Origin of the sequence: Rhizobium sp. 32-5/1 (assembly GCF_029537235.1) — a bacterium.
Taxonomy (GTDB): domain Bacteria; phylum Pseudomonadota; class Alphaproteobacteria; order Rhizobiales; family Rhizobiaceae; genus Pararhizobium.
The window spans coordinates 2006201-2120265 of sequence record NZ_CP120638.1; the positions used below are offsets into that span (position 1 = coordinate 2006201).

Here is a 114065-nt window from a genome sequence, read left to right on the forward strand (position 1 = left end):
GCACGCCGCAGCGATCGGCACCCGTGTTGCATTCGACCAGAACAGTCAGTGGCGCAGGTTCAGAAGCGAACTTCTCTGACAATCCGTCAATGACAGTCTCATTGTCGGCAACAACGCTCAGCGTCACCTTGCGGGCAAGGGCCGCGAGATGATCGAGTTTTTCAGTACCAAGGATATTGTAGGTGATCAGCACGTCGCGGATTTCTGGGCTGCCGTCCACCATGGCCTGCGCCTCGGACACCTTCTGGCAGGTGATGCCGATCGCCCCTGCCCTCAACTGCATCTCCGCAATGGCAGGCAGTTTGTGCGTTTTGATGTGGGGGCGAACCTTCAATCCATGCGTCTCGGCATAGGCCTGGAAGCGCTCGATGTTGCGGCGGGCAATGTCGAGATCAACGAGAACAGCCGGCGTGTTCGCCGTCCGGATCGATGTTTGCACCTTGTCCATGCCGTCCTCCAGATAAATCGCTGCAATTTCAGGCGGACGGAAAAGCTGCATCGCGATCGTGCAGATTCTCGTTCAGCCATGTCTTGACAAGTTATGCGACTTGTCGCTGAATACGTCAATCCGGTAAAACAGACGTATGTCCAAAATACTGGACATCTGAAAACGGTTCAAAAAAGGGGAACATCATGACGATCTCAATTCGCGCCGGTGCACTTTCACTGGCGGTCGCTTTCATCCTTTCCGCCATGCCCGCAGCCGCGCAGCAGGCAACCAGCCGGCTCGACGAAGTTCTGGCCCGCGGTCATCTCGTTCTCGGCACCGGCAGCACCAATGCGCCATGGCACTTCAAGAGCGCCGAAGACAAGCTGCAGGGTTTCGACGTCGATATGGGCCGCATCGTCGCAAAGGCGCTGTTCGGCGATCCCGATAAGATCGAATATGTCAACCAGTCGTCCGACGCGCGCATCCCGAACATCACCACCGACAAGGTGGATCTCACCTGCCAGTTCATGACCGTGACCGGCGAGCGCGCCCAGCAGATCGCCTTCACAATTCCCTACTACCGGGAAGGCGTTGGCCTGATGCTGAAGGCTGACGGCAAGTATGCCGATCACGCGGCGCTCAAGGCCGGCGGTTCGTCCGTAACCGTTGCCGTGCTGCAGAATGTCTATGCCGAGGCGATGGTGCAAGCCGCTTTGCCCGAGGCGACCGTCGATCAGTATGAATCGGTCGACCTGATCTATCAGGCGCTCGAATCCGGCCGCGCCGATACAGTAGCAACCGACCAGTCGTCGCTTGCCTGGTACATGACGCAGAACCCGGGCCGCTACAAGGATGCCGGCTATGGCTGGAACCCGCAGACCTATGCCTGCGGCGTCAAGCGTGGCGACCAGGATTGGCTGAACTTCGTCAACACCGCCCTGCATGAAGCGATGACCGGCGTCGAATTCGATTTCTATGCGAAATCCTACAAGACCTGGTTCGGCAAGGATCTTGCGCCGCCAACAATCGGCTTTCCGGTCGAATTCCAGTAAGCCGGATACGCGCAAATCGTCGGGGACGAAGGGTTTACCCTTCGTCCCTTTCCCACCCTCTCCGGCAGGATGCCGCCATGGGTTACACGCTCAATTTCGCCGCCGTCTGGCGCAGCCTCGATCAGCTTCTAGAAGGTCTGCTGCTCAGTCTCGGTCTGGCTTTCGTTTCCATCCTGATCGGCGCCGCGATCGGCCTTCTGGTTGCTTTCGCGCTGATCGCGAAAAACGGCTGGATCAAGCGCCCGGCCGCCGCCTATGTGACGGTGATCCGCAACCTGCCGATCCTTGTGCTCGTGCTTTTCGCCTATTTCGCGCTGCCGCAGATGGGCGTTCGTCTTGGCAAGCTGGAAAGCTTCGTCGCCGTCCTGTCGATCTATTCCGGCGCCTATCTGGCGGAAGTATTTCGCGCCGGCCTTTTGTCGATTCCGAAGGGTTTGACAGAGGCGGGTCTCGCAATCGGCCTGACGCCCCTGCAGATCCGGATCTCGATCATCACGCCCTTGATGTTCCGCAACGTGTTGCCGTCACTGTCGTCGACGGTGATCTCGCTGTTCAAGGATACATCGCTCGCTGCCGCCATCGCCGTACCCGAACTGACCTTCGAGGCGCGCAAGATCAATGTCGAGAGTTTTCGCGTTATCGAAACCTGGATCGTCGCATCCGGTCTCTACGTCGCCACCTGTTCCGTTCTGGCCGCGCTGATGCGTGTCGCCGAGCGGCGCCTGTCGGTCCCGAGGTGATGCCATGATGGATCTCTACTCATTTTTCGACCAGGTCTGGATTGCCCGCCTCGCCATCCTCAAAGGCCTCGGCATCACCATCTCGATCTCGGTGCTTTCGATTATCGTCGGCTCGCTGCTTGGCGTGCTTGTCGGGCTCTCTCTCGTCTATGGCAATCGCGTGGTGCGGTTCGTCGTGCGGGTCTACACCGATTTCATCCGCGGCACGCCTGTTTTGGTGCTGGTCCTTGCCAGCTACTACGTGCTCTCCACCATCGGCATCGACCTCGGGCCGTTCCAGGCTGGTGTGTTGGCGCTGGCGATCTTCTGCTCCTCGCATGTCGGCGAAATTGTCCGCGGCGGGTTGCAGGCGATCCCCAAAGGCCAGACCGAAGCCGCCAAGGCGATCGGCCTGACCTTCAACCAGACTTTTGCCTATGTGCTCTGGCCGCAGGCGCTGCGCCAGTTCCTGCCGGCCTGGGTGAACACCGCGGCCGAGATGGTCAAGGCATCGACGCTGCTGTCAGTCATCGGCGTTGCCGAACTGCTGCTCCGCACGCAGGAAATCATCTCCCGCAATTTCATGAGCCTGCAGTTCTATTTCTTCGCCGGCTTTCTCTACTTCGTCATCAATTACAGCATCGAGCGGTTCGGCAAGTACGTCGAACGCAAGACCGCAGTTCCGGCTTGAGGCTTCCAGACATGAACAAGGTACTTCTCGAAATTCAGGGCCTGCGCAAGCAGTACGGCATCGTCGAGGTGCTGAAAGGCGTCGATTGCACGATGCAGGAAGGCGAGGTGATCTCTATTATCGGCTCCTCCGGCTCCGGCAAGACGACGATGCTTCGCTGCATCAACATGCTGGAAGAATTCCAGGGCGGCCACATCCGGCTCGAGGGCGAAGAGATCGGCTATGAGCACAACGGCTCTTCCCGCAAAAGGAAGAGCGAGAAGGACATCGCCCGTCAGCGGGCCCTGACCGGCATGGCCTTCCAACAGTTCAATCTCTTCCCGCATATGACGGCGGCGCAGAACATCATGCTCGGCCTCGTCAAGGTGAAGAAGATGCCGCGCGACGAGGCGCGTGCCGTTGCCGAAAAATGGCTCGACCGCGTCGGCCTTGCCTCCCGCGCCGATCACTATCCGGGCCAGCTTTCCGGCGGCCAGCAACAGCGCGTGGCGATCGCCCGTGCCATCGCCATGTCTCCGCGGCTGATGCTGTTTGACGAAGTGACGTCGGCACTCGACCCAGAACTGGTCGGTGAGGTGCTGCAGGTGATCAAGGGGCTCGCGGCTGATGGCATGAGCATGCTGCTCGTCACCCACGAGATGCGCTTTGCCTATGAGGTCTCCTCGCGGGTGATCTTCATGAACCAGGGCGTGATCTGCGAGGAAGGCAACCCGAAAGAGATGTTCGTGAAGCCGAAGACCGAACGGCTGGCCGAATTCCTCAAGACATCGAGTTTCAACTAAAACAAAGAGAGAATAACATGACTATCAAGCGTTATGGCGGCGGCGAGACGGGTGCGGGTGGACAGCCTTTGCCGTTTGCCCGGGCGGTGGAAGCCAATGGCTGGCTGCATGTTTCCGGCCAGGTACCGATGGAAAAGGGCGAGATCGTCTCCGGCGGCATCATCGCCGAGAGCCGCAAGGCGATCGAAAACCTGATCGCCATCCTGCACGAGGCGGGCTACGGCATCGAGGATGTGGTGCGCATCGGGGTCTGGCTGGATGATCCCCGCGATTTTTGGAGCTTCAACGGCGTCTATGCCGAATATTTCGGCGCCAACCCGCCGGCCCGCGCCTGCGTGCAGTCGCGTATGATGGTGGATTGCAAGGTCGAAGTCGATTGCATCGCCTATCGGGCAGACAGGGCTTGAATTGCCGGGCGCGGCTTGCAAAGGTCGCGCTCATCATTCGACGGGGACAGACGGCATGGCTGACGGCGCAGAAGACATCGTATCGCGGCGCACGCGCGGCCTTGATCGTGCCTTCGAGATTCTCGAATTCCTGCGCGTCAAGCGCCAGCCGATGCGGCCCAACGAGATCGCCATCGAAATCGGCGCGCCGCGATCCTCGATCTATGAATTGATCAATCTGCTGCTGCGCCACGGCATGCTCGACTATCAGGGCGGCGATGGCCGTGTCTTTCTCGGCCGCAAACTCTATTTCCTCGGTACCGCCCATGCCGAACAGTTCGACCTGATGCGCGAATCCGAGGATGTTCTGGAGCATCTTGCCGAAGAGACGCGCGAAACCGCGCAGATGTGCTTGCTGGAAGGCAATAAATATACCGTCGCCATGATGCGCGAGGGAAGCCGCGCCTTCCGCATATCGTCGAATATCGGCGAACTCGTGCCGATCCCCTGGACGGCGTCGGGCCGCCTGCTCCTGTCTCACCTCAGTGACGAAGAAATTCTCGATTTCATTCCAGCCGACGATTTCATGATGCCGAATGGTCAACGGCTAGACCCTGCCAATTTCATCGCGGAAGCGCGGCAGGCGACGATAGACGGCTATTTCACCTTCAACAGCGAAGTTGCCAATTTCACCCATTGTTTTGCAGCACCGGTGCGCCAGTCCGACGGTCAATGCGTGGCGACCCTCTGCCTGGTGGCGCCGAAGGAAGACGGCCTTCGCAATTGGCGGACGCATCTCGACAGCCTGCTCGCCGCCTCGCGCGCCCTTTCCGAAAAACTCGGCTACAATGGTCGGCGCGAGGAAAACCGCCGCGTTAAATGAGCGCGCAGCGGCAGCGGGCTGGCGGCTACATTCAAGCCTGGTCGTGAGACTTCAGAAACTCCGACACCGTCGAAAGGCAAAGAGCCTTTTCCTCGACATGCGGCATATGGCTGGATTGTTCGAACACCACCCAGCGGCATCCGGGAACGCGCTCGACATAGGGTCGAACCACCTCCGGCGTCGCCTCGTCGTGACGGCCGGAGATTAACAGCGTCGGGGCTTCGATCTGCGGTAGCCGATCCTCGATCGTCCAGTCCTTCATGGTTCCAATAACGTGGAACTCGGTCGGACCGTTCATGTTGCGATAGACGGTATTGTCTTCGTCCATGATGGCGAAGGTGCGGGCCACTTCCGGAGGCCATGGCGACACGCGGCAGACATGGCGATCGTAGAAGACGCGCGAGGCAGCGATATATTCCGGATGGGTGATCGTACCGGCTTCCTCGTGCCGCAGAAGCGTCGCCTGCACCTCGGCCGGCAGGTCGCGGCGCAGCCGGTTGGCCTCTAATACCCAGGTGTGCATGTTGGCCGGCGAGTTGGCGATGACAAGTGCCTTCAAGCCTTTGGGCCGGCGCACGGCGTGTTCCGCTCCCAGCATCCCGCCCCAGGACTGGCCGAGAAACGCGTAGCGCTCCGCGATACCGAGATGAGCCAAAAGCGCGTCGAGTTCTTCGAGAAACAGATCGACCGTCCAGAAATCGGGACCCTTTTCCGGCAGCCGCGTCGAGTTGCCGTTGCCGAGCTGGTCGTAATGGATGACCGGGCGACCATCGAGCGCTACAATATCCTTGAAGCTATCGACATAGTCATGGGTGCAGCCCGGGCCGCCATGGGCGACGACGAGCGGCAGCAACGGCGAATCCAGCGATCCGGTGATGCGGTACCAGGTCTGATACGCGCGAAACGGCAGATAGGATTCCTGAACTTCGACCGGCGCCACGTCTTCATCTCCATGCGGTTGTTCCGATGGAGAAAGCATAGCCGCCTGTCTTAGGTCGTGGCAGCTATCACAAGTAATAGGATGGCGGCTCTTCCAGCAGGCGATAATGGGTGGCGCGCACCACGGCCTGCGTCCGGTTCTTGGCCCCGAGCTTCTTGGCGGCGGCGTTGAGGTGCATGACCACTGTGGCAACCGAGCGGCCGATGATCCGGGAAATTTCCTTGGCAGACAGGCCTTCGGCCGAATGGCGCAGGCATTCGCGCTCGCGGTTGGTCAGGTGGGCGCGCGTTCCGGTCTTCGCCGTCTCGTCGAAGGCGGCATAGGCGGCCTCGTGGAAGAGATGGGCCAGAAGCCCGAAATCCGCCATATGGCGGTCGGCGTCGCTCTGGAAGCCGCGGCCCACGCCAAAGCGCACCCCCGTCACGGTCGCGCAGTCGCCGCGCGGCAGATGCACCGGCACGGTCACCCCACAGGACATGTTGCGCTCGTGCAGATAGCGCGACACCGGCGCGCTGCGCTCGTCGAGGAAGCGGTTGATCTGGGTTCCGGCCTTGTGGTCGTAGTTCCAGAAGAAGGGCGTCGTGGTGCGCATTGCCAGCAATTGGACCGGGTCGATGCGGAAATATTCGCGATCGAACCAGTATTCGCGCATGTCCTCGGAAATGTTGCGCAGCTTCAGGAGAGAGGGCAGCATCAGCGCGCCATCGAGATCGTAGGGAACGGGCGTATAATCGTAGATCAGGGCGTCAAAGCCGAAACCCTTGATGACCTCGAATGCAGTGTCGATCCGCCCGTCCAGCGTGTCACCCGCGGTGAGCCGCGATCGGATCGAGCCAATATCGTCAAACATGCGCAAATCCTAACGTCGGACCGGGATCTGTAAAGCCGCGAAGGTTTCATCCTATCACTTCTTATAGCTGGTGCGGAACCGATAATACGCTAAAAATTAGCCATGCTGAAAAGATGAGCAGTGTTGCGGCATGCAGGAGACAAGCGATGTGGCGCGAAATGGAACCGGATGAGCGCATCGAGATCGATGTTACGGGCCACAAGGTCGTCGCCTACAGTTTCGGCTCGGGCGCGGAGACGGTGTTCTGTCTCAATGGCGGGCCGGGCCTGCCCTGCGACTACCTGCGCGAAGCCCATTCCTGCCTCGTCGATCAGGGCTACAGGGTCGTTGCCTTCGACCAGCTCGGCACCGGCGCTTCCGACCACCCGACCGACCCGGCGCTCTGGACGATTGGCCGCTATGTCGAGGAAACGGAGACCGTCCGCAAGGCGCTGGGGCTTGGCAAGGTGCATATGCTCGGCCACTCATGGGGCGGCTGGCTCGCCATCGACTATGCGCTGACCTATCCGGAAAACCTCAAGACGCTGATTCTTGAGGATACTGTCGCCGACATGCCGCATCTGCTCCTTGAACTCGAGAGATTGCGGGCAGCACTCGGCGCCGAAACCGTGGCGATGATGCAGAAGCACGAGGCGCGCGGCAGCATCGATCATCCGGAATATCTGGCGGCGATCACCCTTCTCAACTATCGCCATGTCTGCCGGCTTTCCGAATGGCCGGCGCCGGTGAAACGGTCGCTCGACGACTGGAACATGGGACCCTACGGCACGATGCAGGGCCCGAACGAATTCCTCTATATCGGCAACCTGAAGGACTGGAACCGGGTGCCGGACCTGCCACGGATCACCGTTCCGGTGCTGATCACCTGCGGCGAGCACGACGAGTTGACCCCGGCCTGTGCGCTTCGCATGAAGCTCCACCTTCCCGACGCCGAGCTGAACGTCATCGACAATGCCAGCCACATGCCGTTCTATGAAAACCCGGTGGCTTACTATCCGGTGCTTCTCGATTTCCTTGCGCGTCACAGGACGATGGCATGATCGGCAGCGCACGACATTCGGTCCACGGCCGGCCGGCCGGAAAGGTGCAGTCCCATGCACCGCTATAGGTTCGTGCTGTTTCGTCCGTTGCAGTTTCTGCCGGTGCTGTTAGGCATCAGCGTCATCACCTTCATCCTCGTGCGGCTGATCCCCGGCGATCCCGCCCGCGTGCTGCTCGGCGCCCGTTCGACCCCGACGGCGATTGCCCGCATCCGCGCCCAATACGGCCTCGATGAACCGATCTGGCTGCAATATTTCTATTTCATCGAAAATCTCGGCAAGGGCGAAATGGGCAAGTCGATCCTCTACAAGATCGACGTGCTGAAGCTGATCCTCACCCGCATCGAGCCGACGCTGGTGCTGGTGCTGACCAGTGTTCTCCTGTCGATCCTGATAGCCGTTCCGATGGCCGCTCTCGCAGCCCGCAACAGCGGCCGCCTGGCCGATCATGCCGTGCGCATCATCTCGACGCTCGGCATCGGCTTTCCGCCCTTCTGGCTGGCGCTGATGCTGATCATCCTGTTTTCCGTCAAGCTTGGCGTCCTCCCGGTCTCCGGCTATGGGACTAGCTTTCTCGACAAGGCGGCGCATCTGGTGCTGCCGAGCCTGACCATTGCGCTCTCGCTGTCGGCCGTTTTGACGCGCAGCCTGCGGGCGGCGATGATCGTCGAGCTGCAATCGGACCTGGCGACGGCGGCGCGTGCCCGCGGCATGCCGGAAAGCATCGTCTTCTGGCGGCATGTGCTGCCCAATTCGCTGGTGCCGACCATCAATCTGCTGGCCGTCAACATCGGCTGGCTGATCGGCGGCACAGTCGTGGTCGAAACCGTGTTTGCCATTCCGGGCATGGGCCAGCTTCTGGTGCGCGCCATCTTCTCGCGCGACTACATGGTCGTCCAGGGCGTCGCCATGGTCTTTGCCTGCGCCACCGTGCTGGTCAATTTCCTGGCGGACATCGTCACCGTGACCCTCGATCCGAGGGTGCGCCTATGACGCCCGCCGCCGCCCGCATGAACGTGCCGTGGAGCCGCTTTCTCGGCAAAAACCTGACACTGGCCACGGGCGCCGGCATTCTGGGTCTGTTTCTGGTGGTTGCGCTCGCGGCACCCTGATCGCTCCATACGATCCAATCTATCAGGATGCCGCCGTCCGGCTCGCCATGCCGTCGTTTGCGCACCCCTTCGGCACCGATAATTTCGGGCGCGACATTTTCTCGCGCGTCATCTGGGGCACGCGCATCGACCTGCAGATCGCCGTCATCGGCGTCGCCTTCCCGTTCCTGATCGGCACCTTCATCGGCACGATCGCTGGCTTCTTCGGCGGGATCGTCGATACGACCTTCATGCGGCTGGTCGATATCATCCTCGCCTTTCCCTTCCTCGTGCTGATGCTATCGATCATCGCCATTCTCGGCCCCGGCCTGTCGAGCTTCTACATCGCCATGGCGTTGGTGGGCTGGGTTTCCTATGCGCGGCTGATTCGCGCGCAGATACTGGTGCTGAAGAACAATGATTATGCGGTGGCTGCCGTCAGCCTCGGTTTCAGCCGAACCCGCATCATGTTTCGGCACCTGCTTCCAAACGCGATTGCCGGGTCGATCGTGTTTTCCATGTCGGATGCGGTGCTGGTGCTGCTCAATGGCGCCGCCATCAGCTATCTCGGGCTTGGTGTTCAGCCGCCGGTCGCAGAATGGGGCGTGATGGTCGCAGAGGGCCAGAGCTTCATCACCACGGCCTGGTGGATCACCCTGTTTCCGGGTCTCTCCATCGTCGCGCTGGCCTTCGGTTTCAGCCTGCTCGGTGATGGGCTCGGCGAATGGCTGGGGGTGCGCGAATGAGCGAGCCGATCCTCTCCATCCGCGATCTGACGGTGAACGCCCTGCTCGACGGCGAAACGCGCACGCTGATCGATGCCGTGTCCTTCGATCTCGGACGCGGCGAAATTCTAGGCCTCGTCGGCGAAAGCGGATCCGGCAAGAGCATGATCTGCCGGGCGCTGGTGCAATTGCTGCCGTCCAAGGCGATCACCATCACCGGCGGCTCCGTCATGCTGGGTGGCCGCGACCTGACCATGCTGGACGAAGATGCTATACGCAAGGTGCGTGGAGCCGAGATCGGCATGGTGTTCCAGAACCCCACCAGCCATCTCGACCCGGTGATGCGCATCGGCGACCAGATCGCCGAGGGCATCCGTTATCATCAGCGCAAGTCGCGCAGCGATGCGAAGGCCATGGCCATCGATATCCTCGCTCAGGTCGGCTTTCCCGATCCGCAGCGGCAATATGACAACTACCCGCATGAATTTTCCGGCGGTATGCGGCAGCGGGCGATGATCGCAGTGGCCTTGTCCTGCAATCCGGAAATCCTCATTGCCGACGAGCCGACGACGGCGCTCGACGTCACAATCCAGGCGCAGATCCTCAAGCTGCTGATGGACCTGCGCGACGCTCGCGGCCTGTCGATCATCCTGATCACCCATGATCTCGGCATCGTTGCCCAGACCTGCGACCGGATCGCGGTGCTGCGTCACGGGCAGTTGCTGGAACTTGGCGACAAGCGGCAGGTGCTGGGCGCGCCACAGCATCCCTATACGGTGAGCCTGCTCAAGAGCCATCCATCCATGCCCGAGGAAGGCGTCCTCCCAAGCATTAAGACGGCAGTCCCCGTGTCGCCGGCACTGCCACTGCTCGAAATCGATGACCTCGTGGTCCGATTCCCGACGCCTGGCCTCAGCCTTTTCAAGGGCGGCAAGGTCCATGTGGCTGCCGTCAACGGCGTCAGCCTGCGCGTGATCCCCGGCGAAACAGTCGGTATCGTCGGCGAAAGCGGCTCCGGCAAGAGCACGCTGGCGCGCGCCATCCTCGGCCTGACGCCGCTGTCCTCGGGGCACATCAGCTTCGACGGCCTCGACCTCGCCCAGCAGCGCCGCCAGGCGCTGGCAAAGATCCGCACACAGGCGGCCATGGTGTTTCAGGATCCCTACAATGCCCTCAATCCGCGCATGAGCATCGGCGCAATGCTGGCCGAGGTTTTGGCGGTGCAGAACAAGGTGCCCGCCGATCGGATACCAGCCCGCGTCCACGAACTGCTCGATCTGGTGGGGCTCGAGCGCGAATTTGCCACTCGTCGTCCGCAATCCATGAGCGGCGGCCAGTGCCAGCGTGCCGGAATTGCGAGGGCCCTGGCTGTCGATCCGAAACTGATCATCGCCGACGAATGCGTAGCGGCGCTGGACGTGACGATCCAGGCGCAGATCATCGACCTGTTCCGCGATCTGAAGAGCGCCATGAACCTGACGCTCCTGTTCATTGCCCACGACCTCGCCATCGTCCGCAACCTCTGCGACCGGGTTGTGGTGATGTATCGCGGCCAGATCGTCGAGGAGGGCCGCTGCGAGGACGTCTTTGCACGGCCGCAGCACGCCTATACCGCAGCGCTGATCGCCGCCATTCCCGATATCGACCCCGACAAGCCGCTCATGGGCGGCCTGTCGGTGGAAGCCGTACCGCATCTCCTGACTGCCTGATAACAACAAAGGGAACGAACGACATGACAAGCAAATGGAAGACCATCAGCGTAGCCACCGTGCTGGCGATGCTATCGCTGGGTTCGACGCTGGCGGAAGCAGCCGGCGTGCTGACCATCGGCCGGCGCGAGGACTCGACCACATTCGACCCGATCAAGTCGGCGCAGAACGTCGACAACTGGGTGTTCTCCAACGTCTTTGACGTGCTTGTGCGCGTCGACAAGACCGGCACCAAGCTGGAGCCCGGCCTTGCCGAAAGCTGGACCATTTCCGATGATGGCCTGACCTATACGTTCACGATGCGCGACGCCAAGTTCTCCGACGGCTCGCCGATCACCGCCGGCGACGCCGCCTTCAGTCTCTTGCGCATCCGTGACAATGAAGGCTCGCTCTGGAGCGACAGCTACAAGGTGGTTGAGACGGCGGAAGCCGCCGACGACAAGACGCTGGTCGTCAAGCTGAAGACGCCGTCGGCGCCGTTCCTCTCGACGCTGGCCCTGCCGAACGTTTCGGTGCTTTCCAAGAAGGGCCTGGAATCGGCCGGCGAGGAAGCCTTTGCCGAAAAGCCGGTCGCCTCGTCCGGTGCGTTCACGGTCAAGGAGTGGCGCCGCGGTGATCGCGTCATTCTTGAGAAGAATCCGAATTTCTGGCAGGCGGACCGGGTGAAGCTCGACGGTGTCGAGTGGATCTCGGTGCCTGACGACAATACCCGCATGCTGAACGTGCAGGCCGGCGAACTGGACACCGCCATCTTCGTGCCGTTCTCGCGCGTCGAGGAACTGAAGAAGGATCCGAACCTCGAGGTGCATATCGACACCTCGACCCGCGAGGACCACCTGCTGATCAACCATGAGCATGGCGCGCTTGCCAAGAAGGAAGTCCGCCAGGCGCTGGACATGGCAATCGACAAGAAGGCGATCGTCGATACCGTAACCTTCGGTCTCGGCACCGTCGCCAATTCCTATATTCCGAAGGGCTCGCTCTATCATTACGACGCCAACTACCAGTATCCCTACGAGCCGGAGAAGGCGAAGGCCATGCTGGCGGAAGCTGGGGCCTCGGACCTGTCTCTGAACTACATCGTCAATGCCGGAAATGAGGTCGACGAGCAGATCGCCGTTCTCCTGCAGCAGCAGCTGGCCAAGGCTGGCGTTACCGTCAACCTGCAGAAGGTCGATGCCAGCCAGAGCTGGGACATGCTGGTGGCCGGCGACTACGATATCTCGGTCATGTACTGGACCAACGACATTCTCGATGCTGACCAGAAGACCACTTTCGTGCTCGGCCACGACACCAACATGAACTACATGACCCGCTACAAGAGCGACAAGGTCAAGGACCTCGTCGCCTCTGCTCGTCTCGAACTGGACCCCGTCAAGCGCGAAGCGATGTATGTCGATATCCAGAAGACCGCCAAGGACGACGTGCACTGGATCGACCTCTATTACAGCCCCTACATCAACGTCTCGCGCAAGAATATCGAAGGTTTTTACCAGAACCCGCTCGGCCGGTTCTTCCTCGAAGACACCGTCAAGAACTGACGGCTTCTGAAGTCTTATGAAAAAGCCCTTCGCCGTGAAAGCGGCGGAGGGCTCACCGCTTCCGTGGTCACGGATGTTGCGGGCCAAGGATGTTATTGTCCATATCGGACTACGCGACGGCCCTTGCGAGCGCGCAGCGGGACCAGAGCTGATGCAGTGCGCCGACGAGATGGTCGATGTCCTCGTTCGAATGCAGCGGCGTCGGGGTGATGCGCAGGCGCTCGGTCTTCTTCGGCACCGTCGGGTAGTTGATCGGCTGGACATAGACGCCGCAATTGTCGAGCAAAAGGTCGGAGATCCACTTGCACTTGGAGGCATCGCCGACCAGCACCGGCACGATATGGCTCGGATTGGGCATGTGCGGAATGCCGTTCTTGTCGAGCAGATTGCGTAAGCGCCGCACCCGCTCCTGATGGGCAAAGCGTTCGATCTGGCTTTCCTTGAGATGCCGGATCGAGGCGACCGCGCCGGCAGCCAGCGCCGGCGGCAGTGCCGTCGTGAAGATGAAGCCCGATGCAAACGAACGGATGAAATCGCACAGCGCCGTCGATGCCGCGATATAGCCGCCCATGACGCCGAAGGCCTTGCCGAGCGTGCCTTCGATCACCGTCAGGCGATGCATCAGGCCTTCGCGCTCGGCAATGCCGCCGCCGCGGGGGCCGTACATGCCGACCGCATGGACTTCGTCCAGATAGGTCATCGCGCCATACTTTTCGGCGACGTCGCAGATTTCCTTGATCGGCGCGATATCGCCATCCATCGAATAGACCGATTCGAAGGCGACGAGTTTTGGCGCACGCGGATCGGCAGCCTTCAGCTTGGCTTCCAGATCGGCGACGGAATTGTGCTTGAAGATCACCCGCTCGCATTTCGAATGGCGGATGCCCTCGATCATCGAGGCATGATTGCCGGCGTCGGAAAACACGATCACGCCGGGGATCTTCGAACAGAGCGTGCCGAGTGCTGCCCAGTTGGAAACGTAACCCGAGGTGAACAGAAGGGCCGCCTCCTTGCCGTGCAGATCGGCCAGTTCGCGCTCGAGCACAACGTGGTGATGGTTGGTGCCCGAGATATTCCGGGTGCCTCCCGCACCCGCGCCACACTGGTCGATGGCGCTCTTCATGGCCTCGATCACCTTAGGATGCTGGCCCATGCCGAGATAGTCGTTCGAACACCAGACAGTGACGTCCTGCTTCTCGCCATTGGCAGCATAGCGCGTCGCCTTCGGGAAACTGCCCCGCTGACGCTCAAGATCCGCGAACACACGGTAGCGGCCTTCCTGATGCAGGCCGTCAAGTTCGCGCTTGAAGAAACTCTCGAAATCCATGCTTGTCTCCAGACATCCGATTTCGAGAGTCTAACAACAGGCCATAAACAGGAATTGACGCAGATCAACGGAAAAGCAGGAACGGCAGCAATCCAGCATGGTGCATCCATCAATGGACCATGAAGACCGGGACGTTGGCGTCGTCGATCATGGACAGCGTCACGCCGCCAAAGATTCGCTCTCGAATCCTTGAATGTCCATAAGCCCCCATGACGATCATGTCTGCCGTTATATCAGTAGCGTGTTGCTGCAGGACTTCGGCGATCGGGCGCCCCATGGATGGAAGCTGATCGATGATGACGGATGCAGAATGCTGGGCGAGGTATCGGCCGACATCCGCACCGGGCTCCTCGCCATTCTGCCGTCTATCGGCTTGCGGATCGACCAGGACAACACGGACAGTTTCCGCTTGGGCGATGATATCCAGTGACGCGCCGACGGCACGGGTCGCCTCCAGGCTTGAGTCCCACGCAATCATGACCGTCTTCGGCCGCAATGACATCGGCCTCTTGCTGGATGGTAGAAGAATGGGTCGTGCGGAGTTGAAAAGGCAGCCGTCGATAGCGCGCGATTTCAGATCAGGATCGAATCTCAGCCCGGATCCAATGATCGTCAGGTCCGAATACCGGGCCTGCTCGCCGAGATCGTCACCGGCACTGGCGATTGCTGCGAATTTCGCTTCCACCGAATAGGAGATGCCCGTTTGCAAGAGCAAGTCGTTGACCTTGATCACATAAGCCTTGAGACGCTCCTGTTCGGCTTGGGACTGCTCCAGCCACACGGTTGCGATAATCCCGGCATCGCCCATCGGCGGCGGCGGGGCCAAAAGCACGACGACAACGGACAGGTGCGCATCAATCTCCCGGCAGAGTTCGACCGCCTCGTGCAGGTCGCGCTTCTCCTCGTCCACACCAACCACGGCAAGAATGGATTTGTATGACATATCATATCTCCCAAGAGCGACGTTTCCGCCTATAGGGATCATTTTATCGGAGACCCCGCGCGAGGGCCTTGATCTGCATCAAGGTTAATCGTCGACCAGCACGCGTTCAGCCGCGCCGTCCATGTCTTCGTATTGGCCGGATCGGAGCGCCCAGACGAAGGCTGCGAGCCCGAGCCCGCCCAGAATAAGCGCGATCGGCATGAGATAAAGGAGCGTTTCCATCAGGCATCCACCACTTTCCGGCTTGTCCACGGCAACGAAGCATGGCGCTTGAGCCACCCTTCTCCGGCTGTCAGCCGCATCGCATTGCCGATCACCAGCAGCGACGAGCCGGACATGGCAATGGCTGCAATGAGCGGCGTGACATGGCCCATGACCGCAATCGGAACCGCGATGACGTTATAGGCGATCGCGAGCGTGAAGTTCTGCTTCACCAGCCGCTCCGCATGCCTGGCGACCTTCAGCGAAAGCGGCACCGCCTTCAGGCTGTCGCGCAGGAAGATGAAGTCGGCAGCGCTTCTACCGATGTCCGCGGCAGATGCCGGCGCCATAGAGACATGGGCCGCCATCATAGCCGGTGCGTCGTTGATGCCGTCGCCCACCATCAGCGCGCGTGCACCTGATGTTTTAAGGTGCTGCAGGCGGCTTACCTTGTCGGCAGGCAACACGCCTGCACTGAAAGCCTGGATGGAAAGCAGGGAAGCGACGTTTGCGACTGATGATCTGCGGTCACCCGAGAGGATTTCGATCGGGATGCCCTCGTCACGAAGTGCCGCGACCGCCTCGGCGGCGTCCCTCCTCAGGTCGTCGAAGAAATCGAAGGATGCAAGCATCACGCCGTCTTTAGAGAGCACAGTGCCGGTCGTCGTGCTGGTCTGCTCTGATGGTGCCAGTGCCCAGGATGCACGGCCGAGCCGCCATGTGTATCCGCCGGCCCGGCCCTCAATGCCGAGGCCCGGATGCTCTGACACTTCTTCAAGCCGGACTGTGTTTGGAACGTGAGGATGTGCCTTGGCAATGGCACGGGAAAAGGGATGGCCGGATGAACGCGCCAAGGCGACGGCCATGCGCATCTCGCCATCTCCAAGCACGGATGCCGACTGCAGGACCGGGCTTCCGGTGGTCAGCGTGCCTGTCTTGTCAAAGACGACGGCGTCGATTTCGGCAAGCCGCTCAAGCGCGCCGCCATCCTTCATCATGATCCCGTTCTCGAAAAGCCGCCGTGCGGCAACGACCTGAACGATGGGAACTGCAAGGCCGAGCGCACAGGGGCAGGTGATGATCAGAACGGCGGTCGCCACCGTGATGGCGTGGTGCCAGTCGCCTGTTGCAAACATCCATCCGATGAACGTTGCCAAGGCCGTGATGTGGACGACGGGCGAATACATCGCCGATGCGCGATCCGCCAGCCGTCGGTAGGTCCCGCGTCCCTGTTCGGCTGCCTCCATCAGGCCCACCATCTCGGCAAGGAACGAATCCTTGGCTGCAGCAGAGGCACGAACAATGAGCGGGCCGGAAAGATTGTGCGTACCCGCCAGAATATCCGCCCCGGGAGAAATGTGGCGGGTGGCGCTCTCACCCGTTGCCAGCGAGCAATCGAGTTCGGACACGCCATCGATGACGGTCGCATTGACGGGAATTCGGTCACCGGCCGAAATCAGAAGCTCCATTCCGGGTTCGATTTCACCAATGGCAATATAGTCCCGGCTCCCGTCCTTCCCGACACGAACCGCGCCGCGCGGCGAAAGCCGGACGAGACCGCTGACCGCGGCGCGGGCTCTGTCGCGCATGACATGATCGAGTGTGCGCCCGATCAGAAGGAAGAACAGCAACGAGACGGAAGCGTCGAAATAGGCATGTTCGCCATGCGTGACGGTTTCGTAGAGGCTGGTGGAATAGGCGAGCGAAACACCGATGGCGATCGGTACGTCCATGTTCATCCGGCCATGCCGCAAGGCGTTCCAGGCGGAGCGAAAATAGATGCGTCCGGCAAAGACGATGACGGGAATGGCGATGAGGGCGGATATCCAGTGGAAGAGGTCGCGGGTGGCACCTTCCGCCCCTGACCAGACCGACACTGAGAGCAGCATGATATTGCCGGTGGCGAAACCGGAGATCCCCACGGCGAGCAGCAGTTCGGACAAGGTCTTGTCCTTGCCCGAAACAAACTCGTCTGTCAGATGCGCAGGGTAGCCCATGGAGTCGAGATGGGAGATGAACGCGGGTGCCTCGTCTCCCTTCCATTTGACCGTGACGCGCTTGGTCGAAAGATTGACACGCGCCGATATCACGCCCGGAAGCGCGGTCAGTCCGTTTTCGACGGTGCGCATGCAGGCGGCGCAGTGCATCGAGGGAACGGAGAGATCGGTCTGAAAGGTTCCGTCTCCCAGCTTCTTGGCGGCAAACAGGATTTCGTCGGCGGATGGTCCCGCATTTCTGGCAGATTCAATGTCTACCGCCAGCCCGGCAGAGGTTGCGCAGCAGGTCATTTGAATTCTCCGTTGCGGATCACGATCCGGCGCACATCGCGGTAAGGTGCGGCGCGTCCGACGTCGCTGTCGATTTGGACAATCCAGGTTCCGTCGCGAGCGGCCTGCACCGCCTCGAAGCTGCCGTCATCAGTCCGCTTCAGCGAGACGCTCCAATCGGCAGCCTCGTAGGACGGATGGCGAAACTGGACGGATGCGGCCGTCGCCGCAATGATGTTGCCGTCCTTGTCGGTCAGCCGGTAACGGATCGTCCCCTTGACCACCTGGAAGGTCGGTGTCCATCCGAGAGCCAGCTGCTCCCTGCTTTGCTCCAGTTTTTCGTTGAACTCCTGGCTGGCGACATAGCTGTTCTTGACGACGAGGCCACCGAAGGAGGAGCCTGCAAGCCTTGCCATTCCAAGATTGACGGCAATGATGACGCCGAAGAAGGCCAGCATGATCATCAGCATATGCCGTCCGGTGAACTCTCCGCTGCGCGCGCTTGTTTTCACTTGAGTTTCTCCGGTGCATTGAAGGTGGCGGTATAGTCAGCACGCTCGCCCGTAGTGGGATCCGTGGCGACGAAGGTGAACGATTGCGATGTTCCGGACAGCACCTCAGGGTCAGCCCGCACGAAAACCTTGATGGTCTTCAGCCTGTCCGGTTCGAGCACGACTTCGGTTTCAAGGACATTTGCGGTGTCATCACCCGCCACTGTCATCGAGGCGCCCTCGAAGCTCTCATCGAGCTTCAGAACAACGGTCCGAGGCTGCGGTACCATGTTGAGCAGCTTGACGGTGTAACCGTTTCGGACCGCGCCATCCGACAAGATAACGAACTGGGGGTTGCGATCGTGGAGGACATTGAGTTCGAGGCGATCCCGTGTGGCGAGCGCAAAGGCGATCGAGACGCCGACGGCGCTCCATGCCCCGAAATAGATGAATGTGCGTGGCCGCAACAGTTTGCGGACGTGGAAATGCGCCAGCTTGTCGGAAAACGTGCCGTCCGGCTTGCGGACAAGTTCGGGTGTGATGGAACAGCTTCCCGACCGGGTCGCGATCGCCATGTTGGCATCATAATCGTTCAGCGTCGAATAGCTGATAAGGCCGTGCTCCTTGCCAAGCCGTCCCATGACGTCGTCGCAGGCATCGATGCAGAGCGCGCAGGTGATGCATTCGAGCTGTTGGCCATCACGGATGTCGATGCCCATCGGACAGACGGCGACGCAGGCATTGCAATCGACGCAATCCCCCACGCTTGCGCCGGTCGCGGCAGCCTTCTTGGTATGCCGGGACCGGGGTTCGCCACGCCAGTCGTTGTAGGTGACGGTCAGCGAGGTTTCGTCGAGCATCGCAGCCTGAATGCGTGGCCAGGGGCACATATAGGTGCAGACCTGCTCTCGCATGAGGCCCCCGAATACATAGGTCGTCGCCGTCAGGACCGCGACGGTGGCATAAGCTATGAAAGCGGCATTTCCGGTCACAAAATCCACCGCAAGCGTCGGCGCATCGGCGAAGTAGAAGATCCAGGCGCCGCCCGTCAGAACCGCGACGACAAGCCAGGAGAGGTGTTTGATGACGCGGATACGCAGCTTGGTGAAGGACCAGGGCGCGGCATCAAGCTTTATGCGCGCATTACGATCACCTTCGAAAAAGCGCTCTATGACCAAGAAGAGATCGACCCAGACGGTCTGCGGACAGGTGTAGCCGCACCAGGCTCTTCCGACTGTCGATGTCACGAGAAACAGGCCGATGCCGGCCATGACCAGCAAGCCGGCCACGTAAATGAATTCCTGCGGCCAGATTTCGATGAAGAAGAAATAGAACCGGCGGTTGGCCATGTCGATCAGGACGGCCTGATCCGGCGCGAAGGGACCGCGATCCCAGCGGATCCACGGAACCAGATAATAGATGCCAAGCGTGATCGCCATGACGATCCACTTGAACTGACGAAAGGCACCGGACGCCCGCTTCGGAAAGATTTTCTTGCGGCGCGCGTAGAGCGGCTGCCGGTTGGCTGCCGAGTTGGTCGCAACGGCATCCAGCCTTGTTACATCCTGATCTTGCATGAAGCGCCAACCTTTCGTCGAATTCTCGCCAGGCGTAAAACGAGAACGGCTGGCACGATCACTCATGCCAGCCGTATCGAGTTTTGATCTTGATCGAGATCAAGCAATCTACTTTTCGCCACCACCAAGGGAATGAACGAAGGCCGCGAGTTCCTTGATGGCGGTGTCCCCAAGACGGGCGTTCCAAGCCGGCATTGCACCCATGCGCGGTGCACGCACCTGCGTTGCGATCGCCGCCTCGTCTGCACCATAGAGGGCGATCGCGTCGGTCAGGTTCGGCGCCCCGAGTTCCTTGTTGCCCTTGGCGTCGTCGCCATGGCAGGCCGCGCAATTTTCCGCGAACACCGTCTTGCCCGGCTCGACGAGCGATGCATTCTTGACGGGACCCGAGAGACTGACGACGTAAGTGCTCACTTGTGCGATCTGAGCGCTGTCCAGGACATCGGCAAAGGCCGGCATCAGCGAATCGCGCGTCTGATCGTCCTTGGTGAAGCGAATGCCATGGGCAAGCGTCTGCTGGATCTGATCCGGCTTTCCGCCCCAAAGCCAGTCGTCGTCATTGAGGTTTGGAAAGCCCTGCGAGCCCGCAGCACCAGAACCGTGACACTGGACGCAGTTCACCTTGAACGACGCCCCGCCGGCCGCGACAGCGATGCTGCGGAGCTGATCGTCCGCGAGTATCGCCTCAACCGACTTGTCCTTGATGGCCGCCCTGTAGGCGCCCATTGCATCATCGGCGGCAGTAAGGTCCTTACGCACCTCGCCGCGGCTCGAGTAGCCAAGCACACCCTGCGTCGCGGATGTCAGCAGCGGCCAGGCGGGATAGGCGATGACATAGCCAAGCGACCAGATAATGGTCGCGTAGAACGTCCAGACCCACCAGCGCGGCATCGGATTGTCGAGTTCGCGGATGCCGTCCCATTCGTGACCGGTGGTTGCGACGCCGGAAACTTCATCGATATGTTTTTCGCTCATGTCAGTCATCCTTCAGGGGGATGCTGGCGGCATCTTCGCTGAGTTTCTTGCTTCCGGGACGAAAGGCAAAGGCAGAGGCGGCGACGAAGAAAGCCAGCATGGCAACGAGCCCCCAGCTATCGGCGAATGTTCGCATGATATGGTAGTCCATGGTCTTTTCTCCTTAGCGGTCTCCACCGGTCTCGTCGTAGGTCTTGAAGTCCACCAGCGTGCCGAGCATCTGGAGGTAGGCGATCAGCGCATCCATTTCGGTCAAGGCTTGCGGATCGCCGTCGAAGTCGCCGCTTTTCGCCTTCGGATAGCGGGCATCGAACGCCGTTGTATCGCTGTCCGGTGTGGACTGGGTCTTGGCGTCCTCGACGGCACCGTCGATCATCTCCTGGGAGTAAGGCACGCCGACCCGTGCATTGGCGGTCAGATGCGCCGACAGGTCCTTGATCGCCAGAGGCGTCGTCTTCAGGAAGGCGTAACTCGGCATGATGGATTCAGGCACCACAGATTGTGGATCGGCCATGTGCTGGGCATGCCACTCGTTGGAGTAGCGGTCGCCCACCCTTGCAAGATCCGGTCCCGTCCGTTTCGACCCCCACTGAAACGGATGATCGTACATGGACTCGGCCGCGAGACTGTAGTGTCCGTAGCGCTCGACCTCGTCGCGGAACGGTCGGATCATCTGGCTATGACAGACGTAGCAACCCTCCCGCACATAGATGTTGCGACCGGCCAGTTCCAGCGGTGTATAGGGACGCATTCCCTCGACCTTCTCGATCGTGTTCTGCAGGTAGAAAAGCGGAGCGATTTCAACGATGCCGCCAACGGTGACCACGAGAAGCGATCCGATCAGAAGCAGGGTGGCATTGCGCTCGATGATCGCGTGTTTATCCATTAAGGCCATATCGGGCTCCTATTCGGCAGGCTGCAGCGAGGAAGCGATCCGCCGATCGGCGCTTCGTCGCGTTGGTATCCAAGGATCGTCATCGTGATGTTCCAGGCCATCACCAGGGCGCCGGCCAGATAGAGCGCACCGCCCAATGCACGAATGAGATAGTAGGGGTGGAGAGCGGCCACGCTTTCGACGAAGGAGTAGACCAGGAAGCCCTGCTCGTCGTGCTCGCGCCACATCAGCCCCTGCTGAATGCCGGCCACCCACATGACGGCGGCGTAGACCACGATCCCGAGCGTCGCCAGCCAGAAGTGCCAGCTGACCATGCGCATGGAATACAGGCGTTCGCGGGCCCAGAGCTTCGGCACCATATAGTAGAGTGCCGCAAAGGCGATGAGCCCGTTCCAGCCAAGCGCGCCGGAATGCACGTGACCGATCGTCCAGTCCGTGTAGTGCGACAGGGAATTGACGCTCTTGATCGACATCATCGGCCCCTCGAAGGTCGACATGCCGTAGAAGGCGATGGCTGCGACCATCATGCGGATGATCGGGTCGGTGCGCAGCTTGTCCCAGGCGCCCGAAAGCGTCATCAGGCCGTTGATCATACCGCCCCAGGAGGGCATCCACAGCATGATGGAGAACACCATGCCAAGCGTCTGCGCCCAGTCCGGCAGCGCGGTAAAGTGGAGATGGTGCGGCCCGGCCCAGATGTAAAGGAAGATCAGCGCCCAGAAGTGGATGATCGAGAGCCGGTAGGAATAGACAGGGCGATTGGCCTGCTTCGGCACGAAATAATACATCATGCCGAGGAAGCCGGCGGTCAGGAAGAAGCCGACCGCATTGTGCCCGTACCACCACTGCGTCAACGCATCCTGGACACCGGAGAAGGCGGAGTAGCTCTTCGAACCGAGGAAGGACACGGGCATGCTGAGATTGTTGACGATATGCAGCATGGCGATCGTCACAATGAAGGACAGGTAGAACCAGTTGGCCACATAGATGTGTGGCTCCTTGCGTTTCACGATGGTTCCGAGGAAGACGATGAGGTAGGCGACCCAGACGACGGTCAGCCAGAGATCGACATACCATTCCGGCTCGGCGTATTCGCGGCTTTCGGTGATACCAAGCAGATAGCCAGTTGCCGCCATGACGATGAAGAGCTGATAACCCCAGAAGACGAACCAGGCGAGATCGCCGCCGAAAAGCCGCGCCCGCGACGTTCTTTGCACGACGTAGAACGATGTGCAGATCAGCGCATTGCCGCAAAAGGCGAAGATCACGCCCGAGGTATGCAGGGGCGCATTCGGCCGAAATTGAACCACGGCTCAATGTTCAAGGACGGATAGCTCAGTTGCAGCGCAGCAACGAGGCCGACCAGCAACCCGATAATTGCCCAGAACATGGTGGCGATCGTACCGTAGCGGACCGGCCCGTCCATGTAGGCCGATGGATCGACCGGTGCCGCGGCTTGAAAATTCTCCCGGCGCAACAGCACCATAACAGATATGACCAGAACAATGGCCAGAACCCACATGTGGTTGGCGAATGCCTGGTCATGCGCGAAGGCTGCGGCAAGTATTGCCAGGAAGCTGAATAGCCCCAGGCTGATGATTGACGATGCGTGCCTCATGAAACGGTCCCCGACTCTTTGATGGTCGAAGATGTCCCTCATCGGGAGAGCAACGGCATTGATCTATGTCAATGAATCCCCACTCGACATGAACCACCATCGGCTATCAATGGGAGCAGGAGCGGAACCATGTCAGGCAGTCGGAGGGAAAACGTAGGTTATCCAGAGTGCTGCGAAATCGAATGTCTGTCGCAGGAGAAGCTTGGCAGGCGCGATGTCATCGAGGCCATGAGACTTATCCATGACAAGAAGGTGGCGATGTGCCAGGAGCTTGAGGACATTGCCGACAGCTTGCCTGCGGCGGTCGATGCGCTAAGCTGTCTTTCGATCGCGGCAAAACTACTGCCTGCTCTTCAGCGAGCACACGAATATGAGGAAAAAGTGATATTTCCCGCCTATGAGAAGCTTGCTGCCTCTCGTGGGCAGACCATATCGACCGACAGGCTGCGCGCCGAGCATATTTCCGACGAGTGTTTCGCTGCCGACCTGACCGGTATCCTGTTGAAAATCGGCCATGGAGGTCCTGTCGATCAGGCCGAAACCTTTGGCTTCATGCTGCGCGGGTTCTTCGACGGCCTTCGTCGCCATGTTGCCTTCGAGGATGAACACGTTGTCCCGGCTATTCGCAACAAAACCCTCAGCAACCGGAACGCAGTCGAAGGCGATTCGGGTTTGCAACAACAACATGCCGGTTCTGGTTGATCTCAATAACACCATCGATGCGAAGCTTTGTCAGCTGGCGACTGACGGTCTCGATCGTAAGACCAAGAAAATCGGCGATCTCCAGCCGCGACATCGGCAGGTCGAAGGCGATCGTCTGGGAATCCGGCTGGACGGCCGGATTAATCGCATTGGCGATCAGCAGCAGATAGCTCGCGACCTTCTCCAAGGCGTTCTTGCGGCCAAGCGTCAGCATCCAGTCCCGCGCCTCGTCGAGTTCCCGCAGGGTCTGCTTGAGAAGGAAATGCTCAAGCAGCGGCGATTGGCGGATCAACGCCTCGATTGTCCGCTTCGGAAATGAACAGAGAACGACATTGGTGGCGGCCTGCGCCGTGATGGCGCTCTCGGCCTGAAACGGTCGTCCCATGAAATCCGGAGCAAACTGAAGGCCGACGATCTGTTCTCGGCCATCAGGCAGCCCCTTCGTCAGCTTCACGACCCCCGACAGGATATTGGAATAGCCTTCGATGGCTTGCGCTTCGCCGATCAGTTCCGCTCCCGTTTCGAGCCGCTTTTTCGAGGATGTTCTGGCAAGCGACAGAAGCTGATCCGGATCAAGGACGCCGCAAACGCCCCGAAGCCTTGCGTCGCAGGTCATACAAAGAACGGGCACCTCAGAAAGGTGGCCGTCTTTTCGTTCGCTCATCGCAAATTCATCCTCTTGTGTCGCAAGCCTGTCGGCGGCTCTATAATCGGCAGGCCGCCTGTGTCGTTTGATCGAGATCACGGCGGGGCCGGGCAGGTCAGGCAGCCTCGTCTTCGAACGCGGCCGTTGCCTTCCCCTTCGCATCTGTCACAATCAGATGATTGGTGAACCCGCAGCACCCCCGAATAACCGATGCGAATTGTTCCACTTTCTCAAAATCTTCCCTGCATCCCACATGACCGTTCAAAGTCGCCCAACGATCCTCAACCCTCACCCGGATATCTCTTTCGGGCTTGGAGATATTCCAATCGACCATTCTGATCAGGCGCATCGCAATCTGTTCATCCGTATCGAGGAAATCGACATCGGCGGAGACATGGATCTTTTGGGCCAGTCCCCTAACATTGGGCAGGTTCAGCACGGTACATTCGACCAGCGCCTTATGGCTCTCGTCCGGAACGATGCCCGTCAGGATGACAATGCCATGATGCACCGCGACCCCAATTTCGGAGGCAGTGATAAGCGGCAGGCGCTCCAACGTCGCCAGGACAAGGTTTCGCAAACTCAGGTCGTCCATTTCGCACACCCTTTTCCGCGCGCATTGCACCGATCGGCAAAGAACAGGAAGAAAAGGCTGCAGTCTTTGATTCGGATCAAACGGCAGATGCCTATCGGCACAACTGGCGCAGCTTTTCCGGACGCAGAAGTTCAACGCTCCGCGCGTTGTGCAGCCGCAGGATTCCTTCGTCCCTGAGTTTCGAGAAGCTGCGGGAAACGGTTTCGATTGTCATTCCGAGATAGTCGCCGATATCGATGCGGGTCATGGGAAGGTCAATCGGATTGAGGTCGCCCTGTCTTTCGGAAATGTCCAGCAGGAACGCCGCGAGCTTTTCCAATGCGCTCTGCCGGCCAAGGACAAGCAGATGCTCCTGCGCACGGATCATTTCGCGAAGCGCCATAGCCATGAGCTCCTGGGATGCCGTTTCACCCGATGTGCTGCCTGCGCTGGTAAGACCCGTATGAACCATTGCCTCTGCAAAGAAGCTGCGGGTACGGCCAGCCTCTAGACCAAAGGTTTCACCTGCCAGATGAAAGGAGACAACCTGCCGTCGGCCATCGGCGTGCAGCCGGTATATCCTGATGGCGCCGAACTCGACCCGGTAGAGCGAGCCAGACCTGTCACCCTGGCGGTAGATTTCCTCATCGGGGCCAATCAGGCTGATCTGCCGCGGCCGCTGGAGATAGGCCGCCGTCGCTGTGCCGGGTGCTTGAATGGAGCGGTCGTTGGCCGGAAGTGCGCCTGCGAACATGATGGTGTCCCTCGATTTGTTGAAGGGACTATGAGCATTTGAGAGGGACCGCGAAATTCGGTTGTACCACTACGGGGTTTTACGTATGCGCACGGCGAAATTGATCGACCCCCACCAGGATATCCGATCCGTCCAGCGGTTTTGGAATGACGCAAACACTCGGCGAAAGGGCCGGCGGAGGCATGCCGTCGGAAAGCAGAACAATCCTGCTTTCGGGATCCAGCAGGGACCGCCTGGCATCCGCGTCGTCGCGGCAGATATCGATATCGACAATCACACAAATCGACGTCGCCATCATGGCGCGTGCCGCATGCCATGTATTGTAAGGTTGAACGCTATACCCCTCGACTCCAAGCGCGAACGCAAGAGAGCGCAACAAGGCATCATCCATGGCAATTGCAACAATGGTCTGTAGTGGCTGCAAGTTGATGTTCCGCTGCTCGCGAACAGGAAAAGCCCGCCGCAAACATCGACCTAACGCCTCAGCGGAGAAGCACGCCTTGCTTTAAATCAAGAAAAACCGCGAAGATCGTCAGATCGGCCCGAAGCCAGCTGCCAAAGCCATCCGCACCAGTTCAGGGAGGCTCTTTGCGTTCATCTTGCCCATGACATTGGACCTGTGAACCTCGACCGTCCGTGGGCTGATATCCAGATCATAGGCGATCGCCTTGTTCGGCAGGCCGGCGACCACGGCGGAAAGCACCTGTCGCTCGCGATCGCTGAGCGTCGCTAGGCGCTCCCGCACATCTTCGATCGAATCCGTCGTTATTCTCCGGTCGTGCAACTGTCCCGCCGCCCGGACGATGGCATCGATGATGACGGTATCTTCGAACGGCTTCTCGATGAAATCGATGGCACCGGCTTTCATGGCATCGACGGCCATGGGAACATCGCCATGTCCGGTGATCACCAGAGAAGGGATCCTGTTCTGCAGGGCCGCAAGGTTTCGGATCAGCTCGACGCCTGTCATGTCGGGCATGCGCAGGTCCGTTATCAGCACGGCATCGCGCGCCGCGGGCGCGAACTGAAGGAAAGCTGTCGCCGATTCATGGATGCGCACGGCAAAGCCGTTCATCGTCAGCATGAAGGCCAGCGATTTCCGGACCGGTTCTTCGTCGTCGACGATATGGACGGTGAAATCATCCTTCGACATGAGCTTCCTTCTCATCATAGGCCGGAAGGGTAAACCGGAAACTCGCGCCTCCGGAAGCAGTATGCGACACCGTCATCGTTCCCCCATGGGCTTCGACGATGCGCTTTGATATGGACAGTCCAATCCCCATGCCGCCGGGCTTGGTCGTGGTGAACGGCTTGAAGAGTTGGGCGGAGATTTCCTCGGGAATGCCGGAACCGGTGTCCTCCACCGTGACTGCGACTTCACCCGGACCGCCGGGTTGTGTCCGCACGATGAGTTGCTTTTCGGACGCCTGTTTCATCGCTTCGATGGCGTTGCGAATGAGGTTTGTCAGCACCTGCTGAATCTGAATGTGATCGACCATCACCATTTCCGCGCCCGGGCGATAGTCGAAAACCGTCCGCACGCCTTTTTCACGCGAGCCGACCAATGCCAGCGCGCCCGCTTCCTCGACAAGCTGCCGGATATTCTGTGGTGCCTTGTCGGTTTCACCCTTCGTGACGAATTCTCGCAGGTGCTTGATGATCTGGCCGGCTCGGAGCGACTGGCTGGCGGCCTCGTCAAGGGCCTCCCGCATCATCACGGCCGCATCGGTGTCGATGCCGCGAAGCAACCGCGAACAACCGTGGACATAGTTGGCAATTGCCGAAAGCGGCTGATTGAGTTCATGGGCAAGCGTCGATGCCATCTCGCCCATCTCGTTCAGACGGGCTAATCTTGCCAGCTCACCCTGGATTTCCTCAAGGCGGGCGGCGGATTCCTCTCGTTCGGTGAGATCGCGGACAAAGCCGGTGAAGAAGGTCTTGTCTCCGGAGCGCATTTCGCCGACGGCAAGTTTCATCGGAAAGGTTGAACCGTCCTTTCGACGTCCGACAACAACGCGATCGACGCCGATGATACGCTTTTCTCCCGTCGCCAGATAACGGTGCAGGTAGCCGTCATGTTCGTTCCGGTAGGGTTGGGGCATCAAAATCCGCAGGTTCTGCCCGACGGCTTCTTCCTCAGCATATCCGAACTGCCGCACAGCGGCGGCATTGAAGGAAACGATCGTGCCATCCTGCTCGCTGACAATCGTAGCGTCGAGCACGGTATCAAGGATGGTCTTGAGATGCGTCTCGCGCATATGGACAGCTGTTTCAGCAATTTTAGCGGCTTCGCGCGCGTCTCTCAAGGCCGCGCCGACGAACGCGATAGCAATGGCAACCACGACAAACAGCCCGAGTTCGAGCCAGGGCGTTTCGGGATCAAGGTCCGAACGCATTTCGAAGAGAATTGCCACGACGCCGAGAAGTCCTGCGATCACAAGTGTCGGTGCAAATCCGAGCAGGACGGATGTGACCAGAACGGCCGGAATGAAAAGGCTGAATGTCCCCCTGCCAAGATGTCATGCGCAAAAAAGGCAAGCAGGATGGAAAGACAGGCGACCAGAGCCGCGATCAAGCAGTTTGTTTTTTGGCGATTTTCGGGGCCAGCTTTAGCGAAGCATTGCTCGTCCCGGAGGCACCGTTCCCATGCGGCATCATCTGAGACTACACCTGTTGCCTTCACTCATCATCTGCACGAAGCATGCGGACGTTGCGATTTGTAGCACGCGAAAGAATAGAGTGTCCACGCGCGTGTGATCAACGCGTGCACATCTCTTCATGAATAGCGGGCGCAGGTGCCGTTGTCGGCCACACTGTTTACAGTGTCAAAGGCCGAGCGCGGCGATCTCCGCATCGAGCCGTTCCCGCGCCTTCTTAGGGAATTTTGCAGCCTTGATGGCTTCGAGGTTTGCTGGGGCATCGTCGACGATAACGACTGCAACCATGCCCATGGCAAAATGCGGCAAACACTTGACCGCGTAGGCGCCGGGCATGTCGAACGTGACCTTGATGGCCTCATTGACCTTGCCCTTGAACGGGCTTGCGCCCTCGGGGATCAGTCCCTTAACGGCCTCGGCATTATGTCCCTTGTCGGTCGGGACAAAGGTGATGCTGTCGCCTTTGGCGATCTTGATCCCGGCAGGCTCAAAAACCATCGCGCCGTTCTTGCCCTTGTTGAGCATATGAATTTCGAAATCGGCCGCACTGGCTGCGAACGAAAAGGATGCAGCTAAAACGGCGCCGCTGACGAGTGATATGATGAACTTGCTCAATTTCATGCTCCTGAACCAAAAGCCATTCGACTTGTTTTGTCGGCGCATGGTGCCCTTTCAAGGCCGCACTGGACTTGTCCTAGATCAAACATGACCGCCAAATCTGCTTTTTTAACACGTCTGAAACGGCGGGCTGCAAATCCGGAGAATCGAACAGCTTCAGAAAGTTTCAACGCAAGGAATTGCGATGGATCAAAGACAGATCGCCATCGTCTGACTATCACTTAGGAAGCTGAATTTGTCTGGATGGAGCCCGATGACCAGAACACTGATCGAGAAATATGGCGAGACGCGCCTGCCCCGCTACACCAGCTACCCAACAGCGCCTCTGTTCTCGTCCGACATCGGCTCTCGCGACTACGTCGAATGGCTGCGGTCCGTGCCCTCAGGCGAAAGCACCTCGCTTTATCTCCACATCCCCTTCTGTCGCGCCATGTGCTGGTATTGCGGCTGCCACACGACAATCACCGAGCGGGACCAGCCGATCCGCGATTATCTCGCTGTGCTGGAGAAGGAAATCCGCCTCGTCGCTGAAACACGACAGGAACCGCTTGCCATTGGCGAGATCCATTTCGGTGGCGGCACGCCGACGATCATGGCGCCGGAGGCATTCAGCGCATTGATCGGCGTCTTGCGCGAAAACTTCGCGATCGGAACTTCGACGCGGATCGCCGTCGAGATCGATCCACGGACGCTCACTGCAGACATGGCCGGTGCGCTGGGGCAGTCCGGTGTCACGCGGGCAAGTCTCGGTGTACAGAGCTTCGATCCTCTCGTGCAAAAGGCAATCAACCGCGTTCAATCGGCGGAGACGACCACCGAGGCTGTTTTTGGCTGCACGCCAATGGTATCGATGCCATCAATTTCGACCTCATCTATGGACTGCCCTTCCAGACGGTCCGGTCCTGCATCGAGACCGTGGAAGCGGCGATCGAGATGCGGCCGGACCGCTTCTCTGTGTTCGGCTATGCACATGTCCCGGGCTTCAAGAAGCACCAGCGGCTCATCGACGAAAATGTGCTGGCGGGCGCGCAGGAGCGAAACGAGCAGGCCGAAGCCATTGCCGGCGCCCTCGTCGCCGCAGGCTACATCCGCATCGGTCTCGACCACTTCGCGCTTCCAAAGGACGATCTGGCAGTTGCTTCCGAGAGCGGCCGACTGCACCGGAATTTCCAGGGATACACAACAGACGAATGCCGGACCCTGATTGGCCTCGGCGCATCCTCGATCGGACGCTTTGCCGAAGGCTATGTCCAGAACGAGGTGCCGCTTGGTCTCTATGCCAAGCGCATTTCGGAAGGCGCACTTGCCACGACCAAAGGCTATGCAATGACGGCGCAGGACAGGTTTCGCGCCGAGGTGATCGAGCGGCTAATGTGCGATTTCCGCGTTGATCTTTCAACCATAGCCGCATCGCACGGCTTCGACCCCAAGCTATTGACGGACAACAATACGAGGCTTCGGGAACTCGTGGATGATGGTGTTGTGGATCTCAATGCCGATGTCGTGCAAGTGTGCGACGATAACCGTTTCATGATCCGCGCCGTGGCGTCCGCATTCGATGCCTATTTCGGCAGTGCCGGTCGCAGTTTCAGCAAGGCTGCGTAGCGCGGCGCCGAACTCTACCGAAGTTGCCTGCAAAACCGTCAGTGCATGTCCATCTGCTGCTTGTAGCGCTCGTAATCATAAGGAAGGATCGTCTGGCGTTCGATCATGCGGTGAACCCGCGGCGGCGCAGGGCCGCGGTGAAGCGCCGTCAACCGGTCGCCGATCGCAGCGTCGGCCTTGGTGCGGCGCTGGTTGTGGCGGACATATTCGACCCAGGTGGGCACGTGATAGGTCTCGGTCCAGACGGTCGGGTTTTCGAGATCGCGCATCAGGGCCCATTGCCCGGCGCCATCACGGATTCGAATGCGACGACGCTCGGCCATGGCGGTCAGGAACTCCGAAACATCCTCGTCGGCAATCTCATAGTCGATCATCACCACGATCGGACCGCTGCGCGGCTTGAGGTCGAGCTGCAAGGGCGGTTCGGAAAAGCGGTTGAGCGGATCGAGATCGAGCGACTGGAATTCCGGCAGCGGCAGGCGCAGGCCGATGGCTGCACCGGCGACCATGACGGCAGCGGAAATCATCAGCGCGTTGGCCGGCCCGTGTACTTCCGCCAGTTGCCCCCAGATCCAGCTGCCGGCGGCGATGCCGCCGAAGGTGGTGGTCTGGTAGAGAGACAGGGCACGGCCGACCACCCAGCGCGGGGTGGAAAGCTGCACCGTCGTATTGAACAGCGATAGCGCCAGCACCCAGCCGCAGCCGGACAGAAGAAGCGCGAGACAAGTAACGAGGCTGTAGGGGCTGAGCGCCGTGACAAGGCTGCTTATCGCAAATCCGGCAAAAGCGATGCGCACGATCGCCTCGCTCGAGAGATGCTCGCGCAGCCGGGCGCTGAGCAGCGCTCCTCCGATGGCACCGAGCCCGAAGGCACCGAGCAGTACGCCGAAGGTAAAGGGACCGCCGGAGACAAGATCGCGTGCGACGAGCGGAAGCAAAGCGAGGATGGCGCTAGCCGACAGGCCGAAGACGAAACCGCGCAGCAGCACCTTGCCGATATTGGGCGACATCGCGACGTAGCGAAGACCAGCAGAAATGGCCCGCCCCATCGATTCGCGCGGCAGCTTGCTCAAGGAGACATCGCGCCGCCAGCGCACCAAGGCGAAAATGATGGCGAAATAGCTCAGCGTGTTGGCCGCAAAGGCCGCCGCAGCCCCGGCCGCCGCGACGATCGCGCCACCGATCGCCGGACCGACGGAGCGGGTGATGTTGAAGCCCATGCTGTTGAGAGCCACAGCCGCCGGCAGCACCTCGCGCGGCACCATGTCACCAACGGAGGCCTGCCAGGACGGATTGTTGAGCGCGGTGCCGCAACCGATGAGAAAGGTGAAGAACAAAAGAAGCCAGGGCGTGATGAAGCCGAACCAGGCGCAGGCGGTGAGCAGCGCAGAGACGACCAGCATGAAACACTGGGCAATCAGCATGATCCGCCGGCGATCGAAATTATCGGCGAGCGCCCCTGAGACCAGCGAGAACAACATGATCGGCAGCGAGGTCGAGGCCTGGACCAGCGCCACCATATTCACCGAATCCGAGATCGACGTCATCATCCAGCCGGCGCCGACGGCCTGGATCAGCCCGCCGAAGTTCGAGGCCAGGCTCGCCAGCCAGATGGTGCGGAAAGTGTCGTGCCTGAATGGGGCCAGCGGCGATAGTCTATCCGGCAAAGCGCGTTTTCCTCGCTGTCATTCCATGAACACTGATTTAGGCCAGCGTATAGCAAGGGCAACCGGCCGTGCCACGGAAAGCTCAGTTTTCGGACAGGGAAATGGCACTCAGACAACGCAAGGGGTTCACAGAGACTGCGGAGAATATCAGCTTCAAGACCATCTTACTCAAGGCCCAGCCGCCGATTTGTGGATCACGCGACGCATATCTTGCATTTGCAGATAATCGAGCGTATATCACCCTCAAATTCTTGATCGGTTGATGAAGAGTGGGCCCGTCAGGACCCGCTCTTTTTTGTTACCCTCAAGTCTGTGCGGCCCGCCGCGGTTTTTGCCGGGCGCCATGCACGCAGGCAGATTTCGATCCGACGCGCCGACATGCCGATAGGGCAAGCGGTGCTGCGGACTCTCAGGGAGACAGCGTTTGTCCGATACGACAACGGCAGAACAGACACAGGAACCACGGCTGATCACGGAAACGGGTCTCGACCTGCGGATCGCCGATATCATCGAGCCCGTGCTGGTGCCGATGGGTTACCAATTGGTGCGGGTCAGGCTTTCCTCGCAGAACGGCGCGACGCTGCAGATCATGGCCGAGCGGACCGACGGCACGATGACGGTCGAGGATTGCGAAGCAATCTCGACGGCGATCTCGCCTGTTCTCGATGTGGAAGATCCTGTTGAAAAGCAGTATCATCTCGAAGTGTCGTCGCCCGGCATCGATCGCCCGATGGTGCGCAAGTCGGACTTTACCCGCTGGGCCGGCCATCTGATCAAGTGCGAAACCTCGATCTTGGTCGACAATCGCAAGCGTTTCCGCGGCAAGATCGTTTCGGCTGACGATGAAGGCTTTACCATCGAACGCGACCAGCCAGCCTATGGCGAGGAGCCGACGGTGGTCATTCCGTTCACGGCACTGGCCGAAGGGCGCCTGATCCTGACCGACGACCTGATCCGCGATGCGCTGGTTGCCGACAAGAAGGCGAAGGCCCAGCAGGCCGCAAACCAGAATTTCGAAGACGAAAACTCACCCATCGACTAAGGCACGGCGCGGCGCTTATAGCCCCCGGCAATCAGACGGAGACATGAAATGGCAGTCAGTGCTAACCGGCTCGAACTTCTGCAGATTGCGGATGCCGTCGCGCGCGAAAAGGTGATCGACCGCGAAATCGTGCTGGCCGCCATGGCCGATGCGATCCAGAAGGCCGCGCGCTCGCGCTACGGTTCGGAGAGCAACATCCGCGCCGACATCAATTCCAAGACCGGCGAAATCCGTCTCCAGCGCCTGCTCGAAGTGGTGGAAGTCGCGGAAGACTATTCGACGCAGATCCCGCTGGAACTGGCCCGCGACCGTAACCCGGACGCCATCCTCGGCGACTTCATCGCCGATCCGTTGCCGCCGATGGATTTCGGCCGTATCGCTGCACAGTCGGCCAAGCAAGTCATCGTGCAGAAGGTGCGCGAAGCCGAGCGTGACCGGCAGTTCGACGAATTCAAGGATCGCGTCGGCGAAATCATCAACGGCACGGTCAAGCGCGTCGAATATGGCAACGTGATTGTCGATCTCGGCCGCGGCGAAGGCATCATCCGCCGCGACGAAATGATCCCGCGCGAAAACATGCGCTATGGCGATCGTGTCCGCGCCTATGTCTACGACGTGCGCCGCGAACAGCGCGGCCCGCAGATTTTCCTGTCGCGTACGCATCCGCAGTTCATGGTCAAGCTCTTCACCATGGAAGTGCCTGAAATCTACGACGGCATCATCCAGATCCGCTCGGTTGCGCGTGATCCGGGTTCGCGCGCCAAGATCGCCGTTATCTCGAACGATTCCTCGATCGATCCGGTCGGCGCCTGCGTCGGTATGCGCGGTTCGCGCGTTCAGGCTGTGGTCGGCGAACTGCAGGGCGAAAAGATCGACATCATTCCCTGGAGCCAGGATCCGGCCGCATTCATCGTCAATGCGCTGCAGCCTGCGGAAGTCACCAAGGTGGTTCTCGACGAGGATGCCGAGCGCATCGAAGTCGTGGTTCCCGACGAGCAGCTGTCGCTGGCGATTGGCCGTCGCGGCCAGAACGTACGCCTTGCCTCGCAGCTCACCGGCTGGGATATCGACATCATGACGGAAGCGGACGAGTCCGAGCGCCGCCAGAAGGAATTCAATGAGCGCACCGCTTTGTTCATGGAAGCGCTGGACGTTGACGAAATGGTCGGCCAGGTGCTGGCCTCGGAAGGCTTTGCCGCCGTCGAGGAACTGGCCTATGTCGAGCTTGACGAAATCGCCTCGATCGATGGCTTCGACGACGATACTGCAAGCGAACTGCAGACCCGTGCCCGCGAATATCTGGAGCGGATCGAGGCTGAAATGGACGCCAAGCGCAAGGAACTTGGCGTTGCCGACGAACTGCGCACGATCAATGGCATGACCGGCCAGATGCTGGTTGCGCTCGGCGAGGACGGTATCAAGACGATCGAAGACTTTGCAGGCTGCGCCGCCGACGATCTCGTCGGCTGGTCGGAACGCAAGGACGGCGAAACGAAAAAGTTCGAGGGCCTGTTCTCCAAGCTCGAAATCTCGCGCACGGAAGCCGAGACCATGATCCTTCAGGCCCGCGTTGCGGCCGGCTGGATCACCGAGGACGAACTGGTGACAGAGCTTGAAGCGCTCGAGGTTGTGGAAGGCGCGGAACAGGACGCCTGATTGGCGTGTTGACCGTGATCCAGACCACCATGTCGGTTGAAGAGACAGAGACGACGGACGATGCAGGCGATGGCGAAGTGAACGGCCGGATGTGCATCGTAACGCGGCAGAGCGGCGAGACTGATGGTCTTATCCGCTTCGTCGCGGATCCGACGGGACGGATCGTGGCGGATCTCAAGAAGCAGTTGCCCGGACGCGGCTGCTGGGTCACGGCCGAACGGGCGGTCTTGGAAAAGGCAATTGCGAAGAAGGCTTTTCGCGGGCGCTGAAAAGGGACGTGACAGTGGGGCCGGAGCTTGCCGACGATGTCGACCGGCTTCTGTCGCTGCAATTGGCAGGGATGATGAACATGGCGCGCAAGGCCGGCCAGTTCATCAGCGGCGCATCGAAAGTCGATCAGGCGGTGCGAGGAATGGCGGCACTTGCCGTGTTCCACGCGGTCGATGCGGCTGCAGATGGCGTGCGCAAGATCGACCAGGCACGCAAGGCGATGAGCTTTGTCGCCGACGACGGACAGGAAATACGGTCGTTTCGCTTCTTTACCGAGGCCGAAATGAACGGGCTTTTAGGCCAGAATGCTTTTATCCATGCTTGCGCGCTTGCAGGGCAGGCGGGTGAGGGTGTAGTGAAGCGCGCAAACATGCTCGAAAAGTACCGGGGAACCGTCCCCGCTCGAGCCGTTGGCGCCGAAACTGGCCTGCCGACACAATGACGCGGGTGACCGGCACATGCCGGAAGCACCGCGAGTACGGAACAGAAATTGAACGGCGGGGTCTGGTGATACGCATCCGGCCCTGATCTTAGGAACGGAACGGAATGACTGACAACAACGACGACAAGACACACGGCGCAGCGGGCAAGAAGACGCTGACCCTGAAACCCCTGGGGGTTACGCAGGGGACAGTTCGGCAGGACATGGGTCGTGGCCGGACGAAAGCCGTTGTGGTCGAGACCCGCAAGCGGCGTCCGATCCGCCCCGAGGACGACAAGCCGATCGTAGCCGCTCCGCCCGTCGTGCAAAAGGCACCGGACGTGCGCCAGGCACCGGCTCAGCAGCCAGTTCGCCAGACACCGCAATCACAGACCCCGCAGCCGCGGCCGCAGGAAAACCGGCCGCGTGTCGGCGTTGTGCTCAACCAGCTTTCGGCCGGTGAGATCGATGCCCGCCGTCGTGCGCTTGCCGAAGCCCAGATCCGCGATGCGGAAGACGCCAAGCGTCGGGCTGCCGAGGAAGAACGCCGCCAGATTGAGGAAGCTGCCCGTCTGAAGCGCGAGCAGGAAGAGGCCGCCCGTCTCGCGGCCGAGGAAGCGGCACGCACGCCCGCCGAGCGCGAAGCCGAAAAGGTTGCGCTCGAGGCTGCCCAGGCAGCCGAAGCGGAAGCCGCATTGGCGGCCGCTGCCGTTGCAGCCCGTCGTGCCGAACAGGCACGCCCGTCGGCAACGACCAAAGTTGCCACCCCGGCTGCAGCGCCGGAAGGCGTCACCCGCGGCCGCAAGGTCAATGCGGAAGAAGAGGAAAACCGGCCGGCCCGCGGCAATGCTGCCCCGGTCCGTGGTAAGGTCGTCCGTCCGGAGCCTGCAAAGGCCCCTGCCCGTCCGAAGACGGAAGAAGAGCGCCGCAAGGGCAAGCTGACGCTGACGGCAGCACTTGACGACGAGGGCAATCCGCGTGGCCGTTCGATGGCTGCGATGCGTCGCCGTCAGGAGAAGTTCCGCCGCAGCCAGATGCAGGAAACCCGCGAAAAGGTTATGCGCGAGGTCATTCTGCCGGAAACCATCACCATTCAGGAACTCTCGCAGCGCATGTCCGAACGGGCTGTCGACGTGATCAAGTACCTGATGAAGGAAGGCCAGATGATGAAGCCGGGCGACATCATCGATGCCGACCTGGCCGAGCTGATCGCCGGCGAATTCGGCCATACCGTCAAGCGCGTTTCGGAATCCGACGTCGAAGAAGGCATCTTCAACGTTTCCGACGACGATGGCGAACTGGTTTCGCGTCCGCCGATCGTCACCATCATGGGTCACGTCGACCACGGCAAGACCTCGCTGCTCGACGCCATTCGCCAGACAAGCGTCGTCTCGGGCGAAGCCGGCGGCATCACCCAGCATATCGGTGCCTATCAGGTCGAGCAGAACGGCCAGAAGATCACCTTCATCGATACGCCCGGCCACGCGGCGTTCACCGCGATGCGTGCCCGTGGTGCGCAGGCAACCGACATCGCCATCCTCGTGGTTGCGGCCGACGACAGCGTGATGCCGCAGACGATCGAATCCATCAGCCACGCCAAGGCTGCCGGTGTTCCGATCATCGTGGCGATCAACAAGATCGACAAGCACGAAGCCGATCCGCAGAAGGTCCGCATGCAGCTCCTGCAGCATGAAGTCTTCGTGGAATCGATGGGCGGTGAAGTTCTCGACGTCGAAGTCTCGGCCAAGAACCGCGTCAACCTCGACAAGCTGCTCGAAGCGATCCTGCTGCAGGCCGAAATTCTCGATCTGAAGGCCAACCCGAACCGCACTGCCGAAGGTGTGGTCGTGGAAGCCGAGCTCGACCGTGGCCGCGGTGCTGTTGCTACCGTTCTCGTCCAGAAGGGCACGCTTGCGCCCGGCCAGATCATCGTTGCTGGCGATCAATGGGGCCGCGTGCGCGCGCTTGTCAACGACAAGGGCGAGCATGTGAAGGCTGCCGGTCCGGCAACCCCGGTCGAGATCCTCGGTCTCTCCGGAACGCCGCTTGCCGGCGACAAGTTCGCTGTCGTCGAAAACGAAAGCCGCGCCCGCGAAATCTCCGAATATCGCCAGCGCCTGACCCGCGACAAAGCCGTTGCCCGTGCATCCGGCCAGCGCGGTTCGCTCGAACAGATGATGAGCCAGCTCCAGAATACCGGGTTGAAGGAATTCCCGCTGGTCATCAAGGGCGACGTTCAGGGCTCGATCGAAGCCATCATCGGCGCGCTCGACAAGCTTGGTACCGACGAAGTCGGGCACGCATCGTGCATTCGGGCGCCGGTGGCATCACCGAGTCGGATATCTCGCTCGCCGAATCGTCGAATGCCGCCATCATCGGCTTCAACGTCCGAGCCAACGTTCAGGCCCGCCAGGCCGCAGAACGTGCCGGCATCGAGATCCGCTACTACAACATCATCTACGATTTGGTGGATGACGTGAAGTCGGCGATGTCCGGTCTTCTTTCGCCGGAACGCCGCGAAACCTTCCTTGGCAATGCCGAAATCCTGGAGGTGTTCAACATCACCAAGACCGGCAAGGTCGCAGGCTGCCGCGTTATCGAGGGCAAGGTCGAGCGTGGTGCCGGTGTGCGTCTCGTGCGCGACAACGTCGTCATCCACGAAGGCAAGCTCAAGACGCTCAAGCGCTTCAAGGACGAAGTCTCCGAAGTGCCGATGGGCCAGGAATGCGGTATGGCCTTCGAGAACTACGAGGACATCCGCGCTGGAGACACGATCGAGTGCTTCCGCGTCGAGCACATCACCCGCACGCTCTGATCCAAAGGCGGACCAGACTGCTACAGGTACAAAAAATGGCGGCTTCGGCCGCCATTTCTCGTTGGTGCGTTTAAATGACCAGCGTAATCGTCAGATCTGCTTGCCCAGCTTGGCATCTACCGACTGCGAATTTGAACCTCGGATGGCGAAGAACAGGAAGATCGCTGCCCAGAGGATCGACTTTTCGGCGCCGCCAAGACCCTCGGCCTGTGCGATGCCGTGGAAATAGACCGTGACCAGCAGCACGATCATCGCCGCGAATGCGGCAGGACGCGTGAACAGGCCGATCGCGACCAGGATGCCGCCGAAGAACTCGGTCGCGGCCAGCAGCGGCGACCAGAAGACACCCGGATAGAAGCCGAGGCCCTCGACCATACCGACGGCACCGAAGGGGTTGATGATCTTGCCATAACCATGGGTGATGAGCAGCAGGCCGGCCGTGAGACGCAGAAGCGTTTCGGCAAGCGTATCGAAGGGCACGTAGAGCTTCTGCAGCGCCGGGAAGATGGCACGGGGACGGGCGGAGGCGATTTCAGTCATGGACGATCCTTCTTGGATGTTTGCAATGCCGCAATTCTCTTGCCGCACCTCCGGGACAGCGCAAGATCATCCAGCCTAAAACATGATAAATTCAGTTAACATTATTGTGAGAACCGTATTGATGACTGGCCGATGGACCATTAGACTCCTCGGGGCAACACTCAAAACGGACGGGCGGAATGAACGAGAAACCCCGAATTTCCATCCTCTACTGCACGCAATGCAACTGGTTGCTGCGATCCGCCTGGATGGCGCAGGAGTTGCTATCGACCTTTTCCGATAGCATCAGCGAGGTCGCTCTTGTTCCGGGAACCGGGGAAATTTCGAGATCAGGCTCGACGACACGCTCCTGTGGGAGCGCAAGCGGGATGGTGGCTTTCCGGGCCCCAAGGAACTCAAGCAGAAGGTCCGTGACCTCATTGATCCGCAGCGCGATCTCGGCCACACGGATCGCAGCTAACGGATTCTGGAACGAAAAACAGCGGAGCCGAGCCCCGCTGTCTTTAACCTAAAGCTGCGATGCTCAACGATACGGCGAACGGCAGATTTTGTAGACGCCACCATAGGCCAGGAAGCGGTTGCTGCCCGGATCATAGGAGCGATAACGCTGCAGGCACCAGTTCACATGGGCGCTGTAGCCGCCACGGCGGACGTAGCGATCCCTGTAGATGGGGCGCGGCGCAATGTAGACGCTGAAGCCCGGCCTGTGGTGACGACGGTAATGCCGATCGCGATAGTAGTGCCGGCGGCCATTGTGCCAGACCTTCTGGACAACGGACTGCTGTTCGATCTTGATGTCGGGCACGGACAGCGGCACCGCCGTCGCAGGTGCGATGCTGGTGACCAACGAGGCTGCTGAAAGAGCGCAGCCGATGACAAAATTGCGCAATCTCGTCATTTTTTTGTCTCCTCACTTTTCCCAAGAGGGGTTTCCGGTTGTGTCCCTGATGCAGATAACGGTCGATATTTCTGTTTTATTCATGGCAGATGATCACGTTTTGTAACGATAGCGGAAACACCTGCCCGACATCTTGCTCCGCTTCCCCACAGGATGCGCCGTTCCGGGAGAGAGTCATCCGATCTTTCCAAAAAAGAGCGGCAAGCGTTGATCAGAGAAGGGGCAAGAAAACGACGATGAAACCGTCGCTCTTTCGAAAAGAGACCGCAATTTCCTGCGCGGCAGAAAAGCGATTGGCAATGAATCCGGTGGAAATATTCAGGAAAACGTCTTTCGAGATCAGTGACTTGACAGGTTCATCCGGTTGCCGAACGAGATCCAGGCGTGATTTTTTCCGTGCATGACGCAAAATCTTTAAAATCAGTGTTGACACCCGGCCAAGCGCCCCTTACACCCCGGTCCGTCGCCCAGATGGCGGAATTGGTAGACGCGCCAGCTTCAGGTGCTGGTACTCGAAAGGGTGTGGAGGTTCGAGTCCTCTTCTGGGCACCAAATTCCCGTTTCAGACCGTTAGTCGCGGTCCGAGACCACCTAAAAAAGCCCGGTTCTCCGGGCTTTTTTGTTGCGCGAAATCCGGATAAGCGAAAAACCGTTATGATAATTTATGATGCCCTGACGCGGCAGACGGCCGGTCATCGGATGTACCGGGCTTGACGCGCAGCTTGGCAGAAAGCATCAGGGAGAGGCGCCTCTCTCACACGGTTCGGCCTGATTCCCATGGCCCCGTTCACGTCAGACCTGAAGCCATGAACATTCTGCGTCGGCAATTTCTCCCTGGATCAAGGTTCTTCTCTCGCAGGCCTTGTCGCTTGGCGGCTTGTGGCTGCTGACCCAGGGGATCACGCAAGGAGGCTTACCGATCCTTTTGCTGCAGGGCGTCGCCGCTGCAGCCATCGGCCGGGTGTTCGGTCTTTCGCTGCTGTGGGTTCCTGTTCAGGTTCTACTGCCACTCGCTGTCGTCTATAATTCCAGCGTGCCATCCTGGGTCTATCCCGCGGCACTGGTCTTTTGCCTGCTGATCTATTGGAACAGTGCTTCCGAGCAGGTGCCGCTCTACCTGACCAATCGCCGCACGTGGAAAGCCTTGAGCGATATGGTGGAGGCGTCAAAGGCCCAAAGCTTCGTCGATCTGGGCAGTGGCATTGGCGGAGTGGTCACCTATCTTGCCGGCGCCCATCCGGCCCTTAAAGCCATCGGCCTTGAAACGGCGCCACTGGTTTTCCTCGCCTCGAGGGTCCGGGTGATGCTTGCGCGCCGGGCCAATGCGCAGGTGATCTACAAAAGCATATGGGACGAAGACCTCTCCGCCCATGATATCGTCTACTGCTTTCTCTCGCCGGTCCCGATGCCACGCATGTTTGCCAAGGCAAAGGCGGAGATGCGGCCGGGCACGCTGTTTATCAGCAACAGTTTTGCCGTTCCGGGAGAGGAACCGACCCGTGTCATCGACGTTGCCGATGGCAGGAAAACCAAGCTTTACGTTTACACGATGTAGGGACGTCGATCCGTCAAGATTTGGATCGGCGATCAGGCTGCCTTGCGTTTCGCGAGGTAATCGTAGAGCCCGTCTTCGTCGATACTGAGCGCGAAGATCTCCTGCTCTTCCGAAACGTCGCCGGCCGGCGTCTGCGAGCCCTGCCCTGCCCTGGCAAGAGCAACCAGTTGCGCCTCTTTCGTCTCTTCATCGCTTGGCGTTTCGTCCGCGCTCTGAGCAGATCCGTCAGGAGCCGTGGAACCAGCCGTGCTGCCGCCGCCATCCGCTTCCGCATCAGCCTGCGTCTGGGCCACTTCTGCACCGGCGGCAAGAACCTGGATGGTTTCGATTGCCGCGGCAACCGGATCGGACCCTGCGCCGGTCTCCGTTTCCGTATCCTCGGCTGCGGCTTCGTTGCCTTCCTTGACGGCGTCCTGCAGCTTTTCGATGTCTTCGAGCTTGTCGGCGGCTTCCAGCGTCCTGATGTCCGCCTCGCGTTCCTTGCGCGTTTCGGCATCCTCGACCCGGGTTGGATCCTTCTCCAGCCGTTCGAGTTTCAACTCTTCCTCGGTCTTCGGATCGGCGATATCTTCCAGGCGCTGCAACACCTTGGTGGTTTCCGAAGTCGTCGACTTGTCTTCCTCGGCCTTGTCGGCAAGCATCGCCTTGATCGCCTGTGCGGCGTCACCATACGGCCGCTTGATCGCTTCGATCATCTGTGCGGCACTGATGCCGAGCTCAGTCAGGCCGGACCGTTTCTCCACCTCGGCAACACTGTTTGGCGCATCCTGGCGGGCCGCGGTCAGCGCATCCTTCATCCGCAGGCGATAACCCGCTTCGTCTTCGCCGTCCGCCTGCTGGAGGCCGTTCTGCGTCACGAAGCGCGCCAGGAACAAAGCCTCCGCCGTCGGCGTCTTGTCGGATCCGTCGAGGGCGGCGTTCAGGTCCCCAACGGAGACACGGAACGTGGCAAGCCCGATCTTCATCGGCTTACCGTCAAGGTCCTTCTTCGTCACGTAGTCGGCGAAATAGAGGGCGTCTTCAAGACGGGTGCCGAAGTCGAGGCTGGATTCGTCTGCGCCCTGCGTCACCCCCATGACGGCGGTGAAGCGCGCGATCAGCGTTGCCAGCGGATTTTCATCGCGCTGCAGCGCGCCGAAGAAGTGCTCGTTGATCCTGGCATTGGCAGACCGGGCAACGTCGTCTGCAGCCACCTTGGTCTTGAGGATCTTGTCCTCTTTTTGCCTTTGACCTTTTCTTCCTCTTCAAGCCGACGTTTCTCGATGTCGTTCAAAAGCGACTGGACGAGCGAGGTCGCGACAGTTCCGCCAGCTTGGAGGGATGTTATATTCATCGTCGGTTTTCCGGCGTTGATCGAAAAGATGTACCAGAACGATAGAACACAACCGTTAACTGCTGCTTAACCGTGCAGGCCAGATTTCGGAGGCGTATCCGGTGGCTGCGGTTTGCAGACGATCGTCACCAGGACGAAGCTGACATAGAGCAACAGGTACCAGGAGCCGAGCTTCTGCAGCGACACCATGTGCCAGACGGTCTGTCCCGGGTAGAGCCAGATACCGGTGGCTGTGCCTATGTTTTCGGCGATCCAGAGAAAGACGCTGGTCAGCAATGCGGCGACCACCAGCGGCATCCAGCGGGCTTTCCGCTCGAGCGTGAAATAGATGCGCACACGGCCGAACAGCAGGACGGTTGCCACGAACAGACCGAGCCGGAGGTCGATGATGTAGTGATGGGCATAGAAGTTGAGGTAGATCGCCAGCGCCAGAAGGGCCGTCAGGGCAAACGGCGGATAGTGGGTGAAGCGCATATCGAAGATGCGGATGGCACGCGCCATATAGCTGCCGACAGAGGCATACATGAAGCCGGAAAACAGCGGCACCCCGGCAATCCGGAAGACGGCCTCTTCGGGATAGGTCCAGGAGCCCATGTGGACCTTGAAAATCTCCATCAGCGTGCCGACAACGTGGTAGATCAGGATGACTTTGGCCTCGTCCCAGCTTTCCATCTTGAGACGCAGGAAGAGGATCTGGATGGACAAGGCTGCCAGGAACAGCGCGTCATAACGATGGAGCGCCCATTCCGGCTGCCAGACGAGTTTTGTGGCGATGATCAGGAACAGCATCAACGCGCCGAACAGGCATGCCCAGGCCTGCTTGAGGCCGAACAAGATGAATTCCGAGAGCCCCGGAGGAAGGCGCGAAAGAAAACCGCGGATTGCCAGCCGCAGTGGCTCCAGCGTCGGACCGGTGGCATGAACGTCGCGCGGCTCCCGCATCAGATCAGCTGTGCGCGAAGATGTCGGTTTCGTTCCAGCCCAGAAGGTCGAGCTTTGAGCGCGTCGGCAGGAAGGCGAAGCACGCGTCGGCATGATCCAGCCGACCATCACGGATCAGCCGCGCCGTCAGTTTTTCGCGCAGCGCATGCAGATGCAGCACGTCGGATGCAGCATATTCCAGCTGTGCCTGCGACAGTGTTTCGGCTGCCCAGTCAGAGGATTGCTGCTGCTTGGAGATGTCGACGTCAAGCAGTTCCTTCAAATTGTCCTTCAGGCCGTGGCGGTCGGTATAGGTGCGGGTCAGCCGCGAGGCGATCTTGGTGCAGAACACGGGCGTCGTGGTCACGCCGAATGTCTGGAAAAGAACGGCGATGTCGAAGCGGCCGAAATGGAAGATTTTCTGGCGCGCCGGGTCTTCCAGCATGGCGGTGAGGTTCGGCGCCTCTTTCTGGTCGCGTGCGATGCGGATGACGTCTGCGGTGCCATCACCGGGCGAAAGCTGAACGAGGCAAAGCCTGTCGCGGCGGGGAACGAGGCCGAGCGTTTCCGTATCGATGGCGATCGCGCCGGTGTAGCGCTGCGCATCCGCTGCCGGGATATCGCCCTCGTGGAACCGTATTGTATTTGCCATGGAAATCCCCACATGAAATCTCGAACGCCGGCCGCCCTATAGCGCATGTCCAGGCCGAGTGATACCAACTTTGAACCGCAGCCGTCCGACTATTTCAAGGCGTACACTGCGAACAGGTGATGACTATGTCCCTTGAAATCGGCTGGAAACGACACGTGGCCGCTTTGGCCTTGCTGCTTGGCTCGCAGGCGCCCGCGCTGGCCTATACCGATCTGCCAGGCGTGCGGACGCCGCAAGAACTTGAAGCCAAACGATCCCAGGTTTGCGAGCAGGTGCTGATCCGCAGGGACAAGTGGGCCGAACCCACGAGAGGCCCTCGGTACACCTACGCCTATTCCTGCGAGCAGGGCGGGTTCACCGTGCAAAGCAATCGGCTTCCACCGTCGCTGGAGCGCCAGAAGCGCGGTCTCAACTACTGATTTTCGTCTTTGCAAATCCCGTACCACGCCATAAAACACGCGGAGAGAACGGGAGAAAATACAATGACATCCGCTAACGCCAGGCCGCTGGTCATCAGCGCACCCGAACCGCGCACACTCGACCTGATCTTCACGCCGCAGGCTCTGGCGCAACTGAAGGCCAAATACCGGATCGTTGAGGCCCATCCCGAGAACATCGCCGGGCTCGGGGATGATGTGCTCTCGCAGGCCCGTTTCATCATCGGCCAACCGCCGCTCGATCACGCGATGCTGGAGCGCATGCCGCACTTGCGCGCAATCCTCAACGTCGAAAGCAATCTCATCAACAACATGCCCTATGAGGTGCTGTTTGCTCGCGGCATTCACGTGGTGACCACCGGTCAGGTCTTTGCCGAGCCCGTCGCCGAACTCGGGCTTGCCATGGCACTTAACATCGCCCGCGGCATCGTCGATGCCGATGTCGATTTTCGTGCGGGCCGTGAACTCTGGGGCGGCGACGGCAATGCGAAAGCCCGTCTGCTCTCCGGCTCGGATGTCGGCATCATCGGCTTCGGCGATCTGGGCAAGGCGCTCAACCGGGTTCTGTCCGGCTTCCGCACGAAGATCAAGGTCTATGACCCGTGGATGCCGGCCTCGATCCTGATCGATAATGGCGTACAGCCGGCAACGCTTGAGGATGTGCTGGCGACAAGCGACTTCATCTTCGTGGTGGCCGCCGTCACCAGCGAGAATGAACATTTCCTCGGCGAAAAGGCCTTTGCGACCATGCGTCCGGGTGCCGCCTTCATCCTGCTCAGCCGCGCCAATGTGGTGGATTTCGATGCGCTGATGGGGGCGGTCGCAAGCGGGCATATCGTGGCGGCGAGCGACGTCTACCCGCAGGAGCCGTTGCCGCTCGATCATCCCGTGCGTTCGCTCAAGGGTTTCCTGCGGTCGGCACATCGCGCCGGCGCGCTCGACAGCGCCTTCAAGAAAATGGGCGACATGGTGCTGGAGGACATGGACCTGATGGACCGCAGCCTGCCGCCGATGCGCTGCAAGCGCGCCGAGCGCGAGACTGTTTCACGCATGCGCTCCAAACCGGTAACGGTGAACTGAGGTTCAGGGGGCACACCGTCTGGCCAAAGGTCTGCGGGTTTTTCACCGTGCACGAAGGCGTATCTCGTCGAAGCTCCAGTCCTTCAGAAGCACACCATCCTTCCAGACGGTGTGCAGGTGGTTGGGCCGATCATCGAGTTCGTCTAGCCGTGCCGCCTCCAATCCGGAAAGCCCCTGCACCACAGCCTGGCGGCCAGCCTTCGACGCCTTGAGGTTCATCGTTGCCGGACGTTTGTAGACGTCGCGCCAGACGCCGTTCTCGTCTAGCCGGGCATTGGTCTTCATCGCGAAGGAATAAGTATCGCGGTTGACCCTCTGCAGCAGCAGCGAGCCCATACCAAAGGCGATATTTTCAGCCGAGAAGCCGAAGGCTTCCAGGCGACCGAGTATCAGGCTGATATCTGAATTGGAGATGCCGTCGCCCTGGATGACCCGAACACAGGGATCAAGCACCTTGTAGCCTTTTCCATTGAGCTTCGAGCCGAAGTGATAATCGAGCTGCTTGATGACATGAACAGGCGTTTCGATCGGATCGCCGCTGTCCGGGCGGATGACCACCGTGCCGCCGCTGGCTTTCAGCTTGTCGCGCAGTTGTTTGCCCCAGATCTCCGAAACCGCATAATCGATGTCGTAGCTATCCGAGACCACCGCAAACGTGCCGCCCTTGGCGAAGGTATCGATCATATTGCCATAGGCTTCCGGCTCGCGCTCGATGCCCCAGGCAGTCATGGTCGAATGTTCGGACGCAGGGATTGAGAAACCGGCCATCGGCGCCCCGTAATAGCGGCGGGCGTAGAGAATACCGCTCATCGTGTCCGTGCCCATGAAATGCACGAGATGGGCTGCACCACCGAGCCCGGCCTGCTCCAACGAGCCCGCACCGCGGGCGCCGAAATCATGGAGGCGAAACGGCAGAACCGATTCCGGATCGTCGCAGGTCTTCTCCAGGAACGGACGAAGGATCTGCTTGATCTTGCGGACATTGCTGGCCACGGACGATGGATACCAGACGGCGCGCAGAAGAGCCGTTTCGATATAGGTGGTCAACCAGGCCGATTGCGGGTCGGTATTGACCACCTGCACCATCGGCACGCCACGGCGCAGAAGCGTGCCCTCCGGCAGCGCCTGTATCTCCAGAGGAAGCAGTCCGCCGAAGACATTGACGATGCGCTCCCAGCCGGCGCGGTTGAACGGCAGCCCATGCGCGATGACGATCGCTTCGGCCTCCTCGATGTCCGCCGCCGCCACCGGACGCGACAGATATTCCTTCAGGAACATCTGCAGCCCGAAGAACACGACATCTGCATGATCCACCTGCCCACGGGCCTCAATATAGGAGGAGATGCCGCGGGTGCCGGGCGGATATTGCAGGAAGTGGCTGAACTTGTAGCTGTCGGTATTCAGGATCAGGTTCGTCAGGTTCATCGCAGTCCTCCCGAGGCAACACAGCCAAAGCGCTACAGCCGAGATCAGATGTACGCCACCACCTGCGGCGGATAAAGCCGCAAAGAATTCCTGCCCATGGTTAATATTCCGTCAATCTTTTCACGTTAGTCTTCAGGCAATATCATGCACGTCCGCATTCCGTGGCCGTGCGGCACACGCAGTCTGGTCCGGTACCTATACCGCCGGGCAGCGCATGAAGCGCCCTTTCACCGACATGACAGGTATGCGTCCGCTCGAAGCCATTGCTTGGAGCGGACCTATTCGAATTCGGACAGTCGTAGCCGATCTGGTGCATGGTCCGCAAAAGAGCTGAAGGAGATTGCGATGCTGATGCCCATTCTCACAGCCCGGACGCAGGCTCAGGGAACACCCGTTGTTCCCGTTGAAGCAATCCAACCGCGGGACCGTCTGCTGGCGCCTGCGCTCGCCATTTCCGGCCCTCGTGCGGAAGCCATTCTCAAGATTCTCGAAACGCTTGGTCGCCATCTCAACGGCAGCGAGGTTCTGCCCAAGGAGGCGCTGGCGAAACTGATGGAGACGCTGGCGCGCATCCTCAAATTTCCGCCGCTTCCACAGGAAACAAGCCACGACTTCGGTCGGAGGCTGGCCAGCTTTCTGGAGAAACTGCCGCCGGAAGCCCGGGCTGTCCTTGAGAAACAGCTCGGCCAGCGAAACCTGGCTTTGCAGGTCCGTCTGCTGGTCGAAGTCCTGCAAAGTCCGGCAGGGACTGATGCAGGGCGCTTGCGTGCCACCCTCCAAAACCAGGCATATTTAACCAGCCCTTCGCGCGACACGGGGCAGCAGGTCCGCTCATCTTCCCAGCCCGCGCTTCCGGCGCAGCACCTCGCGACCCTCACCGCCAGGTCCGCACCGGGAATGTTCGCCGCACCTGTGGACGCCGCCCTTCTCCAGGCGGTTCTGCGTAAAACCTTCGGATCTGACGCGCCATTTGACGTCTCGCAGCCAGCCTTGGGCGAAAGTGAACTTGATGCAGAGACGGTAGCAGTGCCAAAGCGACCGGGCGAGAGCAATAACAAGACCGGGCAGGCACAGCAGGCAGCCAATGCCACTGCGGCCCGAGCGGCCACCCCGGAACCCATACCACAACTACGCGCCGCCGCTGCCTTCCTGGCCGCCGACCCGGAAGCTCTTTCGCTTGTGTCGGCCATTGCGCAAGGCGAGATCGACCCGCAGGTCGAAACGGCTTTTGCCTCACAGCCAGATGACAAGACACCGCCCGGGCGGACCAATAAGGCCGGAGACTTCGAAACGGATGGAACCTTTGTCGCTGAGCCTGATATGGAGGCTCAGATCGATATGGTGGAGCTACAGAATGCCACTGATGCTGCGGAACCTTCCGTTTCCACACCCGACAGTTTTGAAACGCCTCTTGCCGAACCGGTAGAGGCAGATCAACAGGCGCTGCCGCAGGGCGACACCGAACAGGCTCAGGATGCGCGTGGCACTGAGCAGACACCATTCAAAGCCGGCGCTGATCGCGTTGTGGATGCGCCTTTGGATGATCGTTCCGTGACTTATGAAGCTCCCGAAGAACATCAGCCCCGACAGGAACAGGAAGAGAAGCAGGCGGCAACCACGGACCGCCCGTCTGAAAAACCCGTGCGCATCCTGGCTGAGACCCTGAAGGCACTTGTCCAGAACACGTTGCCGTTGCCAGAGGGCACGACCGCAGAAACGGCCGCCTATCGGCAAACGGCATTGGGCGCCGCCGGCGGGACGGTTCCTAGCGTGGCATCGGTCACTTTGCCAGGCCTTGAGGCCATGCTGGATGCGGCAACCACGGCAAGTGACAAAGGCTGGACCGCAGAGCTTTCCGACGAGATCGACAGCTGGATGACGCAGGTCGAGGCAGGTGCTGAAGAGGTTGCCGAGGAGGGCTGGAGGCCGCTGCCCAAGGCGGATGAAGCGATACGCGATCCCCTCCTGCAGCATCGGCTGCTTGAGGCAATGGTCGGACGCGACGCCGTCCCCTTTGCCATCATCCCCTATCTGCCGGCGAAACCGGACGACGACCTGTTTGCTGAAGCAGCGGAAGAGCATCAGGCCTCTACCGAAGAGGAAGAATCGGGCGGCGAGACGCAGGATGAAGATCAGCCCAACCGCCGCGATGACGAAGAGCCGATGTCTCTTGCGGAACAGGACGGCCCAGCCAGCGAAGACGAAGACACGACGCAGGATGCCTACGCGCTCTACATGCGCATGGGCGGTCTGGCATAAAACCTTGCACGCTGCGAACAAACAAAAGCCCGCGGGAATCGCTTCCCGCGGGCTTTCTCATTTCAGTCGATCAACGATCAATCGTTGTTGCGGTTCTTCAGAGCCGCACCCAGGATGTCGCCGAGCGAAGCGCCCGAGTCGGACGAACCGAACTGTGCGACGGCTTCCTTCTCTTCGGCAATTTCCAGAGCCTTGATCGAAAGCATGACCTTGCGGTCCTTCTTGGAGAAATTGGTGATGCGGGCATCAACAATCTGGCCAACGGTGAACCGCTCCGGACGCTGCTCGTCACGGTCACGCGACAGGTCGGCGCGACGGATGAACGAAACGATGTCTTCGTGGTTGACGAGCTTGACTTCAACACCGCCGTCATTGACGGCGATGACTTCGCAGGAGACGACAGCATTCTTGCGCAGGTCGCCGGATGCAGCGGCGTCGCCGACCGAATCCTTGCCGAGCTGCTTGATGCCGAGCGAGATGCGCTCCTTGTCGACGTCAACATCCAGAACGACGGCCTTGACCATGTCGCCCTTGTTGAACTCTTCGATAACCTGTTCGCCCGGACGGTTCCAGTCGAGATCCGACAGGTGAACCATGCCGTCGACATCGCCGTCGAGACCAATGAACAGGCCGAATTCGGTCTTGTTCTTGACTTCGCCTTCAACTTCCGTGCCAGCCGGGTGGCTGTGCGCGAAGGCCTGCCACGGGTTCTCAAGCGTCTGCTTGAGGCCGAGCGAGATGCGGCGCTTGGTCGGATCGACTTCGAGAACGACCACGTCAACGTCCTGCGTCGTGGACAGGATCTTGCCGGGGTGTACGTTCTTCTTGGTCCAGGACATTTCGGAGATGTGGATCAGGCCTTCGATGCCCGGCTCCAGCTCTACGAATGCACCGTAGTCGGTGATGTTGGTGACGGTACCGGAGATCTTCTTGCCATCCGGATACTTGGCACCAATGCCATCCCACGGATCCGACTCGAGCTGCTTCATGCCGAGCGAGATGCGGTGGGTTTCCTGGTTGATGCGGATGATCTGAACCTTGACCTGCTGGCCGATGTTCAGGATTTCCGACGGATGGTTGACGCGGCGCCATGCCATGTCGGTAACGTGCAGCAGGCCGTCGATGCCGCCGAGGTCAACGAACGCACCGTAATCGGTGATGTTCTTGACGACGCCGTCAACAACCTGACCCTCTTCGAGGTTCTGGACGATTTCCGAACGCTGTTCAGCACGCGATTCTTCAAGAACCGTACGACGCGATACAACGATGTTGCCGCGACGCTTGTCCATCTTGAGGATTTCGAAGGGCTGCGGGTTGTGCATCAGCGGGGTAACGTCGCGGATCGGGCGGATATCGACCTGGGAGCGCGGAAGGAAGGCAACAGCACCGTCGAGATCGACCGTGAAGCCGCCCTTGACCTGGTTGAAGATAACGCCTTCGACGCGTTCGCCGGCTTCGAACTTAACTTCGAGACGGACCCAGCTCTCTTCGCGGCGAGCCTTCTCGCGCGACAGAACAGCTTCGCCCATCGCATTTTCGATGCGCTCGACATAGACTTCGACTTCATCGCCGACCTTCAGCGTGCCGTCCTTGGCCTTTGCGCCGAATTCCTTCAGCGCGATGCGGCCTTCGACCTTGAGGCCGACGTCAACGATCGCGACATCCTTTTCGATCGCCGTAACGATACCCTTGGTAACGTAGCCTTCGGCGAGATCGTGGGTTGCAAAGGATTCCTGCAGCAGGGCTGCGAAATCATCGCGGGTAGGGTTTGCTTGAGACATTAAAACTCCTGGGCGTGCCGCAAGGGGCACAGGCGCCGGTGGCTGGTGTTGATCAAATCCGATGGTCCATCCGCTCTCTCGTTTAAGGAGGAGCCAAGCCGGCGCGGGGACGGAACATGCGAATGCTTATTTGCTTCGGGCAGCCTCGATAATCCTGCGGGCCGCCTGGAACGCCGCCTCTATACTCATTTCGGAGGTATCTAGCAAGTGCGCATCTAAGGCCGGACGCAAAGGACTGTCGGCGCGGCCCATGTCGCGCTCGTCACGCTTGACGATATCGGCGAGAATCTCGAGGTAATCCGCCGGAACCCCGTTGCCGACGATCTCGTCGAAGCGGCGCCGGGCGCGGACTTCCGCCGATGCGGTGACATAAAGCTTCACCGGGGCATCCGGGCAGACGACGGTGCCGATATCGCGACCATCAAGCACCGTGCCGGGTGCGCGCACCGAAAACGCCCGCTGCGCCTCGACCAGCGCGCGGCGCACCGCGGGCATCACCGCAATCTTCGAGGCCGCCTCGCCGATCGAATGCTGCGACAGCACCGAACGATCGAGCCCGGCCAGTTCGATATCCCGCGCGGCACCTTCGGCCACCAGCTCATCATCGAGCGGCAGGCCTGAATCGATGAGCGCCTTGGCTGTTGCGCGGTAGGTGAGGCCCGTATCGAGATGATGGAAGCCGTACGCCTCCGCGATCCTCCGCGACAGCGTCCCCTTGCCGGCTGCCGCCGGGCCGTCGATGGCGATGATGAATGTCATGGAAACTCCGATATCTGGGTTTGACTTCTAAACCAGCCCCTGCCCTCAAGTTCAAGCGCAAGTTTCCGTGCATTCCATTTGCGCGGCAAGCCATGAAGGTGGCATATCGGCCATCCTGCCGGGCAAACCAAGGCATCGCAGCCTATCCCGCAAGTTATGCTTTGACAGACGAGGCCAAGACGATTATGGGGACCGGCTAATTCATTTACCCTTCAACCGTCGGATTTCCGGCAAATGCCGGTTCCGCCGGCCATTCAAGAGGCTTTGAAGCGTGGCAAAACCGCAACTTGGAACAAAGCGCATCGACCCGGAGACAGGCCGTAAATTCTACGACCTGAACAAGGACCCGATCGTTTCCCCTATACCGGAAAATCCTATCCGTTGTCCTATTTCGAAGAGACATCGGTCGCCAAGGTTCTTGAAAAGGCCGAGGAAGAGGAAGTCGCAGAAGTCGATACCGAGAACACCGAAGTCGAGCTCGTCTCCCTGGAAGAAGCAGACGGCGATGCCGCCGGCGATGACATTCCGGATCTCGGCGACGACGATGTCGAGATCGATGCCGATGACGACGATACCTTCCTCGAAGCCGACGAAGACGATGACGACGACGAACTCAGCGACCTGATCGGCGTGTCGGACGACGACGACGAGGTTTAAACGCTTCGAAAATCATGATAATGGCTTCCGCGTACGGATTTGAGCGCATCGCGGAAGCTGCATCCAAAGCATCGAAATAAAATCGTCATCCTTCCCGCTTTAAGGCTTGCCATCTTCCGGAAGCGGAAGTATTAAGCCGCCACCCGCCGAGGCGAACACCTCAGCGGACTTCCCGGAAACCGGCCTTGCCGGACCCGTTATGGGGCTATAGCTCAGCTGGGAGAGCGCTTGCATGGCATGCAAGAGGTCAGCGGTTCGATCCCGCTTAGCTCCACCAAACCTTTTTCAAGCGATTGATTTTTGTTCTGTACCCTGAGGCGTAAGCGACCTTTGCCGGTCGATTGCACCCCGGACAGCGCGCGGGTCGAAAATGATCCGCAGTCGATATCGTGGAATTTGACGAAAACCCTGCCCAACCAGAACAGCAAAAATCTTCTCCCCGGACTTGAAGAGCGGACTGCCTGCGCCCAAATCTTCGGCAACCCGCTGGTCCGGGCCCCTCTGGCAGGCACCCCGGCGCGCTTGCGATGTCGGACCGTTTCCGACAACGCACGCCGGTGGAGTAAACCGTCTTGGAGACAAGCTTCCTTTTTATTGAATGGCTGAGCAAGCCCGTCTGGATGTGGCTGAGCTTCCTGGCTCTCGTCATTGCCATCCTGTCCTTCGACCTTGGCATCCTGCACAAGGAAAACAAGGAGATCGAGGTTGGGGAGAGCATCAAGCTCTCCGCGCTCTACATCTCGCTCGGCCTCGCCTTCGGCGGCTGGGTCTGGTGGTATCTCGGTGCCGATGCCGGCCTTGCCTACATGACCGGCTTCGTCGTCGAAAAGACGCTCGCCCTCGACAATGTCTTCGTCATCGCGCTGATCTTTTCCTTCTTCGCCGTCCCGCGGCTTTACCAGCACCGCGTGCTGTTCTGGGGTATCCTCGGCGTGATTGTGCTACGCGCCATCATGATCGGCGTCGGCGCGACGCTGGTCGCCGAATTTTCCTGGCTTCTCTATGTCTTTGCCGCCTTCCTCGTCGGCACGGGCTTGAAAATGCTGTTCATGAAGGAGGCTGAGCCCGACATTTCCAACAATGCACTGGTGCGCTTCATGCGCCGCCGGTTCAATGTCACGGAGGGGCATCACGGCGAGCACTTCTTCGTCAAGCAGGCCCATCCAAAGACCGGCAAGCTCACCTGGTTCATCACGCCGCTGTTCATGGCACTCGTCCTGATCGAGGTTGCCGACGTGATCTTCGCCGTCGATTCGGTCCCGGCCATTTTCGCCATCACCACGGACCCCTTCCTGGTCTATACCTCCAATATCTTCGCAATTCTCGGCCTGCGTGCGCTCTATTTTGCCCTTGCCGCGATGATCCATCGCTTCCGCTATCTCAAGCCGGCGCTGGCGATTGTGCTGATTTTCATCGGCTCGAAGATCTTCGTGGCTGATCTTCTGGGTCTCGAGAAGTTCCCGGCCGCCCTCTCGCTTGGCATCACCTTTGCCATCATCGGAAGCGGTGTCGTCTGGAGCCTGATCAAGACCCGCGACGACAAGGTGGAAGCATGACACAGGACCCGACCACGCCGCTGGAAAAGGATGACGATGATCGACGGTCAGAGACGGCCGATCAGGCCGGCGCCACATCCGCCCATCTTCGAAAACTGAATGAGGAGGCTGCCCTCAGGGGCAGCCTTTCCATTGCCGAGATGATTTCCACAATGGGCAAGGCGAGCATCGCCTTTACAGTCCTGATCCTTGCGCTGCCTGCCCTCACCCCGATCCCCGGGCCGTTTGGCATGGTGTTCGGCACGTGTCTCGCGATCGTCTCGCTTCAGATTATCGGCGGCGCAGAGCACCTGACTTTGCCCTGCTTCGTCGGTCGGCGCCGCATGTCGGCCGCAACCATTTCCTCGTGGTGCGCCACACCGCACCCGCCATTACCCGGATCGAAAGACTGCTGCGGCCCGGACGTCTGTCGGCACTTGCGGGACCAGCGGCCCAACGGCTGCTCGGCGTCCCGATCTTTCTGCTCGCCATCGCCATTGCCTTGCCGATTCCACTGGGCAATTTTATGCCGGTCATCGCGCTGGTCGTGATTGCCGCTGCGCTGCTGGAAGCGGACGGGCTGGCCGCAACAATCGGTCTCGTCCTTTCCGTGCTGGCGCTCACCTTGACCACCGGCCTGCTCTACGGCGCCTATTCGGCAACGGCCTGGGCAATCGGGTGATCGATGGTGAATGGCTGTGGAGGAGAGTTTCCCGATTTACGAGGCGGTTTCAACCCTCTCGTCACGCCACAGCAAGCCTCTGACCAGCGGAGGCACCGCTGCTTGCGCGTCCGTAGTCTGCCTGGGCTTCGACGGACTGCGGGCATTCGGCAGGAGCCGAAATCCAGCTATCGGGCATCGCCGATTGGCTTTCCCTACGGTCCGTTTCCATGATCTGAAGGATAGATGGGAGCGCCTTCTGGAACGCGGCGACACATCCCGGGTCGAATTGCGTGCCTGCCTTGTCGGCGATGTATCCGACCGCGCGATCGACGGTCCAAGCTTCCTTGTAGGGTCTGGCCGTCGTCAATGCGTCGAAATTGTCGGCGATGGCAACGATGCGGCCTGACACCGGGATCGCTTCGCCGACAAGACGGAATGGGTATCCTTGTCCGTCCCAGCGCTCATGATGACTGCCCGCGATTTCCGCGGCGAGTTGGAGCAGGCTTGATTTCGATTCCCGCAGGATATCGCAGCCAACGACGGTGTGCCTTTGCATGGCGGCAAATTCCTGCTCGGTCAGCTTGCCATTCTTCAGGAGGACTGCATCCGGTATGGCGACCTTGCCGATGTCATGCATCGGCGATGCCAGCCGGATATCGGAGCAGAGGCGTTCCTCCATTCCATAGGCCCGAGCGATTGCCTCCGAGTAGAGGCCAACGCGCCGGGTATGGCGTGCCGTCTCAAGATCCTTGTAGCTTGCCGCAATCGACAAACGATCAATGATTTCCTCTTCACGGGCGCGCAATTCGACAACCGCCTTTTCTACCTCGACACGCAGCCACTCGGCCTTGTCGGCAAGCTTGTTGCGCGCATCGACGAGCGCGACGAGGTTCTTGATGCGCGCCTGGAATTCCAGCGGATTGACAGGCTTCGTCAGGAAGTCGATTGCCCCTGCATTCAATGCCGCCATGCGTGTTGCGGTATCGGTGTCGGCGGTCACAAACACAACGGGCTTTTCCCGGTACCTATCGAACCGGACCAGTTCCGTGAGGAGCTCGATGCCGCTGTACACAGGCATCTGGAAGTCGATGATCGCAATATCGTAGTCAAGCTGTGGCGCTGCCGCCAGCACATCCTCGGGCTGCAGGAACGGAACGGCCGTGCAGCCCGGGAGTTTTTCGACAAGCTTCGTCAGGAATGAAAGATTTGTCTTGTTGTCGTCGACCAGTAGAATGCGCATGTGATCTTTCCTTATGCGACGAGCCGCTGTCTGTGGTGCGTAACTGTATCCTGAAGTTCCGCGAGGGCGGTTTCAGTTATCGATGCGTGGCGCAGCTTCTGTGAACGATCCGCCACGTCCTCAAATCCGATGCTGCTGGCTGCGCCTTTCAAGGTGTGCAGCAGACTGTCGGTGTTTCGGTAATCGTTGACTGCCAGAGCCGAGTGGAGGTCCCTAAGAAGATTGGCCGCGTCGTCAAAGAAACTGGACAGCAGTTCATCGAAGGTATCTTCCCCGAGAGCCTCGACGATCTCGGCGCGACGGGCCTCGAACGAATTGCTGACCTCTATCGGTCCGCAACCGGATTTTTCCGAAGGGGGTTCGTCTGTCTTGAGAGAGCGAATTATCCCCTGCAACTGCTGCATTGTGACGGGCTTTGATTGGAAACCTGTCATCCCGGCTTCGCCGCACAGGCGTCGATCGTCGTCCGAAGCGTTCGCGGTCATCGCGATGATTGGAACGGTCCGGCAGGCGCTGCTGGATGCGCGGATGCGTTTTGTCGCCTCTATGCCATCCAGCCTTGGCATCTGCATATCCATGAGAACGAGGTCGAAGCTGCCCGTCTCCGCCATTTCCACCGCTTCGAGCCCGTCGTTCGCGATTGTAACCCTCTGACCGAGATGACCGAGGAAACCGGCAGCAACTTGCTGATTGACCAGATTGTCCTCGACGAGAAGAATATTCATGGACGGAAGAGGCGGGGTCGAAGCGGTGTTGGTGTCCAGAGCCTTTACGAGAACATTTTCAGCTGGCTTCGCCGGAATTTCGAACCAGAAAGTGCTGCCCTCTCCCTTGCGGCTTTCGACACCGATCGTCCCGTCAAGGGCTTCGACGATTTGTTTGGAAATGGTCAGTCCCAGTCCGGTTCCGCCGTATTTCCGGCTGATGGATGCATCAACCTGCGAGAACGGGCGGAACAGCTTGCACAGACCGTCATCGTCGATGCCAATACCCGTATCGACAATCTCAAACCTCAGCCCCGCACTATCACCGCCGCCGATTTCGCGTATCCGCAGCGTTACGGTCCCCTCTTTCGTGAACTTGATTGCGTTGCTGAGCAGGTTGAGCAGGACCTGCCTGAGACGCGTCGGATCAGAGGAGATCACCGGCGCGGAAAAGATTGCCGGCATATCCAGCGCCATACGGTTGCCGTGTTCGGTGGCCCTGTCGCGCAAGATCTCCACCGTGGTGTTCACGACTGCTCGCACGTCCACGGTTCTTGTCTCAACATCCAGCTTGCCGTGTTCGATCTTGGCGAAATCCAGGATTTCGTTGATGATCTCGAGGAGCGCCTGCCCCGAGCGTCGAATGGTCTGCACGCCTGGCGCAACCGATGGCGGCAAGGACGACAGTTCCAGGAGTTCGGCAGTTCCTAGAATAGCGTTCAGCGGCGTACGGATTTCATGACCCATGGTCGCCATGAACTGGGACTTGGCGCGATTTCCTGCCTCGGCACCGAGATAGGCTTCGTTCAACTTGTTGGAAATCGCCTCTAGGCTGAGACCGGCCAGACGAACGGATTTGAGCTGGCGTCGAAGCGTCAGGATCAGAAAGACAACGCAGCAGACCAAAAGGGCGACGAGATAAGCCGACTTCACCTGAAGCGAAAGAACAGCATCCCTGGCTTCGGCGCGCTCAATGCTGACCGTGTTGTTGGTGTAGATGAGAAGCTTCTCAGTGTTCACCACCAGTTGCTCGAAGTCCCGGTCGGTGGTTTCAAATTCGGAGCGATCGATGTTGCCACCCGCCGCAAGCTTGTCGAATGTGGAAACCCGGCCGAAAACTTTCAGCCTAATATCGGCGATCTGGCCGGCTATCGTGTCGTCGAGTTTGAACTTCCTCTCAAAAGTTGTCTTCTCGAGGATGTTCATGCGGGAATACAGAATGTCGTAGCGCATGCCGAGCGTCTTGACGCGGTCGGGCGACAGGTCGTCCTCAACAAGCATGATGTGCAGCGTCTCATGGAGACGCCGCGCCTCCCGATCGAGCTGATAGACAGACCAGAGCGCATTTTCGCGGATGCCGTCCTGCAGGGCGGAGTATTTGCGGGAAATGTCGGTGAACAGGAAAATGAGGCCCAGCAACAGCAGGACCGCAAAAGCCTGCAGCACGACTGTCGCCTTGCTGGCCTTGCGTATGATGTCACCGCTGTGCCGGGCCGAAACAGTCACTTGCTGACCTCGATGCTCTTGATCTGCCAGACCGAACGGGAGAAATACTTCTCGTTGAAAAGGTCGGAATCCTTGTCGAACGGATAGATGAGAAAGAGCGGCCCCTTGTCACGAACTGACATGAGCTCACCGTCCATGCGCGTGGCGAGAATGGTGTCAATGGTGGTCACATCTTCGATCGGAAGTTCTGCGGCATAGTCGTTGAGCGCGACGACCTTGAGTTTGGTGCCATGGGCACCTGCTGCCTCCAGAATCGCTCGCAGGAAAGGCCCGGAGAACTTGACCTTGCCCTCAGTCCAGGGCGTCTCCATCTCTCCGGTGCGACCGGCCAGTGCTTCCAGCATAGCCATGTCAAACTGGGCGGTACCATCGATGTTCGGATGGTCGAGGGCGACGGCGGTAATCGTCAGGACAACGTCCCCCTTGGGTGCGTCCAGCGCTACGGCGCGAAAGGGCAGCAGAACGGCGACAAGCGCGACGCCTGCCGTAAGGGTGCGAATATTCACTGAAAACTCCATAGCGTGAAGCGACGCGCAAACAGCGCCTTCGCTGTCGAAACAAGGGGATGCCTATCGGCCAGCGTCCCATCGGTTACGCGGCCAAGGACAACCCTCGTCACGCTTCTCCTCGATCGGCATCATGCCAACCTCGTATTCTACACTGTGGACACCCTAAAATTAGGACATGAGCATTGACATCACGTGAATCAAACCATGAGATTTGAATAGAATGCACGTTTTTGGGGCACTATTTTCAAGGTCACAACAGAATACTTGTTCCGCTCGCTGTTTGGAATCATTCAGGCAGTATGACGCGCGAGGGGCAACTGAAGGAATAACGGCGATTACCCCAATTGTTTTCAATTCTTGGAGTGGGCGGTATATTTCATTTTACTGATTTTCTGATAGCACTTCACAATCTGAATAAGCGGGCCGCTTCGCCCGTTCTGCGGACTGAGACCATTGGGGGACAAACAGCATGAGCTTCACCGAAACAACGAGAACGTCGTGGTTTTCGCGATTGAAAAACGGCCTTGCCGGCCTCGTGATCGGCCCTCTGCTCGTCATCGGCATGATCTGGTTGCTCTCCTGGAACGAAGGCCGATCGGTACAGACATACCGGGCGCTCGTCGAAGGTGCCGGCATCGTCGTCTCGGTCGACAATGCGGCCGTTGATCCGGCCAATGAGGGCAAGCTCATCCATATCTCCGGCCCGGTCAAACCCGATGACACACCGGAGGACCCGATGTTCGGCGTAACCGCGGAGGGGCGGCCGGCATCAAGCGGACGGTCGAGATGTTCCAGTGGGAGCAGCAGAGCGAAAGCAAGACGGAGACAAAGCTGGGGGCGGAGAAGAGACCGTGACCACCTACACCTACAGGAAGGCATGGCGCTCCAGCCAGGTCGATTCCTCCGACTTCCGGAATCCGGATGGCCATCAGAACCCCCAAATGCCCTTTGAAGGCGATCGTTTCACTGTGGCGAGTGCAACGATCGGCGCCTTTACCCTGGATGGCGAGGCTGTTGCAAACCTTGGCGAGGACAGCGCCGTGAAGCCTACCCCTGATGTGCTGGAGCGGGTTCGCTCTGCGCTCGGGACAGACAAGCCCGTCAATGCCGATGGCACCACGATCTACATCTCACAAAATCGCCAAAGCCCGGCCGTTGGCGATCTGCGCATCAGCTTTACCCGTCAGGACGTTGCGCAGGCGAGCTTCGTCGGCGCTCAGAAGGCAACGACTCTTGGCGAGTACACATCTTCGAACGGGCGTACGCTGTTTCTCAGCGCTGCTGGCAACGCATCCTCGTCCGAAATGTTCGAAACCGCGCAGAGCGAAAATACCCTGATCACCTGGCTTATTCGTATCGGCGGCCTCATCGGTATGTTCATCGGCTTTGCGATGATGCTGTCGATCCTTGGCATCATTGCCGATGTCATTCCCTTCGTCGGTTCGATCGTCAGTTTCGGCACATCGGCGATTGCTGCAATCCTGACACTGCTGATTGGGCCGCTTGTGATCGCGATTGCCTGGATCGCCTATCGACCGCTTCTGGCCATCGCCATCATCGCCGTCGGCGGACTTCTTGCCGCGGCCACCATCTATCTGCGCCGCAACCGGGCAGCCGCGGCACCCGCCTCCGCACGGACCGCCTGAACCGCGTCTGCGCCTCTGCTTGTTCTCACGCTTGACAGCCAAGCGTGAGAACATTGTGGTTTGTTCCCAGGCAAAGCTGCGCGCTGTCAGACGCATTCTCAAACCCGGAAGCTCCAGGCCTCATGTTTCTCGCGTCAAAACTCTTCTGGTTGCTCGCCCAGCCGCTCTCGCTGGTGTTTGTTTGCCTCATTTTCGCAATCCTGCTGGATGCAGCCGGATGGGAGAAGACCCGTGGCTTTTTTCAGCGCTCGCCGTTACGGTGCTCTTCCTGACGCTTTTCACCAGCACCGGCGGCTATCTGCTGCAGACGCTCGAAAACCGGTTTGCCCGCCCGGCGAACCCGCCTGTCGATGTAGCCTGCATCATCATCCTCGGTGGTGCTTTTGAAAATGAAGTCATGGCGGCGCGCGGCGGCACGGAATTCAACCAGTCGGCGGACCGCTTCATCGAAGGCTTGCGCCTGGCCCGGCAGTATCCGGATGCGCGCATCCTCGTTTCCGGCGGCGACGGCTCGTTCAGCGGCGCCTATGCGGGCGATGCGGAAGCCTCCACGGCCTTCTTCACGAGTTTTGGAATTGCTGCGGAACGTCTGATGCGGGACGAGACGTCGCGCACGACCTTCGAAAATGCGGCGAATACCAAAGACCTGCTCGAGAAGAGCGGCCTTGGCAATTGCCTGCTTGTGACATCGGCCTTTCACATGCCGCGCTCCGTCGGCCTGTTCCGCAAGCTTGGTATTCCCGTCATCCCATGGCCTGTCGATTACAGGACCAGCGGCCGCCTGACTCTCTGGCCGGATTTCAGCCAACCGTCGCTCAATGCGCAGCTGACGACGACGGCAATGCGCGAATGGACCGGTCTTCTCGCCTACTACGTCAGCGGGCGGACGCATCAGGTCTTCCCGCAATAGCGGCATGAACTTGACGGTCGTGGAGCGTTGACGCCGCCGCTGTCATATGGTCCTGCTGGCCGTGAGGGGGCGAAGCGATGCCTACACTGGAAATTCTCGATTATGCTGGCGTCGCCGTCTTCGCGGCCACCGGTGCGCTCTCGGCGTCCCGCAAGCAGCTCGACATCATCGGTTATGTCTTCCTCGCGTCCATGACGGGCATTGGTGGCGGCACGCTGCGCGATGTCATCCTCGGTGCCACGCCGGTCTTCTGGGTGACGAACCCGGTCTATCTTCTGGTATGCACCGCAGTCGGCCTCGCCGTGTTTTCTCTGCACACATGGTGGAATCGCGCTACCGGCTGCTGGTCTGGCTCGATGCGATCGGGCTTTCGGCCTATTGCGTCATGGGCGCCGCAAAGGGACTTGCGGCAACGGGATCACCGACGGTCGCCATCGTTACCGGCATGCTGACGGCCACCTTCGGCGGCATTCTGCGCGATCTTCTGGCTGGCGAGCCCTCTGTCCTGCTGCGCCCGGAAATTTATGTGACCGCAGCTCTGGTTGGCGCCGGTGCGTTTACGGGCGCAACGGCATTGGGTGCGCCGCTGATCGTCGCATCGGCGCTCGGCGTCACGTCAGCCTTCCTGGTTCGCGGCGGCGCGCTCAGATATGGGTGGACGCTGCCGACCGGCAAGGCTGGGCCGGGCAGGCATCCTGACGATGTGATGTAATCGGGCTTTTTGCGAACTCTAAGCTCAGCCGCGCTTCGGACGCAGGCGGATCACGACGTCCACATGGGCGATTTCCATGCCTTCGGGCGGCTCGGGAAGATTGCCGATTGAGATGTTGTTTACCGGGATATCGAGCACCTCGTTATGACCTTCAACGAAAAAGTGGTGATGGTCGGACACATTGGTGTCGAAGTAAGTTCTTGCGCTTTCGACAGCGAGAACGCGGATCATGCCGGCTTCGGTGAACTGGTGCAGCGTGTTGTAGACGGTTGCCAAAGATACCGGCACACCGGCGGTGACCGCTTCCTCATGCAGTTCTTCCACGGTCAGGTGTCGGTCGCCCTTGGCAAAGATCAGGTCGGCAAGCGCCATGCGCTGGCGCGTCGGCCGCAGGCCCGAGCGGCGCAGTCTTTCTTCCGAACATGTTTCAACGGCAGTCGCCATGCGGCAGATCCCTGATCGTCAGGCTATTGCGAAATGCTTTTCCAGTGCCGATATAACTTTTGCTGCGAATGCTTTCAATAGTGCACAGCCGAACCGGAGCGCCGTACGGCCAGAAAACGGGCCGAATCTGGGGGCAAACCCAATTATCTCTGGCTGTTGAGAGCTTCATCATGTATGCGACGGCGGAAATTAGCCTTATCCTTTAACCGGGAAATGCGGCAAATCGGGATGAGGTGCACTTGGCTGCGCTTCATTTCAGTCCGAACTTGCTCTAAAGCAAGGCAACGAAAAATTCTTGTCTAGTGGGGAAACGACAGTTCATGACGACCAGACAATCCAGCTTCAACTATGAAGAAATCCTGACATGCGGTCGTGGTGAATTGTTCGGCCCGGGCAATGCGCAACTGCCGCTGCCGCCAATGCTGATGGTTCACCGCATTACCGACATTTCCGAAACCGGCGGCGCCTTCGACAAAGGCTATATAAGGGCCGAATACGACGTGCGTCCCGATGACTGGTATTTCCCATGCCACTTCGCTGGCAATCCGATCATGCCCGGTTGCCTCGGTCTCGACGGCATGTGGCAGTTGACGGGCTTCTTCCTGGGATGGCTCGGCGAGCCCGGACGCGGCATGGCGCTCTCCACGGGCGAGGTGAAGTTCAAGGGAATGGTTCGTCCGACGACGAAGCTTCTGGAATACGGCATCGACTTCAAGCGCGTCATGCGCGGACGTCTGGTCCTAGGCACGGCCGACGGCTGGCTGAAGGCCGACGGCGAGGTTATCTATCAGGCCAGCGACCTGCGCGTCGGCCTGTCCAAGGAAAAAGCGGCCTAACCTCCGCGCTCAGAGATATTAAAGAGAAGGTCATCGACATGAGACGGGTTGTTGTCACGGGTCTAGGGATCGTTTCCTCCATCGGAAACGATGCTGAACAAGTCACCGCCTCGCTGCGTGAAGCAAAGTCGGGCATCTCGTTTTCAAACGATTTCGCCGAGCACGGCTTCCGCTGCCAGGTCTGGGGCGCGCCCAACATCGACGTGACCGAGCTTGTCGATCGCCGTGCAGCGCGTTTCCTGTCGCAGGGCGGCATGTGGAACCATGTCGCGATGAAGCAGGCGATCGCCGATTCCGGCCTCGAAGACAGCGATGTCGGCGGCAATGAGCGCACCGGCATCATCATGGGGTCCGGCGGCCCCTCCACACGCACGCTGATCGAAGCGGCCGAAATCACCATCAAGAACAATTCGCCCAAGCGCATCGGCCCGTTTGCCGTGCCGAAGGCGATGTCGTCCACGGCTTCGGCAACGCTTGCCACCTGGTTCAAGATCCACGGCGTCAACTATTCGATCTCGTCGGCCTGCTCGACCTCGGCGCATTGCATCGGCAATGCCATGGAGATGATCCAGTGGGGCAAGCAGGACGTCATGTTCGCCGGTGGCCACGAGGACCTCGACTGGACCATGTCGAACCTGTTCGACGCCATGGGCGCCATGTCCTCCAAGTACAACGACACCGCCTCGACCGCCTCGCGCGCCTATGACGTCTCACGTGACGGCTTCGTCATCGCCGGCGGTGCCGGCGTGCTGGTTCTGGAAGAGCTGGAACACGCCAAGGCCCGCGGCGCCAAGATCTATGCCGAAATCACCGGCTATGGTGCAACCTCCGATGGCTACGACATGGTCGCGCCGTCTGGTGAAGGCGCCGTGCGCTGCATGCGCCAGGCACTTGCTACCGTGAAGGGCGAGGTCGATTACGTTAACACGCACGGCACCTCGACGCCGGTGGGTGACAGCAAGGAAATCGGCGCGATCCGCGAAGTCTTCGGCAACAAGATCCCGCACATCCAGTCGACCAAGTCGCTGACCGGCCATTCGCTGGGTGCGGCCGGCGTGCAGGAATCGATCTATTCGCTCCTGATGATGCAGGCCGGTTTCATTGGCGAAAGCGCGCATATCACCGAACTCGACCCGGAATTCGACGGCGTGCCGATCGTGCGCAAGCGGATCGACGACGTCACGATCAACACCGCTCTTTCGAACTCCTTCGGCTTCGGCGGCACCAACGCAACGCTCGTTTTCCAGCGCTACAACGGATAAATCCATGAACGGCATCATGAACGGAAAACGCGGGCTCATCATGGGCGTCGCCAACAGCCACTCGATCGCCTGGGGCATTGCGCAGGCGCTGTCGGCCCAGGGTGCCGAGCTTGCCTTTACCTATCAGGGCGAGGCGCTTGGCAAGCGCGTGAAGCCGCTGGCGGCGGAAGTGAACTCGGATATCCTTTTGCCCTGCGACGTCGAGGACATTGCGTCCGTAGACAGCGTCATCGCGGCGTTGAAGGAAAAATGGGGCAAGCTTGACTTCATCGTGCATGCCATCGGCTTTTCCGACAAGAACGAGCTGAAGGGTCTCTACGCCGACACATCACGCGAAAACTTCAGCCGCACCATGCTCATCTCCTGCTTCTCCTTCACGGAGATTGCAAAGCGTGCCGCAGAGCTGATGACGGATGGCGGCACCATGCTGACGCTGACCTATGGCGGCTCCGTGCGCGTCATGCCGAACTACAATGTCATGGGCGTCGCCAAGGCAGCCCTTGAGGCTTCCGTGCGCTACCTCGCCTCCGATTACGGACAGCGCGGCATCCGCGTCAACGCAATCTCCGCCGGCCCGATCCGTACACTCGCAGGTGCCGGCATCTCGGATGCCCGTGCGATGCTCTCCTGGCAGCAGAAAAATTCACCGCTGCGCCGCACGGTGACGATCGAAGACGTGGGCAACTCCGCCCTTTACCTGCTCTCACCGCTCTCCAGCGGCGTGACGGGCGAAATCCACTATGTCGATTCCGGCTACAACATTACGTCGATGCCGGTGCTGGAAACGCTCAACAGGGCAGATTCGGAATAATACCGGCCGGCCGGCGGCCGGCCATTATTTTCAGACCGACAGCCAGAGTGCGATCAGGACGGCGACGATAATGCCGGCGAACATGATCAGCTTGGTGCGCGTGGTCTTGAGGGCGACAGGGTCGAGCGGCGCGCGCGCGCCTGTCTGAAATGCCAGGGGGACCTCCGAGGTCGCCCCTTTCCCTTCACCACTCTTGATATCCTTGACGATGACACCCGCAATGTCTTCCGTGACAGGCGGGCGGGCTGGTCCAAATCCCATGGCTGTGCTCCATCGAATGCCGCGCGCCCGAAGGGCGCGCATCAGCGCGATGGCAAAATGGTGGACCTAATTCGGCCGCAGCGCAATCACTACTGCATGCTTCCTGTGTGGAATCGATCTGAACGCGAATTCTTCCTGAGGCCAACGTGAAAGCTCATTGAAGATACGCGATCAGCGCTTGCCCCACAGCACCTTGAATCGGGCATTGCGGCAGGTCTCGCCCCATTCCTTGAAGGTCTCGCCCATGACTGCTTCATAGGGCATGCCCCTGTTGGCAACGAGCATTACCTTGCCGCCGATCTTCAGCGCCTTGGCAGCCGCCTTGATCATCCCAACGCCCAGCGAAGGTTCAGCAGCATGGCCTTCATGGAACGGCGGGTTCATGACGATCAGGTCGTATTTGTCGCGCGTATCCTCACCGATCAGGTCGTGCCAGAAGAAGCGCGCCAGGACTTTCGGGGCATTGGCCTTGAGATTGACCTTTGCGGCCTCCAACGAATGATGGTCGGCCTCGAACAGGTCGATGCCCTTGAGGTTCGGCGCGCGTGCGGCGAGCATGACGGAGAGATAGCCCCAGCCCGCGCCGAAATCGGCGGCGTGGCCCTTGAAGTCGTCGGGAAGGCGGGAGGCCAGCAGTTCCGAACCGTCGTCGATCCGGTCATGCGAGAACATGCCAGGCGCCGTATCGAACCGGCCTTCGACGCGCACGGGCTTCTTTGAGAATTTCGCGATCACGTCTTGCGGGTCTTCCGGCCGGCCGAACCAGAAGGCGACGCCGTGATATTTCGGCAGGCTATCGCCACCCCAGCCGAGTTGACCGACGCGCTTGCGCAGCGACTGCACGCCATCTTCCTTGGAGCCGGCAACGACAATGAGGCCACCGAGCTTGGTGCGCTTCAGCGCTTCGGCGACCCGATCCTCGTTCTCGCCCTTGTGCTTGCACAGGAGGACCAAGGCTGCGTCATAGTCTTCACCTTCGACAACCGGAGACACATCGGCCTTGGCAGCCTCCAGACCGCGATAGAGCGGGCGCAGCGCCTGTACGGCGACAATCGACGCGCCGAAGCCTTCAGGCAGCCTGTAGCCTGCCTCGCCCCCAGAAACAGCACGCGCTCGCCTTCCTGCGGAGCTGGCAGCACACCATTGTCAAAGGGGTAGAAGAGGGTTTTCAGCGCGTCGCGGCTCATGGGCGTGGTCCTAGGTGGGGTAAATAAGAAAAGGCGCGGAACGATGCTCCGCGCCCGATAGTCATGTCTCAAGCGCAGTGCTTATTCAGCAGCTTCGCCTTCGCCCTTGGCAACTTCCTTGCCGGTGGCCTGATCGACGACCTTCATCGAGAGGCGAACCTTGCCGCGCTCGTCGAAGCCCATCAGCTTGACCCAGACCTTGTCGCCTTCCTTGACGACGTCGGAGGTCTTGGCAACGCGGTCGGAGGCCAGTTGCGAGATATGCACGAGGCCATCGCGCGGGCCGAAGAAGTTGACGAAGGCGCCGAAATCGGCGGTCTTCACAACGGTGCCTTCGTAAATCTGGCCGACTTCCGGTTCCGCAACGATCGAGTGGATCCACTTGCGAGCCGCTTCGATCTCCTTGCCGGACGAGGATGCGATCTTGATCGTGCCGTCGTCTTCGATGTTGATCTTGGCGCCGGTCTTTTCGACGATTTCGCGGATGACCTTACCGCCAGTGCCGATGACTTCCCGGATCTTGTCGACCGGGATCTGCATCACTTCGATGCGCGGTGCGAATTCGCCGAGCTGCGAGCGGCCTTCGGTAATGGCATTGGCCATTTCACCGAGGATGTGCTTGCGGCCGGCCTGCGCCTGGCCAAGTGCAACCTTCATGATCTCTTCGGTGATACCGGCGATCTTGATGTCCATCTGCAGCGAGGTGATACCATCCGTGGTACCGGCAACCTTGAAGTCCATGTCGCCGAGGTGGTCTTCGTCGCCAAGGATGTCGGAGAGAACGGCGAAACGCTCACCTTCGAGGATCAGGCCCATGGCGATACCAGCAACCGGCTTTGCCAAGGGAACGCCGGCATCCATCAGGGCAAGCGAGGTGCCGCAGACGGTGGCCATCGAGGACGAACCGTTGGATTCGGTGATCTCGGAGACGACGCGCAGCGTGTAGGGGAACTGGTCCGCAGCCGGCAGCATCGGACGGATAGCGCGCCATGCGAGCTTGCCGTGGCCGATTTCGCGACGGCCCGGGAGCCCATGCGACCGGTTTCGCCGACCGAATAGGGCGGGAAGTTGTAGTGCAGAAGGAACTTTTCCTTGTACATGCCGGTCAGGCTGTCGACGTACTGCTCGTCTTCGCCGGTACCGAGCGTGGCAACGACGATCGCCTGCGTTTCACCGCGGGTAAACAGCGCCGAACCATGGGTACGCGGCAGGATGCCGACTTCGGAAACGATCTTGCGGACCGTGTCGAGATCGCGGCCGTCGATGCGGCTCTTGGTGTCGAGGATGTTCCAGCGAACGATCTTGGCCTGCAGGTGCTTGAAGACGGCACCGATGACTTCGTTCGTGTACTTCGGCTCAGCACCCTCAGGAAAGAAGTGTGCCTTGACCTTGGCCTTGACGGCGTCGACCGCAGCGTAGCGCTCGGCCTTCTGGGTGTTCTTGTAGGCAACGCGCAGTTCGGCTTCGGCAATCGAAAGCATTTCGGCTTCGAGTTCGGAATGATCTTCCGCGGTGAAATCACGCGGTTCCTTGGCAGCCACTTCCGCGAGCTTGATGATCGCGTCGATGACCGGCTGGAAACCCTTGTGGCCGAACATGACGGCGCCAAGCATGATCTCTTCGTTCAGTTCCTTGGCTTCCGATTCAACCATCAGGACGGCGTCCTGCGTGCCGGCGACGACCAGATCGAGAACCGATTCCTGCATCTCGTCGAGGTGCGGGTTGAGAACGTATTCGCCGTTGATGTAGCCAACGCGCGCGCCGCCGACCGGGCCCATGAACGGGATGCCGGAGATCGTCAGTGCAGCGGAAGCTGCAACCATCGACAAAACGTCCGGATCGTTTTCAAGGTCGTGCTGGACGACGGTGACGACAACCTGGGTGTCGTTCTTGTAGCCATCAGGAAACAGCGGACGGATTGGACGGTCGATCAAGCGGGAAACCAGCGTTTCCTTTTCCGACGGACGGCCTTCGCGCTTGAAATAGCCGCCCGGGATCTTGCCGGCAGCGTAGGTCTTTTCCTGGTAATTGACGGTGAGCGGGAAGAAATCCTGGCCCGGCTTCGGCGACTTGGCCGAGACGACGGTGGCGAGAACGATTGTTTCGCCGTAGGTCGCGAGAACGGCGCCATCAGCCTGACGGGCAATCTTGCCGGTTTCGAGCTTGAGCGGGCGGCCTGCCCATTCGATTTCGACCGTGTGGGTATCGAACATGTTTTGTCCTTCGTGTGCGGTTCTTCAAATCCGCGCCGCTGCCATCATGTGGCGCGGGCGGCTTCAAGTATTCCGCGAATATGACGCATCACGGGCAAGACAGCGGGAGGCTTCCATTGTGGCTGGCGGGTCATTCCGCCCTTGAAAGCCGATGCTTTCCGGGCTTGAAAAACGAGCAAGCGCCGAAGCATCCTGCAATCCTGCCCCATGACAGGTCATCGGTTGTTTCCGCAGGACCGGCCCATCCGGCCTGCTAGACAATCCGCCCGTTGCTAACGCCGGTGGCGTGCAGGAGGGCGGCAGTGACGGAACGTTTCGTTCCGTGAAAAGACGACCGACGGGCGCCCTCCGTCAGGAGGATCGCCCGCCGGCCTTGAGGCTTAGCGGCGGATGCCGAGGGCACCAATCAGCTTGGTGTAACGGGCCTCGTCCTTGCCCTTGACATAGTCAAGAAGCGAACGGCGGCTCGAAACCATTGCGAGAAGGCCACGACGGGAGTGGTTGTCCTTCTTGTGGCCCTTGAAGTGTTCGGTCAGGTTGTTGATCCGCTCTGTGAGGATTGCAACCTGGACTTCCGGAGAACCGGTATCGCCTTCGACCGTTGCATATTCCTTGATAAGCGCAGCCTTGCGCTCTGCAGTAATCGACATCGTGTCATCCTTTCGATTTTTAGGATTTCGGGTCGCCAGCAGCCGGGATGTCGTCCAGCTGCGGCCGTGAAAGCAGAATGCCTTGGTCTTCGACGTCGGTCTTTTGCTGGCGCTGCCTATAAACCATCCCTGACCAAAAAGAAAGGGGGCGGCCTGTGCTCCGGCCTGCCGAGCGGAGACGGCCTAGTTCGGGGCTGCACGCGGGTGCATCGGCGCAGATTTCATGCTGTCACCGCCATCGCTCTCGCAGATTACATAGGCGCCGAACACCCAGCCGCGGGGCGCGCCGTCAACGGCCACGCGGATCCATTTCTTTGCGCCGAGGCGACGCTCCTCCAAGGGGTCCACGAGGAAGCCGTTCGGCAGGGTGCCAATGATCGCACCATTCGGCGCATCGCGAACATTCAGGGGCGTGCCGGTCGGATCAGCAACCGAGCAAGCTGCCTGAGCAAAGTTCGGACACAGCGCCGCCAAAAGGACGAGCCCTACCCGGTACAGTGCTTTCCGCATGCCGTCCCTCTCCTTGATCCTCGGTATCATTTCTCATTATCGGTAAGATGGGCGTAGAGCCGGTCGCGTGGGATCGTGACGTGCCATTCGATACCATCCCTGTTCATGGTCCGCTCCAGCTTCGCATCGAGCGCCATGCCGAGCATACGCTCCAATACCATGGTTCGAAGCCCTTGCGGGCAGCGGACATTTTTCCAGGTCGATGTCGGCGCCGCTTTCCCGCCAGACGATCCGAAGATGCGTCGATGTCAGCGACCAGTCGAGCGCGACCACGCCCTTGCTGTTGGCCAGAGCGCCGTATTTGGTCGCGTTGGTTGCAAGCTCATGCAGCGCCATGCCGAGCGTCTGCGAAACCTGCGTGTCGAGCCGCACGGCCGGACCGTACAAGCGGACGCGGGCGGGGTCGTTCGGAATGAACGGCTGGAGCTGGTTTTGCGCCAGTTCGCGCAGGTCCACACCCTGTGCCGCATTGGCGATCATCAGGTCGGTGGAGCGGGCAAGCCCGGTGATCCGCTTGCGGAAGGCATCGGCAAAGTCCGCCGGGTTTTCGGCCGTGTTCAGCGACTGGTTGAGCATCGACTGGATGACGGTAAGCTGGTTCTTCGAGCGGTGCGCAACCTCGCGCATCAGAAAGCGGATTTCGCTATCCGCTTTTGTCCGCGACTGTGCCGCCTGTGAGAGTGCCGTCGAAACGACCTCCAGTTCGGAAATCATGTGACGGCGCGCCGGAACCGGCCGACCGATGCCAAGCAGATGCGCGTCACGGGCCAGTTGCTTGACGCCCCTGGAGAGAATGCGGGCAATGGCGGCGGAGCCGGCAAGTGCAAGGCCCGCGAAGATTACGCCGCCGAGCGACAGCCAGAGGTAGGAGCGGAGCGCAGGCCCATCGACCTCCGACGCTTTGGCCCAGGCGACGATCCGCCAACCCGTGACAAGCGAGAATTCGGTGACGGTTCGGTAGGCGGTACCATCATGGGATGCTTCGCCGACGCCGACCTGCAGGGCCGGAACGATTTCCATGAAGAAGGGTTTGCCCACCGGAACTCCAGCGGCTGAAGACACGATAACGTTTCCGGCGCGGTCGATCAGCGCCGCTTCCCATCCCGGCGTCAACGTCTCCCGATTGACCGCTTTTGCCATGCTTTCAGCATCCTGCGTCAGGGTCAGCAGGTAGTCCGTATTGCCCGCTGGGGTCTTGACCGGCAGATAGACGTTGTAAACCCATTTCTGTGCTGTATTTCCAAAGAAGACATCAGAAATCAGTGGCTTGCCGCTCAAAAAGGCAGCATCGACAGATTGGGGGTCAGCGGATTTTCTCAATGTCGTGCCGAAGGGAACGCGGGTGTTGAACAGCTGGTTATGGGAACGATCAATCACCAGCAGGTTTGAATCCATACCCTCAGTGCTGCGGCGGCCCGCTGATACAAGGTCTGTAGATTTTCGATATCGCTCTGCTCGGTCATCGACAGCACGCGGAGCGTCGTCAGCATCCCCTCAATCTCGCGCTCGACGATCCGGGTCACCGATCCTGTGGAGGCGCGCAGAAGTGAAGCGACCACCTGTTCCTGCGCATCGGCGCTGCGCTTCAGGATCACGATCGAGAAAATGAAGGAGGGGACGATGGCAATCAACAGCAGCGCTGCGAGATAGATAGAAAAACGCCTGGGGACGACGCCTTGCAGGAAACCCGCAAGCCGGGATCGCTTCCCGCCATTCCGTCCACGCTGTCCCTCGTTCAATCCCTGCCCACCTGAACCGCCTGCTGCTTTGCCATGCAGTATGCTGTTTTCAAACCGTTTCGCCGGTCCCGCTTAGGCCGGAACCCGCACTACGGCGTCCCGCTCGAACCGACCGCGCCCCGACAGTCGATCATGCGCTGGCCTCCGCCGCAAGGCAAATGGAACGACAGCGCTGTTTTTTCAACCCGTGGCAAAGACCCGCTTGGGCCGAAATTCACCTTCGCCGATTTCGCCGATGGCAATCAGCTTGCCGCGGACCGTGGCATAGGCTTCCGGCTCCGCCAGCGGCGCATCGCGGCCGCGAACGATGATCGGATTGCCCATTTTCAGGCGATGCGCCTGCTCATCGGTCACGGAGATATGCGGCAGGTTCGACAAAGCTTCGCCTGTATCGATCAGGAACGCGTCGAGGGCTGCCAGCCGCTCCTCATCGCTCTCTATGCCTTCCAAGGCAACCAGATCGGCAAGCGGCACCATGCTCTCCTCGGCAAAGGGGCAACGAAGCTGCGGCGCAGCGATGCGATATGCCCATAGCAGCCGAGGTCACGGCCGAAATCGCGCGCCAGCGAACGCACATAGGTGCCCTTGCCGCATTCGATCTCGAAATGCGCCAGATTTGGCGTGCAGCCGAGCAGCGACAGGCGGAAGACTTCGACCTCGCGCGCCGGAATATCGACCGTCTCGCCTTCACGTGCGAGATCATAGGCGCGGTTGCCATCGATCTTGATGGCCGAAAACTGCGGCGGCACCTGGTTGATGACGCCGGTATAGTTCGGCAGCAGGGTGCGGATCTGTTCCTCGGACGGGCGGCTGTCGGAAGACTGCGTGACCTCGCCCTCGAGATCGTCGGTGGTGCGCTCCTGCCCCCAGGCGACAGCGAATTCATAGATCTTGCGGCCGTCCATGACATAGGGGACGGTTTTGGTGGCATCCCCGAGTGCGATCGGCAACATGCCGGAGGCAAGCGGATCGAGCGTGCCGGCGTGTCCCGCCTTCTGCGCCTTGAACAGCCATTTGATCTTGGAGACGGCTTCGGTCGAACCGAAATCCAGCGGCTTGTCGAGGATCAGCCAGCCGGAAATGGCACGGCCCTTTGGTTTGCGGGGTCTGGACATGATTTATGCTCTTTTTTGCGAAAGGTCGCGGCGGTCCTGGCAACACTGCCATCAGGCATTTTCTGGCTGCTGCTCTTTTCAAAGCCGAGTGCGTAAAGCCGCCGTGCGATCAGATATCCGGCAGCAATGGTGCCGCCATTGTCGATGCGGTAGTCGTCACGCAACGTCTCGACGATCAGCGGTTCTATGGCGCCCAGCGGCGGCTTTCCGGAGGCGGCAGCCTCCAGCAACAGCTTCTCATGGTACGGCGAGTAGATGATGGCTTCGAGCGCCTTCATCTCGCGGTCGCCATGGGCGATTTCCTGGCCTTGGCGATAGGGCAAACCCGACGCGACCATCATTTCGACCAGTCGCACGGCCTCGGCATTGTCGAACCGGGCCAGACCGCTACGATAGAATGTCTGGCGCCGCTCGAAAGTCCACTCGTTGAGCTCGTCGAGCGTGATATGCTTTGCCATCACGCCCCGTTTTTATCGTTCGCGTCGTCGTCCTTCAGATCGCGCAACACTTCAGGCGAACGCAGGAGTTCGTCGATCTTCTTGTAGTTGTCGAAGCTGGTGTCGTCCTTGAAGCGCACTTCCGGCATGTATTTCAGCTGCCGCAGGTGTGGGGTCAGGCGCCCGCGGATGTATTTGGCGTGCCGGTTCAGCGCTTCGATCGGGCCGGCATGGTCGGCAACGCCGAGCGGCGTCACAAACGCCGTGGCGATCCTGAGATCGGTTGACATGCGGACTTCGGAAATCGAGATCACCGTCGTTTCGATCAGCGGATCACGCACCTCGTCGCGCTGCAGAATCTGGGTCAGGGCTGCACGGACTTGTTCGCCGACCCTCAGCATGCGCTGCGAGGGGGCAGAGGAGGTAGGTTTGCTCATGGTTTTTCCGCTGGGCTTTATCTTTATCTGCGTTTTCTGGAACGCGACCAAGGCGGTCCAATGCAACTTTCGGGCCGAAAGGTCAAGGCGGACGCGCTCAAGCCTCGCCCTTGCCATCCGGCTTTCCCGCCATGAATAGCATATTTTTGCGGTTTGACGCCGAAAACCCGGCCGCAGGGACGACCGGGGTTCAGGGAGGAGGTCATTTCGATGTACCGGCGATTGCATTACTTGCAGATGCGGATCTTCTTGATGACGAGATTGCCGTAGTAGTCGTAGGACTTGATCTTCTTGATGAAGCAATATTGCTGGTGGTAGCCGTTGTTGTAGCCGTAACCGCCGGCCTGCGAGGGAGCGGCAAAGGAGAGAGCGGTAATAGTTGCGATGGCGGCAGAGAGAACGATCGTGCGCATGGGGTTTATCCTTTGATCCGGGTTGCGAATGAGGTCGTCTCATCCATTGACCCGACAATGCCACGGCGTTCCGATACGCGCTGTTTCGCATGGAACAGGCGCAAAACTCTCCCTGAGACCTTGAAAGACCCTGCGCTGCGTGGTCAATCTCGGGAGGATATTCGGCAGCGGAGGCGAAATGCGGGTTCTCGTGGTGGAAAATATGGCCGGGTCCGATCTTGGCCTGGTCGGCGTCGCCCTTTCGGAAGCCAATATTGAGATCGACCTGCGGCAACCCTTTTCCGGCGACAGCCTGCCCGACGGACATGACGAGCATGATGCCATCGTCGTGCTGGGCGGCGGGCAGAGCGCGCTGGACGACCATACCCATCCCTATCTTCCCGATCTTGCGGCGCTGATGCGCAGCTTCGGCGATGCGGACAAATCGGTTCTCGGCATCTGCCTCGGCAGCCAGCTGCTTGCCCGCGGTTACGGTGCAAGCAATATCCTGGGTGCTGCTCGTGAGTTCGGCTGGCACGAGGTCCGCCTGACTGACGAAGCAACAAACGATCCCATGCTTGGCGGGATTTCGGCCATCTTCCCGATCTTCGAATGGCATTCGGACACGTTCACGCTGCCTGACGGCGCTGCGCATCTTGCGACCAACGGGACGACGTCACACCAGGCCTTTCGCATGGGCCGGGCCGCTTACGGAACGCAGTTCCATTTCGAGGCGAGCACCGCAGTGGTCGAGGACTGGAACCAAAATTTCGCGACCGTGATCGACGGCATCGATCCGACCTGGCTCGCCCGCTATCCGGACCATGCCGCAAAACACGCCGAAACCGCCGATGCAGCGGGGCTTGCCATTGCGCGCGCCTGGGTCAGGACGATCGAGCCTTCAGCCCGCGAATGATCCCGAAGCCACGGCGCAAAACCGTGATGGCTGCCCCCACGGCGATCACAAACAGGGCAACGGCGAGAACTTCGTCACGCCCTCTCCACAGCGGCTCCAGCGTCGAGATCAGGGCAGCAGCGGTGATGGTTGCCATGCGGTGCGGTTTTGCCATCGGGCCGGAGAAATCGCTCGGCAAGCCGTTGGCACGGCCGAGTTCCCGGACATAGGCGGTGAGAACGGCAAAGCTTGCCGCAGCCCAGCCGAGTTCCGGCACGTCGATGCCGTAGCCGACGCCGATGAAGATCAGGATATCGGCGATGCGATCCGGAAACTCGTTCCAGAACGGCCCATCCGGCGCGCCCTTGCCGCCTTCGACCGCGACCATGCCATCGAAGAGATTGCAAAGCAGCCGTAGCTGGCAGAACAGCGCGGCACAGACCAGCATGACGATCCGCCCGACGCTTTCCATATAGCCTGCCCACCAGAAAGCGCCGCCGGCAAGGGCGGCTGCCACCATGCTCGCCTGCGAAATCTGGTTTGGGGTCACCGAGCGCTGCGCCAGCCATCTGGCAATGCCTTGCGCCCAGCGTGTATTGCGGCTGGCGAGCGGCCGACGGTCTCCGGCGTTTTCGGTCATCAGGGCTTTCCTTTGCCGGCTATCGAATAGGTATAGAGCGTCGCATAGCTGGTCGAGACGACAAGCGGCACGGCGATCGTCTTCAGGATTTCCGGCGTGCCGCTCAACGCATGAATGGCCACGAGCACGGATGTCGAGGCAAGGCAGACAAGCAGGGGCGGTGCCCAATAGGCGGTGCTGCCGCGAAACCGTTTTGACAGATGGTCAATGCCGTTCTTGAGGAACAGGGTCAGAAGGGCTGACAACACACCCTGCACCAGCCCGGCGACAAGCGGTCTGGGCATCGGATGCGCGCGATTAGCAAACACCGCCCAGCCGCCCATGGCGAGGAAGGCAAAAAGCACATGCACCACGCTGGAACCGGCGAGCGCGCGAAAGCGCCCGCTCATGTCAGCGACCAGCCGAAGCGGACGATGTGGAAGAAGATCGGCGCGGAGAAGACGACGGAATCCAGCCGGTCGATCAACCCGCCATGACCGCCGATCAGATGACCCCAGTCCTTGACGCCGCGATCGCGCTTGATCGCCGACATGACCAGCCCGCCGAAAAAGCCCATGATGGCGATTGTGAAAGCCAGGAGCCCGGCCTGAAGCACCGAAAACGGCGTGATCCACCAGAGGCTGGCGCCGATCAGCGTGGCGCTGGCCACCCCGCCGACAAAACCCTCGACCGTCTTCGACGGCGAAAGCCGCGGCGCGATCTTGGTCTTTCCGAAGAGTTTGCCCCAGACATATTGCAACACGTCGCTGAGTTGCACGACGATAACCAGGAAGGCGATGAGCAGGACGTTTCGATCCTCATAGCCGGGAATATCCAGGCTCAGCAGCGCCGGCACGTGGCTGGCGCAGAAGACGCAGATCATCATCGCCCACTGCACCTCGGCAATGCGAATGAGAAACCGCTCGGTATCGCCGCGAAACACGGCCATGATCGGCATGAACAGGAAGGCATAGACCGGAATGAAGATCGAATAGAGCCCGTACCATTCTGTGGCGATCAGGTAATACTGGACCGGCAGCACGATGAAGAAGGCGCAGGCGAGCGCCCAGTGATCGGCGCGCCGCGTATTGGTCAATGTTACAAATTCGCGCAGGGCCGCAAACGAGCAGAAGGCGAACAGCACGACGACGCCGATGCGGCCCGCCAGAAAGGCGACACCGATCAGCGCCACCATGATCCACCAGGCATTGATGCGGGCATTGAGGTTTTCGATGACGGCATTGGAACCGTCAGGCGACAACCGCTGTTTGAGAATAAAGCCGATGCTGGACGCAAGGATCAGCACGCCGCCAACGCCGAACAGCAGAAGCAGGAGGTCGGAACCGGCTGCACTCATAGGCCATCTCCCGCAGGTTTGGGCGCCAGCGCCAGCAGTGCACCCGTCGCCCTTTGAAGAAAGGCTTCGCGCGTTTCGCCGGGCGCAAGCGTCATGGCTTCGCCAAACGTTACGGTGCAAATCAGCGGAATGGGCACGATTTCACCCTTGGGCATGACGCGGTTCAGATTGTCGATCCAGACAGGCACAAGATCGATTTCGGGTCTTGCAAGGGCGAGATTGTAGAGCCCGCTGCGGAACGGCAGCAGCCGGGCCTCTGTCTCGTTGCGCGTGCCTTCCGGAAACAGGATCAGGGAGGAGCCGGCATCGAGCGCGCCCGTCATGACCGCGATCGGGTCCTGTGTGCGTTTTTCGCGATCCCGCTCGATCAGGACGGCATCGAAAACATCGCAGCCGATGAAGCGGTTGAGCCGGGATTTCAGCCAGTAATCGGCACCGGCGACCGGACGCGTTTTGACCCGCATCCAGGGTGGCAGCACGGACCAGATCAGGATGAAATCGCCATGGCTGGAATGATTGGCAAAGTAGATGCACTGGCGTTGCGGCGGACCGCTATCCGGCCAGATCGCCCTTACCGCCGTGACCGCACGCGCAAAGACGACGATCATCACAGCGACAGCCCTTGTCAACAGCGCCTTCATCAACTTCGCACCCCTCTTCCATGGTTCGCCATGGATACGCCGCCACTGCCATTCCCTGCCGGCTAGCCCGCCGGCAAGAATCAAACAGGGCGCCCCGCCGTTCGCGGCGATGGCCCTATCCGGAGGACGGTCTTCCAGTATGGTTTATTCGAAAGACCGCAATCTCTGGACATCTGCAGACATGAAATGGCAGAGCCCGATCGACCGCCGGTTCGCCTCAGGCGCTGGCGGTCTCGTCGTCCGTTGGTGCGTCGGGCCCATTTTTCTTGACGGATTCGATGCAGTTTTTCGCGCTGGCCTTGGAGGCGTAGGTCTCGGAGCGAACCATGGTCTCGCCGTTCGAAGCCTTGAAGCGAACGAAATGCTGGCCGTCCTTGCTTTCGACGATCTCGAAGCGATATCCCGAGCCGCTTTCCTCCTTAGAGAGATCAACGGTCGCAGCACCGGGCGCATTCTTCTTGATCGAGTCGATGCAATTCTTGGCGCTGGCCTTGGAGGTATAGTTTTCCGACCAGACCATCACTTCCGAATTGTAGACGAACTGGGTGCGATATTCGCCCTTCTCGGTCTTCAGGATCTTGAACTTGTGCATTGCAGATACCTTTCATCGCTCCGGCAGAACATCCTCCGGCCCTGCGCCAACCAAGGTGTAATGGAGAGAATCCGGGAGTTCAAGTTGCGGATCGGCCTTGGCCGCCATTGCCGGCGAAGGTAGCCACTATGATTGCCTGGCTTCGCGTCAGGCGCGCCTATGCCAGAATTGCATCCGCAGCCTTTTCCGCGATCATGATGACTGGCGAGTTGGTGTTGCCCGAGACGATCGTCGGCATGATCGAGGCATCGACGACGCGCAATTTTGAGAGCCCATGCACCCGCAACTGCGGATCGACCACGGCCATCGTGTCGCTGCCCATCTTGCAGGTGCCGACCGGATGGAAGATCGTCGTGGCGATATCGCCGACGCGGCGGATCAGGTCCTCGTCGCTCTGGTACTCCGTGCCCGGCAGCATCTCCTGCGGCCGGTATTTTCGAATGGCGCCGGCCTCCATCAGACGCCGGGCATGACGGATGGAATTGGTCGCAACCATCCGGTCGCCCGCGGTCGAAAGATAATTCGGGCGGATTTCCGGAGCAACGGAAAGATCCCGCCCACCGACATGCACTGTCCCCCGGCTTTCCGGCCGCAGGTTGCAAACCGACACGGTGACTGCGGGATAACGGTGCAGTGGCTCCCCGAGCCTATCTGTGCTGAGCGGCTGCACGTGATATTCGAGATCGGCGGTCGCCACTGACGGATCGCTCTTGGCGAAGATGCCAAGCTGGCTCGGCGCCATCGACAGTGGCCCGGACCGACGCAGCATATATTCAAGCCCCATGCCTGCCCGCGTGAAAAGGTTGTGATAGAGCTGGTTCAGTGTCCTGGCGCCCTCAATGCGGAAGACGGTGCGGATCTGCAGATGGTCCTGCAGGTTTTCACCGACGCCGGGCAGCGCATGGCTTGTTTCGATTCCGGCCTCGGAGAGAATATCCGGGCGCCCGATCCCTGATAGCTCCAGGATTTTCGGTGAATTGATCGCACCCGCGGACAGAACGACCTCACGGTTGGCGCGGGCGAAATGGGTCTGCCCGTTCAATCGGAACTTGACGCCGGTCACCGTCCTGCCGTCGAATTCCAGCCGCTCGGTTTCAGCCCCTGTCAGCACGCGCAGGTTCGGCCGCTTCATCGCCGGGCGCAGGAAGGCCTTTGTCGTGTTCCAGCGCAACCCGCCGCGTTGGTTGACCTCGAAATAACCCGAGCCCTCATTGTCGCCATCGTTGAAATCGTCGGTTTTCGGGATGCCAAGCTCTTCGGCTGCATCCCGAAAGGCATCCAGGATCGGCCAGGACAGCCGCTGTTTTTCCACCCGCCATTCGCCGCCGGCCCCGTGCATCGAAGACTTGCCGCGATAATTGTCTTCCGATTTCAGGAAATAGGGCAACACGTCGTCCCAGCCCCAGCCGGAATTTCCGGCCTGACGCCATCCGTCATAGTCGGCCGCCTGCCCGCGCATATAGATCATGCCGTTGATCGACGAGCAGCCGCCAAGCACCTTTCCGCGCGGATAGGGAAGCGACCGGCCGTTCAATCCGGCTTCGGCCGCGGTCTTCATCATCCAGTCTGTGCGGGGATTGCCCATGCAGTAGAGATAACCGATGGGAATGTGGACCCAGTGATACCGGTCACTGCCGCCCGCTTCGAGCAGAAGGACGCGGCTCTTCGGATTGGCAGAGAGCCGATTGGCCAGGACGCATCCCGCCGATCCCGCTCCGACGATGATGAAATCGTAGCTTCCATCCTCAATTGCTGCATCATTCACACGCATGGTCACGCCGCCACTCCAGCAACGACAGGCTGCACCGCCGTCAGACGCCGCCAGAGCGGCGCCATCGCCTCGGTGATATCGTTATAGAGAGCGTAGCGCCTGATATAATGCGCCTCAAGCGCGACGTTTGGACGATAATGCCGCTCGGTCTGGACCATGGCCGCCGCACCCGCTTCAAAATCCGCGAAGATGCCGACGCCGGTGCCGGCCGCAATCGCTGCCCCCAGCGCTCCGGTTTCGCGCGAGCGGGCGACCGTGACGAGAACGCCGAGCACATCGGCAAAGATCTGCGGCCAGATCAGGCTGCGCGACCCGCCGCCGGACAGCACGGCCTCGTTGAACACGGCACCTGCCTTGCGGATCGTTTCGATATGCTGGCGATGACCGAAGGCGACACCCTCCAGCAGCGCGCGAACGAGATGCCCCTTGGTGTGCCAGCCGGCAATGCCGTAGAACCCGGCCCGCGCGTGGCCGTCCTGCTGGGCGCCGTAGAGAAAGGGATGGTAGAGCGGATCATCTGCCGAGGGATCAACCGCCCCGGCAAGCGCGCAAGCCGCATCGAACGGCGAAACGCCTTCTTTATGCCCGCCTTCGAAGAATTCCCGCACCAGCCATTCGAGATTGGCAGCCGAGGTGGCGCTATTTTCCATCGCCATGTAGCGGCTGCGATCGAAGGTCGAGGACATGAAGACCGGCCCATCGAGGTCGGGTCCGTCGATGATGACCTGGTTGATGCTCCAGGTACCGGCGATGATCGAGGCGCTGCCGGTGCGCGTCACGCCCGAGCCGAGCGCCGAAGCGACGACGTCGAACAGACCGCCCACCACGGGCGTGCCAGCCGCGAGCCCGGTCTGCGCCGCCACTTCTTCTGTGACAGTGCCTGCAATATCGGCACTTTCGATTAGCCGCGGCAGGAGGTCCAGGCAATCGCCAAGGCCATAGGCCTCCATCAGCGCCTTGTCGTAACCACGCGCGGCAAGATCGAGCAGCCCGGCACCGGACATGTCGGACACCTCGCTGACGCGCTCGCCGGTCAGGCGGTTGACGATGAAATCCTTGGAGAAGAACACCGTTCCGATCCGGTTGAACTGCTCCGGCCGATACCGCTTCAGCCAGGCGAGCAGCGTCGGCGTCTGCGATGGCCATGGGCGCTGGCGGGCAATCGGATAGGTCCGGTCGCCGACACCAGCAGCACGCCATTCATCGACCAGCCCGGATGCCCGCGTATCGAGCGACTGGATGCCGAGCAGCGGAGCGCCTTCGCGATCGAGCGCATAGAGGCCGTTTCCATGCCCGGCGCAGCCGATCGCGGCGATCTCCTCCGGCTGGATTTTCGCCCGCTCGATGCAGGCGCAGATAACCTGCCGCGCATTGGTCCAGAGTTCGTCAAGCCCGCGTTCGACATGGCCGGCGCTCGGCATGCGGCTGTGCCCTTCCTCGCAGGCATAGGCGATTTCGTTGCCCGCCCGGTCGAAAATCACCGCCTTGATGACGGTGTTTCCGGCGTCGAGCCCCAAAAGATAGTTTTTCATTCTGAACCCCTCCCAAGGTCCGAAATTGCTGCTCAGCCCTGCTGGTAACGTGCGAAAGCCTGTTCGCCGCTGGCGTTCTCATGGATGATCGCCATCAGTCCGCGCACCACGGCACTTGGATTGGCGTGCTGATAGATGTTGCGCCCATAGACCATGCCCATTGCGCCCTGCCTCATCAAGGCCGCGGACTTCTCGAAAACGATCCGCAAGTCCTCCTTGCCGCCGCCGCGCACCAGAACCGGGCAGCGGGCCGCTTCAACAACCCGATGAAAGTCTTCAGCATTGGTGGTCGGGTCAGCCTTGACGATATCGGCCCCCATTTCGCGGGCAAGCCGTGTCAGCGTGACGATCTTGTCGGCATCGCCATCGACCATGTAGCCGCCTTTTTCCGTGACCGGCTGCATGACCAGCGGTTCGATCATCAAGGGCATGCCATACTTGTCGCAATCGGCCCGCACGCGGGAAATGTTCTGCACGCATTGGCGAAACAGGTCCGGCTCGTCGGGCAGCATGAACAGGTTGACGACCACGCAGGCCGCATCCATTTCCAACGCGCCGATCAGCGGCTCGGCCTCGTTCTGCAGCACCGCCCACATGTCGCGGTGACGGATGCGGTTATAGGGATTGCCCATGTCGATGCGCATGACCAGCGCCGGCTTGTCCTTGCCGGGCACGTCCTGCAGCAGGTCCGCCTGGCCATAGTTCATCTGGATCGCATCCGGTCCGGCGGAGACCAGCGCCTGGACGACGGCCTTGATATCCTCCAGCCCATCGAGAAACGACGGCTCGTTGCAGACGCCGTGATCGATCGCCACATCAAGGCAGCGGCCGTTGCCGAACAGCCGGTTCATCCGGACTTTGCTGTTGTTTCGCATGTTGTGCTCCTTGGTTCATTCCTTGCGGAAAGCATGTCTTCATCGACGCCGTGGCGTCCGGTGAGAAGGGTGAGAAAACGGGTGCGCTCGCCGGCGCACTGAGCGGGCGTCCAGCGCTTTTCCTGTGCCAGCAGATCAAGCACAGCATCCATCATGTCGAGCGACAGTTCGCCCGAGACGGCCAGCGTCGTTCGCCGCAAAAGCAGGTCGTCGAGATGTTCGACGGCTTCTTCGCGGATCAGGAACTCCAATTCGCGCACCGAGTAGCCGGCATGGGGTAGCGCGACATCGGGACCTGAAGCGATGAAACCGGCTACCGCCTCGGCATCCGTGCCGTACCGGCCAAACAGTTCAGCCATACGCTCGCCGGAAATGCCCTTGGCTGTGGCCACGCCGGCAAGCCAGACCGACACATCGGCGGGAAACGCCCTCCCGCCGCCGATCGGCCGGTCGGTTGTTGCAACACGCCGCGGCTGTCGGAGCCGTTCCAGCGCCATGTCGGCGGCCAGTTCGCCGAAGGAGCGGAACGTCGTCCACTTGCCGCCAATCATGCATAGCACCGGCGGCCCGCCATCCCTCGGCTCCACGACCGTGCAGAAATGGTCGCGTGGAATACGGCCTGTAAAACTGTCGGTGCTGGCCGGCAGCGGCCGCACGCCGGCAAACTGGAAGACGATCTCCTGCGGCCTGATCTTGATGTCGGGCAGCACGAAGGCCAGCGATTGCAGGATATAATCTCGCTCGTCCGCCTCGCAGCGCACCGTTTCGGGATTATCGACACGGATATCGGTGGACCCGACCAGAACCTTGCCAAGATAGGGAAACAGGATACAGATCCGGCCGTCCTCGTTCTCGTAATAGATCATGTGATCGGCAAGTGCTGCGCGCAGCTCCGCATTGTCGATGATCAGGTGCGAGCCCTTGGTGCCGCCCATCAGGCGTGCCGGCCGCGCTTCCGGCGAAAACAGGCTTTCGTTGGCGATGTCGATCCAGCCGCCGGTGGCATTGATGATCAGCGCCGGCTCGACGGCGACGGACGCGCCGTCGATCTGGTCTTCGACACGGTATCGGCCATCCTCCGTGCGCCGCAGTTCCGCATAGTTCAGCGCCGCTGCTCCGAACTTGGCTACAAGACCGTCCTGCAGAAGCTCGACGCCCAGCCGTTCCGGATGGCTGACCCAGGCGTCGAAATAGGTAGCCGAACTCTTGATGCCGGGATTGAGCGCCGGCCATTTTTCAAGCGTCGTGCGCCGACCGCGAAACTGGTGGCGCGGCATCAGCGCCCGCTTGCGCGTCAGGAAATCATAGATGCTGAGGCCAGCCTTGATGGCAATGGCGCCGCGCCTACTCGGTCGTCGCGTCAACCCCAGGAACCGGACGATGCCATTGCCCAGACCGGAAAAGATATCGAACACCGGCACCGTCGTCGGCAGTGGCGCGACGTAATGCGGCGCGTTGCGCAGCAGCCGGTCGCGCTCGACCAGCGATTCCTGCACGAGCTTGAACTCACCGTTTTCCAGGTAACGAAGCCCGCCATGCACCATGCGCGACAGCGCCGAACTGGCACCGGAGCAATAGTCGTGTTTTTCGACGAGCAGCACATTCAGCCCCTGCAGCGCCAGCTCCCGAAAGACGCTGATGCCGTTGATGCCGCCGCCGATGACGCACACGTCCACCTTCGGGCTCTGGCGGAGCCCGTCCAATATCTCTTCCCGTTTCATGATGGCGATCCGCTACCTGTCCATGTCAGTCAGTTTCGCCGTTATGGCCGTATCGATGGCGGCAAGTTCGGCCGCCTCGAGCCGGATGGTCCCGGCCCGCGCATTGTCGATTGCCTGTGCCGGATTGCGCGCCCCGCAGAGCGCGAAGGTCACGCCGGGCTGGGCGAGCGTCCAGGCAATCACCGTCTGGGCGATGCTGGCGCCGTGTCCTTCCGCGACCGGCCGGATGGCGTCAGCAAGCGCCGTTGCCTTCTGCCGGTTGCCGACCGAAAAGCGCGGATTGTCCTTGCGCTGGTCGTCCCCGGAAAACACCCGGTCCGGACCGATGGTGCCGGAGAGCAGGCCGAGTGCCAGCGACGAGTAACTCAGCGTCGCAATGCCGTTGGCCCTGGTCAGCGGCAGCAGATCCACTTCGATCTCGCGGTCGATCATGCTGAACCGCTCCTGGATCGCATCGAGACCACCGGCGGCAATATAGGCATCGAGATCGTCCTTGCTGACATTGCTCGCCCCGATCGCCCGGATCTTGCCGGACGTACGCAGGTCTTCCAGCGCTCGCATGGTCTCCTCGATCGGCGTCGTCGGGTCCTGCCAATGGGTGATGTAGAGATCGATATAATCGGTCCCGAGCCGCGCCAGGCTTTCCTCGACCTCGTGAACAATCGCGTCGCGCCCGAGATAACGGTGCACTGGCTTGCCATCCTGATCGAAGAAATGCCGGCCCATCTGCGTATGCCAGACAAGGCCGCATTTGGTGGCGATGACGGCCTTGTCGCGACGGCCTGCCAAGGCCTTGCCGACGATTTCCTCGGAGCGTCCAAGCCCATAGGCCGGCGCCGTGTCGATCAGCGTCACGCCGGCATCGAGCGAGGCCTGGATCGCGGCGATGGATTCGTTTTCATCCGTCCCGCCCCACATCCAGCCGCCGATCGCCCAGGTGCCAAGACCCACCGCCGAGGCGGAAACGCCGGATTTGCCGATCTCGCGTGTCAATTGCTGTCCAGTCTGGTCCTGTCCGCTCATGCCCGTCTTCCTTCACTATTTGCCAGTGCGAGTACCCGCGCACCCGTCGCCTCGTCAGTCACCAGCGTATCCAGATGATTGCCCCTGAGCACGCTGAGGATCGGACTGACCTTGTTCGGCCCGCTCGCGACCCCGATCTTGGTCGGGATCGAGGCGAATTCGGGCAGCGTCAGCGATACCAGCGAGCGGTTGAGGCTGTAATCGCAGACTTGACCTTGATCATCGAGCAGATGGGCAAGCAATTCGCAGGACGCGCCGGAGCGCTCGATGGCCGCGCGATCCGCGCTTGAGGACGGATGCAGGTCGTAATAGCTGCTGTCGTCCGACAGGATCGAGCCGATACCGACCACCGCGATCTCGCTTCGCGCGCCCGTTTGAACACATCGGCGACGGAGCGCATGTTGATCAGCATGCCGCGCTCGGCAGCGCTATCGGCAAACAACGGCGCGTGGATCTGATAGGAGCGCCCGCCCAGCCGATCGGCCATCATGGTCGAGACGTGGTTGACGTCCGTATAGTGTTTGCCCTGGACGCAGCCGGTCGCCGGGATGACCTCGACTGCGTAGCGTCGCTGCGCCTGCAGGCCGGCAACCACGGCGCTGACGCCCTTGCCGCCGGTGATGCAGATCGTGTCGCCATCGGTGATTTCCTCCAGAAGCAACCGCGCTGCGGCTTCGCCAACGGCTTGCAGGGCCGTCTGCAGATTGTCGGAAACCGTCGGCACGACGATGGCGCGGCTGATGCCGCCGAGCGCCACCAGTTTTTCTTCCATATCCACCAGCGGCTCGACCGGCGACTTGATCTTGATCTCGACGAGACCCAGTTGCCGGCCGCGCTTGATCAGGCGGTTGACCGTTGCGTGCGAGATGCCGAGCTGATCGGCGATCTGCGCCTGCGTCAGGCCTTCGAGGAAATGCAGCACCAGCGCCTGGTGCATCTGCCGGGCGATGACGATTTCCTCGCGCGGCGCGTTGACGGCTTTGAGTTTGGCGATCGGCCTATTGGGCGACATATCAGGCAGCCTTCCGCTTGTGCAGGAAATGATCGATGGAAACAGCGGCGAGCAGAATGCAGCCTTTGATCATGTCTTGCCAATAGACGGAGACGTCAAGCAGGATCAAGGAGCTGGTGACGACGGAGAGCAGGGCAATGCCGAGGATCGCACCGAGGATGGTACCCGAACCGCCGTTGAGCGAGGCGCCGCCGATCACCGCGGCTGCGATGATGTTGAGCTCCATGCCGACGCCGAAGGTGGGGGTCGCAGCACCGAAACGGGACATGTAGATGACGCCGGCGACACCCGAGAGCGTTGCGCAGAGAACCGTCACCCAGAACTTTACCTGGTTGGTCTTGATGCCGGAATAGAGCGCCGCCTTCTCGTTGCTGCCGGTGTAGAACACCTTGCGGAAAGCGGTTGCCCGGCGCAGCAGGAAATCGAACAGCACGACGACGGCGACGAAGATCAGGATCACATAGGGAACACCGTAGAATGTGCCCTGCCCGACGGCCTTGAACGAGGGCGGCAGCGTAAACAGCGACAGCGGCGTGCCCTTGGTGATGATCAGGCAGATGCCGCGCACGATCACCATTGCTGCCAGAGACGTGATGAAATGGTTGAGCCCCACCACCGTGACGAAGAAGCCCATGACGCAGCCGATCAGGCCGCTGGCGATGATGCCGATCAGCGATGCGCTCCAGGGATCGAGCCCCATCAGGAACAATGAGCCTGACAGCACCATCGAAAAACACACGACCGAGCCGACCGACAGGTCGATGCCGCCGACGATCAGAAGGATGGTCATGCCGACGACGACGATGCCTTCCACCGAAAACGACATCAGCATCGCCCGGAAATTGCCCAGCGTCAGGAAGTGCGGCGAGGCAAAGCTCATGATGATGCCGAGCGCCAGGATGATGGCAATCAGCCCCGCCTCGCGCATTGTCCCCAGCCGTTTCCAGCCCGGTGCTCGCGCCTGATGTGCCGTTGTCAACGTAGCGTCCGCCATGACCTTGTCTCCTGCCCCTGCTTTTTCTTTATGCGGCATGCTCTGATGCCTTTGAATTGTTATGACCACCGATGCCGGATGCGAGCCGCATAATCGCCTCTTCCGTCATCGCCTCGCCCTCGACCTCGCCGGCAACCCTGCCTTCACGGATGACGAGAACCCGATCGCAAAGGCCTAAAAGCTCCGGCAGTTCCGAGGAAATGACGACGATGCCTATGCCGGAGCGCGCGAGATCGCGCAGGAGCCGGTGGATTTCCGATTTTGCCCCGACATCGATGCCGCGCGTCGGCTCGTCCATCAGGATCACCTTGGGATTGACAGCCAGTTGCTTGGCGATCGCCACCTTCTGCTGGTTACCGCCCGATAGCGACGAGACCGGCATGTCTATGCCGCCCATGCGCACGCCGAGCCGCTTGACCATATCCCGGGCACGATCGGCCTCGGCCTTGGAATTCAGCAGGCCCAATGGCCCGGTCAGCGATTTGAGATCGAGGACCGCGATGTTCTGCGCAATCGAGAGATCGAGGAAGATGCCGGAGCCCTTTCGATCCTCCGAGAGATAGACCACGCCCGCCTTCACGGCCTGCGCATAGGACCGGATCACCAACCGCTGCCCATGCAGCTGAACTTCGCCTTTCGTAACCGGCCGCAACCCGCAAATGCCCTCGGCAATCTCCGTGCGGCCCGAGCCGATCAGCCCGCCGATGCCGAGAATTTCGCCCTTGCGCAGTGCAAAGCCCACACCCTTGAAGCGGTTGCCATCGCCGAGATCACGGACGCTGAGAATGGTCTCTGCCGTCCGCTCCGCCGGCGCCTGTTTTTCCGGATAAAGCTGGGTAATCTCGCGGCCGACCATGCGGCGCACCACTTCGTCCGGCGTCAGATCCTTGACGTTCGCCGTCGAAACATAACGTCCATCGCGAAACACGGTGACGCGGTCGCAGAGGCTGAAGATTTCCGCCATGCGGTGGCTGATATAGATAATGGAGATACCCTGCGCCTTCAGATCGCGGATGATGCCGAACAGAACCTGCGCCTCCGATTCCGTCAGCGCCGCTGTCGGCTCGTCGAAGATCAGCACCCGGCAATCGAGCGTCAGCGCCTTGGCGATCTCGACCAGCTGCTGGCTGGAAATCGAGAGGTCACCGACCTTGCGGCGCACGTCGATCGGCGCCAGCCGGTTCATCACGACCTGCGCCTCCCGCTCCAGCCGACCATAATTCATGAACGGCAAACGCCTTCGGTTCGTCGTCGCCATGAACATGTTTTCCGCCACCGTCGCATCGGGGCAAAGCGCGATCTCCTGGTGCACGAGACCGATCCCCAGCGATTGCGCCACGGCGGGAGACGTCACTTTCACCGGCTTGCCGTTGACGAGGATTTCGCCCTCGCTCGGCTGCAAGACGCCGGCGATGATGTTCATCAGCGTCGATTTGCCGGCGCCGTTTTCGCCGCACAGCGCATGGACTTCGCCCTTTTCTAGGTCAAAGCTCACATCCGTCAACGCCTTGATAACACCGAAGTGCTTGCTGACATTGCGGATTTCCAGAACCGGCACAGACGCCATTACAGTCTCCTCCCGAACGCTTGCGGTGGCTGCCCGGAATGAAACATCCCGGACAGCCGGCACGAAGATTACTCCTCGATACCCTTCGTGCCCCGCCGCTTCAGATACTTGTCCCAGTAGAAGTCGTCGGCATTGTCGGCCGTGACGATCGACAGGCCGTTATCGACGAAGGGAATGCTCATCGGGTTGAAACCGACACGCTTGGCGTCGTTCATCGGGTCGATGAGTTCCGGATGCTTGGCAAGCCAGAGAAGCATGAAGCCCATATAGCCCTGCATGCCCTGGTTCGGATTGATCGAGCCGAACACTTCGCCGGCCTTGATCATGTCGAGGATATTGGCGTTGACATCGGCGCACATCACCAAAATCTTGCCGCCGGTCTCCTTGTTGGCCTGCGATGCGCCGATGGCCGAATTGGCTTCCGGCATGAACACGGCGCCAAGGTTCGGATGCGCCTGCTTCAGGCTCATCAGGCCCTGATAGGCCTTGTTCGGATCCTGGTTGGAGGCCGCCCGGCCGACCAGCTTCATATCAGGGTATTTCTCGGTCATGCGGGCAATGAAGGCGGCGATGCGCTTGTCGTGATTGTCCTGACCCGGATTTTCCAGAACCGCGTATTCCCCCTTGCCGCCCATCTTCTCGGCGATCGCGTCGGCCGCATAGGTGCCTTCGCGGGTGTTATCCGAGGTGATGAAGGAGATACGCTTGGAGAGCGGCGCATCGGCTGCGAAGGTGACGACCGCCGTGCCCTGATCGATCGCCCGGTTGATCGGCTCGATGAACGGGTCCGAGTTCATCGGATGCACCAGAATGCCGGCCGGGTTCTGGGCGAGTGCCTGGTCGAATGTGGCGATCTGCTTGTTGACGTCATATTCCGGCGTGCCGGTATAGGCGGTCTCGCAACCGAGCTGCTGGCCCGCCTGCTTGAACATTTCATAGACCGGGAACCAGTATTCGACGCCCGAGACCATGACGTTCATGACGTATTTTTCGCCCGGCTTGCAGCGAAACGGGTTTTCCGTTTCAGCGCTGGCAGGGCCGGCAAATAAGGTGGTTGCAAGGACCGCCATTGCGGTCGTGCTTAGAAAATTGCGCAAGATTCCTCCTCGAGGCCGAAGCCCCTCCCAAAATGTCCGGTGGCGCCAAAAGAGCGACCGTTGATCCAATGAAGACCGAACTTCCTCCTCGAAGTCCGATAAGGGGAGATAAACGCAACAGAAGTTACGTGTCAATATAATTCATATGTAGAAATATATTTCACGATAAGTCAAGCGATAGAACGCCTCGCAAGTCGAGGGTTTGTGGTGACGTTTTGATGCGCTGAAGGTCAGCCGCGTAGGTCGGGGTGTCTGGTCGGCAAGCCGCAACGTCACGTAGACGCTGGAGCAACCTGCTGTAGCTCTGGCTTTGCGAGGTATTTGGGCCGAACGGTTTCAGCCCGCTTGGCACTAAAGCGCAAGGTCGCCCTTTCGTGTCACAGGCAATGCTGGACGACAGGATCAGCTAGGCTGGCTAGGCTGTCCTGGCCGGACGGAACCGGCAGGGGAAAGGTATGAGGGAAGGGAGAGAGGCGCAGGCGCCCCTCACTCGTCGCCCATCTTCAGCGCTGCGATAAACGCTTCCTGCGGGATTTCCACCTTGCCGAACTGGCGCATGCGCTTCTTGCCGGCCTTCTGCTTGTCGAGCAGCTTGCGCTTGCGCGTGGCGTCGCCGCCGTAGCACTTGGCGGTGACGTCCTTGCGCAGTGCCGAGATGGTTTCGCGGGCAATGACGTTGCCGCCGATCGCCGCCTGGATCGGGATCTTGAACATGTGCTTCGGGATCAGCTCTTTCAGCTTTTCGCACATGTCGCGGCCGCGCTTTTCGGCGGCCATGCGGTGGACCATCATCGAGAGCGCATCGACCGGCTCGCCATTGACGAGGATCGACATCTTGACCAGATGGCCTTCCTGATGGGCGGTGATCGTATAGTCGAACGAGGCATAACCCTTGGAGATCGACTTCAGCCGGTCGTAGAAATCGAAGACGACTTCGTTGAGCGGCAGGTCATAGGTGAGCATGGCGCGGGAGCCGACATAGGTCAGTTCCACCTGGATGCCGCGGCGATCCTGGCAGAGCTTCAGGATGCCGCCGAGATGCTCGTCGGGCGTCAGAATCGTCGCGCGGATCCACGGCTCGTGGATTTCGGCGATCTTGACGACATCGGGCATATCGGCCGGATTGTGCAGCTCGCGCTCGGTGCCATCGGTCATGAACAGCTTGTAGACGACGGATGGCGCGGTCGCGATCAGATCGAGATCGAACTCGCGCTCGAGACGTTCCTGAACGATCTCGAGATGGAGAAGCCCGAGGAAGCCGCAGCGGAAACCGAAGCCCAGAGCGGCCGAGGATTCCATTTCGAAGGAGAACGACGCGTCGTTGAGGCGCAGCTTGCCCATGGCAGCGCGCAGGTCCTCAAAATCGGCGGCATCAACCGGGAACAGGCCGCAGAAGACAACGGGTTGCGCCGGCTTGAAGCCTGGCAGCATGTTGGCGGTCGGACGCTTGTCCTCGGTGATCGTATCGCCGACGCGGGTATCGGCCACTTCCTTGATCGAGGCGGTGATGAAACCGATCTCGCCCGGGCCAAGCGCATCGACGGTGACCATCTTCGGCGTGATGACGCCGACGCGTTCGACCTGATATTTGGCGTCCGTGCCCATCATGCGCACGGTCTGGCCCTTTTCAGGACACCGTCGAGAATGCGCACGAGAACGATGACGCCGAGATAGGTGTCGTACCAGCTATCGACCAAGAGCGCCTTCAGCGGCGCGGTTTCGCCGCCCTCGCTCTTCGGCGCCGGCAACTGGTGCACGATCGCTTCCAGCACGTCGGGAATGCCGAGACCGGTCTTGGCGGAGATCAGCACGGCCTGGCTTGCGTCGATGCCGATGACTTCTTCGATCTGCTCGCGGATGCGGTCCGGCTCGGCGGCCGGCAGGTCGATCTTGTTGAGGACGGTGACGATCTCGTGGTTGTTGTCGATCGCCTGGTAGACGTTGGCGAGCGTCTGGGCTTCCACGCCCTGGGATGCGTCGACCACCAGCAGCGAGCCTTCGCAGGCCGACAGCGAGCGCGAGACCTCGTAGGCGAAGTCGACGTGTCCGGGCGTATCGATGAGGTTCAGCACATAGGTCTCGCCATTGTTGGCGACATAGTGCAGGCGCACGGTCTGCGCCTTGATGGTGATGCCACGCTCCTTCTCGATATCCATGTTGTCGAGAACCTGCTCCGACATCTCGCGCGCGGCGAGACCGCCGGTCGACTGGATCAGCCGGTCAGCCAGCGTCGACTTGCCATGGTCGATATGGGCGACGATCGAGAAATTGCGGATGTGCGACAGGGGCGTCTTTGAAGGTGTTGTGCTCATGCGCCGCATATAGCAGCGCATACAGGCGCCGCAAAGCGGGAAATGCAGGCTTTGTTCACTATAATTAGGGGTTCAGGCCCGTGGCGGATCGGCCTGCGCCCCGTCCATCAAGGCGCCGGCATTTGGCATCTGCGCACTCTTCATCTCGAAATTCTCCCGAAGGTGCGGCGGCACCGTTTCGCGGAACTTGAGCCTGACAGCAACGAAGACGGCATAGGCGAGCGCCGTGCCCATGGCGGCGTAGATGAAGGTCTTGGGACCGAAGACCGGCGTCAGCAGCGTGATCGACAGGGGAATGATCGTCGCGGCGATCGACCAGCACATCAGAAGCGTCGAGGCGAGGGGTACGAAATCGGAGGGCGCCGTGCGGTCGTTGGCATGGGCGTTGGCGATCGAATAGACCGTCTCGACGGCACCGGCAAACACAGCAAAGACCAGCATTATCAGGATCAGGTTGGCAAAGGAGACGAACAGCGAAACGACGCCGGCAAGCGCGATCAGGATGCAGACGAGGATGAGCACGATGCGCCGGTCGATCCGGTCCGACAGCACGCCCATCGGATACTGGATGAAGATCAGCCCGAACTGCATGACCAGCATCAGAAGCGCAACGTCACCCTGGCTCACCGAATTGGCGGCGGCATAGATGGGGGTAAAGCCCTGCACCGCCATGGACAATCCACCCGCGGCGAGAACCCCGACAAAGGCGACCGGCGAGTTGCGCCAGACGAGCGGCACATCGACGCTGACCTTGCCGGGCGGCGGCGGATTGGGCAGGCGCGTCAGCCCGATCGGCAGGATCGCCAGCGTCGTGAAGAAGATGGTGAGGATCGGCGCCAGATTGCCCTCGGCCGGAATCTGGCCGAACAGCCAGGCGCCAAGCCCGATGGCGATGACATAGATCATGTAGAACAGCGACATGGCCCTGCCGCGCCAGCTATTGGCGGCCGCGTGATTGAGCCAGCTCAGCGTGATGATGAAATTGATGTTGCCGGCCATGCCGTAGATGCCGCGCGCCAGCACCCAGAGCCAGGGCGAGACCCCGAGGCTGATCAGCACCGCCGACAGGATGACCAGCGCCATGGAGCAGGAAAAGGCCCGTGCATGCCCGACACGCCGGATCATCGGCCCCGGCAACAACGCAGCCGGCAAGCCCGCCAAAAGCAAGCGCCGTCACCGCAGCACCGGCGACCTCGGGCGAAATGCCGCTTTTTGCCAGCATGAACGGGACATAGGCGAACATCATGCCATTGCCGATGCCCACACCGGCCATCGACAGCACAATGCTGGTGATCGACAGGACCGAAGATGCGGATTTTTCAGGTTCGGGCATGACGGATTCCTTCTGATGCGGCGTTCATAGATGCCCTGGCGCTGCACGAAAATACACACAGCGCTTGTGGCAACCATATTCCTCGTCGGCGGCCTATCAGTATCGCCGCAGCGGCATCGCACGATTTTATTTTTCGTGCATCGGCCCGACCCGTTGACTCCACTATAAGACTGTATAATTCTCTTATAATGGAAAAATCGTTACAGGATCTTGAAAGCAATATCGGCGCCCGCGTCCGCACCATCCGTCTCGAACAGAACCTGACACTGGACGAACTGGCGCTGCAATCGGGCGTGAGCCGGGCGATGATCTCGCGCATCGAGCGCGGCGAGGCAAGCCCCACGGCCCAGCTTCTGGCCCGGCTCTGCAGCGCTCTGGGAACCACGCTGTCGCGATTTTTCGCGTTTCAGGATGCGCCGGCAAGCCCGCTCTCGCGGCACGCGGACCAACATCTCTGGCGCGACCCGGAAACCGGCTATGTCCGCCGCGCCGTTTCGCCCGAGGGCATGCCGACGCCGGTCGATATCGTCGCGGTAGATTTTCCGCCAGGCGCCCGCGTGGTTTTCGATCCGCATCCGCCGGACGCCGAGACAACGCAGCACGTATGGCTGTTCGAAGGGCGGCTGACGATGACCAGTGCCGGGGAGGTCCATGCGCTGGAGCCTGGCGATTGCCTTTTCATGCCGCTTGGCCACGGCCACAGCTTCCACAACCCGCATTCCGAGCTGGCACGCTACGCCGTTATTCTCAACCGCAGGATCCTGAAGACACGATGACCGACCACCGCATCCGTATTCTCGACGAAGACCAGGCTAGGCAGGCGCTGCCGGCCCTGACAGAGATCCTTGTCGATTGCGTCGAGGGTGGCGCCTCGGTCGGATTTCTTGCCCCTACACGACAGAAGACGCCATGTTCTTCTGGGACGGCGTCCGCGCTGCCGTCGGGCAGGATGCGACCGTCCTTCTGGTGGCGGAGGTCGATGGTCAAATCCTCGGCACCGCGCAATTGGGTATCAAGCTGCCCCCCAACCAGCCGCACCGCGCCGATCTGAAGAAGCTCCTCGTCCACCGGAAAGGGCGTGGCATGGGGCTCGGTCGCGCCCTGATGGAGGCGGCAGAAGCGGAAGCGACCCGGCTCGGCAAGCGCGTACTGGTGCTGGACACGGCAACGGATAGTCCCGCTGAAGCGATCTATGAGCGGCTCGGATGGGTCAGGGTCGGAGTTATCCCCGACTATGCGATGATGCCGGATGGCAGCTATTGCGGATCGACCTTTTTCTACAAGCACGTCGGTCACTGAATTTCTTGGAGCCGCAAAGCGAGCTGGTGGCGGGGCTCATGCCCAAAAATGTCCGGCGATCTCCATGAAAATCAGAATTTTTGGTGGTACGGCCCATTTTGTGTGTCGCAGCTTCATGATAGGCGAATATTAGCCGCAAGGCTTATAGTCAGAGGGAACCCCATGAAGACCATCTCCAACCGCGTGCGCCTCGTCGCACTGTCCATGTTCATGCTTGCTGGCGGCCTGCAGGCTGCAACAGCCGCTGATGTTACCTTCCAGATGAAAAACAGCCATCCGAATGCCGTCGAGGTCGAACTCTACAGCCAGGATCGCAAACATGTCTGGCCGGGCGACAATCAGGTTTATTATCTCGATGACGGCGAGACCAAGCAGATTCCGCTGTCCTGCGACGAAGGCGAAAAGATCTGCTACGGCGCCTGGGTTTCCGGCGACAAGGCGACCTATTGGGGGACCGGACCCGAAAATGCCGAAACCTGCGACGATTGCTGCTATACTTGCGAAGGCGGCAACACCGAAGAAATCAACCTGACGGAATAGTCTTGCCGAAACAGGAACGCCCCTGTGGTGGGGCGTTCCTGACGGCGTCTAGCGTGGCTGCCGGGCAAAACCCTTGACCAGGATCGGCCCTGTGGGGCGCCCGGTGGGCGATCCACCTGCCTGCTCCAGTGTGATTTCGTAGAGTTGAGCCTCCTGCGGCCGCGGCAGCTCGGGGCCATCCAGCGTCATCGTCTCCGATCGCGGCAGCAGGCCCAGCGAAACCGGTCCCATCTCCTTCGAGGGCAATGTCCAGACCTGCATGACACGGCCCTCCGGCACGGCGAATTCGGCAAGCGGCGTGATCCGTGCCGAGGCATTGCCGAAATCCTCAACGAGAACAAGCGGTTCCCCGGCATCATTCACCAGCACGGCGACAACCTGCGGCTCCGGCCGCATGATCAGGCTGAAACCAAGACCGAGTGCCAACAACAAAGAGGCTGCCATACCGGCCAGTGCCGCCCGACGCCAGCGCCCTTCGCTGTTGTCGTTGGCAGGCATCTTCGCCTGATCGGCAGAGTTCTCCACGCGTGGATTGTCCAAACCCAATGTAATGCGATCCCACAGACCGTCGGGTCCTATCGCCGGATCTGCGAGCAGATCAAGTTTCAAAACCGGTCGCGACTGGCAGCGACCGCGGCACGCAACGCGGCATCCTTTTCGATACGCGCTTCGACGCGGGCGTACTCGTCGCCATCCAGCAGGCCAAGCACATACTCGTCGGCCAGCTCATCGATGTTTTCGATCCGGTCGCTCATGCCATGCACTCCCGCAGCGAAGCGAGGCCGCGGCGAACCCACGCCTTGGCGGTGCCGAGCGGCACCTGCAGGCGTCCGGCGATTTCACCATGGGTATAGCCCGACATATAGGCCATGAGCACGCTGCGCCGCTTGGTCTCATCGAGGCGCGACAGGCATTCTCGCAGGCGGTCATGCTGCTCGAGATCCGTCCAGGCGTCGAGGGTATGATCGGAATGCGCGGTATCCTGAAGCTCTGCCAGAGTGTCGGCGTCGGTCAGTTCCAGCCGCCTGCCATCGCGCACAAGGTTGAGCGCACGGTTTCGCGCGATCGCATAGATCCAGCCACGCGCCGAGCCCCGATCGGGTGCATATTGGGACGCCTTGGTCCAGATCTGGATGAAGGCCTCCTGGACGACATCCTCCGCCAGATCGCGCCGACGCAGGACGCGCTGGGCAACGGCGATCATCCGTCCGCCTTCCTGCTGGAATATCAGGCGCAGGGCAGCACGATCACCGCGCGCGCAGCCGGAAAGCGCATCCGCCAATGTCTTCTGATCATCCTGCATTGTGGCTCCGCCGTCTCCCTCTGCAACATGCCGTTCCCCGCTGTCAACGGAGCGAGCGCCCTGACCACTTTTCGGCAAGCGATCCGCATTTAAGCCCTTATCAGCCGATCTCTGCAACGTCTTGCTCATGGCGGTTTTACACGCCGCGGGCCTCTTCGGATGCAAGAGGCCGAAAATAAAAATTCCGACACTGCATCCAAACGCTGCGGCCGTGTGTCTTCCGTCTGAAGGCGACAGAGGATGATGCCTTCAAACAAAGAATTCACACAACGAAGGAGACTTGGGATGACCACCATCAAGACCGTACTGATCGCATCGACCGTCCTCATGGGCAGCACGGTTGCCGGCTTTGCCGCGCCGGTCCTCGGCCTTACCGGCGAAAAGACGCTGGTCATGTTCGACACCGCAAGCCCTGCCGTGAGCAAGACCATGGACGTCACCGGCGTCGACAGCCTCGTCGGCATCGACTTTCGTCCCGGCAACAAGACTGTCATCGGCGTCACACCGGACAGCACGATCGTGACGATCGATCTTGCCACGGGCGCGGCGACCGAAGTCGCCAAGATGAACACGCCGCTTGCCATCGACGATGCGCCCGTGGTCGTCGATTTCAACCCGATGGCCGATCGCCTGCGCTTCATGACCGGCACAACCAATCACCGAGTCCATCCGGATACCGGCGAAGTCACCGTCGACGGCAAGCTCGCCTTCGAAGAGGGTGACATGCACAAGGGCGAAACGCCCAACATTGTTGCCGCCGCCTATGTCAACGCCTTCGGCAAGCCGGAAAAGACTGGCATGTTCAATATCGACGCGACGATCGGCGGGCTGATCCAGCAAACCAAGCCGAACGACGGGACCCTAAAGGCCATCGGCAAGCTCGGCATCGAGGGCGCAGCATCGACCTATGCTTTCGACGTGCAGACCACCGAGGACGGCACCAACACCGCATGGCTCGTCAATGGCACCAAGCTCTATACGGTAAACCTTGAAACCGGTGCGGCCACGGCGGCCGGCGAGATCACCGGGGCAAGCGGAGATATCCGCGACATCGCCGTCCTGCCTGCGATGTAAGCGGCGCCAGGCAGTTTGGAACGGCACCCGGGTCGCTGCTTTCTTGGTAGCGGCCCGGCGTTTTGCGTCGGTTTCAGTGGGAAACCCGGTTCCATTCCGAGTGCGTCACCTCGTACCAGACTTCGCCGTGCTCGCTGCCCGGAATGGGATCAGGCCCATCGAACGGAATTGTTCTGATGTAGGTCATCCCGATCTTTTCCATCACGCGGCGCGATGCTTGGTTCACCGCCATCGTGGTCGCCACGATCCTATCATAGCCAGCACTTCGGAACCCCCAATCGATGAGCGCCGAAGCTCCTTCCATAGCCAGCCCCTGCCCCCAATCCGTCCGGCGCAGGCGATAACCGAGTTCGGCCAGTTTCTCGCTCTCCGGCCAAAGGCAAAACCACCCGACGAAGATGCCATTGCTGGTACGCCGCGCCGTCCAGACGCAAAGCTCCGTTCCCCGCGGCATGAGAAACGTCGCGTTCGGGTGTCCCTGCGTGTGATCGACTGCGTATCCGCCGTTCAGGAAGCGCATAACCTCCGGGTCAAGCTCAAGCGCGATGAAATCATTGCTGTCTTCTGGACAACCGGGGCTGAGGATCAACTGCTTTGTCTGCAAAACGGCCATTTCCAGGCATCCATCCGTCGTCTGCATCACTATGTCCGGATTTGCGCACAACTCCAGTGACAAGCCGGATCGGATGCATACATCGAAATACAGAAAATCAAAAGTTTTGACTGGGCTATCCATGCCCTTCATCTTCCCGCCGCAATCGGTAGTATGAAGCAAAGTCTGAACCAATGGGGACCACTGATTCCATGATCAAGAGATTTACCGTGCTGGCCATCGCCGCTGTCTATCTGTCCGGCTGCACGACGACGGACCCGTATACGGGCGAACAGAAGATGTCGAACACAGCCGGTGGGGCGCTGATCGGCGCTGGCCTCGGTGCCGCAACCGGCCTTCTGGTCGGCGGCAGCGCGGCCGGACGGCGCGATGCAGCGCTCGTGGGAGCCGGCATCGGCGCGCTCGGCGGCGGCCTGATCGGCAACTACATGGACAGCCAGGAATCCGAACTGCGGGCGCAACTCCAGAACACCGGCGTTTCCGTCACCCGCTTCGGCGACCGCATCGTTCTGAACATGCCGGAAAACATCACCTTTGCCACCGACCAGGACCAGATGAACCCGAGAGCCTATCCGACGCTAGATTCCGTCGCGATCGTGCTGCGCAAGTTCAACAAGACACTGATCGACGTCGATGGCCACACGGATTCGACCGGTAGTGCCAGCCACAATCAGGATCTTTCGGAACGGCGCGCCATATCGGTTGCCAACTATCTCGGCTCGCAGGGCGTCGACCAGCGCCGCATGTCGGCTGTCGGCTATGGTCCCGACCGGCCGATCACATCCAATGCCAGCCCTGAAGGCCGCGCCCAGAACCGCCGCGTCGAAATCTCGATCGCGCCGATCAAGGAAGGCTGATCAGTCTTTGGAAAGAATCGGCGAGTCTGATATTCTGTCCGTCTCTCCATAGACGGCAACGCAACTGCATGGGCGATGGTTTGCTCTCTCTTCTCCCCAACGGGGAGAAGGTGGCCCGAAGGGTCGGATGAGGGGGCCGGAGGCCACCTCATTTCGGCTCCGGCTTCGCCGGCCCCTCATCGCCTCGCATATGCTCGGCACATCTCCCCGCTGGGGAGAAGAGGGAGATCGAGGCACGCTGTCGCCATTCACACGCTCTTGAAGGACAAGTAAGCAACACTGACAGAGTACCGTACCCTGTCCGCTTCCCAAAATAATCTGCCTCAATCGAAAAAACGCGACATCACGCCTTGGGCGGATAGGCGTGTTCTTCGCCCCGGAAATCCGTCACCGTGAAACAGCCGCCGCCATTGTCCTCGATCGTCGAGGCGCTCACCACGGCCTTGCCGTGGCCGCCCGGAATATCGAGGATATAGGCGGGCTGGCAAAGGCCGGAAATCCGGCCACGCAGGGCGGCGACCAGCGCCTGGCCTTCGGCGATCGTCAACCGGAAATGGCCGGTACCGGGCGCGAGATCCGGATGGTGGAGATAGTAGGGCTTGACCCGGTTTTCCACGAAGCCGCGCATCAGCGCCGCGAGCGTCTCGACGTCGTCGTTGACACCCTTCAGCAACACCGACTGGCTGACCAGTACGACACCGGCATCGACGAGCTTTGCAATGGCGCGGCGTGCGTCCGGCGTCAGCTCTCGTGGGTGATTGGCGTGCAGTGCCAGATAGGTCGCCTTGCCGCTGGCCTTCAGGGCGTGGATCAGCGCTTCGTCGATCCGCAGCGGCTCGACCACCGGCACACGCGTGTGAAACCGCATGACTTTCACATGCTCAATCGTCGCCAATCGCTGCATGATCTCGGCAAGACGCCGGGGTGACAGCACCAGCGGATCGCCGCCCGTGAGAATGACCTCCCAAATTTCCGGATGCGACGCGATATAGGCAAAGGCCGCATCCATGGCATCAGGTGTAAGTGTGCCCAGCCCCTGCGGACCGACCATTTCCCGGCGAAAGCAGAAGCGGCAATAGACCGGGCAGACATGCACGGCTTTCAGCAATACACGGTCCGGATAACGATGGACGATGCCCTCGACCGGGCTATGCGCCGCGTCGCCGATCGGATCCTGTAATTCCTCCGGCAAAAGCGTCAGCTCGGCTATGTCCGGAACGAACTGCCGGGCGATCGGATCCTGCGGATCGTCGCGATCGATCAGCGCGGCCATCGCCGGCGTGATTGCAATGGCATAACGCGCAGCCACCGCATTGATGGCCTCCACCTGTTCCGGTGGGATCAGCATTACATCGCGCAACTCGCTTGCGGTGCGGATCGGTCGGACGGCGTTCATCGCGCCTCACCCGCCGTTTCGGGCACAGGCGCCCAGATCACCTGATCGATACGCGTGGCGCCGGTTGCCAGCATGACCAGCCGGTCGAAGCCAAGCGCGATGCCGCTTGCCTCCGGCATGATTTTCAGCGCCGACAGGAAATCTTCGTCCAGCGGATAGGTCTCGCCGTAGACGCGCTGTTTTTCGACCATTTCCGCGCCAAAACGGCGCCGCTGTTCCTCGGCGTCGGTCAGTTCGCCGAAGGCGTTGGCCAGTTCGACGCCGCAGGCATAAAGCTCGAAGCGTTCTGCCACGCGCGGATCGCGGGCCGTCGGCCGGGCAAGCGCCGCCTCGGCAACGGGATATTCGTCCAGTATCGTGGCGCGTCCGAAACCCAGATTGGGCTCGACCTTTTCAACGATCACCCGGCTGAAGAGGTCCGCCCAGGTATCGTCTTCGGCGACGCGAAGGCCGGCGGCCTTCAGGCTGGCTGCCAGATGCGCGCGGTCCGTCGCGCCTGTTGAATCGACGGAAGCCAGGAGGTCGATGCCGGCAAAGCGCTGGAAAGCTTCGGCGACGGAAAGGCGCTCCGGCTTGAGGAAAGGGTCCGAGTGCCGGCCACGCCAGGTCAGCTGCTTCGCGCCCACGGTTTCTGCCGCAAGAGCCAGCATGTCTGCGGCATCGCGCATCAACGTCTCGTAACCCTCACCCACCCTGTACCATTCCAGCATGGTGAATTCCGGATGGTGCAGTGGTCCGCGCTCGCGATTGCGATAGACATGGGCAAAACAGGCGATGCGCCTCTCACCCGCCGACAAAAGCTTTTTGCAGGCGAATTCCGGCGATGTGTGCAGGTAGAGCGGCGTGCGGCTGCCGTCATGATGGATCGCTTCCGTCGCGAAGGCATGCAGATGCGCCTCGTTTCCGGGCGAGATCTGCAGAGTTGCGGTATCGACCTCAATGAAATCGTGTTCGCCAAGGTACCCGCGCAAAGCCGCCTGAATCCGGTTGCGACCGAGGAGAAAACCACGGCGATCGGCATGGACATCCGGGCTCCACCAGGGAGAGGCAACGGGCATGGCAGTCCTGTTTTCAACCCTTCTGCATCAAGGCTATTCGCCACGTTTTAAGGGTTTCTTCTAAGCGTGGCCGCCGTCACACTGGCAATTTGCCCAAATATAGGTTAGGTGCGGCCCGAAACTCATTCCGGCGTCCTTGACGCGCATATGTCGTGCGCTCCTCTACGACGCATCAAGCTCAGTTACAAGGAAGACTTATGGTCAAGGTAATCGCCTCTTCGGTTCGCAAGGGCAATGTTCTCGAAGTCGACGGCAAGCTCTACGCCGTTCTCACCGCCGCGAACTTCCATCCCGGCAAGGGCACGCCGGTGACGCAGGTCGATATGCGCCGGATTTCCGACGGTGTGAAGGTCTCCGAGCGCTGGCGTACGACCGAACAGGTCGAGCGCGCCTTCGTTGAAGATAGCGACCATACCTTCCTGTATGAGGACGGTGAGGGCTTCCACTTCATGAATCCGCAGACTTACGATCAGGTCGCCGTTTCGCCCGACGTTATCGGCGATGACAAGGCCTATCTGCAGGAGGGCATGGTGGTTCAGCTGAAGATGTTCGAAGGCCTGGCGCTGGCGATCGAACTTCCGACCCGTATGACGCTCGAAGTCATGGAGACCGAACCGGTCGTCAAGGGCCAGACGGCGTCCTCATCCTACAAGCCGGCGATCCTCGCAAATGGCGTGCGCACCATGGTGCCCCCGCATATCGGCGTCGGCACGCGTGTCGTCATCCTCACGGAAGATGCCTCCTACGTCGAGCGCGCCAAGGACTGATTAGTTTCAGCTATATTCAGACATGAAAAAGGGCGCCGTGGGAAACTCACGGCGCCTTTTTCAATTTCAGGTTCAGATATCGCTTAGTGTTTCAGTTCCGGATAACGCTCGTCGGCTTCTACACCGGCTTCCGTCTCGTCGTAGCCTTCAAGTGTAACGGATACATTGTCCTCAACACTCAGGCCGCCTTCCCGGCGAACCGGAATGCGGGCACCGTTGTCGCGCACCAGAACAGCCTCACCGTTGAAACCTTGCTGCAAGAGCCAGTCGCGGGGAGCATTAAGACGAATGCGCACCTGCTTGCTGTCGTCCTCTTCGCGGGCGACTACTAGTTCATAGGACACCGGCTTGGACTGGCCATTGATTTCCAGCATGCCGCTGCCGTTTCCTTCGTCTGCAAATGTGAGCATTGTCTTATCTCCTTGCCTGTTTCGGCTCAGCGCCGGACGGCGCGTCCAACCGCAATCAGAATACATGCGCCGATGAAACCGATGATGAGGTAGGCAAGCCAACCGGTGAAGCTCATCCCGGCAAATGTCAGGATGGCATTGAGAACGACTGCGCCGATGATGCCGAGAATGATGTTCATGAACAGGCCCATGTTGGACTTCATGAACTGCTCGGCCATCCAGCCGGCAAAACCACCAATAATAATCGCTGCAATCCAGCCCACGCCATTCACATCCATTGTTTTCTCCTGGGTTCAACCAATGATTTTCGTCAGGGATAAACGGATAAGGCGCGATTATGTTCCGGCCCCTGTTTGCGGCAGCATCAGGCCCGTTGATGCTATGGGCCACCATTATGAATTTGCAGCGCATCAGCAGCTCCGGTAGATCCGGTCCTGGCGAAGCCTACGGTCGGTCAAGGGATGGGCATGGAACAGCAGGTCAGCATGGCAACAAAAATAGGTGGCGTTGGAACGGCAGCGGCTTTGACCGGCGGTCTGCTTTGTCTCCTGTCGATGTCGAGCGTTCAATTCGGGTCAGCGTTTTCAGCGTCCGCAATTGCTTCTTATGGCGCCTTCGGCACCACGTGGATGCGGCTGATCTGGGCGGCGGTCCTTCTGGCAATCATCGTTCGTCCGCCGATTTTCAGCTATTCACGGGCGCAGTGGCAGACTGCCGCTCTGCTGGGCGCATCCATGGCCGGCATGACGCTCTGTTTCTTTGCGGCCATCGAACGCATTCCGCTTGGCCTTGCCGTCGCCATCGACTTCCTTGGGCCGCTGGCGGTCGCTACTTTTGCCTTCGGACTTGGCTGGCGGCTTGTCTGGCCGCTGATTGCCGGGGCCGGGGTGCTGATGCTTGCCCATGACGGCACCGGCTGGATCGGCGACAAGGCCGGCATCCTGTTTGCTTTCGGCGCCGCCACCGGCTGGGCGCTGTACATCATCCTGATGAAAAAGGCGGGAAATGCTTTTGTGGGGCTGCAGGGCCTTTCGATGTCGCTGATCATCGCCGCCATCGTCGCCACGCCCTTTGGCCTTGTCGATAGCGACCGGATGACCGTTGACGGCGCTATCAGCATCTTCGGCCTTGCGATCCTCGTTCCGCTCCTGCCCTATGCGTTGGAGATGATCGCGCTGCGCCGCATGACCATGTCGTCCTTCGGCATCCTGATGAGCCTTGAGCCGGCCATGGGGGCTCTCGCAGGCTTTCTGGTGCTCGCCCAGCCGATGACCGTGGCACAGATCGCCGGCACTGTTCTTGTGGTCGCAGCATCAGCGGGAGCAACGGCAACCACGGCCTGATGCGCAGCGCATTTTCGGCGCGCAATTTGCAAACCCGGTGATAGGATGCGGCCGAAAAGCCGTTTTCTCCATCTCGAGGTGCGCATGTTTCTGCTGTCCCATATGATGAAAGCCTTTATCAAGAAGGGCCGGTTGACGGTCATCGACGCCGACGGCAAGGCCCACGTCTTTTCAGGCGAGCCGGGACCAGAAGTGACGATGCGGCTGACGGACAAGAAGCTCTACCGCACACTCGTCTTCAATGCGGAGCTTGCAGCGGGTGAAGCCTATATGGACGGCACGATGCTTTTCGAGAATGGCTCGACGCTCAAGGATTTCCTGACGCTCTTTTCGATCAACCGGCTGTCGCTCGGCTCCTACCCGATCCAGAAAGCCTTGCGCGCGGTCAAGATGCGGTTTCGCAACCGGCAGCAGGCCAACCGCAAGGGCCAGGCGCAGCAGAACGTCGCCCATCACTACGATGTCGGCAATGAATTCTACAAATTGTTCCTCGACGAGAACATGCTCTATTCCTGCGCCTATTTCCGCGAGGAAGGCGAGACGCTGGAACAGGCGCAGCGCAACAAGCTGCGGCTTCTGGCCTCCAAGCTCTGCCTGCGTCCGGGCATGAAGGTCCTCGACATCGGCTGCGGCTGGGGCGATCTCGCTCTCTATCTCGCCCAGCTCGAGGACGTCGAAGTGCTCGGCGTCACTCTGTCGAAGGAGCAGCAGGCGTTGGCCTCGCAGCGCGCCAAGAATGCCGGCCTCGAAGGCCGCGTGCGCTTCGAACTGCGAGACTACCGCGACGTGGACGAAAGCTTCGACCGGATCGTTTCGGTCGGCATGTTCGAGCATGTCGGTGTCAGCCACTACGACGAATTCTTCAAGAAGCTCAATGCGCTGATGCCGGATGACGGTGTCGCGGTCATTCATTCGATCGGCCATATGAGCCCGCCGGGCATGGCCAGCGCCTGGCTGCGCAAATACATCTTCCCCGGCGCCTATTCGCCAGCGCTGTCGGAAGTCTTCTCCGTCGTCGAGCAGAACAGCCTCTGGGTCACCGATCTGGAATTTCTGCGCGTGCATTATGCAACGACGCTGAAACACTGGGTCGAGCGCTTCGAGCAGAACCGCGACAAGGTCGTGGCGCTCTATGACGAGCGTTTCGCCCGCATGTGGGAGTTTTACCTGATCAGCTGCGAGATGATGTTCCGGACGGGAAGCCAGCTTGTCTTCCACATGCAGCTGTCACGCCAGCGGGATGCAGCACCGATCGTGCGCGATTACATCACCGACCGGCAGAAAGCCTATATCGTGCGCGAAAAGACACTCAATCTCTCGCTGTAACAGCGGGCTCCACCGGGCCCGACCATTGCAGCCGCTTGTAGTCGAAGCCGTATTCGAGCGTCGGTTTGACGACGGCGAAGAAAGGTGAGAGGTCGAAATCGCGCGGCGTATACAGCGAGTGATGGCGGATGTGCAGAATCTCCGACCTTGAATAGGTCGACGCCGCCGCCGCCCGGCCCGGCGCGCGGGTGATTTCCGGCAGGATTGGATAGCGGATGCCTTCGAAGGCTTGCGCGATCAGCGTCGAGCAGATCGCCCGCGTCGGATCCCCCGAGCCGAAGGCCAGCATGCGGCGACGCCAGCGCACCGGCACCGGAGGCGTCGGCATGAAGTAACGCAGCATGTCGAAAATGTTCTTGAGGTCGTATTTCAACCCGAGCCGCGAAATCATGAAGGAGACCAGCATGTTGCGATCGTCAGGCGTCAGCCCGATCGGCCGGCAGATGCGGGTGTTGTAGGTTGAATATTTGTTGAGCGGCACGGCGACGCACCCTTCGCCGAGATTGACCTCGATCAGTTGTGGCCGGTCGATGATCGGCAGTGCCGCCTGGTCGAGCGTGAGCGGTATCTGGTCGCCGGCGAAAAAGGCGGCATGCGACCAGGTGGATTGCGTCAGATACTTGATCGAGGCGGACATTTTCTGGTTGCCCTCGACGAGGAGAACATCGCCTGGCCGAAGCGTGCGGGCCAGGGTTTCCGGATCGGAGGGCGTATAGGGCTCATAACCCGAGGTCTTGGTTTCGAGCCGCGCCGCCACCACCCGCCCGAAGCGGTCGAGCAAAGTTTCGTGGCCCGACGAAAGGGACTTGATAGCAGATGTCAAACAGGACCCTCCCGGTCGTTGCGGTCATTCTATCCATCACCGCCCCAGCGAGTCGATAGCAGCCGCCCATGAGAGCGCCCTTCTGGCGCTCACCTTTGCGTCACCGTTCTTGATGCCCCCCACACTTCAAGTCTGCGTCGCGTTGGCCTATCTCTCAGGGGGCGCGCAAACGGGAGGACAATTCGCGATGGACTATCTCTGGCTCAAGGCTCTGCATGTGGCAGCTATCATCACCTGGGTTGGAGGCATGCTCGCCATGTCCGTCGCGGCCCGGACCATTCCCGCCCTTGGTGCTGAGCGAAAGACCGCAATCGCCACCTTGCGAAAATGGGACCAGCGGATCACCTCGCCGGCCATGGGCTTTGCCTGGATTGTCGGAGTGACCTTGGTCTTCATGGGCGGCTGGCATTCCGCCATCTGGTTCATGATCAAGTTCGTGCTCGTTCTCGCTCTGTCGGCGCTGCACGGCGTGCAGGGCGGCGCGCTGCGACGCATGGGAAATGATCCGGCAATGGCGGCCCCCGCCGTTCTGCGACAAGGCCCGGCGATGACCATCACAATCGTTCTGCTCATCGCCATCCTCGTCATCGTCAAGCCGTTTCAATAGCGATTTGCGCATTGACAGCGCCGTCTCGAATTCCTAGTTTAGAATTATTCTAAAAATTGGAATTCGGTCATGCTGTCACGATTTCTCCGTCCATCCAAACGTCCGCTCCAATCCCTGAGCGAACAGGAAATCCTTGCGCTGGCGATCTCCGCCGAGGAGGATGATGGCCGCATCTATCTCGCCTATGCCGATGCCTTGCGGACAAGCTATCCCAACTCCGCCCGGGTCTTCGAGGAGATGGCGGAAGAAGAGAGCCACCATCGGCAAATGTTGATCGATCTGCATGTGGCACGCTTCGGCAACCGCATTCCGCTGGTCCGGCGCGAGCATGTTCGCGACTTTCCGGAGCGCAAGCCGGACTGGCTGATTGCCAACATGCCGATCGAGACGGCCCGCGCGCAGGCCGAGGCAATGGAGGAAGCGGCGCATCGATTCTATCTGGAGGCCGCCGCCCGCTCCGAAGACGCACCGACCCGAAAACTGCTTGGCAATCTGGCGCTTGCGGAAAAATCGCACGAAACGCTGGCCCGTCGTCTTGGCGAAAAGCATACGCCTGACGATGTAAAGGAAGAAGAGGCCCAGACGGCGCACCGGCAGTTCCTGCTGACCTATGTACAGCCGGGGCTCGCCGGATTGATGGACGGTTCCGTCTCGACGCTGGCGCCGATTTTCGCTGCCGCCTTCGCAACGCAGGATACCTGGCAAACCTTTCTCGTCGGACTTTCGGCGTCGGTCGGCGCGGGCATTTCCATGGGCTTCACCGAAGCCGCCCATGACGACGGCAAGCTATCCGGCCGCGGCTCGCCGATCAAGCGCGGGCTTGCCTCCGGCATCATGACCGCACTCGGCGGCCTCGGCCATGCCCTGCCCTATCTCATTCCACACTTCTGGACCGCGACGGCCGTCGCCGCTGTCGTCGTCTTCGTCGAGCTCTGGGCCATCGCCTTCATCCAGAACAAGTACATGGAGACGCCGTTCTTACGCGCAGCGTTCCAGGTGGTGCTGGGTGGCGGGCTGGTGTTGGCTGCCGGCGTTTTGATTGGGAATGCGTAGACCACAAACGCAGAATGCGCCCTTGTGGGCGCATTCTGAAATTATCACATCCACCTAGATCAGTTGCCGACGGAGCCGACCAGAACTTCCGCGCCATTCTCGATCGTAACCCAACGGCCGGTGTTGACGGAAGCCTGGCGCTTCAGGAAACGATAGGGCGTCTCCGCCCAGATCTTCACCTGATCTTCGAGATTGTCGAGTATGAAATCACCCTGGGCAGTGCGCACGGTCAGCACGGCATGGCCTTCGCCGTCAGGCTTGCGCACGACGGTCATCAAAAGGTCCGAAGCCGAAAAGCCTTTTTCCATCAGGCGCTTGCGCTTCAGAAGAGCGATATCTTCGCAATCGCCGGCGCCATCAGGATAGGCCCAGACTTCGTCGCGACCGTAGAAATCCATGTCGGTAATCGGGGTGATCTCGTGATTGACGTCCGCATTGACCTCGCGAATGGTTTCCCAGCCGAAATCGGTGACCCGCGGCGCAACCGAGGACTTCGACTTGATCTGGCATTCGGATTTGAACTTCTGGCAGAATTCATAATGACCGATTGGCTGCGACGTCACGCTGCCGGTCTGCATGAAGAGGGATGTCGCGCTCGGAGCGGGAACAGCAGCGCCCGCCGATGCAAAAACGGCAGCGATAGCTGCAACGATCCCGGTAACCCCATTCAACTTCGACATCCACGTCCCCTGTGGCTCGGCTCAAAGGGCGTTCATGCCCCTGTCTAACGCCGGCAGTCTCTTCGGCTAGCGATGGCAGCTTGCTCGAACCCCGGTTCGGGCGCTGCTCTATTCGTTAACAAAGAGTTAATGACTTTGCGGGGTTTGAGTCAATCTTGAGAAATGGGGAATGATTTATATGGTTAAGATGTGCGGCAAAACCGCATCAACAGGCGTTCCGAGCCCTCAGGCCAGCCCGAGCATGGCGCTGATCGCCTCCTTGAGTTTGGCAATGTCCTGCGGGCGCGACAGCCGGTGATCGCCGTCGCGGATGAGTGTCATCACCACATCATCGGACGGCAGATGCTCCATCAATTTCAGTGCGTGTGGATAGGGCACGTCAGGATCGGCCATGCCCTGCAGGATATGCACCGGGCAGCCTGTCTCGATGATGCCGGACATCACCTGGTTCTGCCGACCATCCTCGATCAACGCGCGGGTGAAGATATTGGGCTCGGTGCTGTATTCGGACGGCTCCTCGAAATAGCCGCGCTCGGAGAGCGAACGCCACTCCGCGTCGGACAGGCTGGGCTCAATGAGATCGATCGTGAAGTCAGGTGCCGGCGCGATCAATACTAGACCGGTAACGCGATCCCCCTCGCCGCGCTTGCGCAGTTCGGCGATCACACGCAGCGCAATCCAGGCGCCCATAGACGAGCCAACGAAAAGCATGCGGCGGGCATCAACATGACCCAGCACCGCCAGGCTTTCCTCCAGCCAGCGCGAAATCGTGCCGTCGGCAAAGGCGCCGCCGGACAGGCCGTGGCCGGAATAGTCAAAACGCACGCAACCGGCCCCGATGGCGGCGGCGTGGCTTTCGAGCTCGACAGCCTTGGTGCCGGTCATGTCGGAACGATAACCGCCGAACCAGACGAGGCACGGCAGATCCTTGCTGGCGCCGGGAAGCACATACAGGGCGATCCGGCGCGGCGCACCTTCGCCTGAAACGTCGATATGGGAGAGCGTGGCGGCCGGATATGAGGTGGACATCGGCATTTCCTCTTCAAAAGCGACGTTTCTTTCCGATTTTCTTTCTAAAACAGATTCGTCACCTATCTGACAGGTGGTGATTTTCCAGAAGAGCTGTGCTATTGACACAGCCGCAGGAATTCAGACAGTGCAATCAACGGCAGATATCCGGCACTTTACCGGACAAAACGCCTATTGCTCATGACATCGACATATCGAAACAGCTCGAGGAGAGTACGACCATTCGCAGACCGTTCAAAACGGACGCCCCGACTAAAGACGGGCCCCGCTCAAACAAGGACATCCGGACTCCCCGGGTTCAGCTCATCGACGCCGAAGGCAACAACCAGGGCATCGTTCCCACGGATGAAGCCATCCGCATGGCGGAAGAGCTTGGCCTCGACCTTGTAGAAATCTCGCCGAATGCTGAACCGCCAGTCTGCAAGATCCTGGATCTTGGCAAGCTGAAATATTCGACACAGAAGAAGGCGGCCGAAGCGCGCAAGAAGCAGAAGATCATCGAGATCAAGGAGATCAAGATGCGTCCCAACATCGACACGCATGACTATGACGTGAAGATGAAGGCGATGAACCGCTTCTTCGAGGACGGCGACAAGGTGAAGGTGACGCTGAAGTTCCGCGGTCGTGAAATGGCCCACCAGGAACTCGGCATGAAACTTCTGCTTCAGGTCAAGGAAGATACCGTGGCGATTGCCAAGGTGGAAGCCGAGCCGAAGCTCGAAGGTCGTCAGATGATGATGGTGCTTGCGCCGAAGTAAGCAGCTTTATTTGGACTGATCGAGTCCATGCCGAAAAGCCGCCGCAGGGCGGCTTTTCTGGTTTTTGGAGAATCCCGTTGCACTTTTGAAGCGCTGCGGTTATAAGCCGCCGTCCGAACGGTCCGGCAGGGCATGCCGTGGCCGTTCTTTACGCTGGAGACGACCTCGTCAGTCGATCTCGATATCAAGAAAAATGGAGTAGCAAAATGCCCAAGATGAAGACGAAATCCTCTGCCAAGAAGCGGTTCAAGATCACCGCGACCGGTAAGGTCCGTGCAGCTGCCGCAGGCAAGCGCCACGGCATGATCAAGCGGTCCAACAAGTTCATTCGCGATGCGCGTGGAACGATGGTGCTGGCTGAGCCTGATGGCAAGAAGGTCATCAAGAACTACCTGCCCAACGGTCTCTGAGATCATCGGCTTTTGGATTATTAAGGAGATCATGAAATGGCACGCGTAAAACGCGGCGTGGCAGCCCACGCCAAGCACAAGAAGACACTCAAGGCAGCCAAGGGCTTTTACGGCCGCCGCAAGAACACCATCCGCGCAGCCAAGGCTGCTGTGGATCGTTCCAAGCAGTTCGCCTACCGCGACCGCAAGGTCAACAAGCGCAACTTCCGCGCTCTCTGGATCCAGCGCATCAACGCTGCCGTTCGCGAACATGGCCTGACCTATGGCCGTTTCATCGACGGCCTGTCGAAGGCTGGCATCGAAGTCGACCGCAAGGTTCTGTCCGACATGGCTATCCATGAAGCGGCAGCTTTCGGCGCGCTCGTTGCCGCTGCCAAGAAGGCGCTTGAGTATCTCAAGGACGCAGGCACCACCAATGAGTTTGAAAGCGCGGTCAAGTAAACCAGCGCTTCCCAACCTTTGATTTTAGTATTGGGAAACCCGCGCTGGCAGGGCTGGCGCGGGTTTTTCTTATGGGATGAGACAGGACGTGGACGATACAAGGCAGGGTGCCATACTGGTGCCCGAACTCAACGACAGCGATATTGCGACGATGCTGGCAGCGCTTGCCGGCGGGTCGCAGCGTGTCGAACGGGTTCAGCTGTCCGACCGCATCGTCTGGATCAAGCGCTATCGCGGATCCGGCCTGAGACTTGCCGCGCGATTGCAGGGACTTGCCGCCCGCATCACCGGCCGCACCATCCTTCGCCCGTCGCCAATCTTAAAACCCGAGGCAGCCATTGATCGCGAAGTCAGGCAGATTGCAGCCTTCAACCGCGCCGGATTCCTGACGCCCACTATCTTCTATCGCAGCAGGACCGCGCTGGTGCTTTCGCATCTGGGAACGCCCATCAGCAAGCAGATGGGACCGCTGAGGGCGGCTGATTCCGATGCCCATGATGCCTTGCTGGTCCGCTGCGCCCATGAACTTGGCCTGCTACATTCCGCGGGCCTCTGCCATGGCCGACCGCATCCGCGCGATTTCATTCTGGACGAAGGACGCTTTGGCTTCCTCGATTTCGAGGAGGAGCCGGCCGCCGTCATGCCGCTTGCGGTGGCGCAGGCGCGCGACGTCTGGCTGCTCTTCCTGCAGATCGCCAGCCGCTGCCTGAAGCCGGAAACACCCCAGCGCGCCTATACGGCCTGGAAGAATGCAGCGCCGAGCGAGGCGGAAGCAGCACTCCGCCAGGTCATGCCGCTATTTACAGGCTTTTTGCCGCTGGCGCGCTTTCTGCTGCGCCTGCGGCGCGGCCACGACCTTGTCCGCTTCATCGCGGCGACCGATTTCCTGGCGTCAGCCACCGGGGCGCAACCCCGAACTCACTGAACGACTTTCCTATTCCCGCATCGAGGCACAAGCATGAGCGAACTGGACACACTTGAACGGACCCTGATGGATGCGATCGCCGCCGCTGCGGACGAACCGTCGATCGAGGCGGTGCGCGTCGGCGCACTTGGCAAGAAGGGGTCGATCTCCGACCTCCTCAAAACCCTTGGCACGATGACGCCGGAGGAGCGCCAGACCCGCGGTGCGGCGATCAATGCGCTGAAGACGGTGGTGACCGAGGCGCTGACGGCGCGCAAGGCAGCGCTCAAGGATGCCGCGATCACGGAGCGCCTGGCACGCGAAACCGTCGATATCAGCCTGCCGGTCCGCTCCTCGCCGACTGAGCGCGGCCGCATCCATCCGATCAGCCAGATCGTCGACGAGATCACCGCGATCTTCGCCGACATGGGCTTTGCCATGGCCGAAGGCCCCGACGTCGAGACGGACTACTACAATTTCACGGCCCTGAACTTCCCCGAGGGCCACCCGGCCCGCGAGATGCACGACACCTTCTTCTTCCAGCCGGACGAGAACGGTGAACGCAAGGTTCTGCGCACGCACACGTCTCCAGTGCAGGTGCGCACCATGGAAGCGCAGAAGCCGCCGATCCGCATCATCATCCCCGGCAAGACCTACCGCCAGGATAGCGACGCCACCCATTCGCCGATGTTCCATCAGGTCGAGGGCCTCGTCGTTGATACCAAGGCGAATGTCGCCAACCTGCGCTGGGTGCTGGAGGAATTCTGCAAGACCTTCTTCGAGGTGGACAATGTGACGATGCGCTTCCGCCCGTCCTTCTTCCCCTTCACGGAGCCGTCCTTCGAGGTCGATATCCAGTGCGACCGCTCGTCGGGCCCGATCGTCAAGTTCGGCGAAGGCACCGACTGGATGGAAATCCTCGGCTGCGGCATGGTGCACCCGAACGTGCTGCGCGCCGGCGGGCTTGATCCCGACATCTACCAGGGCTTTGCCTTCGGCATGGGGCTCGACCGCATCGCCATGCTCAAATACGGCATGCCGGACCTGCGCAACTTCTTCGATGCCGATGTCCGCTGGATGACCCATTACGGCTTCCGCCCGCTCGACATGCCGACGCTGTTCGGCGGTTTGAGTGCGTAATCACAGAGATGTTTCCGGCCGTCAGGCCGCCTGTTTGACGAGAAGAGAAGACCGATGAAATTCACCCTCTCCTGGCTCAAGGACCACCTTGAAACCGATGCGCCCCTCGAACAGATCTGCGAGCGCCTGACGGCGATCGGGCTGGAGGTCGAGCATGTCGATGACAAGGCCGCCTACAAACCCTTCGTCATCGCCAAGGTCCTCACGGCGGAAAAACATCCGCAGGCCGACAAGCTGAAGGTTTTGATGGTCGATACCGGCATGGGCGCCCCGATCCAGGTCGTCTGCGGTGCGCCGAATGCGCGCACCGGTCTCG

Annotated in this window: 103 protein-coding genes, 2 tRNA genes and 20 pseudogenes (2 of these 125 running past the window's edge); 51 read left to right on the forward strand and 74 right to left on the reverse strand. The window is 60.3% G+C overall.

Translation table 11 applies throughout. The annotated features are described in order from the left end of the window. Positions 1–448 carry the 5' portion of a D-TA family PLP-dependent enzyme gene (locus tag P6U16_RS10350; RefSeq protein WP_277703654.1) on the reverse strand. Its footprint begins 629 nt before the window's first position, so the window shows 448 of its 1077 coding nt (coding positions 1–448); the start codon lies at positions 446–448; the stop codon falls past the left edge of the window. Between the two features lie 185 nt (positions 449–633). Here P6U16_RS10350 and P6U16_RS10355 point away from each other — a divergent pair, with 185 nt between their 5' ends. From P6U16_RS10355 to P6U16_RS10380, 6 genes are all read left to right on the forward strand, one after another. Further along, complete coding sequence (locus tag P6U16_RS10355) at positions 634–1482, forward strand: transporter substrate-binding domain-containing protein (RefSeq protein WP_277703655.1); 849 nt, start codon at positions 634–636, stop codon at positions 1480–1482. Between the two features lie 77 nt (positions 1483–1559). Further along, positions 1560–2222 carry an amino acid ABC transporter permease gene (locus P6U16_RS10360; RefSeq protein WP_277703656.1) on the forward strand — a complete coding sequence of 221 codons (663 nt, stop codon included), beginning with the start codon at positions 1560–1562 and terminating at the stop codon, positions 2220–2222. A 7-nt stretch (positions 2223–2229) separates the two neighbouring features. Beyond that, entirely contained in the window at positions 2230–2892 is a 663-nt protein-coding gene (locus P6U16_RS10365) for an amino acid ABC transporter permease (RefSeq protein WP_277703815.1), read from the forward strand. A gap of 11 nt (positions 2893–2903) precedes the next feature. Further along, a complete protein-coding gene (locus P6U16_RS10370) occupies positions 2904–3674 on the forward strand; it encodes an amino acid ABC transporter ATP-binding protein (RefSeq protein WP_277703657.1) in 771 nt (256 codons plus the stop codon). A gap of 17 nt (positions 3675–3691) precedes the next feature. Then, positions 3692–4081: a RidA family protein gene (locus P6U16_RS10375; RefSeq protein WP_277703658.1), complete on the forward strand. Its 390-nt coding sequence runs from the start codon at positions 3692–3694 to the stop codon at positions 4079–4081. 55 nt (positions 4082–4136) lie between these two features. After that, the gene (locus P6U16_RS10380; RefSeq protein ID WP_277703659.1) at positions 4137–4943 is read left to right on the forward strand and encodes an IclR family transcriptional regulator; all 807 of its coding nucleotides are present in this window, start codon (positions 4137–4139) and stop codon (positions 4941–4943) included. A 31-nt stretch (positions 4944–4974) separates the two neighbouring features. Here P6U16_RS10380 and P6U16_RS10385 read toward each other — a convergent pair whose 3' ends face one another. Then, entirely contained in the window at positions 4975–5883 is a 909-nt protein-coding gene (locus tag P6U16_RS10385; protein ID WP_277703660.1) for a proline iminopeptidase-family hydrolase, read from the reverse strand. 67 nt (positions 5884–5950) lie between these two features. Next, positions 5951–6733 (reverse strand): LuxR family transcriptional regulator, encoded by a 783-nt coding sequence (locus P6U16_RS10390; protein ID WP_277703661.1) that lies wholly within the window; start codon positions 6731–6733, stop codon positions 5951–5953. Positions 6734–6879: 146 nt separating this feature from the next. On the opposite strand from P6U16_RS10390, the gene P6U16_RS10395 reads away from it, so the two are divergent. From P6U16_RS10395 to P6U16_RS10415, 5 genes and pseudogenes are all read left to right on the forward strand, one after another. Next, positions 6880–7773, forward strand: coding sequence for a proline iminopeptidase-family hydrolase (locus tag P6U16_RS10395; protein WP_277703662.1), 894 nt, complete (start codon positions 6880–6882; stop codon positions 7771–7773). 54 nt (positions 7774–7827) lie between these two features. Continuing rightward, positions 7828–8766 carry an ABC transporter permease gene (locus tag P6U16_RS10400; protein WP_277703663.1) on the forward strand — a complete coding sequence of 313 codons (939 nt, stop codon included), beginning with the start codon at positions 7828–7830 and terminating at the stop codon, positions 8764–8766. Positions 8767–8783: 17 nt separating this feature from the next. After that, a pseudogene (locus tag P6U16_RS10405) lies at positions 8784–9610 on the forward strand (ABC transporter permease). Then, entirely contained in the window at positions 9607–11298 is a 1692-nt protein-coding gene (locus tag P6U16_RS10410) for an ABC transporter ATP-binding protein (protein ID WP_277703664.1), read from the forward strand. Before P6U16_RS10405 ends, P6U16_RS10410 begins: the two are co-directional and overlap by 4 nt. Before the next feature lie 23 nt (positions 11299–11321). Further along, positions 11322–12839 carry an ABC transporter substrate-binding protein gene (locus P6U16_RS10415; RefSeq protein ID WP_277703665.1) on the forward strand — a complete coding sequence of 506 codons (1518 nt, stop codon included), beginning with the start codon at positions 11322–11324 and terminating at the stop codon, positions 12837–12839. A 109-nt stretch (positions 12840–12948) separates the two neighbouring features. Here P6U16_RS10415 and hemA read toward each other — a convergent pair whose 3' ends face one another. The 10 genes and pseudogenes from hemA to ccoN all read right to left on the reverse strand — a co-directional run bounded on the left by hemA (position 12949) and on the right by ccoN (position 23133). After that, positions 12949–14166 (reverse strand): 5-aminolevulinate synthase, encoded by a 1218-nt coding sequence (gene hemA, locus P6U16_RS10420; RefSeq protein ID WP_277703666.1) that lies wholly within the window; start codon positions 14164–14166, stop codon positions 12949–12951. A 109-nt stretch (positions 14167–14275) separates the two neighbouring features. Beyond that, positions 14276–15109, reverse strand: coding sequence for a universal stress protein (locus P6U16_RS10425; protein WP_277703667.1), 834 nt, complete (start codon positions 15107–15109; stop codon positions 14276–14278). Positions 15110–15193: 84 nt separating this feature from the next. Further along, the gene (ccoS, locus tag P6U16_RS10430) at positions 15194–15331 is read right to left on the reverse strand and encodes a cbb3-type cytochrome oxidase assembly protein CcoS (protein ID WP_277703668.1); all 138 of its coding nucleotides are present in this window, start codon (positions 15329–15331) and stop codon (positions 15194–15196) included. Then, the gene (locus tag P6U16_RS10435) at positions 15331–17598 is read right to left on the reverse strand and encodes a cation-translocating P-type ATPase (protein ID WP_277703669.1); all 2268 of its coding nucleotides are present in this window, start codon (positions 17596–17598) and stop codon (positions 15331–15333) included. The genes ccoS and P6U16_RS10435 overlap by 1 nt, the downstream gene beginning before the upstream one ends. After that, a complete protein-coding gene (locus P6U16_RS10440) occupies positions 17595–18089 on the reverse strand; it encodes a FixH family protein (protein WP_349017686.1) in 495 nt (164 codons plus the stop codon). The genes P6U16_RS10435 and P6U16_RS10440 overlap by 4 nt, the downstream gene beginning before the upstream one ends. Beyond that, on the reverse strand, positions 18086–19645 hold the full coding sequence (ccoG, locus tag P6U16_RS10445; RefSeq protein WP_277703670.1) for a cytochrome c oxidase accessory protein CcoG: 1560 nt from the start codon (positions 19643–19645) through the stop codon (positions 18086–18088). The genes P6U16_RS10440 and ccoG overlap by 4 nt, the downstream gene beginning before the upstream one ends. Positions 19646–19753: 108 nt before the next feature. Continuing rightward, positions 19754–20620, reverse strand: a complete 867-nt coding sequence (gene ccoP / locus P6U16_RS10450; RefSeq protein WP_277703671.1) for a cytochrome-c oxidase, cbb3-type subunit III — start codon at positions 20618–20620, stop codon at positions 19754–19756. 1 nt (position 20621) lies between these two features. Further along, positions 20622–20771: a cbb3-type cytochrome c oxidase subunit 3 gene (locus P6U16_RS10455; protein WP_277703672.1), complete on the reverse strand. Its 150-nt coding sequence runs from the start codon at positions 20769–20771 to the stop codon at positions 20622–20624. Between the two features lie 12 nt (positions 20772–20783). Beyond that, the gene (gene ccoO, locus P6U16_RS10460; protein WP_277703673.1) at positions 20784–21515 is read right to left on the reverse strand and encodes a cytochrome-c oxidase, cbb3-type subunit II; all 732 of its coding nucleotides are present in this window, start codon (positions 21513–21515) and stop codon (positions 20784–20786) included. 9 nt (positions 21516–21524) lie between these two features. Beyond that, positions 21525–23133 (reverse strand): annotated as a pseudogene (gene ccoN, locus P6U16_RS10465) (cytochrome-c oxidase, cbb3-type subunit I). Positions 23134–23391: 258 nt separating this feature from the next. On the opposite strand from ccoN, the gene P6U16_RS10470 reads away from it, so the two are divergent. Then, positions 23392–23835, forward strand: coding sequence for a hemerythrin domain-containing protein (locus tag P6U16_RS10470; RefSeq protein ID WP_277703817.1), 444 nt, complete (start codon positions 23392–23394; stop codon positions 23833–23835). On the opposite strand, the gene P6U16_RS10475 is transcribed toward P6U16_RS10470, so the two are convergent. The 7 genes and pseudogenes from P6U16_RS10475 to P6U16_RS10505 form a co-directional block, all read right to left on the reverse strand. Then, positions 23771–24499 carry a Crp/Fnr family transcriptional regulator gene (locus P6U16_RS10475; protein ID WP_277703674.1) on the reverse strand — a complete coding sequence of 243 codons (729 nt, stop codon included), beginning with the start codon at positions 24497–24499 and terminating at the stop codon, positions 23771–23773. The two genes, P6U16_RS10470 and P6U16_RS10475, sit on opposite strands and share 65 nt — an antisense overlap. A 97-nt stretch (positions 24500–24596) precedes the next feature. Beyond that, positions 24597–25076, reverse strand: coding sequence for a BON domain-containing protein (locus tag P6U16_RS10480; protein WP_277703675.1), 480 nt, complete (start codon positions 25074–25076; stop codon positions 24597–24599). 91 nt (positions 25077–25167) lie between these two features. Next, positions 25168–25809, reverse strand: a complete 642-nt coding sequence (locus P6U16_RS10485; RefSeq protein WP_277703676.1) for a helix-turn-helix domain-containing protein — start codon at positions 25807–25809, stop codon at positions 25168–25170. Between the two features lie 79 nt (positions 25810–25888). Then, complete coding sequence (locus tag P6U16_RS10490) at positions 25889–26233, reverse strand: transcriptional regulator (protein WP_277703677.1); 345 nt, start codon at positions 26231–26233, stop codon at positions 25889–25891. A gap of 108 nt (positions 26234–26341) precedes the next feature. Next, positions 26342–26962: a response regulator FixJ gene (gene fixJ, locus P6U16_RS10495; RefSeq protein ID WP_277703678.1), complete on the reverse strand. Its 621-nt coding sequence runs from the start codon at positions 26960–26962 to the stop codon at positions 26342–26344. Next, positions 26949–28301, reverse strand: a pseudogene (locus tag P6U16_RS10500) (PAS domain S-box protein); the annotation flags it as partial. The pseudogene P6U16_RS10500 and the gene fixJ, both read right to left, overlap by 14 nt. 333 nt (positions 28302–28634) lie before the next feature. Next, positions 28635–29081, reverse strand: coding sequence for a pseudoazurin (locus tag P6U16_RS10505; protein ID WP_277703680.1), 447 nt, complete (start codon positions 29079–29081; stop codon positions 28635–28637). A 256-nt stretch (positions 29082–29337) separates the two neighbouring features. Between P6U16_RS10505 and hemN the strand changes: the two are divergent. Then, positions 29338–30689: pseudogene (gene hemN / locus P6U16_RS10510) on the forward strand (oxygen-independent coproporphyrinogen III oxidase). 38 nt (positions 30690–30727) lie between these two features. On the opposite strand, the gene P6U16_RS10515 reads toward hemN, so the two are convergent. Further along, positions 30728–32356, reverse strand: a complete 1629-nt coding sequence (locus P6U16_RS10515) for an MFS transporter (protein ID WP_277703681.1) — start codon at positions 32354–32356, stop codon at positions 30728–30730. 424 nt (positions 32357–32780) lie between these two features. Here P6U16_RS10515 and rimP point away from each other — a divergent pair, with 424 nt between their 5' ends. From rimP to infB, 4 genes and pseudogenes are all read left to right on the forward strand, one after another. Then, on the forward strand, positions 32781–33398 hold the full coding sequence (rimP, locus tag P6U16_RS10520; RefSeq protein WP_277703682.1) for a ribosome maturation factor RimP: 618 nt from the start codon (positions 32781–32783) through the stop codon (positions 33396–33398). 48 nt (positions 33399–33446) lie between these two features. Continuing rightward, positions 33447–35054: a transcription termination factor NusA gene (gene nusA / locus P6U16_RS10525; protein ID WP_277703683.1), complete on the forward strand. Its 1608-nt coding sequence runs from the start codon at positions 33447–33449 to the stop codon at positions 35052–35054. A gap of 29 nt (positions 35055–35083) precedes the next feature. Continuing rightward, positions 35084–35766 (forward strand): annotated as a pseudogene (locus P6U16_RS10530) (RNA-binding protein). 104 nt (positions 35767–35870) lie between these two features. Beyond that, positions 35871–38560 (forward strand): annotated as a pseudogene (gene infB / locus P6U16_RS10535) (translation initiation factor IF-2). Between the two features lie 90 nt (positions 38561–38650). Here the strand turns inward: infB and P6U16_RS10540 are convergent. Next, positions 38651–39100 carry a DoxX family protein gene (locus P6U16_RS10540; protein WP_277703684.1) on the reverse strand — a complete coding sequence of 150 codons (450 nt, stop codon included), beginning with the start codon at positions 39098–39100 and terminating at the stop codon, positions 38651–38653. Positions 39101–39279: 179 nt separating this feature from the next. Here P6U16_RS10540 and P6U16_RS10545 point away from each other — a divergent pair. After that, positions 39280–39560: pseudogene (locus P6U16_RS10545) on the forward strand (SelT/SelW/SelH family protein). Between the two features lie 63 nt (positions 39561–39623). On the opposite strand, the gene P6U16_RS10550 reads toward P6U16_RS10545, so the two are convergent. Next, a complete protein-coding gene (locus P6U16_RS10550) occupies positions 39624–39998 on the reverse strand; it encodes a BA14K family protein (protein ID WP_277703685.1) in 375 nt (124 codons plus the stop codon). A 211-nt stretch (positions 39999–40209) separates the two neighbouring features. After that, positions 40210–40431: a hypothetical protein gene (locus tag P6U16_RS10555; RefSeq protein ID WP_277703686.1), complete on the reverse strand. Its 222-nt coding sequence runs from the start codon at positions 40429–40431 to the stop codon at positions 40210–40212. A gap of 32 nt (positions 40432–40463) precedes the next feature. Here P6U16_RS10555 and P6U16_RS10560 point away from each other — a divergent pair. Beyond that, positions 40464–40550 (forward strand) — tRNA-Leu (locus tag P6U16_RS10560). A 373-nt stretch (positions 40551–40923) separates the two neighbouring features. Then, complete coding sequence (locus P6U16_RS10565) at positions 40924–41553, forward strand: hypothetical protein (RefSeq protein WP_277703687.1); 630 nt, start codon at positions 40924–40926, stop codon at positions 41551–41553. Positions 41554–41585: 32 nt separating this feature from the next. On the opposite strand, the gene P6U16_RS10570 is transcribed toward P6U16_RS10565, so the two are convergent. The 3 genes from P6U16_RS10570 to P6U16_RS10580 form a co-directional block, all read right to left on the reverse strand. Next, on the reverse strand, positions 41586–42746 hold the full coding sequence (locus P6U16_RS10570; protein WP_277703688.1) for a hypothetical protein: 1161 nt from the start codon (positions 42744–42746) through the stop codon (positions 41586–41588). Positions 42747–42952: 206 nt separating this feature from the next. Then, positions 42953–43828, reverse strand: coding sequence for a DUF817 domain-containing protein (locus tag P6U16_RS10575; RefSeq protein ID WP_277703689.1), 876 nt, complete (start codon positions 43826–43828; stop codon positions 42953–42955). Positions 43829–43832: 4 nt separating this feature from the next. Continuing rightward, on the reverse strand, positions 43833–44459 hold the full coding sequence (locus tag P6U16_RS10580) for a ribonuclease D (RefSeq protein WP_277703690.1): 627 nt from the start codon (positions 44457–44459) through the stop codon (positions 43833–43835). Positions 44460–44584: 125 nt separating this feature from the next. Between P6U16_RS10580 and P6U16_RS10585 the strand changes: the two genes are divergently transcribed. Together P6U16_RS10585 and P6U16_RS10590 are read left to right on the forward strand one after the other, a co-directional pair. Continuing rightward, on the forward strand, positions 44585–44878 hold the full coding sequence (locus P6U16_RS10585) for a hypothetical protein (RefSeq protein WP_277703691.1): 294 nt from the start codon (positions 44585–44587) through the stop codon (positions 44876–44878). A 63-nt stretch (positions 44879–44941) separates the two neighbouring features. Further along, complete coding sequence (locus P6U16_RS10590) at positions 44942–45976, forward strand: hydroxyacid dehydrogenase (protein ID WP_277703692.1); 1035 nt, start codon at positions 44942–44944, stop codon at positions 45974–45976. Between the two features lie 42 nt (positions 45977–46018). Here the strand turns inward: P6U16_RS10590 and P6U16_RS10595 are convergent, their stop codons facing one another. Then, on the reverse strand, positions 46019–47401 hold the full coding sequence (locus P6U16_RS10595; RefSeq protein ID WP_277703693.1) for a nicotinate phosphoribosyltransferase: 1383 nt from the start codon (positions 47399–47401) through the stop codon (positions 46019–46021). A 351-nt stretch (positions 47402–47752) separates the two neighbouring features. Between P6U16_RS10595 and P6U16_RS10600 the strand changes: the two genes are divergently transcribed. Then, complete coding sequence (locus P6U16_RS10600; RefSeq protein WP_277703694.1) at positions 47753–49660, forward strand: hypothetical protein; 1908 nt, start codon at positions 47753–47755, stop codon at positions 49658–49660. A gap of 77 nt (positions 49661–49737) precedes the next feature. Here P6U16_RS10600 and rpsA read toward each other — a convergent pair whose 3' ends face one another. Together rpsA and cmk are read right to left on the reverse strand one after the other, a co-directional pair. Further along, the gene (gene rpsA / locus P6U16_RS10605; RefSeq protein WP_277703695.1) at positions 49738–51441 is read right to left on the reverse strand and encodes a 30S ribosomal protein S1; all 1704 of its coding nucleotides are present in this window, start codon (positions 51439–51441) and stop codon (positions 49738–49740) included. A gap of 126 nt (positions 51442–51567) precedes the next feature. Then, complete coding sequence (cmk, locus tag P6U16_RS10610) at positions 51568–52200, reverse strand: (d)CMP kinase (RefSeq protein WP_277703696.1); 633 nt, start codon at positions 52198–52200, stop codon at positions 51568–51570. Between the two features lie 271 nt (positions 52201–52471). Between cmk and P6U16_RS10615 the strand changes: the two are divergent. The 4 genes and pseudogenes from P6U16_RS10615 to P6U16_RS10630 all read left to right on the forward strand — a co-directional run bounded on the left by P6U16_RS10615 (position 52472) and on the right by P6U16_RS10630 (position 55074). Continuing rightward, positions 52472–52857 (forward strand): annotated as a pseudogene (locus P6U16_RS10615) (TIGR02300 family protein). A gap of 201 nt (positions 52858–53058) precedes the next feature. After that, positions 53059–53134: transfer RNA gene (locus tag P6U16_RS10620), tRNA-Ala, on the forward strand. Positions 53135–53429: 295 nt separating this feature from the next. Beyond that, a complete protein-coding gene (locus P6U16_RS10625) occupies positions 53430–54413 on the forward strand; it encodes a TerC family protein (RefSeq protein ID WP_277703697.1) in 984 nt (327 codons plus the stop codon). After that, positions 54410–55074, forward strand: a pseudogene (locus P6U16_RS10630) (exopolysaccharide biosynthesis protein). The gene P6U16_RS10625 and the pseudogene P6U16_RS10630 overlap by 4 nt, the downstream one beginning before the upstream one ends. A 61-nt stretch (positions 55075–55135) precedes the next feature. Here P6U16_RS10630 and P6U16_RS10635 read toward each other — a convergent pair. The 3 genes from P6U16_RS10635 to P6U16_RS10645 are packed head-to-tail and all read right to left on the reverse strand — an operon-like array spanning position 55136 to position 59012. Further along, positions 55136–56296 carry an HD domain-containing phosphohydrolase gene (locus tag P6U16_RS10635; protein ID WP_277703698.1) on the reverse strand — a complete coding sequence of 387 codons (1161 nt, stop codon included), beginning with the start codon at positions 56294–56296 and terminating at the stop codon, positions 55136–55138. 11 nt (positions 56297–56307) lie between these two features. Continuing rightward, positions 56308–58506, reverse strand: a complete 2199-nt coding sequence (locus P6U16_RS10640; RefSeq protein WP_277703699.1) for an ATP-binding protein — start codon at positions 58504–58506, stop codon at positions 56308–56310. After that, positions 58503–59012: a molybdopterin-dependent oxidoreductase gene (locus P6U16_RS10645; RefSeq protein WP_277703700.1), complete on the reverse strand. Its 510-nt coding sequence runs from the start codon at positions 59010–59012 to the stop codon at positions 58503–58505. The genes P6U16_RS10640 and P6U16_RS10645 overlap by 4 nt, the downstream gene beginning before the upstream one ends. 472 nt (positions 59013–59484) lie before the next feature. Here P6U16_RS10645 and P6U16_RS10650 point away from each other — a divergent pair, with 472 nt between their 5' ends. The 4 genes and pseudogenes from P6U16_RS10650 (at position 59485) to P6U16_RS10665 (ending at position 62283) form a co-directional block, all read left to right on the forward strand. Next, entirely contained in the window at positions 59485–59967 is a 483-nt protein-coding gene (locus tag P6U16_RS10650) for a hypothetical protein (RefSeq protein WP_277703701.1), read from the forward strand. Further along, the gene (locus P6U16_RS10655) at positions 59867–60661 is read left to right on the forward strand and encodes a TMEM43 family protein (protein ID WP_277703702.1); all 795 of its coding nucleotides are present in this window, start codon (positions 59867–59869) and stop codon (positions 60659–60661) included. Before P6U16_RS10650 ends, P6U16_RS10655 begins: the two co-directional genes overlap by 101 nt. A 122-nt stretch (positions 60662–60783) precedes the next feature. After that, a pseudogene (locus P6U16_RS10660) lies at positions 60784–61571 on the forward strand (YdcF family protein). Positions 61572–61648: 77 nt separating this feature from the next. Beyond that, positions 61649–62283, forward strand: a pseudogene (locus P6U16_RS10665) (trimeric intracellular cation channel family protein). Between the two features lie 24 nt (positions 62284–62307). Here the strand turns inward: P6U16_RS10665 and irrA are convergent. After that, positions 62308–62727 (reverse strand): iron response transcriptional regulator IrrA, encoded by a 420-nt coding sequence (gene irrA, locus P6U16_RS10670; protein ID WP_277703703.1) that lies wholly within the window; start codon positions 62725–62727, stop codon positions 62308–62310. Positions 62728–63047: 320 nt separating this feature from the next. On the opposite strand from irrA, the gene fabA reads away from it, so the two are divergent. Genes fabA through fabI form a run of 3 tightly spaced genes read left to right on the forward strand, consistent with a single transcriptional unit; the run spans position 63048 to position 65636 of the window. After that, positions 63048–63563, forward strand: coding sequence for a 3-hydroxyacyl-[acyl-carrier-protein] dehydratase FabA (fabA, locus tag P6U16_RS10675; RefSeq protein WP_277703704.1), 516 nt, complete (start codon positions 63048–63050; stop codon positions 63561–63563). Positions 63564–63601: 38 nt separating this feature from the next. Beyond that, complete coding sequence (fabB, locus tag P6U16_RS10680) at positions 63602–64825, forward strand: beta-ketoacyl-ACP synthase I (protein ID WP_277703705.1); 1224 nt, start codon at positions 63602–63604, stop codon at positions 64823–64825. Between the two features lie 4 nt (positions 64826–64829). Beyond that, positions 64830–65636: an enoyl-ACP reductase FabI gene (gene fabI, locus P6U16_RS10685; RefSeq protein ID WP_277703706.1), complete on the forward strand. Its 807-nt coding sequence runs from the start codon at positions 64830–64832 to the stop codon at positions 65634–65636. A gap of 30 nt (positions 65637–65666) precedes the next feature. On the opposite strand, the gene P6U16_RS10690 is transcribed toward fabI, so the two are convergent. The 12 genes and pseudogenes from P6U16_RS10690 to P6U16_RS10745 form a co-directional block, all read right to left on the reverse strand. Further along, positions 65667–65897: a hypothetical protein gene (locus P6U16_RS10690; RefSeq protein ID WP_277703707.1), complete on the reverse strand. Its 231-nt coding sequence runs from the start codon at positions 65895–65897 to the stop codon at positions 65667–65669. Between the two features lie 171 nt (positions 65898–66068). Further along, positions 66069–67084, reverse strand: a pseudogene (locus tag P6U16_RS10695) (class I SAM-dependent methyltransferase). A gap of 81 nt (positions 67085–67165) precedes the next feature. Next, a pseudogene (locus P6U16_RS10700) lies at positions 67166–68128 on the reverse strand (polyribonucleotide nucleotidyltransferase); the annotation flags it as partial. 35 nt (positions 68129–68163) lie between these two features. Then, positions 68164–69297: pseudogene (locus P6U16_RS10705) on the reverse strand (polyribonucleotide nucleotidyltransferase); the annotation flags it as partial. 380 nt (positions 69298–69677) lie between these two features. Next, the gene (gene rpsO, locus P6U16_RS10710; protein ID WP_277703708.1) at positions 69678–69947 is read right to left on the reverse strand and encodes a 30S ribosomal protein S15; all 270 of its coding nucleotides are present in this window, start codon (positions 69945–69947) and stop codon (positions 69678–69680) included. Positions 69948–70130: 183 nt separating this feature from the next. Continuing rightward, entirely contained in the window at positions 70131–70457 is a 327-nt protein-coding gene (locus P6U16_RS10715) for an SH3 domain-containing protein (protein WP_277703709.1), read from the reverse strand. Positions 70458–70493: 36 nt separating this feature from the next. Next, positions 70494–71834 (reverse strand): HWE histidine kinase domain-containing protein, encoded by a 1341-nt coding sequence (locus tag P6U16_RS10720; protein WP_277703710.1) that lies wholly within the window; start codon positions 71832–71834, stop codon positions 70494–70496. After that, positions 71831–72196, reverse strand: a complete 366-nt coding sequence (locus P6U16_RS10725; protein ID WP_277703711.1) for a hypothetical protein — start codon at positions 72194–72196, stop codon at positions 71831–71833. The genes P6U16_RS10720 and P6U16_RS10725 overlap by 4 nt, the downstream gene beginning before the upstream one ends. A gap of 180 nt (positions 72197–72376) precedes the next feature. Next, positions 72377–73311: pseudogene (gene truB, locus P6U16_RS10730) on the reverse strand (tRNA pseudouridine(55) synthase TruB). After that, complete coding sequence (locus P6U16_RS10735) at positions 73263–73769, reverse strand: hypothetical protein (protein ID WP_277703712.1); 507 nt, start codon at positions 73767–73769, stop codon at positions 73263–73265. The pseudogene truB and the gene P6U16_RS10735 overlap by 49 nt, the downstream one beginning before the upstream one ends. Next, entirely contained in the window at positions 73769–74185 is a 417-nt protein-coding gene (rbfA, locus tag P6U16_RS10740) for a 30S ribosome-binding factor RbfA (RefSeq protein ID WP_277703713.1), read from the reverse strand. Before rbfA ends, P6U16_RS10735 begins: the two co-directional genes overlap by 1 nt. Positions 74186–74412: 227 nt before the next feature. Further along, a complete protein-coding gene (locus P6U16_RS10745) occupies positions 74413–74598 on the reverse strand; it encodes a hypothetical protein (protein ID WP_277703714.1) in 186 nt (61 codons plus the stop codon). Positions 74599–74776: 178 nt separating this feature from the next. On the opposite strand from P6U16_RS10745, the gene P6U16_RS10750 reads away from it, so the two are divergent. After that, positions 74777–75493: a type 1 glutamine amidotransferase gene (locus P6U16_RS10750; RefSeq protein WP_277703715.1), complete on the forward strand. Its 717-nt coding sequence runs from the start codon at positions 74777–74779 to the stop codon at positions 75491–75493. Here the strand turns inward: P6U16_RS10750 and P6U16_RS10755 are convergent. From P6U16_RS10755 to P6U16_RS10835, 17 genes and pseudogenes are all read right to left on the reverse strand, one after another. Then, positions 75462–76112, reverse strand: coding sequence for a CDP-alcohol phosphatidyltransferase family protein (locus P6U16_RS10755; RefSeq protein ID WP_277703716.1), 651 nt, complete (start codon positions 76110–76112; stop codon positions 75462–75464). The two genes, P6U16_RS10750 and P6U16_RS10755, sit on opposite strands and share 32 nt — an antisense overlap. Further along, entirely contained in the window at positions 76112–76501 is a 390-nt protein-coding gene (locus P6U16_RS10760) for a hypothetical protein (protein WP_277703717.1), read from the reverse strand. The genes P6U16_RS10755 and P6U16_RS10760 overlap by 1 nt, the downstream gene beginning before the upstream one ends. Continuing rightward, complete coding sequence (locus P6U16_RS10765; RefSeq protein ID WP_277703718.1) at positions 76498–77448, reverse strand: phosphatidate cytidylyltransferase; 951 nt, start codon at positions 77446–77448, stop codon at positions 76498–76500. The genes P6U16_RS10760 and P6U16_RS10765 overlap by 4 nt, the downstream gene beginning before the upstream one ends. Beyond that, entirely contained in the window at positions 77445–78089 is a 645-nt protein-coding gene (locus P6U16_RS10770; protein WP_277703719.1) for a lysophospholipid acyltransferase family protein, read from the reverse strand. The genes P6U16_RS10765 and P6U16_RS10770 overlap by 4 nt, the downstream gene beginning before the upstream one ends. Before the next feature lie 217 nt (positions 78090–78306). Continuing rightward, on the reverse strand, positions 78307–78477 hold the full coding sequence (locus tag P6U16_RS10775) for a YegP family protein (protein WP_277703818.1): 171 nt from the start codon (positions 78475–78477) through the stop codon (positions 78307–78309). 51 nt (positions 78478–78528) lie between these two features. Next, positions 78529–78681, reverse strand: a pseudogene (locus P6U16_RS10780) (DUF1508 domain-containing protein); the annotation flags it as partial. Between the two features lie 157 nt (positions 78682–78838). Continuing rightward, entirely contained in the window at positions 78839–80458 is a 1620-nt protein-coding gene (locus P6U16_RS10785) for a GMC family oxidoreductase (protein WP_277703720.1), read from the reverse strand. Beyond that, positions 80455–81984, reverse strand: coding sequence for an FGGY-family carbohydrate kinase (locus tag P6U16_RS10790; protein WP_277703721.1), 1530 nt, complete (start codon positions 81982–81984; stop codon positions 80455–80457). The genes P6U16_RS10785 and P6U16_RS10790 overlap by 4 nt, the downstream gene beginning before the upstream one ends. Before the next feature lie 32 nt (positions 81985–82016). After that, complete coding sequence (locus P6U16_RS10795; protein ID WP_277703722.1) at positions 82017–82859, reverse strand: class I fructose-bisphosphate aldolase; 843 nt, start codon at positions 82857–82859, stop codon at positions 82017–82019. Beyond that, positions 82832–84580, reverse strand: a complete 1749-nt coding sequence (locus tag P6U16_RS10800) for a glycerol-3-phosphate dehydrogenase/oxidase (RefSeq protein ID WP_277703723.1) — start codon at positions 84578–84580, stop codon at positions 82832–82834. Before P6U16_RS10800 ends, P6U16_RS10795 begins: the two co-directional genes overlap by 28 nt. A gap of 12 nt (positions 84581–84592) precedes the next feature. Continuing rightward, positions 84593–85603: an aldo/keto reductase gene (locus P6U16_RS10805; RefSeq protein WP_277703724.1), complete on the reverse strand. Its 1011-nt coding sequence runs from the start codon at positions 85601–85603 to the stop codon at positions 84593–84595. After that, positions 85600–86615 (reverse strand): annotated as a pseudogene (locus P6U16_RS10810) (sugar-binding transcriptional regulator). Before P6U16_RS10810 ends, P6U16_RS10805 begins: the two are co-directional and overlap by 4 nt. A gap of 1 nt (position 86616) precedes the next feature. After that, complete coding sequence (locus P6U16_RS10815) at positions 86617–87609, reverse strand: ABC transporter permease (RefSeq protein WP_277703726.1); 993 nt, start codon at positions 87607–87609, stop codon at positions 86617–86619. 28 nt (positions 87610–87637) lie between these two features. Further along, on the reverse strand, positions 87638–89176 hold the full coding sequence (locus tag P6U16_RS10820) for a sugar ABC transporter ATP-binding protein (RefSeq protein ID WP_277703727.1): 1539 nt from the start codon (positions 89174–89176) through the stop codon (positions 87638–87640). A gap of 68 nt (positions 89177–89244) precedes the next feature. Next, positions 89245–90273 (reverse strand): substrate-binding domain-containing protein, encoded by a 1029-nt coding sequence (locus P6U16_RS10825; RefSeq protein ID WP_277703728.1) that lies wholly within the window; start codon positions 90271–90273, stop codon positions 89245–89247. A 486-nt stretch (positions 90274–90759) separates the two neighbouring features. Further along, positions 90760–92594, reverse strand: a pseudogene (gene lepA / locus P6U16_RS10830) (translation elongation factor 4). A 63-nt stretch (positions 92595–92657) separates the two neighbouring features. Beyond that, a pseudogene (locus P6U16_RS10835) lies at positions 92658–93858 on the reverse strand (MFS transporter). A 248-nt stretch (positions 93859–94106) separates the two neighbouring features. Between P6U16_RS10835 and P6U16_RS10840 the strand changes: the two are divergent. The 3 genes and pseudogenes from P6U16_RS10840 to P6U16_RS10850 all read left to right on the forward strand — a co-directional run bounded on the left by P6U16_RS10840 (position 94107) and on the right by P6U16_RS10850 (position 95757). Further along, on the forward strand, positions 94107–94694 hold the full coding sequence (locus P6U16_RS10840) for an XRE family transcriptional regulator (RefSeq protein ID WP_277703729.1): 588 nt from the start codon (positions 94107–94109) through the stop codon (positions 94692–94694). Further along, positions 94691–95217 (forward strand): annotated as a pseudogene (locus P6U16_RS10845) (GNAT family N-acetyltransferase). Before P6U16_RS10840 ends, P6U16_RS10845 begins: the two are co-directional and overlap by 4 nt. Positions 95218–95379: 162 nt before the next feature. Continuing rightward, positions 95380–95757, forward strand: coding sequence for a hypothetical protein (locus P6U16_RS10850; protein WP_277703730.1), 378 nt, complete (start codon positions 95380–95382; stop codon positions 95755–95757). Between the two features lie 48 nt (positions 95758–95805). Here the strand turns inward: P6U16_RS10850 and P6U16_RS10855 are convergent, their stop codons facing one another. The 3 genes from P6U16_RS10855 to P6U16_RS10860 all read right to left on the reverse strand — a co-directional run bounded on the left by P6U16_RS10855 (position 95806) and on the right by P6U16_RS10860 (position 97060). Beyond that, positions 95806–96282: an anti-sigma factor gene (locus P6U16_RS10855; RefSeq protein ID WP_349017687.1), complete on the reverse strand. Its 477-nt coding sequence runs from the start codon at positions 96280–96282 to the stop codon at positions 95806–95808. An 80-nt stretch (positions 96283–96362) separates the two neighbouring features. Next, the gene (locus P6U16_RS28355) at positions 96363–96512 is read right to left on the reverse strand and encodes a hypothetical protein (RefSeq protein WP_349017688.1); all 150 of its coding nucleotides are present in this window, start codon (positions 96510–96512) and stop codon (positions 96363–96365) included. Further along, positions 96509–97060 carry a sigma-70 family RNA polymerase sigma factor gene (locus tag P6U16_RS10860; protein WP_277703731.1) on the reverse strand — a complete coding sequence of 184 codons (552 nt, stop codon included), beginning with the start codon at positions 97058–97060 and terminating at the stop codon, positions 96509–96511. The genes P6U16_RS28355 and P6U16_RS10860 overlap by 4 nt, the downstream gene beginning before the upstream one ends. Positions 97061–97345: 285 nt before the next feature. On the opposite strand from P6U16_RS10860, the gene P6U16_RS10865 reads away from it, so the two are divergent. Next, positions 97346–98134 (forward strand): DUF4394 domain-containing protein, encoded by a 789-nt coding sequence (locus P6U16_RS10865; protein ID WP_277703732.1) that lies wholly within the window; start codon positions 97346–97348, stop codon positions 98132–98134. Between the two features lie 73 nt (positions 98135–98207). On the opposite strand, the gene P6U16_RS10870 is transcribed toward P6U16_RS10865, so the two are convergent. Then, the gene (locus tag P6U16_RS10870) at positions 98208–98774 is read right to left on the reverse strand and encodes a GNAT family N-acetyltransferase (protein ID WP_277703733.1); all 567 of its coding nucleotides are present in this window, start codon (positions 98772–98774) and stop codon (positions 98208–98210) included. A gap of 164 nt (positions 98775–98938) precedes the next feature. On the opposite strand from P6U16_RS10870, the gene P6U16_RS10875 reads away from it, so the two are divergent. Further along, complete coding sequence (locus P6U16_RS10875; RefSeq protein ID WP_277703734.1) at positions 98939–99604, forward strand: OmpA family protein; 666 nt, start codon at positions 98939–98941, stop codon at positions 99602–99604. 343 nt (positions 99605–99947) lie between these two features. On the opposite strand, the gene P6U16_RS10880 is transcribed toward P6U16_RS10875, so the two are convergent. Together P6U16_RS10880 and epmA are read right to left on the reverse strand one after the other, a co-directional pair. Further along, a complete protein-coding gene (locus P6U16_RS10880) occupies positions 99948–101000 on the reverse strand; it encodes a lysine-2,3-aminomutase-like protein (protein ID WP_277703735.1) in 1053 nt (350 codons plus the stop codon). Further along, entirely contained in the window at positions 100997–102058 is a 1062-nt protein-coding gene (epmA, locus tag P6U16_RS10885) for an EF-P lysine aminoacylase EpmA (RefSeq protein ID WP_277703736.1), read from the reverse strand. The genes P6U16_RS10880 and epmA overlap by 4 nt, the downstream gene beginning before the upstream one ends. A 197-nt stretch (positions 102059–102255) precedes the next feature. Here epmA and efp point away from each other — a divergent pair, with 197 nt between their 5' ends. After that, positions 102256–102825, forward strand: coding sequence for an elongation factor P (efp, locus tag P6U16_RS10890; RefSeq protein WP_277703737.1), 570 nt, complete (start codon positions 102256–102258; stop codon positions 102823–102825). Between the two features lie 83 nt (positions 102826–102908). Here efp and P6U16_RS10895 read toward each other — a convergent pair whose 3' ends face one another. Continuing rightward, positions 102909–103235, reverse strand: coding sequence for a hypothetical protein (locus P6U16_RS10895; protein ID WP_277703738.1), 327 nt, complete (start codon positions 103233–103235; stop codon positions 102909–102911). Positions 103236–103261: 26 nt separating this feature from the next. Continuing rightward, a complete protein-coding gene (locus P6U16_RS10900; RefSeq protein WP_277703739.1) occupies positions 103262–103513 on the reverse strand; it encodes a GlsB/YeaQ/YmgE family stress response membrane protein in 252 nt (83 codons plus the stop codon). Positions 103514–103720: 207 nt separating this feature from the next. Here P6U16_RS10900 and P6U16_RS10905 point away from each other — a divergent pair, with 207 nt between their 5' ends. Continuing rightward, entirely contained in the window at positions 103721–104578 is an 858-nt protein-coding gene (locus tag P6U16_RS10905; protein WP_277703740.1) for an EamA family transporter, read from the forward strand. An 84-nt stretch (positions 104579–104662) separates the two neighbouring features. Continuing rightward, entirely contained in the window at positions 104663–105904 is a 1242-nt protein-coding gene (locus tag P6U16_RS10910; protein ID WP_277703741.1) for a cyclopropane-fatty-acyl-phospholipid synthase family protein, read from the forward strand. Here P6U16_RS10910 and P6U16_RS10915 read toward each other — a convergent pair. Continuing rightward, positions 105888–106727 carry a lipo-like protein gene (locus P6U16_RS10915; RefSeq protein WP_277703742.1) on the reverse strand — a complete coding sequence of 280 codons (840 nt, stop codon included), beginning with the start codon at positions 106725–106727 and terminating at the stop codon, positions 105888–105890. The genes P6U16_RS10910 and P6U16_RS10915 overlap by 17 nt on opposite strands. A gap of 187 nt (positions 106728–106914) precedes the next feature. On the opposite strand from P6U16_RS10915, the gene P6U16_RS10920 reads away from it, so the two are divergent. Together P6U16_RS10920 and mbfA are read left to right on the forward strand one after the other, a co-directional pair. Next, positions 106915–107334 (forward strand): CopD family protein, encoded by a 420-nt coding sequence (locus P6U16_RS10920; RefSeq protein WP_277703743.1) that lies wholly within the window; start codon positions 106915–106917, stop codon positions 107332–107334. Between the two features lie 69 nt (positions 107335–107403). After that, positions 107404–108387, forward strand: a complete 984-nt coding sequence (gene mbfA / locus P6U16_RS10925) for an iron exporter MbfA (RefSeq protein ID WP_277703744.1) — start codon at positions 107404–107406, stop codon at positions 108385–108387. A gap of 59 nt (positions 108388–108446) precedes the next feature. Here the strand turns inward: mbfA and P6U16_RS10930 are convergent, their stop codons facing one another. Both P6U16_RS10930 and P6U16_RS10935 read right to left on the reverse strand, forming a co-directional pair. Next, the gene (locus P6U16_RS10930) at positions 108447–109067 is read right to left on the reverse strand and encodes a transglutaminase-like cysteine peptidase (protein ID WP_277703745.1); all 621 of its coding nucleotides are present in this window, start codon (positions 109065–109067) and stop codon (positions 108447–108449) included. A 225-nt stretch (positions 109068–109292) separates the two neighbouring features. Continuing rightward, positions 109293–110096: an alpha/beta hydrolase gene (locus tag P6U16_RS10935; protein WP_277703746.1), complete on the reverse strand. Its 804-nt coding sequence runs from the start codon at positions 110094–110096 to the stop codon at positions 109293–109295. Positions 110097–110317: 221 nt separating this feature from the next. On the opposite strand from P6U16_RS10935, the gene infC reads away from it, so the two are divergent. The 6 genes from infC to pheT form a co-directional block, all read left to right on the forward strand. Continuing rightward, positions 110318–110854, forward strand: coding sequence for a translation initiation factor IF-3 (gene infC, locus P6U16_RS10940; RefSeq protein ID WP_277703819.1), 537 nt, complete (start codon positions 110318–110320; stop codon positions 110852–110854). 206 nt (positions 110855–111060) lie between these two features. Next, complete coding sequence (gene rpmI, locus P6U16_RS10945) at positions 111061–111264, forward strand: 50S ribosomal protein L35 (RefSeq protein WP_025425550.1); 204 nt, start codon at positions 111061–111063, stop codon at positions 111262–111264. Between the two features lie 36 nt (positions 111265–111300). Then, positions 111301–111705, forward strand: a complete 405-nt coding sequence (gene rplT / locus P6U16_RS10950) for a 50S ribosomal protein L20 (protein WP_277703747.1) — start codon at positions 111301–111303, stop codon at positions 111703–111705. An 88-nt stretch (positions 111706–111793) separates the two neighbouring features. Further along, positions 111794–112630 (forward strand): serine/threonine protein phosphatase, encoded by an 837-nt coding sequence (locus P6U16_RS10955; RefSeq protein WP_277703748.1) that lies wholly within the window; start codon positions 111794–111796, stop codon positions 112628–112630. A gap of 33 nt (positions 112631–112663) precedes the next feature. Beyond that, positions 112664–113749 (forward strand): phenylalanine--tRNA ligase subunit alpha, encoded by a 1086-nt coding sequence (gene pheS / locus P6U16_RS10960; protein WP_277703749.1) that lies wholly within the window; start codon positions 112664–112666, stop codon positions 113747–113749. A gap of 54 nt (positions 113750–113803) precedes the next feature. Next, a protein-coding gene (gene pheT, locus P6U16_RS10965; RefSeq protein WP_277703750.1) for a phenylalanine--tRNA ligase subunit beta crosses the window boundary here: on the forward strand, positions 113804–114065 show its start. It continues 2165 nt past the right edge of the window; 262 of the gene's 2427 nt are visible here — the first part of the coding sequence; the start codon lies at positions 113804–113806; its stop codon lies beyond the right edge, outside the window.

Bases quoted from the DNA above. Each gene is read 5' to 3' on its own strand.
- P6U16_RS10355 (WP_277703655.1), top strand. From the start codon at position 634: ATGACGATCTCAATTCGCGCCGGTGCACTTTCACTGGCGGTCGCTTTC.
- P6U16_RS10360 (WP_277703656.1), top strand. From the start codon at position 1,560: ATGGGTTACACGCTCAATTTCGCCGCCGTCTGGCGCAGCCTCGATCAG.
- P6U16_RS10365 (WP_277703815.1), top strand. From the start codon at position 2,230: ATGGATCTCTACTCATTTTTCGACCAGGTCTGGATTGCCCGCCTCGCC.
- P6U16_RS10370 (WP_277703657.1), top strand. From the start codon at position 2,904: ATGAACAAGGTACTTCTCGAAATTCAGGGCCTGCGCAAGCAGTACGGC.
- P6U16_RS10375 (WP_277703658.1), top strand. From the start codon at position 3,692: ATGACTATCAAGCGTTATGGCGGCGGCGAGACGGGTGCGGGTGGACAG.
- P6U16_RS10380 (WP_277703659.1), top strand. From the start codon at position 4,137: ATGGCTGACGGCGCAGAAGACATCGTATCGCGGCGCACGCGCGGCCTT.
- P6U16_RS10390 (WP_277703661.1), bottom strand. From the start codon at position 6,733: ATGTTTGACGATATTGGCTCGATCCGATCGCGGCTCACCGCGGGTGAC.
- P6U16_RS10395 (WP_277703662.1), top strand. From the start codon at position 6,880: ATGTGGCGCGAAATGGAACCGGATGAGCGCATCGAGATCGATGTTACG.
- P6U16_RS10400 (WP_277703663.1), top strand. From the start codon at position 7,828: ATGCACCGCTATAGGTTCGTGCTGTTTCGTCCGTTGCAGTTTCTGCCG.
- P6U16_RS10410 (WP_277703664.1), top strand. From the start codon at position 9,607: ATGAGCGAGCCGATCCTCTCCATCCGCGATCTGACGGTGAACGCCCTG.
- P6U16_RS10415 (WP_277703665.1), top strand. From the start codon at position 11,322: ATGACAAGCAAATGGAAGACCATCAGCGTAGCCACCGTGCTGGCGATG.
- hemA (WP_277703666.1), bottom strand. From the start codon at position 14,166: ATGGATTTCGAGAGTTTCTTCAAGCGCGAACTTGACGGCCTGCATCAG.
- P6U16_RS10425 (WP_277703667.1), bottom strand. From the start codon at position 15,109: ATGTCATACAAATCCATTCTTGCCGTGGTTGGTGTGGACGAGGAGAAG.
- ccoS (WP_277703668.1), bottom strand. From the start codon at position 15,331: ATGGAAACGCTCCTTTATCTCATGCCGATCGCGCTTATTCTGGGCGGG.
- P6U16_RS10435 (WP_277703669.1), bottom strand. From the start codon at position 17,598: ATGACCTGCTGCGCAACCTCTGCCGGGCTGGCGGTAGACATTGAATCT.
- ccoG (WP_277703670.1), bottom strand. From the start codon at position 19,645: ATGCAAGATCAGGATGTAACAAGGCTGGATGCCGTTGCGACCAACTCG.
- ccoP (WP_277703671.1), bottom strand. From the start codon at position 20,620: ATGAGCGAAAAACATATCGATGAAGTTTCCGGCGTCGCAACCACCGGT.
- P6U16_RS10455 (WP_277703672.1), bottom strand. From the start codon at position 20,771: ATGGACTACCATATCATGCGAACATTCGCCGATAGCTGGGGGCTCGTT.
- ccoO (WP_277703673.1), bottom strand. From the start codon at position 21,515: ATGGCCTTAATGGATAAACACGCGATCATCGAGCGCAATGCCACCCTG.
- P6U16_RS10470 (WP_277703817.1), top strand. From the start codon at position 23,392: ATGTGCCAGGAGCTTGAGGACATTGCCGACAGCTTGCCTGCGGCGGTC.
- P6U16_RS10475 (WP_277703674.1), bottom strand. From the start codon at position 24,499: ATGAGCGAACGAAAAGACGGCCACCTTTCTGAGGTGCCCGTTCTTTGT.
- P6U16_RS10480 (WP_277703675.1), bottom strand. From the start codon at position 25,076: ATGGACGACCTGAGTTTGCGAAACCTTGTCCTGGCGACGTTGGAGCGC.
- P6U16_RS10485 (WP_277703676.1), bottom strand. From the start codon at position 25,809: ATGTTCGCAGGCGCACTTCCGGCCAACGACCGCTCCATTCAAGCACCC.
- fixJ (WP_277703678.1), bottom strand. From the start codon at position 26,962: ATGTCGAAGGATGATTTCACCGTCCATATCGTCGACGACGAAGAACCG.
- nusA (WP_277703683.1), top strand. From the start codon at position 33,447: ATGGCAGTCAGTGCTAACCGGCTCGAACTTCTGCAGATTGCGGATGCC.
- P6U16_RS10540 (WP_277703684.1), bottom strand. From the start codon at position 39,100: ATGACTGAAATCGCCTCCGCCCGTCCCCGTGCCATCTTCCCGGCGCTG.
- P6U16_RS10550 (WP_277703685.1), bottom strand. From the start codon at position 39,998: ATGACGAGATTGCGCAATTTTGTCATCGGCTGCGCTCTTTCAGCAGCC.
- P6U16_RS10575 (WP_277703689.1), bottom strand. From the start codon at position 43,828: ATGCGGGAGCCGCGCGACGTTCATGCCACCGGTCCGACGCTGGAGCCA.
- P6U16_RS10580 (WP_277703690.1), bottom strand. From the start codon at position 44,459: ATGGCAAATACAATACGGTTCCACGAGGGCGATATCCCGGCAGCGGAT.
- P6U16_RS10585 (WP_277703691.1), top strand. From the start codon at position 44,585: ATGTCCCTTGAAATCGGCTGGAAACGACACGTGGCCGCTTTGGCCTTG.
- P6U16_RS10590 (WP_277703692.1), top strand. From the start codon at position 44,942: ATGACATCCGCTAACGCCAGGCCGCTGGTCATCAGCGCACCCGAACCG.
- P6U16_RS10595 (WP_277703693.1), bottom strand. From the start codon at position 47,401: ATGAACCTGACGAACCTGATCCTGAATACCGACAGCTACAAGTTCAGC.
- P6U16_RS10600 (WP_277703694.1), top strand. From the start codon at position 47,753: ATGCCCATTCTCACAGCCCGGACGCAGGCTCAGGGAACACCCGTTGTT.
- rpsA (WP_277703695.1), bottom strand. From the start codon at position 51,441: ATGTCTCAAGCAAACCCTACCCGCGATGATTTCGCAGCCCTGCTGCAG.
- cmk (WP_277703696.1), bottom strand. From the start codon at position 52,200: ATGACATTCATCATCGCCATCGACGGCCCGGCGGCAGCCGGCAAGGGG.
- P6U16_RS10635 (WP_277703698.1), bottom strand. From the start codon at position 56,296: ATGCGCATTCTACTGGTCGACGACAACAAGACAAATCTTTCATTCCTG.
- P6U16_RS10650 (WP_277703701.1), top strand. From the start codon at position 59,485: ATGAGCTTCACCGAAACAACGAGAACGTCGTGGTTTTCGCGATTGAAA.
- irrA (WP_277703703.1), bottom strand. From the start codon at position 62,727: ATGGCGACTGCCGTTGAAACATGTTCGGAAGAAAGACTGCGCCGCTCG.
- fabA (WP_277703704.1), top strand. From the start codon at position 63,048: ATGACGACCAGACAATCCAGCTTCAACTATGAAGAAATCCTGACATGC.
- fabB (WP_277703705.1), top strand. From the start codon at position 63,602: ATGAGACGGGTTGTTGTCACGGGTCTAGGGATCGTTTCCTCCATCGGA.
- fabI (WP_277703706.1), top strand. From the start codon at position 64,830: ATGAACGGCATCATGAACGGAAAACGCGGGCTCATCATGGGCGTCGCC.
- P6U16_RS10690 (WP_277703707.1), bottom strand. From the start codon at position 65,897: ATGGGATTTGGACCAGCCCGCCCGCCTGTCACGGAAGACATTGCGGGT.
- rpsO (WP_277703708.1), bottom strand. From the start codon at position 69,947: ATGTCGATTACTGCAGAGCGCAAGGCTGCGCTTATCAAGGAATATGCA.
- P6U16_RS10715 (WP_277703709.1), bottom strand. From the start codon at position 70,457: ATGCGGAAAGCACTGTACCGGGTAGGGCTCGTCCTTTTGGCGGCGCTG.
- P6U16_RS10735 (WP_277703712.1), bottom strand. From the start codon at position 73,769: ATGGCAAAGCATATCACGCTCGACGAGCTCAACGAGTGGACTTTCGAG.
- rbfA (WP_277703713.1), bottom strand. From the start codon at position 74,185: ATGAGCAAACCTACCTCCTCTGCCCCCTCGCAGCGCATGCTGAGGGTC.
- P6U16_RS10745 (WP_277703714.1), bottom strand. From the start codon at position 74,598: ATGCGCACGATCGTTCTCTCTGCCGCCATCGCAACTATTACCGCTCTC.
- P6U16_RS10750 (WP_277703715.1), top strand. From the start codon at position 74,777: ATGCGGGTTCTCGTGGTGGAAAATATGGCCGGGTCCGATCTTGGCCTG.
- P6U16_RS10755 (WP_277703716.1), bottom strand. From the start codon at position 76,112: ATGACCGAAAACGCCGGAGACCGTCGGCCGCTCGCCAGCCGCAATACA.
- P6U16_RS10760 (WP_277703717.1), bottom strand. From the start codon at position 76,501: ATGAGCGGGCGCTTTCGCGCGCTCGCCGGTTCCAGCGTGGTGCATGTG.
- P6U16_RS10765 (WP_277703718.1), bottom strand. From the start codon at position 77,448: ATGAGTGCAGCCGGTTCCGACCTCCTGCTTCTGCTGTTCGGCGTTGGC.
- P6U16_RS10770 (WP_277703719.1), bottom strand. From the start codon at position 78,089: ATGAAGGCGCTGTTGACAAGGGCTGTCGCTGTGATGATCGTCGTCTTT.
- P6U16_RS10790 (WP_277703721.1), bottom strand. From the start codon at position 81,984: ATGAAAAACTATCTTTTGGGGCTCGACGCCGGAAACACCGTCATCAAG.
- P6U16_RS10795 (WP_277703722.1), bottom strand. From the start codon at position 82,859: ATGCGAAACAACAGCAAAGTCCGGATGAACCGGCTGTTCGGCAACGGC.
- P6U16_RS10800 (WP_277703723.1), bottom strand. From the start codon at position 84,580: ATGAAACGGGAAGAGATATTGGACGGGCTCCGCCAGAGCCCGAAGGTG.
- P6U16_RS10805 (WP_277703724.1), bottom strand. From the start codon at position 85,603: ATGAGCGGACAGGACCAGACTGGACAGCAATTGACACGCGAGATCGGC.
- P6U16_RS10815 (WP_277703726.1), bottom strand. From the start codon at position 87,609: ATGGCGGACGCTACGTTGACAACGGCACATCAGGCGCGAGCACCGGGC.
- P6U16_RS10820 (WP_277703727.1), bottom strand. From the start codon at position 89,176: ATGGCGTCTGTGCCGGTTCTGGAAATCCGCAATGTCAGCAAGCACTTC.
- P6U16_RS10840 (WP_277703729.1), top strand. From the start codon at position 94,107: ATGGAAAAATCGTTACAGGATCTTGAAAGCAATATCGGCGCCCGCGTC.
- P6U16_RS10850 (WP_277703730.1), top strand. From the start codon at position 95,380: ATGAAGACCATCTCCAACCGCGTGCGCCTCGTCGCACTGTCCATGTTC.
- P6U16_RS28355 (WP_349017688.1), bottom strand. From the start codon at position 96,512: ATGAGCGACCGGATCGAAAACATCGATGAGCTGGCCGACGAGTATGTG.
- P6U16_RS10860 (WP_277703731.1), bottom strand. From the start codon at position 97,060: ATGCAGGATGATCAGAAGACATTGGCGGATGCGCTTTCCGGCTGCGCG.
- P6U16_RS10865 (WP_277703732.1), top strand. From the start codon at position 97,346: ATGACCACCATCAAGACCGTACTGATCGCATCGACCGTCCTCATGGGC.
- P6U16_RS10870 (WP_277703733.1), bottom strand. From the start codon at position 98,774: ATGCAGACGACGGATGGATGCCTGGAAATGGCCGTTTTGCAGACAAAG.
- P6U16_RS10875 (WP_277703734.1), top strand. From the start codon at position 98,939: ATGATCAAGAGATTTACCGTGCTGGCCATCGCCGCTGTCTATCTGTCC.
- P6U16_RS10880 (WP_277703735.1), bottom strand. From the start codon at position 101,000: ATGAACGCCGTCCGACCGATCCGCACCGCAAGCGAGTTGCGCGATGTA.
- epmA (WP_277703736.1), bottom strand. From the start codon at position 102,058: ATGCCCGTTGCCTCTCCCTGGTGGAGCCCGGATGTCCATGCCGATCGC.
- efp (WP_277703737.1), top strand. From the start codon at position 102,256: ATGGTCAAGGTAATCGCCTCTTCGGTTCGCAAGGGCAATGTTCTCGAA.
- P6U16_RS10895 (WP_277703738.1), bottom strand. From the start codon at position 103,235: ATGCTCACATTTGCAGACGAAGGAAACGGCAGCGGCATGCTGGAAATC.
- P6U16_RS10900 (WP_277703739.1), bottom strand. From the start codon at position 103,513: ATGGATGTGAATGGCGTGGGCTGGATTGCAGCGATTATTATTGGTGGT.
- P6U16_RS10905 (WP_277703740.1), top strand. From the start codon at position 103,721: ATGGCAACAAAAATAGGTGGCGTTGGAACGGCAGCGGCTTTGACCGGC.
- P6U16_RS10910 (WP_277703741.1), top strand. From the start codon at position 104,663: ATGTTTCTGCTGTCCCATATGATGAAAGCCTTTATCAAGAAGGGCCGG.
- P6U16_RS10920 (WP_277703743.1), top strand. From the start codon at position 106,915: ATGGACTATCTCTGGCTCAAGGCTCTGCATGTGGCAGCTATCATCACC.
- mbfA (WP_277703744.1), top strand. From the start codon at position 107,404: ATGCTGTCACGATTTCTCCGTCCATCCAAACGTCCGCTCCAATCCCTG.
- P6U16_RS10930 (WP_277703745.1), bottom strand. From the start codon at position 109,067: ATGTCGAAGTTGAATGGGGTTACCGGGATCGTTGCAGCTATCGCTGCC.
- P6U16_RS10935 (WP_277703746.1), bottom strand. From the start codon at position 110,096: ATGTCCACCTCATATCCGGCCGCCACGCTCTCCCATATCGACGTTTCA.
- rpmI (WP_025425550.1), top strand. From the start codon at position 111,061: ATGCCCAAGATGAAGACGAAATCCTCTGCCAAGAAGCGGTTCAAGATC.
- rplT (WP_277703747.1), top strand. From the start codon at position 111,301: ATGGCACGCGTAAAACGCGGCGTGGCAGCCCACGCCAAGCACAAGAAG.
- pheS (WP_277703749.1), top strand. From the start codon at position 112,664: ATGAGCGAACTGGACACACTTGAACGGACCCTGATGGATGCGATCGCC.